The following is a 112,527-nucleotide window of genomic DNA, read 5'->3' as shown; positions in this document are numbered from 1 at the left end:
ACGCGTCCGTCCTCACCACCCGCTTCTCCGTCGGCTCCGCCGACGCGGTGACGCGTACGCGGGAGCTGCTACAGCAGGAGGGCATCTTCGCGGGCGTCTCCACGGGCGCCGCGCTGCACGCCGCGATCGGTGTCGGCAACAAGGCGGTCAAGTCCGGCGAGCCGGCCGACATCGTCTTCGTCGTCGCCGACGGCGGGTGGAAGTACCTGTCGACGGGCGTCTACACCGCCGCGACGACGGAGGAGGCCATCGAGACACTGCAGGGCCAGCTCTGGGCGTAGGGCGCCTCGTAGCTCGGGGGTGCGGGTGCGTGGGCGACTGCGGCTCCGGTGGGGCTTCTCGCGCAGTTCCCCGCGCCCCTAAAAGCATCAGGCCCCTGCGGGCCTGAAAGACCACGGCCCTGCGGGCCTGAAAAGCACGGGGCGCAGCCCCGGCTTTTCAGGGGCGCGGGGAACTGCGCGAGAAGCCCCACGCACCCGCACCCGCCGACGCACCCTCTTCCCGCCCTCCCGCCGCCGTCCCGCCCGCGCGCCGCGAAGGCCCCGCACCAGCCGAACCGGTGACAGCACAGGTGAGTTCGCCCACAACGGCCCCTGGCGGAGGAGCGACGCACCCTTTTGCGCCTTACGCTCAACGGACCGCACCACACGTGTTGCACCCATGTCCGTCCTTCGCAACCCGGCCAACCGCAATCCGCAACCCGTCTGCACGTCACGACTGACACGACTGTCACGACTTCACGCCAGCGCGGAGGTTACAGCTCCTATGAAGCTCACCGTCGTCGGCTGCTCGGGGTCGTTCCCTTCCGCGGAATCGGCCTGCTCGAGCTACCTCGTAGAGGCCGACGGCTTCCGGCTGCTCCTCGACATGGGCAACGGTGCCCTGGGCGAGTTGCAGCGCCACTGCGGTCTCTACGACCTCGACGCGATCTTCCTCAGCCATCTGCACGCCGACCACTGCATCGACATGTGCGCGTACTTCGTCGCACGGTACTACCGCCACGACGGCGGCCGCTGCGACCCCCTCCCGGTCTACGGACCCGAGGGCACCGAGCAGCGCCTGACCACGGCCTACGCCGACACCCCGTCCGCCTCCTCCATGAGCGAGGTCTTCGACTTCCACACGGTCAAGCCGAGCACGTTCGAGATCGGCCCGTTCACCGTCCACACGGAACGGGTCGCGCACCCCGTCGAGGCGTACGGCATCCGGATCGAACACGACGGCCGGGTCCTCACGTACTCCGGGGACACCGGTGTCACCGACACCCTGGACGAACTGGCCCGCGACGCCGACCTGTTCCTGTGCGAGGCCGCCTTCACGCACGGCAAGGAGAACATCCCGGACCTCCACCTCAACGGCCGCGAGGCCGGTGAGACGGCCGCCCGGGCACGCGCCCGCCGTCTCGTCCTCACCCACGTCCCGCCGTGGACCGACCCCCAGGTCAACCTCGTCGACGCCCGCGCGGTGTACGACGGCCCGGTGGACCTGGCGGTGCCCAGGGTGACGTACGAGATCTGAGGACGCCGTACGAGGAAGGCCCCCGGAGCGGACTCCGGGGGCCTTCCTCATGCTCGGGGGAGCCGTGGCGGCTACTTGGCCTCCGCCTTCTGCAGCTCCGCCAGCTCCTCGTCCGACTCCCGGCCGGGGGTCGGCAGATTGAAACGGACGATCGCGAACCGGAAGACGACGTAGTACAGGGCGCCGAAGCAGAGACCGACCAGGAGCAGGCCCCACGGGTTGGTGGCGATGCCGAGGTTGAGGGCGAAGTCGAACGCGCCGGCCGAGAAGCCGAAGCCGTCCTTCATCCCGAGCGCCCAGGTCAGGGCCATGGAGACACCGGTGAGCACGGCGTGGATGGCGTACAGGACCGGGGCGATGAACATGAACGTGAACTCGATCGGCTCGGTGACACCGGTGAGGAACGAGGTCAGCGCGAGGCCGAACATCATGCCGCCGACGACCTTGCGGCGCTCGGGGCGGGCCGTGTGGTAGATCGCGAGACAGACGGCCGGCAGACCGAACATCATGATCGGGAAGAAGCCGGTCATGAACTGTCCGGCGGTCGGGTCACCGGCCAGGAAGCGCGCGATGTCACCGCTCTTGCCCTCGTACGAACCGGCCTGCAGCCACGGGAAGGAGTTCAGCAGGTGGTGCATGCCGACCGGGATCAGCGCGCGGTTGGCGACACCGAAGATGCCCGCGCCGACCGCGCCGGAGCCGACCAGCCACTCACCGAAGTTGTGCAGACCCGCGCCGAGGACCGGCCAGATGTAACCGAAGACGATGCCGATGAACAGGCCCGCGAAGGCGGCCAGGATGGGCACCAGGCGGCGGCCGCCGAAGAAGCCGGCCCAGTCGGCCAGCTTGGTGCGGTGGAAGCGCTGGTAGAGCAGGGCGACGACGAGACCCATCACCACACCGCCCAGGACGCCGGCGTTGACAGCCTTGTCCACCATCACGACCTTGCCGTCGACGGCGGTGGCCACCTGCGGGAGGTTCGGGTCGGTGAAGGTGCCGAGGACCTTCTGGAAGACGAGGTAGCCGACGACCGCGGCGAGGGCGGTCGAGCCGTCCGACTTCTTCGCGAAGCCGATCGCGATGCCGACCGCGAACAGCAGCGGCATGTTGTCGAGGATGGCGCCGCCACCGGCGGCCATGAAGCTCGCGAACTTGGTGATGAACCCGGGGAACGACTCGCGGCCCAGCATGTCCGTGTTGCCGAGCCGGACGAGCAGGGCGGCGGCCGGCAGAACGGCGACCGGCAGCATCAGGCTGCGCCCGATACGCTGCAGCACAGCCATGGTGCGGGAGCCCCAGCCGGGGCCCTTGTTGTCTGCGGCCGCGGGAGCGGCGCTGGCCGTGGTCACAACTTCCTCCATGAGAGCAGGGCGCCGCCCGGGGACGGGAGTGTGGGGGAGGGCAGCACGGGAGAGGTCTACACCATTCAGTGGTGTAGACCTGTTGTAGCACGGCGGGGGGCGGCCAAGGAACCCGCGATTCCCGTTTTATGCCTTCGTGATGTCGCCCGCGCTTCGTCTCCCGTTCGCGCCGCCCGATGAGCCCCGCGCTTGGCGGGCACCCCCGGCGTGGTGTAGACCAGTCGCCAACGATTCGCAACGATCCATACGGTCATCAGGGAGAAGCGCCATGGCCACCAAGGCTGAGAAGATCGTCGCCGGGCTCGGCGGCCTCGACAACATCGACGAGATCGAGGGCTGCATCACCCGCCTGCGCACCGAGGTCCACGACGCCTCCCTCGTCGACGACGCCGCCCTCAAGGCCGCCGGCGCCCACGGCGTCGTCAAGATGGGCACCGCGATCCAGGTCGTCATCGGCACCGACGCCGACCCCATCGCCGCGGAGATCGAGGACATGATGTAGGCCCCGAGTGCGGTGCGGGGGTGTCCCACGACACCCCCTAAGCTCAGCGGCATGTCTCGAATCGACGGCCGCACGCCCGAACAGCTCCGCCCGGTCACCATCGAACGCGGGTGGAGCAAGCACGCCGAGGGCTCCGTCCTCATCTCCTTCGGCGACACGAAGGTCTTCTGCACCGCCTCCGTCACCGAAGGCGTCCCCCGCTGGCGCAAGGGCAGCGGCGAGGGCTGGGTGACCGCCGAGTACTCCATGCTCCCCCGCGCCACCAACACCCGCGGCGACCGGGAGTCCGTACGCGGCAAGATCGGCGGCCGCACCCACGAGATCTCCCGCCTCATCGGGCGCTCCCTGCGCGCCGTCATCGACTACAAGGCGCTCGGCGAGAACACGATCGTCCTCGACTGCGACGTCCTCCAGGCCGACGGCGGCACCCGCACCGCGGCCATCACCGGCGCCTACGTCGCCCTCGCCGACGCCGTCGCCTGGGCCCAGGGCAAGAAGCTGATCAAGGCCAACCGGCAGCCCCTCACCGGCACCGTCTCGGCCGTCTCCGTCGGCATCGTCGGCGGCGTCCCCCTCCTCGACCTCCGCTACGAGGAGGACGTGAAGGCCGACACCGACATGAACGTCGTCTGCACCGGCGACGGCCGCTTCGTCGAGGTGCAGGGCACCGCCGAGGCCGAGCCGTTCGCCCGCGAGGAGCTCAACTCCCTGCTGGACTTGGCCGTTTCCGGCTGTGACGAACTGGCCGCCCTGCAGCGCAAGGCGCTTGAGACGGTCCTCGAAAGGTAGAGAAGGGTAAAGGGCGCACCAAGAGCGACAGCCCGCCGGTGGCAACCACGGCGGCCCCGCCCGCGTCCTTGCCCATACGGGCGCACGGCACACCACCGTGCGCCCGGCCACACCGCAGTAGCCGTTCACGCATCACGCACACGCATTACACACACGCATCACGCAGGGGGCCGTCAGGCCTGCACCCCGTCCATCAGGAGGACCGTTCCATGGCCGCGAGCCGCCGACGTCGTATGACCACCATCGCCGGAGCCGTAGCTGCCGTCGCCCTCACGGCCGGGCTCACCACCGGCTGCGACGCGGTGAACAAGGCCCTGGACTGCGTCCAGACCGCCGACGCCATCGCCCAGAGCGTGGACGACCTCCAGCAGGCCGTGCAGACCGCCGCGGACGACCCCACGCAGCTGGAGGAGTCCCTCGCCTCCATCGACAAGAACCTCGACGAGATCGGCGACAAGACCGACAACGCCGACGTCAACAAGGCCGTCGACTCCCTCCAGAAGGCCGTCACGGACACCCAGACCGCCGTGGAGAACGGGGACACCACCCCCGACATCAGCGGTATCACCGACGCGGCGGGCGAACTGACGAAGGTCTGCACCTCCTAACGGCCCCTGGCGCGGGTGGCGATACTGGTGGGCATGACCCGCCTGATCCTCGCCACCCGCAACGCCGGCAAGCTCACCGAGCTGAAGGCCATCCTCGCCGACGCCGGCCTCACCCACGACCTCGTCGGCGCGGACGCCTACCCGGACGTCCCCGACGTCAAGGAGACCGGCGTCACCTTCGCCGAGAACGCGCTGCTGAAGGCCCACGCCCTCGCCCGCGCCACCGGTTTCCCCGCCATCGCCGACGACTCCGGCCTGTGCGTCGACGTCCTGAACGGCGCCCCCGGCATCTTCTCCGCCCGCTGGGCCGGCCGCCACGGCGACGACAAGGCCAACCTGGAGCTGCTCCTGGCCCAGCTCGGCGACATCGCGGACGAGCACCGCGGCGCCCACTTCAACTGCGCGGCGGCCCTCGCCCTGCCGGACGGCACGGAGCGGGTGGTCGAGGGGCAGCTGAGGGGCGTGCTACGGCATGCGCCGGTGGGCACGAACGGCTTCGGCTACGACCCGATCCTCCAGCCGGACGGCGAGACCCGCACCTGCGCGGAACTGACGGCGGAGGAGAAGAACGCGATCAGCCACCGGGGCAAGGCGTTCCGGGGGCTGGTGCCGGTGCTGCGGGAGCTGTTGGGCTGACCGACGGAAGAGCCCCGCACCTTTAAATCGAAGGTGCGGGGCTCCTTTTCCTTGTACGCCCGGTCGGATTCGAACCGACAAACACAACCACCTAAAGATTGCCGCTCAGCCCTTGGCGTACGGGCGCCCGTGCATTCCTCTACGTTACAGGGTTCGCCGTCGACCGCCTCGACACCAGGTGCTGGTGACTGCATGACAGTTCGGGCCCAGCAGCCGCAGGTTCTGCCGCTGATCGTCCCGCCAGTCCCCGTTGATGTGGTCGACCTCCAAGGTCATGGGCCTGCCGAGCCATTCGGGGCCGATACCGCACTCCGCGCACTTCTCGGGTTCGCCCACTTCCGCGAGCGCCCTGCGTAGTAGGTGCGTTCTCGTCCGACGTGCGCCGTCGTGCCGGATCAGGATGTCTTCGGCGCTCCTGAGCGGTGTGGTGCCCGGCCCGCCACGCTGGTGCGCCTGGCCCAAAAAGTGGGAGGTGTCCAGACCGGCCTCGGTCACCCAGCAGCGGAGCTGGGCGCGCGACCTGGTGCTGTAGGGCTCCATCCCCAGAGCGCGGAGTACGCCTGCCAGGCTGGTCGCTTCCGCCACGGCCCGGCGCAGGTCGTCGACGGCCGGCCTGCCGGGGGTCGTTCTCGCTCGCCCCTGGCGCGGTATGTGGGACACGTCGATCCCGAAGTGATCGAAGCGGCGAAAGAGATGGCGGCGTAGTTGGCCATAGGCCCGTGTGCCGAAGAAGGCGATGACCTCCTCGATGTCGGAGCACTGCGCCGCTGCTTCCTCCAGCCGCTCCCGGGTGTACCGCACACCGTTGCTCACGAGGCGCGACCTTTGCCGCGGCCCCGGTAACTGTCCGTTGTCGAGTGGCAGTTGGGGCACAGGAACCGCAGGTTCTCGATGCGGTTGTCGCGCCAGTTGCCGTTGATGTGGTCGACCTCCAGAGGGAGCGGGTGCCCTCGCCACACCGCGTCCGTACCGCACTTGGCGCATCGCTCCGGGACGCCCGTGGTCGTCATCGCCCACTTGAGCCGATCGCTCGGGATGCGTCGAGCCTGGCCGGTCTGCTGCTCGACGAGCAGGCCTTCCGGCCTGCGGGGACGCCATGCCTTGCCCCGCTGGGTCGGCACCTGGAAGTGCGAGATGTCGATGCCGTATGCCTTGATCCGGCGGCTGATGTGCGTATGGTGCCCGCCGACGACCTCAAGCCCGAGACGCCGAAGGACCTCGCACATGTTGGTCGAGGCCGTGACGGCCTCCTGGAGGATCTCCCGCGTCCACTTCGCACCCTCCCGCTCGAAGTGTGAGACATCCACCCCCAGTTTCTTCATCCGATCGAAGACGTACCGTCGCGTCGAGCTCTTCGGATCCACCCCCAGCTTCCCCAACGCCTCCGACAGCGTCCGTGCTCCCCGGGCCGCCTCCTCCAGCCGCTCCTTTGTGTAGATGCTTGCCCCCATCGAACCCCTCCATTCCCGGCCGCCTGTTCGTGGCTCGTACGGAGTAACGAGCCGTAAATCAGACGGTCACGCCCGGTATGCGGAACGGCCCGTACCGGGGTGATCCGGTGCGGGCCGTTCTGTGGGGCGGAGGCGGGCCTCAGATGCCCAGGTCCTTGATGATTTTGGCTACGTGGCCTGTGGCGCGGACGTTGTAGAGGGCGTGTTCGACCTTGCCCTCCTCGTCGACGATGATCGTGGAGCGGATGACGCCCAGGTAGGTCTTGCCGTAGTTCTTTTTTTCGCCGAAGGCGGCGTAGGCGTCCAGGACCGTCTTCTCGGGGTCGCCGAGAAGGGTGACCTTCAGGGACTCCTTCTCGCGGAACTTGGCGAGTTTCTCGGGCTTGTCGGGGGAGATGCCGATGACGTCGTACCCGGCGTCCGCGAGGAGCTCCAGGTTGTCGGTGAAGTCGCAGGCCTGCTTGGTGCAGCCGGGGGTCAGGGCGGCCGGGTAGAAGTAGACGATGACCTTGCGGCCCTTGTGGTCGGACAGGGACACCTCGTTGCCGTCGGCGTCCGGGAGGGTGAAGGCGGGGGCCACGTCGCCGGGCTGGAGTCGCTCGCTCATCGGTCCAGCGTAATGGCGGGCCCTGCCGGTGCCGTGCCGGGTGGAGCTGACAGACTGTGTGGAACCAAGGGATTTCAGGGACAACCGACTACGGGAGGCCCCGCGGTGGCGGAGAGCTCGGACATCAGGACACCGGCCGAGATCGAGGCGGACATCAAGCGCCGCCGCGACAACCTCGCCGAGACGCTCGACGAGATCGGCGTCCGGGTGCATCCCAGGACCATCGTGGGCGACGCCAAGGCCAAGGTCGTCTCCAACATCGACCACACCCTCGGCGCGGCGTACGTCTCCGTCAACCGTGTGGTCAGCGATGTCAGGGGCCAGTTCGTCGACGAGGACGGCGCGCCCCGGGTGGAGCGCATCGTGCCCGTCGCCCTCGCGGTCGTCGCCGTCGTCGGGCTCCTCGCACTCGGCACTCGGCGTCGTCGGGCCTGACGGGGACAGGTAGGTTCAGGGTGTGAGCGAGAAGACCCAGCACGACAAGTTGCCCATCCGGATGCTGCACGACCGTGTGCTCGTGCGGCAGGACACCGCCGAGGGCGAGCGGCGTTCCGGTGGCGGCATCCTGATCCCCGCGACGGCTGCCGTCGGCCGGCGTCTCGCCTGGGCCGAGGTCGTCGCGGTCGGCCAGAACGTCCGGACCGTCGAGCCCGGCGACCGGGTCCTCTACGACCCCGAGGACCGCGCCGAGGTCGAGGTCCGGGGCGTGGCGTACGTCCTGATGCGGGAGCGCGATCTGCACGCCGTGGCGGCGGACCGGTTCGAGGGGTCGGAGGATTCCACCGGCCTGTATCTCTGATTCGCAGGCGAGAGAGGCGGTGGGGGCTGGTGACCATGGTCACCAGCCCCCACCGCCTTGTGCTTGCTACCTTTGAGGGACCCGACGAGACGCGCCGTACCGGGCCAAGGGAAAGACCCAAGGGAAAGACCCAAGGAAAAGACGACGCACCCCCGATTCTTCGCATGGATCACGGAGGTGCCGTCATGGCCTGGGTTCTGCTCGTCGTCGCCGGACTGCTCGAGGTCGGCTGGTCGATCGGGATGAAGTACACCGACGGATTCACCCGGCCGTTGCCCAGTGTGCTGACCGGTGCCGGCATCGTCGCCAGCATGCTGCTGCTGTCCTACGCCGCCCGCACCCTGCCCATCGGCACGGCGTACGGCGTGTGGGTGGGCATCGGGGCGGCCGGGGCGGCGGTGTTCGGCATGGTGTGGCTGGGGGAGCCGGCCACCGCCGCCCGGATCTTCTTCGTGTGTCTGCTGCTCGTGGCCGTGGTGGGGCTGAAGGCCACCTCCGGCCACTGAGCGGCCGCGGCTAGCCGAACGGCCCCACCGAGGTATCGCCCTCCGAGGTCCCTCCGCCGTCCGTTGTTCCTCCGTCGGCTGTCGCTCCGCCGTCGGTCGTTCCTCCGTCGGCTGTCGCGCCGCCGGAGGAGGCGGTTCCGCCGTCGGTCGAGGGGCCGCCGGTGGACGCCGAGCCTCCGTCCGTCGCCGTACCGCCTGTGGAGGCGGTGCCGCCGTCGGTCGCGGGTGTGCCGCCGCCGGTGGTGGTGCCGTTGTCGGTGCTGTCGTCCGTCGGGTCGCCGGTCTCCTCGCCGCCCGTGGGGTCGCCGGTCTCCTCGTCACCGGTGGCGCCCGGCTCATCGGCCGGGGTGCTGGGCGGGGTGATCACGACGTCCGCGCCGACCTGGAGGTCGAGGTCGAACTCCTTGACCTTCTTGCCCTTCAGGGCGTCCTTGGTGAACTGCGCCCAGATCTCGGTGGGCGCCCCACCACCGTTGATGCGGGGCAGGCCCATCGCGCCGTAGAGCGGCTTGTGGGCGCCCGTCTTGGGGTCCTGACCCATCACGGAGACGACGGTGGCGAGGTCGGGGGTGTAGCCCGCGAACCAGGCCGCCTTGTCCTCCTCGGCGGTACCGGTCTTGCCGGCGACCGGGTGGCCGGAGGCCTGCGCGGCGGTGGCGGTGCCGCTCTGCACGACGCTCTGCAGGATCGAGGTGGTGGTGTCGGCGGCCTTGCGGCTGACGGCCTGCGTGGACTCCGTGGTCGGGAGCTTGACGACCTCGCCGTCCTTGCTGATCTTCTCGATCATCGTGTACGTGCCGTGCTTGCCGTGGTTGGCCAGCGTGGCGTACGCCTGCGTCATGTCGAGGATGCTCGCGGTGGCGGTGCCCAGGGCGATGGACGGGTACGGGTTCATGTCCGGGGTGTTCTTGGGCAGCCCGAGGTCGATCGCGGTCTTCTCGACCTTCTCGGGGCCGACGTCCACGGCCATCTGCGCGTACACCGAGTTCACCGAGCTCTGGGTGGCCTGGCGGACGGAGATGTTGCCGTAGTTGACGTAGTCCTCGTTCTCGGGGTCGTACACCGGGCCCGGCCAGCCCACCACGGGGCGCTTGTTGGTGCCGTCGTAGACCGTGTTGGGGGTGATCGCCTGCCCGTTCTGGGTGTTGGAGGCGTTCTCCACGGCGGAGGTGAACACGAACGGCTTGAAGGTGGAGCCGACCTGGAAGTCCCGGCGGGTCGCGTTGTTGACGTACTGCTTGGTGTAGTCGATGCCGCCGTACATCGCGATGACCTTGCCGGTCTTCGGGTCGATGGAGACACCGCCGGCGCGGACGTAGTTGTCGACCTTGCGGTTCTTCTTGTCGAGCTTGTCCATCAGCTGGTCGTCGACGGCCTTGATGAAGGCGTTCTGCATCTTGGGCTGGATGGTGGTGGTGATGCGGTAGCCACCGCCGTTCTCCAGCGCCTCCTCGTCGATGATCTTGTGGTCGTAGAGGTACGACTTGATGGCCTCGACGAGGTAGCCGCGCTGTCCGGAGAAGGCGGTCGAGGTGGTGTTCTGCTTCGGCATCGGGAACTTGGCGCCGGTCCGCTCGGACTGCTTGAGCCAGCCCTCCTTGACCATGCCGTCGAGGACGTAGTTCCAGCGGGCGACCGCGGCGCCCTTGTTCTCGGGGTGGGCGACGACGTCGTACATGCTCGGCGCGTTGACGAGAGCGGCGAGGTAGGCGCCCTGCTCGGCGGTGAGTTCGTCGGCGTCCACGCCGTAGTAGGCCTGGGCGGCGGCCTGGATGCCGTAGGCGTTGCGGCCGAAGAAGCTGGTGTTGAGGTAGCCCTCCAGGATCTCGTCCTTGGTGACCTCGCGGTCCAGCTTGATCGCGATGAAGAACTCCTTCACCTTGCGGGTGACGGTCTGGTCCTGGGCCAGGTAGTAGTTCTTCACGTACTGCTGGGTGATGGTGGAGCCGGACTGCTTGCCCTTGCCGGTCGCGGTGTTCCAGGCCGCGCGGACCATCGCCTTGAGGTCGATGGCGGGCTCGGAGTAGAAGTCGCGGTCCTCGGCGGCCAGTACGGCGTGCTGGGCGGCCTTGGAGACCTTCGACAGTGGGACGTTCTCGCGGTTGACCTCGCCGTCGCGGGCGATCTGGGTGCCGTCCGCGTACAGGTAGACGTTGGACTGCTTGGTCGCGGCGTCCTGCGGCTTGGGGATGTGGACCAGGTTGTAGCCCAGCACGAAGGCGCCGACGATCAGCATGATGCCGACCACGAAGGCGCCGAGCACCATGCGCCAGGTGGGGATCAGCCGCTTGAAGCCGGTGCGCTTGGGCCGCTTGGGCTTCTTGCCCTTGCCGCCGCCCGTGGGGGCCGGGGTGATGTCGGGCACGGCGGCGGGCGCGGCGGCGGAGGCGGCGGCCGTGGTCTTCGGGGCGGCCTTGTCGGCGGGGATGACGCCGAGTGCCTGGGTGGGCGTGTCGGCGACGGGCCGGGCGGGGGCGGGGGCCGACTTCCGGGCCGGTGTGATGGCCAGGGTGGTGGTGGGGGTGTCGTCAGCGGCGGCGCCGGCTGCCGCGCCCGAGGCCGCGCCGGGCGTACGGGGGGTGCGGGTGCCGGGGGACTTGGGGTCGGAGGCCGCGGCAGGGTTGCCGCCACGGGGCGGGGCCTGATCGCCACCGGCGGCACGCGAAGCCTTGGGGCCACCGGCGGCACCGGCCGCGCCGGCCGCGCCAGAGGCACCGGCGGCACCGGCCGCGCCAGCGGCACCGGCCGCACCGGCGGACCCGGTGATTCCGGCGGCCTTGGCGGCCCGGGCCGCGCGGGCGGCCCTCGCCGCCCTGGCGTCCGGCACACCGGCCGCCTTGCCGTCGCGATTGACGTCCCGAGCGCCGACGGAGCCGCCGCCGCGCACGCCGTCGGTCTGGTCGCCGCGGGCTCCGGTGGGCTGGTCGCCGTGGCCTCCGGCGGCTTGGTTGCCGCGGGGTCCAGTGGGCTGGTTGCCACGGGTTCCGGAGGGCTGGCCGTCCCGAGGGCCGGAGGGCTGGCCGTCCCGAGGGCCGGCGGGCTGGCCGTTACGACCGCCGGCCTGCTGCCCGTCCCGAGTCCCGGCGGACCTGCCGTCCGAGGGCGACGCCGACTCGGCCCGCGACGACCGGTCCGCCGACGCACCGGACGTGCCACCGTGCGCCGAGCCGGGGGAAGCGGAACCGTCCTTGCCACCGGCCTGACCGACAGGCCTGCCGCCCGACGCCGCACCGGACCTGCCGCCGGGCGCTGCCTGCGACGGTCCGCCGGCTGCCGCGCCGGGCCGTCCGCCCTGCCGCGCGTCGCGCTCGGATGCGGAGCTGCCGCCGGACGCCGTGCCGGGCCGTCCGCCGTCGCCGGAAGCGCCGGAAGCGCCGGCAGCCGTGCCGGGCCGTGCGCCGGGTGCCGCGCTGGGCCGTCCGCCGTCGCCGGAAGCACCGGTAGCCGTGCCGGGCCGTCCGCCGCGCGCCGCGTCGGGCCGTCCGCCGGCACCGGAGGCCGCGCCGGGCCTTCCGCCTGCACCGCTGGCACCGGATGCACTGCCGGCACCGGACGCGCCGGGCGCGCCGGGCGCCGTGCCCCGCCGTTCCGCGGACGTCGGCGCGGGGCCGGCCTTGCCGGGAGCTTTGGGGGGCGGGCCGGCCGGGGTGGCCTCGGACGGTGTTCCGGGGTGGGTGCCCTGGGTTGCCGGGGGCTGCCCGTCGGACGCGGCTCCCTGGCCGGAGGCCGGGCCGGCGTTGCCGGTGGGCGTATTGCTGGCGGCGTCGGCGCCGGACCCCGGAGGTGTGCCCGGAGTGCGTCGCTCCGGGTCTCTCGGTGCCCAGCCCGGGCCGTTCCGCTTCGGCTGCGGCTCGTCGCTCATCGTGCTGCCGTGCTCCTGTTTCCGCGTCGTACGTTCATTTCCGTACGGACTCGTACGCTTTGCGCCCACTCCGGGCCGGTTCTGCGCCCTTGAGTGAAGACTCTCGTACCGTGCGATCCGTTCCCGGATCACGGCACGTGCCCCGCGCGCCCCATGAGCGCCACCGTCCGCCCCGCCGTCCGCCCCGAAAACGCGTGGCAGACCGCTCCGGCCGCGGACTAGGCTTCTTCGCTTCGGCCCGAATCGGTCCAGGCCTCGGCCTTTCGCCTAACTCTTCGCAGCGGATGGGGGTTTCCTCGTGGGCACAGGGCGGTTGTACGCCGCCGTCGCCGCCGGTGGTTTCAGGCGGTACGCGACATATCGGGTGGCCACCGCCGCGGGGGTGTTCACCAACACCGTCTTCGGCTTCATCCTCGCATACACCTACATGGCCCTCTGGCACGAGAAGCCCCACCTCGGCGGCTACGACCAGGCGCAGGCCCTCACCTATGTATGGGTCGGCCAGGCCATGTTCGCGGTCATGGTGCTGGGAAGCGCCGGCTTCGAGGAGGAGTTGATCGAGCGGATCCGGACGGGCGACATCGCGGTCGACCTGTACCGCCCCGTCGACCTCCAGCTGTGGTGGCTCGCCGCCGACATGGGCCGCGCCCTGTTCCAGCTGCTGGGACGCGGTGTCGTGCCCATGATGTGCGGCGCCCTCTTCTTCGACCTGGCCCTGCCCTCCGGCCCGCTGCCCTGGCTCGCCTGTCTCGTCGCGGTCGCCCTCGGCGCGCTCGTCAGCTTCGCGATCCGTTACATCGTCGCGCTGTGGGCCTTCTGGCTCCTCGACGGCGCCGGAGCGATGCAGATCACCTGGCTCACCGGAGTCTTCTTCTCCGGGATGCTCCTCCCGCTGAACGTCTTCCCCGGCGCGCTCGGCGACCTCGCCCGCGCCCTGCCCTGGTCCGCGCTGCTCCAGGCCCCGGCGGACGTCCTGCTGGGTGAGGCCGACCCGTGGGGGACGTACGCCTTCCAGCTCGCCTGGGCCGCGGTCCTGCTCGCGGTCGGCCGGCTGATCCAGTCGGCGGCGACCCGGAAGGTGGTGGTCCAGGGTGGCTGACCTCCACGAACACCCCTTCGCCGAGTATGGCGTGCGCAGCCGCGTACGGGACGGGCTGCGCGCCTACCGCATGATCGCCGCCATGTGGATCCGCTCCACGATGGCCTACCGCGCCTCCTTCGCCATGACGACCTTCGGGAACTTCGCGGCGACCTCGTTCGACTTCATCGCGATCCTGCTGATGTTCTCCCAGGTCGACGAGTTGGGCGGGTTCTCCCTGCCCGAGATCGCCCTGCTCTACGGCACCTCCGCTGTCGCCTTCGGACTCGCCGACCTGATGATCGGCTCGATGGACCGGCTGGGGCGGAGGGTACGCGACGGCACGCTCGACACCCTTCTCGTGCGCCCCGTTCCGGTGCTCGCCCAGGTCGCCGCGGACAAGTTCGCGCTGCGCCGCCTCGGCCGGATCACCCAGGGCCTGTTCGTCCTCGGCTACGCCCTCGCCACGCTCGACATCGCGTGGACCCCGGCCAAGGCGCTGATGATCCCGCTGATGGTGGGCAGTGGCGGGCTGATCTTCGCGGCGGTGTTCGTCGGCGGCGCGGCCTTCCAGTTCGTCGCGCAGGACGCCTCCGAGGTGCAGAACGCCTTCACGTACGGCGGCGTGACCCTTCTGCAGTACCCGCCGGCCCTCTTCGCCAAGGACCTGTTGCGCGGGGTGACCTTCGTCCTGCCGCTCGCCTTCGTCAACTGGGTGCCCGGACTGTACGTCCTGGGCCGCCCCTACCCCCTCGACCTGCCGACCTGGCTGGCCTTCGCGCCCCCGCTGGTCGGGGTGGCCTGCTGCGCGCTGGCGGGAGTGGCCTGGCGGGCGGGGCTGCGTTCGTATCGGAGTACAGGGAGCTGAGCGTGGCAGACAACGCATTGGTGACGGACAACGCATCCGTGGCAGACAGCGCGTTCATCGAACTCGACCGCGTCGAGAAGGTCTTCGACGTCCGCCGGAAGACCGGGTTCCTGCGCCGGGAACGGCGTGAGGTGCGGGCGGTCGACTCGATCTCGTTCACGGTGGCGCGGGGCGAGATGGTCGGCTACATCGGGCCGAACGGTGCCGGGAAGTCGACCACCATCAAGATGCTGACGGGCATCCTGACGCCGAGCGGGGGCCGGCTGCGGGTCGCCGGCATCGACCCCTCCCGGGAACGGACGCGGCTGGCCCGGCGGATCGGCGTGGTGTTCGGACAGCGGACGACCCTGTGGTGGGACCTCCCCCTCATCGACTCGTACGCGCTGACGCACCGTATGTACCGCATCCCGGACGCCCGTTACCGCGAGAACCTCGACCGGTGTGTCGAACTCCTCGAACTCGGCGACCTGTTGGACGTGCCCGTACGACAGCTGTCGCTCGGGCAGCGGATGCGCGGGGACATCGCGGCCGCCCTGCTGCACGACCCCGAGGTGCTGTATCTGGACGAGCCGACGATCGGGCTCGACGTCATCAGCAAGGCCAAGGTCCGCGCGTTCCTCAAGGACCTCAACACCGAGCAGGGCACGACCGTGCTGCTCACCACGCACGACCTCCAGGACATCGAGCAGTTGTGCCGCCGGGTGATGGTCATCGACCACGGGCGCCTGATGTACGACGGCCCGCTGACCGGGCTGCACGAGGTGGGCGAGAGCGAGCGGACGCTCGTCGTCGACCTGGAGCGGGAGCTGCCGCCGATCGAGGCCGCGCCCGCCCGGGTGGTACGGGTGGAGGGGCCCCGGCAGTGGCTGGCGTTCCCGGCGTCGGAGTCGGCGGCGCCGCTGGTGGCCCGGATCGCGTCCGCGTATCCGCTGGTGGACCTCTCCGTGCGGGAGCCGGACATCGAGGCCGTGATCGCCCAGATGTACGCGCAGCAGGCCGAGCGGGTCGGGGGACAGGCGGGGGAACAGGTGGCGGGACCGGTGGGGGAGCCGGGGTCGGCCGTGTCGTAGCCCCCCGTACGGGGTTCCTCGTAGGCTGATTCGTATGACGGACGACCTGCCGGATCTTCCGGCCGCCGCGGATCTTCGTGCCTCCGACGCCGATCGTGAACGAGTCTCCGAGCAACTAAGGGACGCCCTCGCGGAGGGGCGGCTCGACATGGAGGAGTTCGAGGAACGGCTGGACGCGACGTACAAGGCACGGACGTACGGGGAGTTGGCGCCGATCACCCGGGACCTGCCCGGTGCAGGGGCCGTGGCGCCGCCGGCCGTCGTGCCGCCGCCGTCCGTGTCGCTGGTCAAGGGGCCCGCCGAGAACGCGAGTTGGCCGGAGCGGATCGTCGGGGGCGACGGGTCGTCCACCTGGGGTGTGGCGGTCATGTCCGGGTTCGAGCGCAAGGGGCGGTGGACTGTGCCCGCGCGGTTCGACTGCTTCGCGTTCTGGGGCGGCGGCGAACTGGACCTGAGGGACGCGTACTTCGCGGAGCGCGAGGTCGTCATCAACTGCGTGGCGATCATGGGTGGGATCAATGTGATCGTGCCGCCCGGGGTCGAGGTCGTGGTCCGGGGCATCGGGGTCATGGGCGGGTTCGACCACGGCGAGGAGGGGGAGCCCGGGGAGCCGGGCGCTCCGCGCGTGGTGCTCACCGGGTTCGCGTTCTGGGGCGGGGTGGGGGTGGAGCGGAAGGTTCCCAAGGCCGAGCGGCAGCGGTTGAAGGAGGCGCGGCGGCAGGAGCGGTTGGAACGGCGGGAGGCCCGGCGCGAGTTGCATGCCGCCCATCGTGATCAGGTGCATGGGATGCGGCGGGAGAGGGATCGAGAGCGGGAGCGGCGGAGGGGTGGGGAGCGGTAGGTCGTCTGCCGGGTGCGGGTGCGTCGTGGTTGCTCGCGCCGTTCCCCGCGCCCCTGAAAGATGCGCCGTTCCCCGCGCCCCCAAAAAGATGCGCCGTTCCCCGCGCCCCTGACGGGGCGCGGGACGGTCACAGCTCCGCCGGTGCCGAGCCCTTCAGTTGCTCCAGGTCGAAGACTTCCGCCATGTGCTCGTAGCCCTTGTCGCTGGGGTGCAGGTGGTCGCCCGAGTCGTAGTCGGGGCGGAGGCTGCGGGGGTCGTAGGGGTCGCGCAGGGCCTTGTCGAAGTCGACGTAGGCGTCGAAGACGTTGCCCGAGCGGATGGTGGCGTTGACGGTCTGGCGGACGGACTCGCGCTGGTCGGAGTAGCCGCGGTGGCCGTGGAACGGCATGAGCGTGGCGCCGACGACACGCAGGCCCCGCGCGTGGGCCTGGTCGACGAGCCGGCGCAGGCCGTCGGTGATGGCCTGGGGGTCGGCGCGGCCGGGGTTCCTCAGGATGTCGTTGACGCCGAGGTCGATGACGACGGCCTTGACACCCGTACGGCCGAGCACGTCGCGCTGGAAGCGGTTGAGGCCGCTGGGGTTGTCGGCGGGCCGTCCGTTGCCGTCGGTCAGGACGCGGTTGCCGCTGATGCCCTCGTTGACGACGCTGTAGCGGGGCGTGTCGGAGGAGCGGGCGGCCGCGCGGATGCGGCCGGAGAGGACGTCCGTCCAGCGCCGGTTCTCGTTGACGGTGGAGGTGATGCCGTCGGTGAGCGAGTCGCCGAGGACCACGACCGTGCCCTCGGAGTCGTTGCTCAGCACGTCCAGCGCGGTGACGTACCGCCAGTGCAGTGACTGCGTGGTGTACGGCTCACCGGTGACGTCCGCGACCCGGTCGCCCTCGGCGGTGTAGGAGATCTGCCGGGCGTGGGCGTGGTAGGTCGCCGGGCCGGACGGGGTCGGCGAGTAGGTGGTGATCAGTACGTCGCTGTCGTGCGGGATCGCCACCCGTACGGCGTCACTCACCACCTGGCGGCCGGCCGCGATGACCACGGTCGGGTTGCCGGCGAAGGTGAGGCGGCGCATGGTCTCGGCCGCCGCGGCCGGGGTGTCCGACGAGGCGGCGACGGCGAGCGAGGCGTGGGTGATGGTCAGCGGCTGCTGGCCGTAGAGGTTGGACAGGGTGACGCGGGCACTCGTACCGGCGGCGGTCGTGTGCACCACGTTGCGCACCGAATGGCCGGCGAGGCCGTCCCGCTCGGTGCCCGCCTCCGACCCGCTCGGCGAGGCGGCCCACGCGCCGACCCAGACGCCGGTGGAGGCGGGGGCGGCGCTGTTGTGGGGCGCGCGGGTGAAAGTCTCCTGGCGCTGGGAGCCGTCGTCGATGCCGACGCCGACGTATATCGCGGCCGAGATCGCCACGACCAGGGCGGCGATGGCTGCCAGCAGTGCATAACCGTGCTGCTTGGTCATGCGGTGTGTAACTCCTCGGGCTGTGGAGCCCCGAGGCTCCGATGTGATCACCCCATGATGCGTCATGGGATGGGGGTTGCTTGCGAGAACCCCCATCGGTTCCCCCGCTCGGACAGACGCGGGGAACTCCTGTTTCGTTCCGGGAGTAGACCTCAGAAGGGCTATGGAATACGTCACCAAGAGTCGAAGCGCCGGAGAACGGACAATGTGAGTACGGGGGACAGGAACGGATGGAGTGATGGAAGACCCTAGGAACGCGGAAGTGACGGCGGATCCGGTGGACGCGGCGGCGGCCGCCGGGCCGCGCGTCTCGCACCGCACCATGACCACCTTCAGCGCCGCCGACGAGGAGAAGCAGCGCGGCGTCCGCCAGATGAAGCTCATCGCGGCCGGGCTGCTGCTCTTCGTGGCGCTGGTCTACGTGCTGGCCAAGTGGGCCGCGCACGAGGGCGCGGGCCCCTGGGCCGGCTATGTCGCGGCGGCGGCCGAGGCGGGCATGGTGGGCGCGCTGGCCGACTGGTTCGCCGTGACCGCGCTGTTCCGGCATCCGCTCGGGCTGCCCATTCCGCACACCGCGATCATCCCCACCAAGAAGGACCAACTGGGCGTCTCCCTCGGTGAGTTCGTCGGTGAGAACTTCCTCTCCCAGGACGTCGTACGGCAACGGCTGCGGGCCGTCGGCATCGGCAGCCGGCTCGGCGCGTGGCTTGCCGAGCCACAGAACGCCGACCGGGTGACGGCCGAACTGGCGACCGCGCTCAGGGGCGCGCTGACCGTGCTGCGCGACTCGGACGTCCAGGCCGTCGTCGGGGAGGCGATCACCCGGCGGGCGAACGCCCAGGAGATCGCGCCCGGCATCGGCAAGATGCTGGAGCGGGTCGTCACCGACGGCGGCCACCGGCGGGTCGTCGACCTGATCTGCACCCGCGCCCACGACTGGCTGGTCCTGCACGACACGCAGGTCATGGACGCCGTCGAGGGCGGAGCGCCCGGCTGGACCCCCCGTTTCGTGGACCGCAAGGTCGGCGAGCGCGTCTACAAGGAGCTGCTTCGCTTCGCCACCGAGATGCGCGACTCGCCCACGCACCCGGCGCGCGGCGCCCTCGACCGTTTCCTCACCGACTTCGCCACCGACCTGCAGTCCGACACGGACACGCGGGCGCGGGTGGAGCGGCTGAAGGGCGAGGTGCTGGGCCGGGGCGAGGTCCAGGACCTGATCGCCTCCGCCTGGACGGCCGTACGGTCGATGATCGTGTCCGCCGCCGAGGACGAGCGCAGCGAACTGCGGCTGCGGGTGCGCTCGTCCCTGCTGTCGCTGGGGGCCCGGATGGCCACCGAGCCGAACGCGCAGGCCAAGGTGGACAGGTGGGTGGAGGGCGCGGCCGTGCACGTCGTCACCACCTACCGCGCCGAGATCACCTCCCTCATCACCGAGACCGTCGCGAGCTGGGACGCCGAGCACACCACGAAGAAGATCGAGGCCAACATCGGCCGTGACCTGCAGTTCATCCGGATCAACGGCACGGTGGTGGGTTCGCTGGCCGGGCTGCTGATCTACACGGTGTCGCGGGCGCTGGGGGCGTAGGGGGCGTAGGGGCGTAGAGGGCGTATGGGCACAGGCCGTTCGGGGGCTGTTCGGGTGCCGTTCGGGTGCCTTTCGGGGTGCTGTGGCGGCGGCCGGGCGTGATCGTTGCTCGGGAGGGCACTCGGGTCGGGTTCGCTCGAAGTGGAGGGAGCCCCAGCCCATGTCCGTCACAGCCCCGAAGTCACCGGGTGTGATCACCACCGCCGTACCGGCGCGCCTGGACCGTCTGCCCTGGTCGCGCTGGCACTGGACGATCGTGATCGGCCTCGGCACCGTGTGGATCCTCGACGGTCTGGAAGTGACCGTTGTCGGCAACATCGCGGGTCGGCTCTCCGAGGAGGGCAGCGGGCTGCCGATCTCCTCCGCGCAGGTCACGGGCATAGCGGCCGCCCTGTACGTCGCCGGCGCCTGTGCGGGCGCCCTTTTCTTCGGCCACATGACCGACCGGTTCGGCCGCAAGAAGCTGTTCATGGTGACGCTGGTGGTCTATCTGGCGGCGACCGCGCTGACCGCCGTCTCCTTCTCCACCTGGTGGTTCTTCCTCTTCCGCTTCCTCACCGGCTTCGGCATCGGCGGCGAGTACGCGGCCATCAACTCCGCGATCGACGAGCTGATCCCGTCCAAGTACCGGGGCCGCGTCGACATCGTCATCAACGGCAGCTTCTGGCTCGGCGCGATCGGCGGTTCGCTGCTGTCGATCGTCGCCCTGAACACCGACCTCTTCCCGGCGAACGTCGGCTGGCGGCTGACCTTCGCTCTCGGCGTGGTGCTGGGCCTGGTGATCCTGCTGGTGCGCCGCAACGTCCCCGAGAGTCCCCGCTGGCTGCTGATCCACGGCCGGGAACAGGAGGCCGAACGGCTGGTGGCGGAGGTGGAGGGACAGGTCGAGGAGGAGAAGGGGCGCCCACTGCCGCCCACCGACCGGGAGATGACCATCCATCAGCGGGGCAGCGTCGGCTTCGGTCTGATCGCCCGTACGGTCTTCTCCCGCTACCGCCGTCGCGCCGTCCTCGGCTTCTCCCTCTTCATCGGACAGGCGTTCCTCTACAACGCGATCACCTTCGGCTTCGGCGCGATCCTCACCACGTTCTACGACGTCCCGACCTCCGACACCGGCTACTACTTCGCCGTCATCGCGGCCGGGAACCTCATGGGCCCGCTGCTGCTCGGCAAGCTGTTCGACACGGCCGGGCGCCGGATCATGATCTCGGGGACGTACCTGCTCTCCGGTGTGCTGCTCTTCGGCACGGCCTGGCTGTTCGACCGGGGTTCGCTCGACGAGGTGACCCTGACGGCCTGTTGGTGCGTGGTGCTGTTCTTCGCGTCGGCCGGGGCGAGCAGCGCCTATCTCACCGTCTCCGAGGTCTTCCCCATGGAGACCAGGGCCATGGCCATCGCCTTCTTCTACGCCATCGGCACGGCGGCCGGCGGTATCAGCGGGCCGCTGATCTTCGCCGAGCTGACGGAGTCCGGCGTCGTCGCCGACACCGTCCTCGCCTTCCAGATCGGCGCGGGGCTGATGTGCGCGGCGGGGCTGGTGGCGGCGTTCCTCGCCGTGCGGGCGGAGCGGCGGTCGTTGGAGGACATCGCGGAGCCGTTGTCGGCGCGCGGCTCCGCGTAAGGCTCCGCCTGGGGGCCGGGTGGGGTTGTTCGTCGGCTGCGGCGGCGTGGGGGCTGGTCGCGCAGTTCCCCGCGCCCCTTTAGGACGCGGGTGGGGATGAGTACTGCCGTCTGAGTATCCGTACTCTGTCGGCTCAGCGGTCGTGCGGGAAACCTCGTACGCATGACCGAGAAGCTGCTCCGCCCCCTGCGCACGCGCCCCTGGCCGGAACGCTGGCTGACCCGCCTGCTCGGCGCCGCGCTCGCCGCGGCCGCGTACCGCCTCTGTCTCCCGTGGGACCTGCGCGACCGGCCCGAACTGGAGGGATCCCTCACGGAGACGACCCCCGTGACCGTCACGGGGGTCGTCGTCCTCGCCCTCGTCCTGCTGGTCCTCGCGGCCTACTTCGGCCACCGGGACGCCCTGGCCTGGCCGTTGCTCCTGGTCGCCGTGCCGCCGTCCGCCCTGATGTACGTGGCCTTCCACGCGTACACCGAGCCGCCGGAGGCCGGCGTGTGGCCCCGGTCCTGGGCCGTCTTCACCCTGGTCATCGGTGCGTGGGTGCTGGTGGCCGGATCGGTGGGGCGGCGGTTTCGGCGGGTGGGGGCGGAGGCGGTGGAGGAGGTGGAGGAGGAATGGTTGATCAAGAGTGGTTGATCAAGAGCGGGCGGTGGCCTTGTCCGTCTCCCAGCGGGCCAGGGCGGTCGTCCAGTCCTCCTCGGCCTGTCGCTGGACCGGAAGCAAGGAGTGGACGAGTTTGTCGCGCGAGCGTTCCGCTTCGGCCTTCCGCTGGGCCGTCTCCGCCTGACACGTCCGGATCCGGGCCTCAAGGTCCGCCACCTGCTTCTGCCGACGTGCCCGGTGGACGCCGTCCTGCTGCACCGCGGAGTAGATCTGGTTCGTGAAGTGCTCGAGCGCCTGTGTGCCATGCCGCGTGTACGCGCAACTCCTCTGGCCCTGCGGCCAGGTCACCCGTATGAAATCCAGGTCGCGGCTCTCGACACGCTCGGCGTGGAGCCCTTGCAGCGGCAATTCGAGGCGCGGCTCGGCGGGCACCTCCTGCCCGTCCGGTGCGCTGTGCATGATGTACAGGACGTGTTCGTGCAGTACCAGTTCATCCAGGGTGCCGAGACGATTGCCGGCGACCTCTCGCAACAGCTCCTGCCGTTTCTCTCTCAGTGCCTGAATCTCCCGCTGTCCCTGCTGCTCGACGGCGGTGACAGCGTTATCGGCCCTGTCGATCTGCTGCTGGCAGTCCCTCAGGACATCGTCGCGCCTGGTTCGGGCGTCGCGTAACGGACGCCGTAGGGAGGAGTACCTCGGATGGAGGGCGTAGACCCGCTCCCCTTCCCCCACGGGGTACCTCCGGAGCTGCCTCACCACGACGGCCGTGACGACGGCGACGATCATCGCCGACAGGACCAGGAACTCCACAGTTCGCCCTCCGACCTTCCGCTGGTGCACCGTCAGCAGTGTCCCGTCGGCGGTCGGTTCGCGACATACGGCGGCTGGTCACAGTTCAGCGAGATTCTTGCGAGAAACCCCAGGCGTTACGCCTGGGAGGAATCCCATCGTGTGGTGGCGACGCGGGGCGTCGCAGTGTCGGGAGTTCGGGTGCGGAGCGCCCGTAGGGCTGCCCGGAGGAGCCGGGGGGGCAATGTCGAACGTATGGCCGGTGGGTCGCTGGATGGTGGGACGGGTGTGCGGAAGTGGTCTGTGTGTGCGGGTGGCTGTGTAGGTTCGGGTGTCATGAAGCTGGTGGTGCAGGTCAAGCTGTTGCCGACGCCCTTACAGGCGGCGGCGCTTGAGGCGACCCTGCACGCCTGCAACACCGAGATCAAGCAGCGGTGGGGCCCGGGGGCGCAGGCTGCCCAGCACGTCATCAAGAAGACCTGCGACGCCTACCGCACGCTGGCGGCGAATGCGAAGGCCGGGAACCTGGGCAAGCCGTGGTCCAAGCGGTACCGGCGGGCCACAGAGAAACCGATCACGTTCCGGCCCGAGGGTGCGCATCGCAAGGGCGAGTCCGACCTGCTGTACCGGGACGGCATGTGGTTTTTGAACGCGACCTGCGAGATCCCCGAATCCGAACCGAACGCGGATCCGGACGGTTTTCTCGGCATCGATCTGGGGATCGTGAACATCGCCACCACCTCGGGCGGTCAGATCATGGCCGGGCGCGAACTCAACCGGGGACGGCTGCGCGAGCGCACCCTGCGGGCCAAGCTGCGGAAGAAGAACACGCCGTCAACCACAAGATCGCGAAGCATGTGGTGGCCGAGGAGGAACGCACCGGTCGCGGAATCGCCCTGGAGGACCTGGGCGGTATTCGTGAGCGGGTACGGCTTCGCAAGCCCCAACGGGCCACCCACTCCAGCTGGTCGTTCGTTCAGCTGGGGGCGTTCATCGCGTACAAGGCCAAGAAGGCCGGGGTGCCGGTGGTGTACGTCGATCCGGCGTACACCTCCCGCACCTGCGCCGAGTGCGGCCACATCGACAAGGCGAACCGGGTCTCCCAGGCGTGGTTCGTGTGCCGGTCCTGCGGATTCGTTGATCACGCGGATCGCAACGGCTCCCGCAACATCCGCGCCCGCGCGGAAGAGTTGTGGCGACGCGGGGAGCAGTCAACCGCCCCAGACCACACCCCCGACATCCGGGGGCGGGACAGGACGCAAGCGCAGCACCACAGCCAGTGGCGCCCGCTGTGCAAGCCCGGGACTTTAGCCCTGGGTAGTTGACCCGTAGAAGTATCGGTGCGCCTTGTTCTCGAAGTACGACGAGTAGACGAGGCCGATGGCCGGGGTGCCCCGGTAGGTGCCCACGTACTGCTGCGTGCTGTCGACCACCACGGGGCGGGCCATGCAGGCCCACTTGTTGCGTTGCTGGGCCTCTGCCCAGCGGACGGCCGCCGGGTCCACCCGGTCGCTGACCAGCACCGGGAACGCGGCGACACCGTTCTGGATGCCGACCGGCAGGCCGCCCTTGGTCTTCTTCGCGTACGTCAGTACCTGGTCGGTGAAGGTCTCGATGGTCGGGATGGTTATCTCCTGGACCGCCGCCGCGACCGTGAACAGGTGCAGCTTGGTCCCCATCCAGCTCCACCGGAAGTCGGCCCGGCGCCCGACGAGCACGGGCACCCCGGCCCACTCCTCCCACCACGTACGGCATTCGTCGGCGGCGAGACGGGCGGCCACGGAGGCGAGGTAGGCCTGGGAGGGCGACTGCTGTGGATGCATGGCCGGATCATGCACCCGCCGGTGGGCCGGTGTGAAGCCGGGGGAGGGGCCGGTGTGCGGCCGGGTTTGGTCTCAGGCTCCGGTCGTCGAGCCCGGCCGCACGATCATGAGGATCGTCACCGTCGCCCACAGCAGGTTGAACATGCCCGTGAACATGGCGAGTCGGGCCGTCGTCCGGGTGTCGACGGCGGTGCCCCCGATCCCTTCCAGGATCTCCTCCTGCCGGGGCAGCACCAGCGCCAGCAGGACCATGGCCGCGAGGGCGGTCAGCAGCATCGACACGATCAGCCAGGCGTCCTTCAGCACGCCCATGCTCATCGCCGTGGCGAACCCGAGCACGGGCACGGCGATGCCCACACCGCCGTACACCCGGCAGATCCGGTGCAGCAGCCGTACGGCCGACACCGCCCGCTCGCTGTCGGGTTCGGCCAGCGCCTTGCGGGCGCTCGGCGGGAACATGCTGGCGGCGACGGTGACGGGCCCGACGGCGACGATCGCGGCGAGGACGTGGAGGGAGAGGAGGAACTTGGTCACGGGGGGACGGTACGGGCCGGGCGGGGAGGGGAGTAGTGGCGGGATTGCCAGAGGGCAACGGGTTCTCGCCAGGGGAGACCAAGGCGGGAATTTGGCGAGATCGGCCAGGTGGGCGGGGTAGCGGCGGTTGGCGGGAATCCGGTGGGGGCCTACGCTCCCGCCATGCACACCGTGGCCGTACTGGCGCTCGACGACGTGATCCCCTTCGACATGTCGGCCCCCGTCGACACCTTCGGCTGGGCGCGGCTGCCGGACGGGCGGGAGGCGTACCGGGTGCGGGTCTGCTCGGCGGCGGGGGACGGGGAGGTGAAGGCGGGGCCGTTCAGTGTGCGGGCCCCGTACGGGCTGGAGGCCCTGGCCGAGGCGGACACCATCATCCTGCCGGGGACGGCCGACCCGACCCTGCCGTTGCCGCCGGGGGTGACGGAGGCGCTGCACGCCGCGGCGGCGAGCGGGACGCGAATCGCGTCGATCTGCGTGGGCGCGTTCCTCTTCGCCGCGACGGGTCTGCTGGACGGGCTGCGCGCCACCACGCACTGGATCGCCGCCCCCGATCTGGCGGCCCGCCACCCGGGGATCACCGTCGACCCGAACGTCCTCTACGTCGACAACGGACAGTTCCTGACGTCGGCGGGCGCCGCCGCGGCCGTGGACATGTGTCTGCACATGATCCGCAAGGACCACGGCTCGGCGGTCGCCGCGTTCACCGCGCGGATGTGCGTGATGCCCCTCGAACGGGAGGGCGGGCAGGCCCAGTTCATCGTGCAGGACCAGCCCCCGGCGCCCGCCGGCGCCACGATGGAGCCCCTGCTGCGCTGGATGGAGGAGAACGTGGAGCGGGATCTGACCCTGGACGACATCGCCCTCCACGCCGGCACCAGCACCCGGACACTGAACCGCCGCTTCCGCGAACAGACGGGCACGACGCCCTTGCAGTGGCTGCACCGGGCGCGGGTCCGGCGGGCCCAGTACCTGCTGGAGTCCACCGACCACACCGTCGACCGCATCGCGACCCAGGCGGGCTTCGGCTCACCGACGGCCTTCCGCGACCGCTTCAAGAGGGTGGTGGGCACGAGCCCGTACGCGTACCGGCGGGCGTTCCGGGGAGGGGTGCGCTGAGCGGGGGCCGCGCCCCGTAAGGGGCGCGGGGAACTGCGCGAGCAACCACGGACGACCCGCGGCCCCCGACCGGCCGGACCCCCTACCGCTTCCGGGACGGCTACCCCTTCCGGCGTGGCTACCCCTTGCGGTCAGCCACCACCCACGACGCCAGCGCCACCACCCCGGCGACCCCGAACACCGCCGGCCAGGCCCCCACCTTCTTCGCCAAGGGGTGCGACCCGGCGAACGCGGCCACATACCCCGCGGTCAGCGCGCCCGCGGCCCTGCCCCCGGCCGCCTTCTGCCACTGCTGGGCCGCCGCGGCACCCGCCACCGCGAGCACCGCCCCGCCCAGCGGCCGCTTCTTCGTCCAGCGAGCCACCCCGTACCCGCCGATGAGCCCGCTCGCGGCCACCGCCGCCGTGGGAACCCTCGCCATCACTGCCTCCCGTGTCTGCGCCAGGTCCGTCGCGCCCGAGGCTACTGCGCCGCCACCCGCCGGGCGCCCCGAGGCCCCCGTACGACCACGGCCAGCAGGGACGCCGCCAGACAGACAGCGCTGAGGCTGGTCCAGACGACGTCGTACGCGCCGAAGAGATCGCGGGCGGTGGCGCCGAGGAACGCGGAGGCACCCGCGCCGAGTTGGTGGGCGGAGTTGACCCAGCCGAAGACGATCGGGCCGTCCTCGCCGTAGACGCGGTCGCTGAGGGCGATGACCGGGGGGACGGTGGCGACGTCGACGAGGCCGTAGACCACGACGAAGGCGATCATCGTCGGGGTGACGGTGGACGAGAACACCATCGGCAGCGCCAGCAGGGTGAGCGCGCGGACCGCGAAGTACGCGGACAGCAGCCGGCTCGGGTCGAAGCGGTCGGTGAGCCAGCCGGAGAAGACCGCGCCCAGCGCGGAGAACAGGCCGATCAGCGAGAGCAGCGACGCGGCGGCGGTGGCGCGCAAGCCGTGGTCGTGGGCGGCCGGCGCCCAGTTGCTCCACATGATCCCGTTGGTGGAGGCGCCGCACATGACGAACATCCCGGCCAGGACCCAGAACGGCCCGGTGCGCGCGGCGTCGAACAGCACCTTCAGGGCACGCCGCGCCGCCCCCGACACCGGCGGCGGCTTCGGTACGAACTCCGCCGCCCCGTACGGCTTCGCGCCCACGTCCGCCGGGTGGTCGCGCAGCAGCAGGAGCACGAGGGCGGCCACCGCGAGGGCGACGAAGGCCAGCGTCACCACCGGCGGGCGCCAGCCGTGCCGGTCGACGCCCCAGGCGAGCAGCGGGAGGAAGAGGAGCTGGCCGAGGTGGCTGGAGGAGCTCAGCACTCCGGTGACCAGTCCGCGCCGCCGTTCGAACCAGCTGCCGGTGATGCTCGCCGCGAACGTCATGGTGAGGCATCCGCTGCCCAGTCCGATCAACACGCCCCAGTAGGCGGTCAGTTGCCAGGGCCGGGCCATCACGCTGGTGAGCAGCGCGCCCGCCGTGACGAGCAGCAGGGCGCCGACGACCACGCGCCGGATGCCGACCCGGTCCATCAGCGCGGCCGCGAAGGGGGCCGTGAGACCGAACAGCACCATGTTCACCGAGGCGGCGAGGGCGATCTGCCCCCGGTCCCAGGCGTAGCTCTCGTGCAGCGGGGTCACGAGCAGCCCGGGAACGGTGGTGAAGGCCCCGGCGGTGACGATGGCGGCCCCGGCGGCGAGGGCGACGGCCCAGGCGCGGTGGAAACGGGGGCCCGGGGGACCGGCCCTCCCGCACTCGTGGGCCTCGGTCCGCTCGCGCCCCGGAGTGGGTTCAGTGGCGTGCTCGGTGGCGTGCTCGGTGGCGTGCTCGGCGGTGTGCTCGGTGGCGTGCTCGGGGTGTGTCGTCCGGGTCGTCAGCTCAGCCATGGGTCCAGCCTGCTGGGCCGGGGCCGCCCCCACGAGTGGCCAGGTAGACCCGGTGCGCAAGAATGTGGCCATGTCTGTGGCCACACCTGTCTGTGTCCGTCCCACGTCTGTCTTCGCCCGTCCCGGACGCCACCCCGTCGCCGTACTGGCCCGTCAGATGCTCCTGCCCATCGAACTGGGCATCGTGCACCAGCTGTTCGGGCAGGCCAGAGAGGGCGCGACGGCGGAGGGGGAGCCGTTGTACGAGGTTGTCACCTGCGGGCTGCGCGCCGGTGTCACCCGCACGGACGGCGACTTCACGGTCAACGTGCCCCACGGCCCGGAGGCGTTGGCCGAGGCGGACACCGTCATCGTTCTCTCCTCCCATGAGGACTACGTCCAGGACACCCCTGACCTCACCGCCCCGCTCGCGGACGCCCTCGCCCGGATCCGCCCCGGCACCCGGATGGCCTCCATCTGCACCGGCGCCTTCGTCCTCGCCTCCGCCGGACTGCTCGACGGGCACACGGCCACCACGCACTGGCGGTACACCGACCTGTTCGCCCGACTGTTCCCCCGGGTCGAGCTGGACCCGGACGTCCTCTACACCGACGGCGGTGACGTCCTGACCTCGGCCGGCTGCGCCTCCGGCATCGACCTGTGCCTGCACATGATCCGCCGCGACCACGGCACGGCCGTCGCGGGCGACGTGGCCCGCCGCACGGTCGTACCCCCGCACCGCGAGGGCGGCCAGGTCCAGTACGTACGCCGCCCCGTGCCCGCCCTCGCCGCGCCCGCCACCTCCGCCGCCCGCGAATGGGCGCTGCGCCACCTCCACGAGCCCGTCACCCTGGGGCAGTTGGCGGCCCGGGAGGCGATGAGCGTGCGCAACTTCAACCGGCGGTTCCGCGACGAGGTGGGCACGACCCCGATGACCTGGCTCACCCAGCAACGTGTCGAGCGGGCCCGGGAGTTGCTGGAGGAGTCGGACCTCCCGGTCGACCAGATCGCGACCCGCACGGGCCTCGGTACGGCGGCCAACCTGCGCCGACACTTCCAGGAGACCCTGGGCACGTCCCCGAGCGCGTACCGGACGACGTTTCGTGCGACGTGACGTCGAGGGGTGCCCTGCGATGTGACGCCGAGGGGTTGCCCCGCGACGTGACGTCGAGAGTCCCGGTGACACGGCCGCCCACCGGCCGTCACCATCGTGCGATGACCCCCACCGTCGCTCACCTCACCACCCCGGACGGCGTCCGTCTGGCCCACCGCACACACGTCCCGACGCATGCGCACACGCAGGGCCGCACGCTCCTCCTCCTGCACGGCCTCGCCGGCCACCAGGGCGAGTGGGACGACCTCGTCCCCCGGCTCCTGGCGGACGGCCACCGCGTGGTGACGTACGACGCCCGGGGTCACGGCGCGAGCACACGGCGCCCGGCGGACATGAGCCGGGCGGCGTGCGTACGGGACGCGGTGACGGTGATCCGCGAACTGGGCCTGGTGCACCCGGGACAGGCCTCTCTGACCCTCGTGGGCCAGTCCCTCGGCGGCCACACGGCCTTCCTCGCCGCGGCCGCGCACCCGGAACTCGTCGACTCCCTGATCCTGATCGAGGCAGGCCCGGGCGCCCCCGACCCCACCCTCCCCGCCCACATCGCCGCCTGGCTGGACAGCTGGCCCACCCCGTTCGACTCGCCGTCCCGGGCAGCCGAGTTCTTCGGTCACGTCGCCTGGTCCCGCAACCTGGAGCGCCGTGCCGACGGCTGGTATCCCCGTGTGGACCGCGCCACGATGGTCGCCGCGATCGCGGAGGTGGCCGAAACGTCGTACCTGCGCGAGTGGGGCGCCGTCACCTGCCCCGCCCTGGTCGTCCGCGGAGCCAACGGCACCATGCCGGCAGCCGACGCCGCGAGGATGCCGAGCGGTCGTTCCCCGGGCACCCGTACCGACCTCACCGTCGTGGAGGACGCGGGCCACGACGTACACCTGGACCAGCCGCGCCGCCTGCACGCGGCGATGTCCGGATTCCTTAACTCCCTTGCCTGAAAAGGCAGTTGATACGCGCTAACGAGGGCAGGGGGCGTGAGTCAGGTCACAGGCCGGCTGCGGGGGAAGTGGTCCCCGGCCTCCCCTGAGCCTGGCATGCTCATGCATGGCTACTGGGGGGTAACCGCCGCGTGCGCACTGCCGTGAGGGCAGGTGTGCCGCCATGGCCCGCCCTCCGCAGTCTCGTTCTCTCTCCCTCCTGAAGCGCACCCCCCTGTCACCGCTCCCGAGGACCCACGCGTGCACAAGCTCAGAAGACACACCCTGCTGTCAGCGCTGTCGGCGATCACCGTCGCGACCCTGCTGGCCACCGGCTGCTCCACCGAATCCCCCTCCACCGCCGACAAGGCGGCCGCCACGACGGCCGAGTCTCCCGCGTCCGGCGCGGCCGAGGAACAACTCGCCGTCGTCTCCGCCCCGACCGGTGACGCCACCCCCACCGCCGTGGCCGACGCGAACGCGGCCGACCGGGGCAAAGCCGAGAGCTCCGCGCTCAAGGTCGCGTCGTACGACAGGAAGAGCGGCCGGGCGGTGATCGCGGCACCGGCGTCCGGGTCGGACGCCGAACCGTCCGCGACTCCGTCGACGACGGCCTCCGCCTCCCAGGACCCCGACGAGGCCGACACCGGCACCGGCACCGGCACCGACCCCGGCACTAACTCCGGCACCGGAGCAGGCGCGAAGCCGAAGCCGGATCCGAAGCCGGATCCGAAGCCCGCCGTGGCCGTCGGCGACGTCATAGCCAGCGCCCCCGCTCCAGGCGCCCCCGACGGCGTGCTGGCCGAGGTGACGGAGATCGTCGACACGGCGGCGGACGGCGGCACGACCGTCGAGACGGAGCCGGCCGAGCTCAACTCCGTCCTGGGCGAGGGCAAGGCGGACGGCACGGTCCCCGTCGACCCGTCCACCCTGGACGTCGACCCGCTCGTCCAGGGCGTGAAGGTCTCCTGGGCGAAGACCGGCGACCTCACCTTCGGCCCCGAGGGCGCGAAGCTCCCGCTCGGCAGCCTGCGCATCGACGTGGGCGCGGCCGTGGAGACCGCGCCGGACGCCCCCGCCTCGGCGGCGGCCTCGGTCGAGGGCTTCGTCCAACTCGCCCCCGAGGTCGCCTTCTCGTACGACGGCTCAGGCTCCGGCACGGGCTCGTCGCCGGGCGGCGCGTTCCTGGGGCTGACCGGCGACTGGGCCTCCCAGTGGTCGCTGAAGGGCCGCGCGGCCGGCTCGACCGACGGCAAGCCGATCCGTATCCCCTTCGCCGAACTGCACGCCGATCCCGTCATCCAGGTCGGCCCCGTCCCGATCGTCGTCAACCTGGACCTCGTCTGCTACTTCCAGGTGGACGCCGACGGCCGCGTCACGGTCGACGTCGAGCAGGACCTCAAGGGCGACTTCCGCGTCGGCGGCAACTTCACCTGGGCCAAGGGCTGGCAGGGCGTGAGCGAGTCCCACATGAGCGGAGAGCCCCTGAAGACGACGGTCACGGCCGTCGGCGACGTCAAGGCCGCGATGGGCGCGGAGGCGACGGTCGGTCTCTACGGCACGGTCGGCGTCACCGCCGACATCGCCCCGTACTTCCGCGCCGAGGCCGACGCGACCGCCGAGGGTTCGGCGAGCGGCACGGGTTCGGCGAAGGGCTCCTGGGCCCTGTACGGCGGCCTCGACCTCACCGGAACCCTGAACCTCCAACTCTCCATCTTCGGCACACCGATCTTCCAGAAGAAGATCCCGCTGGGCGCCCTGCACGAGGAGTGGCTCCTGACGAAGGGCGAGGCGAAGACGCCGTAGGGCGCACCCTGTCACCCGTGTGTACCGCAGGCCCTGCTCTCCTCCCGCGGGGCAGGGCAGGGCAGGGCCTGCGGCTCGAACTGCGGAGGCCGAAGGAAGCGCGGCGGCTGCGCGGAGGCCAAAGGAACCTCGAAGGCTGAAGGAGCCGCGGAGGCCGAAGGAACCGCGGAGGCCGAAGGAACCGCGAAGGGCGACGGGAGAGAATCCCCTGCATGGGGACCACGAAACTCACCGCCCGCGCCCTCAACCGCGCGACACTCGCCCGCCAACTCCTCCTCAACCGAGCCGAGTTGGACGTGCCGACGGCGATACGACACATCGTGGCTCTCCAGGCCCAGCACCCGGCGTCCCCGTACATCGCCCTTTGGAACCGCCTGTCGCCCTTCGACCCCACCACCCTGGACGCGGCGCTCACCGACCACCGCCTCGTCCGGGCGACCTTGATGCGGATCACGGTCCACACCGTCCACGCGGACGACTACACCCCGTTCCGCGAGGCGATGGAACCCACCCTGCGAGGCTCCCGCCTGGGCGACCCCCGTTTCCGCGCCTCCGGCCTGACAGCCGCCGACGTCGACGCCTTCCTCCCGCCCCTCCTCGACCACGCCGACCGCACCGTGCGCACGGCCGCCGAACTCCGAACCTGGCTGGAGGACCACCTCGGCTACGCCACCACCCCGGACACCGGCGCCCACCGCATGCTCCGCCACTACGCGCCCCTGTGGCACGCCCCCACCGGCGGCCCCTGGTCCTTCGACACCCGCCAGTCCTACGTCGCGGCGTCCCCTCGCCCGTCCCTCACCGACCCGGACGCGGCCGCCGAGGGCCTACGCACCCTCATCCGCCGCTACCTCCAGGGCTTCGGCCCGGCGACGATCGCGGACATGGCCCAGTTCGCGCTGATCCCACAGCGCCGCATCAAAGCGGCACTGGCCGCCATGCCGGAGGAACTCGAAACCCTGCAAGCAACCGACACCGGCCAGACCCTGTACGACATCCCGGGCGCCCCACGCCCCCTGGAGGACACCCCTGCCCCACCCCGCCTGATGGCCATGTGGGACAGCACGCTCCTGGCCTACGCCGACCGGGGCCGCCTCCTCCCACCCGAGTACCGCAAGTACGTGACCCGCATGAACGGCGACGTCCTCCCCACCCTCCTGGTGGACGGCCACGTCGCCGGCATCTGGCGCCCCCAGGCCGACTCCATCGAGGCCACGGCCTTCCACCCCCTCCCCACCGAGACCTGGAATGCCCTCACAGAGGAGGCCACGGCCCTGCACGCCTTCCTCACGACCCGCTCGGATCCCACCCCCTACCGCCGCTACGACCACTGGTGGACCAAGCCACTCCCGACGACCTCGGAAACCCGCTTGCTCCCCACCGATTGAGGTCACATCCTCGACGGAACCACGGAGCGCAGGACCGGCAAACCAACGCACCCGCCCTGTTCTCCCGCTCGAACCGTCGACCTGAGGATGTCCTGGATGACCGACCACCGGCCGCCCCCGTCCGCACTCCCACCCGCGGAACTGGCCGGCTGGGTACAAGGCCAACTCAATAGGGGCATGGAGTGGTCGGAAATACGCCGCGCGCGTTTCCGCCGCTTCGCCACCCTCATCAAACTGCTGTCCCTGGCCTTCTCCGTCGCCTCGACAGTGATCCTGGGCATCCAAGACCTGGACTTCTGGGCCAGCCTGGCATTTTCCCTGGGCGCGGTAGGCGTGGCCATCAGCGCGGTCGAGCCCTTCTTCAACTGGCGTGCCCGCTGGGTCCTGATGGAGGAATCGGAGGTCAGGCTGCGCCGCATCCGAGACGAACTGGAGTACTTCCTGGCCAGGACACCGCCGGAGGCGATCCGTTTCGAAGACGTCGACCCGTACTTCCAACGCTCCCAAGAGGTACGGACCGACATCAGCCGCAGATGGCTGGACCAACGCCACCCTGACCAGCGCGGCATGTGACGACACCACCCGTGCCGCTGGGACTCTGTCTACGACCGGACGAGTTCCCTGGCTCTCGGCGCTTAGATACCGGACTTCTGAATGGCCGCAATGAAGTCAGACCAGGCTCTGTCGCTGAAGGCCAGCCAGGGCAGGGTCTGGTCCTTGCTGTCCCGTACGGCAGCACCATTTAGTCCGAAAGCGGTCTCCACGCACTCGGTTCCACTCCCTCCGCTGTAGGAGGACTTGAACCACTGGCGCTCGGACCGTATCGGCATCACGACTCCCGGCTTATGCGGTGGATCAGCTGCGTCGAGGCCCCAAGATCGAGGGCTTGGGCTTTGAGGTACTGGAACGCCAACCTATACCGCTCCAGTTCCTGCGGCTTTTCCATGAAGAGGCCACCGCCGATCAAGTCCACGTAGACGACATCGAGGTCGGGACTCTGACCGGCCAAGATGAGGAAGCTGCCAACGGCCGGTGCGTGGGCTCCTGTTGAGAAGGGCAGTACCTGGATGGTGATGTGCGGGAGCTCTGCCATCCTCAGCAGGTGGCGAAGTTGATCGCCCATGACTTTGGGCCCGCCAACGGCTCGTCGCAGTGTGGCTTCGTCGATCACGCACCAGATGTGCGGTGGCTCTTCGCGCTGAAGGAGCTCCTGTCTCTTCATGCGAATGTCGACCATGTGTTGCACTTCCCGCTCAGGGCACTGCTTCTCTGAGGCCCTGTGGACGGCCTCGGCATAGTCCCGTGTCTGGAGTAGGCCCGGAACGAACATGCAGGCGTAGTGATCCTCCCGCAGTACCTCGTTCTCCAGAGTGAGCATGAGGTTCATGGAGTCGGGGATGGGGTCGGCTAGTGATCTCCACCAGCCTTGGATCTTGGCTGCTTTGGCGAGTTCGACCAGCGCGAGACGCTCGCCTTCGGGCGTGTCGTACTCGCGGCAAAGGGCGTCCACGGTAGGCCACTTGACCGCGCCTTCCTTGGTCTCGTAGCGGCTCAGCGTTGCCTTAGAGATGCCGACGCGGGCGCCCGCCTCCTCAAGGGTGAGCCCTTTGAGTTCGCGCAGGCGGCGCAGGTCGGCGCCCAACTGGCGTCTGCGGGTGGTGGGGCCAACTGCCATGCTCTGGGCCTTTCAACTCGAACCGTCAGATCCTGGGGCTTCCTCGCCTGTCTTCGCAACGCGATGCGCGCCGGGGGCGTGCGGAGCGTAGGTGTGCTCCCAGCAGTGGGAAATGAGAGTTCCATTTCGAGAGTTCCACTGCAACTCTCTGTGTGCAGGTGAACGCACAGTGTCAGTCGTGCGTGAGTAGGGGAGTGGAAAGATGGAATGCATCGCGGGAGTGCTGAGGAAGCCTTGGAGCCTGCCCTTCGTGGCCGAGCCACAAGGGGTGGCGGCCATCCGTCGGCTCATGCGGATCCACTTGGGTCTCTGGGGTCTGCATGAGGTCATTGAGCCTGCCCAACTCTGCGTCAGTGAGCTGGTCTCCAACGTCATTAACCATGTCGGTGTGGGCACCCCCACCACCCTCGCGGTCTCCATGAACGGAACCCGTCTACGGATCGAAGTACGTGACCCTGACGCTCGGACTCTGCCCACGCTTTCTAACGGTGCCTGCGGCGATAGCGAGGCTGAGACCGGTAGAGGCATGGAACTGGTCGACGCCGTCGCCGTGCGGTGGGGCGTTCAGCCTCACGCGGACTGGAAGGTGACCTGGTGCGAGCTGGCGACAGGGCTGACCTCCGACAGCGGTCATACGGGAGGCCTGCCCGTCAGTCGTGCAGAGGCGATTCTCGGGCTGTATGGCCCTGCACAACTGCCGCGGGCGGCCGTGCCCGGCGCTCTTGCTAGGGCTATCGCCGAAGAAACGGTCAGTGCCCTCATCGCCGACCTGCTGCACTGGGTGAGGGCCCACGGGCGCGACGCGGATGACGTACTTGATCGGGCGCAGAGCCGCTTCGAGGCGGAGATGTCGGGGCCGGGCATGCCGCCTTCGTAGGCGAGCCCGTCGCAGAGCACCCATCGCCTGGGCGGGCCACAGGCAATCACCGTGTGCGCGATCCACTAGCCGCCGGTGAGCGCTGAGTATGTCCATACGTCAGCTGGCAGTTCGTGCTTCAAGCGCCAGGTAATCGCCATGGGCTTGCTGCCGGTGTGCTCCTCGTAGGTAGCCGGCCCAAGGAGCATCCAGGGGTGTGCCTTGCCGATGTCGGTGTCCTTGTACCGCCGCATGAACAGCAACACATGGCTGCCCTCTTGCGCATGGTGCTGATAGCGCAAGCCCGTGCGGGAGCTTTCGGCAGTCGCGTTCTGGGACTCCCAGTGGAAGAGCTTGGGGCTCAAGGCGAAGTCCTTGTACCGGACTGTGGGGGAGAAGTCCTTCTCGTTCTTCTCCAGGGTGATCAGCAGGGCATCGGTTTTGAGGTCTTCCACCCACTGCACGCCTTGCGCGAATGACCTGGGCATCTGGCCACCGAAGCGAGCCACGCCTAGCGCGGCCAGTATCTCTGAACGGTTGTACGAGCTATGGACTTTCAAGGGAATGTGGCGGTGTGGGCCCGACAGGGAGATGGGGAAGTGGTCGTACTGCTCCATGACGTACGCCAGGAGCTGGCGCAACTCATCGCGGACTGCCCACTGGGAGCGAAGGGAGTCAAGGCCCTCCTGGAATCTCGTGAAGCCCCCTGCGTTGTCCCAAAGGTTGAAGAAGAGCATGCGGGCGTATGCCTGATCGCTTGGCGCCAGACTGTCGTACGCCGGGGCGTCATCGGCAAGAAGCCGCAGATAGGCATTGGCCCGATCGTGGTCGTCCACGTGGAGGAAGGCATGGATTCGCTTGAGGAGTGCCGCCTCCCCTGCTGGAGCCGGTTCTTCGAGTGCACCGGTCTTACGCAGGACCGTGGTCCAGGAGTTGTCGCTCTTGTAGAGCTCTTTGATTTCGCGGCGACTCTCGCGGAGGTAGTCCGCGAGACGGGGAGTGCGGTAGTCCTTGACCTCCTTCACCAACGTCTTTACTGTGGCGCCCAGTTGGTTGCGGATGTTGCCCAAGACGAGGTCCTTGGACTTGCCTTCCAGAATGATCTGGCAACCCGAAGGTAGCTGAGGGAAGTCGCGCTCCATATGGTCGACTAGTCGGCTACGGGAGAGGTTCGTCAGAGCGCGGAATTGCTCCTCGAAACGGAACTCCGCCCTGTGCTGACCGATGAAGTCGAGCACGGTCAGGACTGGTTTGGTCTCCGTACGGCGTAGGCCTCGTCCCAATTGTTGCAAGAAGAGGGTTGCGCTGCTGGTAGGGCGGAGAAGCAGCAGAGTGTCAACGTCAGGGATGTCGAGGCCCTCGTTGAATAGATCAACAGAGAAGATCACTTGAAGTCTGCCGTCACGGAGGTCGGCCAGGGCGCGCGACCGAACCTCAGCGGGGGTGCTGCTGTCGAGTGCTACGGCTTGGAAGCCGGCCCTGCGGAAGAAGTCGGCCATGAACTCCGCGTGCTTCTTGCCCACGCAGAAACCTAGAGCCCTCATGGCTCCGGGGTTGGAGACCTTGTCTCGAATCTGCTTGACGACGATGCGGGCTCGGGCGGGTGCATCGGTGCCCGTGTAGAGGCTTTCGAGGTCACGGTCGGTGTAGCTGCCCCTCTGCCAGCCGAGGTTGGTCAGGTCTGTTCCATCAGGGATACCGAAGTAGTGGAAGGGGCACAGCAGGTCGTTCTCCAAGGCTTCCCAGAGCCGCATCTCGGCTGCGATGCGGCCGTCGAAGAACTCGCCCTGCACATTGCGTCCATCCATGCGCTCAGGAGTAGCGGTGAGACCGAGGAGTTGCTTCGGCTTGAAGTGGTCAATGACCCGGCGGTACGTGGATGCTGTGGCGTGATGGAACTCGTCGATCACGATGATGTCGAAGTGGTCTGGGGCGAGGTGTTCGAGGCGCTGGTCGGTGAGCGACTGGACGCTGGCAAACACGTGCGTCCACCGACTTGGGTCCTGGCCGCTGTAGAGGAGTTCGCCGAACGAGGCGTCGTCGAGCACTTCACGGTACGTACGCAGGGATTGCTTGAGGATCTCCTTGCGGTGCGCAACGAACAGCAGGCGCGGATTGCGGTCGCCGAGCACTTTGCGCAGGTTCCGGTAGTCCAGTGCTGCCATGACCGTCTTACCTGTTCCGGTCGCTGCCACCAGGAGGTTGCGGCTCCGACCTCGGATCTCACGCTCGATCCGGAGCCTTTCCAACATGTCCTGCTGATGCGGGAACGGGCGCACTTCAAGCCCCGAGAGGCTGATCTTCAGGTCAGCGGTGGGGCCGGTGCCGCTTGCCTGCGATAGCGCCTGGTCGAGGCGTTCGCCATCTGCGTCGGGGTCGTACACCTCGAATGCGCTGTCGTTCCAGTACGCGTCGAAGGTGGACTCGAACTTGTTCAGAACCGCCGGAGTGGCTACCGCAGACAGCCGTACGTTCCATTCCAGGCCGTCGAGCAGCGCCGCCTTGGACAAGTTGGAGCTACCGACGTATGCCGTATCGAAGCCGCTCTTGCGCCGGAAGAGCCAAGCCTTCGCATGCAGTCGCGTTGAGCGGATCTCGTAGTTGACCTTCACCTGCGCACCGAAGTCTCGAACGAGGCGGTCGAGTGCGTGGCGGTCGGTGGCACCGATGTAGGTGGTGGTGATGACGCGGATCGGGACGCCACGTTCCTTGGCTGCACGGAGTGAGTCTTCAAGGACGCGCAGGCCGTACCACTTGACGAACGCGCAGAGCAGATCGATCCGGTCCGCTGTGGCCAACTCAGCGCGCAGCTCACTGCCGAGGCTGGGGTCCTCGGGGGAGTTGGTGATCAGCGCAGTCTCAGAGAGCGGCGTGAGGGGACGGATGGCGTAGACGCCAGGGGCTTCTTGCTCGGCTAGAGCTAGGAGTTGACGAGGTCCGTCTGCGATGAGCTCTGCCGCATCGTGTGGATCCACCCCTGCCGGGGCAGCCATGAGTGACTCGATGATCTGGTTAGCCAGAGCGACTCGCTTGCTCTGAGGGAGCTGGCTGAGCTTGCGTCCAACAGCGTCACCGATGTGTCGAGCGAGTACATGCGGGGACGATTCTTCGCTGACGTCTACTTCGATGGCTTTCCAGCCTCCAGAGCTCAACTGCTCCAGCTGCGCCTGGATGCGCTGGGTGATCAGCTCCTCGTACACACCAGCGGCAGGGTGTGACAGGTCCCCCGGCTGAGCCACGCTGACTCCCTCAGTCTCTCGTCTAGAACCTGCACTGTTGTAACAGCTCCGACTGACAATCGATGGAGATGCGACCCAAGTCAGTCACCAGTCGACGAGTTGGCGATCGCCAGTGGCAATTTAGTTGACGCAAGTGATCGACTTGGGTCCAGTATGGTCGCGTGGGCAACGGACGAAAAATTGGGCACATATCGGGCATTGATCCTGGCGCGGAGTTCCATCGACGCGTGCAGGTGAAGCGAGCCAACCTGCACAGAGACACGGTTCGAGGTATCTCGTGGCTGGCTGATGAGGCGGACGGTAGTGATGTTGCCGATGCCATCGTGTTGCACGGCGGCTACGAGGACGATGAGGACCGTTGGACCTGGGTGCGGTACACGGGAGCCTCGCCTGACGTTGACAAATACAAGGAAAATGGTGTTCCAAAGCTCCGACGAAGTCAATCTTGGGAATACCGGGATAACGCCGCTCTGAAGCGTAGCTTTGAGCGAGGGCACCCCATACGCGTCATTCGTGGCTGGAATGGGGAAGCCAGGTACTCGCCGATCGATTGTTATCGGTACGACGGGCTCTACCGCATCACGCATATTCGCATGGCGTTAGCGAAGTCTCCAGCTCCGGACGGCACGCCCATCGAAGTCTGCCAGTTCGATCTGGAGCGTTTGCCAGAGGAACTTCAGGAGGCGACCACTTTCGAGCGGCAGATCCATAATCTCCTGGAGATGCAGGAAGGGCTTCCGCGGGGCGATTCGAATGCGATCGAGAGTGGATCGGATGGCGAATCTGAGGAGGAAGCGGACGAGGCGGCGCCGGTAGAGGAGAAGTTTCCCGAGAAGCGCTCGACTACGGTGCAGCGGCTGGTCCGCGATGCTGCCGTGCCGAGGAACGTCAAGGCGCTTTATGACGGTGCGTGCCAGGTGTGCGGTCTGCGCTTGGTGGGGCCGAACGGAAAGGTGTACAGCGAAGGTGCTCACATCCAACCCCTTGGCGAACCGCATCGGGGCCCTGATGTGGAGCCGAACGTATTATGTCTGTGTCCCAACTGTCATGTCCGCCTGGATATTGGCGCCATAGTCATTGAGGACGATTGGTCGATTAATGTGCGTGTAGGTGCGGCCGTGGGCGAAGTGCATGCCAAGCTTGCGATGCACCGCATGCATAAGGTACATGTGGACTACATTCGATATCACCGTAAGCATTGGCAAGGGGATTCTGGCGGCAGCGTGAAGTAGGTTATTTAGTTGCCGTAGGGCCACTCGCTTCTTCGGCAGTGTCGCGCTTCCGCGGCCCGCGTCAAGGGCGCTGCGCGTCGCCTTCGGCGATGGCCCTTCGGGCCACCCTTGACCCGGGCCGCTCCAGCGCGGGGGAGAAGCGAGCGAGCGGCCCGGAAGGGTGGTGGTCCGGCCGAGTTCAGGTGGAGGGCTACCGGATCGTGGGGCGGGGTTCGGGGCGCGGTCCCGTCTCGCAAGCACGCCGGGTCGGCTCAGCGGCTTGCGGAGAGTGGTGGGGGTCCGGTTCCGACCGTGGTGAGGTTCGCGGCTACTCGCCGTGGCACGTCTCGTACGGCTTGTCCGAGCCGCACCAGCACGCCGTTCCCCTCTGTGGGGGCCAGGAGACCGCCAATCCTCGGGCCGCCAGCGTCGTCGCGTACTGCGGCAGCAGGGTCGCGTCGGCCGGGGACGAGCCCTCCGAAGCCGCGAACGCCTCGTAGGACGGGACCGTGCCCGTGACGATGCCCAGGTTCGGGGTGCCCGAGGAGGAGAGTTCCCGGAGGGAGGCCTCTATCGTCGCCAGGTGTTCCTCGTGGGACGGGTACTCGGCGGTCAGGCCGGGGTAGGCCGACACGAGTTCCGACAGTTCGGCCGCCGGCCAGTGCAGGACCGCTACCGGGAACGGGCGGGAGAGGGCCTCTCGGTAGGCGCCCAGTTCCGCTCGTAGGCGGGAGATCTCGGCCTGGAGTTCCGCCGGGTTGTCCGAGCCCAGGGACCAGACGCGTTTCGGGTCGTGGAGTTCGTCCAGGGAGATCGACGACGAGTGGAGGGTGTCCGCCACGGCGTCCCAGTTGTCGTGCGTCGCGCCCAGCATGCGGCGCACCCGGTGGCGGCCGAAGAGCAGGGGGCGCGTGGCGTACGGGGGCTCCGGGACGTCCGTCAGGAGGAGGGTCACGGCTGACGTGAAGGTGTCCTGGGCCGCTTCGAGTTCGTCGTGGGCCTCCAGGGCCTCCGCCACGATCACCCAGGGGGCCGGGTCGCGCGGGGCGGCCGCGCGGACTCCGTCGATGATCGCGCGGGCCTCGGCCTCGTGGCCGTACTCCCAGAGGTTGGCGGCCTTGAGGGCTCGTACCAGGTGAGGGTTGTCGAGAGGGGCGGACGACGACAGCAGGCGGTCGTAGAGGGCTGTCGCGGTGGGGCGGTCGCCGGCCAGTTCCCGGTGGGCCGCGGCCTGCAGGAGCAGGTGCTCGGCGTCCTCCGGGTAGAGGTCGGCGGTCCGCTCCAGGCGTGCCGCTTCGGCGGTGTGGTCGACGTTCTCGGCAGGCGTGTCGGGGCGCATGGACGACACCGTACTGCCGATGGGGGGGAGGGAGGGGGGTGGAGGTGAGGCGCGGGGAGAGGTGGGAGGGGGCAGGGCCGGGGCGCGCCCCCTCCCACCTCCGCCTTCGGTGGCCCACCTCCGCCTTCGGTGGCCCACCTCCGCGTTCGGTGGCCTCCGGCTTCGGCCGCCCTAGATCGTCACCCCGTCGATCTGCAGCGTCTGCACCGCCCCCGCCGCGAACGGCACCGCCACCGACTTGCCGTTCAGCCGCGTGTCCGAGTACGCGCGGTAGCGGTCGGTGCCGCCCGAGGTGTGGGTGTTCCAGCGGGGGACCAGGCCGTTCGTGCCGCCGGTCACCGTCGTGAAGCCCGAGAGGTTGAAGGTGAAGGTCTGGGCGGTGGTGGCGGTGTTGATCGCCACGATCACCAGGCGCTTCGCCGCCGCGTCGTACGCCGCCGCCGTGTAGCTGGAGCCCGCGTCCAGGATCGTCATGCCCGGGCGGATGTGGCGGCTGAACTGGGCCATCACGTAGTACTTCGTCTGGACCGTGGTCGGCTGGAGCGTGTTCTCGTCGTAGGCGATCATCGCCCAGCCCGCTGTCGGGTCCATGACCTGCCAGTAGACCCAGGCCGTGGGGTGCAGCCAGCGGAAGTCGTAACAGAGGTTGCGTGCGAGGGTCCAGCCCGAGCCGTCGCTGTCGCCCGTCTCCGAGTTCCAGAGCTTCTTGCCGGCGGTGGTGACCACGTCCGTGTAGAGGAGGTCGCGGCGGCCGTTCGCGCCCTGGTAGCCGTGCACGTTCACCTGGCTGACCAGGGATTTCGTGGAGGCGTTGAAGGAGTTCCACGTCGAGCGGGCCGTGTCGTAGTTCGTCTCGTCGGAGGCCGCGATGCGGACCGACGTCAGGCCGCGCGCGTCCAACTCGCTGCGCATGTACGGGAGTACGGCCGCCTGGACCGCCGGGTCCATGTGGCAGCCCTCCTGGGTGCCGGTCGCCGTCCACCAGGAGGCCGCCGGCTCGTTGAAGGGGTCGACCGTCGCGAAGTTCACGCCCCAGTTGTTCTTCGCGTACAGGGCCGTCGCCGCCAGGTGTGAGGCGTGCTGGCGGTAGTTCCAGGTCTGCAGGTTGTTGCCGCCGCCGGAGGCGCCCGAGGGGTTGTGGTTGGAGCACATCCACCACATCGGGGAGTTCGCGAAGAGCTCGGTGGTGGCGCCTCGGGCCACCGCCTTCGTCAGGGCCGCGCGCTGGTTGGCGTCCGCCGTCCAGTCCCAGGCCGAGGAGGTCGGGTTCTCGTTGGTGTAGTCCTGCCAGAAGCCCTCGATCTGCTTGAAGGCGGGGATGTTGGGGGACTTCACCATCGACTCGCCGTTGATGGAGTTCCAGCTGCACGCGCCGAGGTTGTAGCGGGCGATGTTCATGCCCAGGCCGGGGAGGGCCGTGCCGTTGTACGTCGTCGTCTTGGTGGTGAACCACAGGTCGGCGAAGTCGTCCCGGGCGCCGAAGACATTGGCCCACCAGGCGAGCGAGGTGCCCCAGCCCTCCCAGGTGCCGTACTTGGTGGCCGGGTTGATGGCGATCGTCGCGTCCGCGCTCGCCGTGCCCGTGCCGAGGGCGGTGCCGACGACCGCGCCGCCGGCCGCCGCCAGGAGCGCTCTGCGGCCGAAGGAGGGCGAGTGCCCCGCGGTCCTGTCGGGTGTCGGGGACTCCGCTGTCGGTCTCTGTCGGTCGTTCGTGGGGTCGGGGGATGCGGTCATGTCAGCTCCGGGGGATGCGGGTGACGAGGGGAGGGAAGGAAACGGACGGGGATCCGTCGCCTTCCGGACTGCTGAGTGGGGACATCGGAAGAGTCAGGGGTGAAAGGTGATGTTGTCGAGAGGTGTGACAGCGCTTTCTGCTATTTCTTCCAACGGTTGTGAGAAGGGGAGATGAAAGTCCCGTCCCGGCCGGCCCCCGGGTCGCTGTCGGGCCGGGCCCGCCCTCTCTGGATCGCCGCCGAGTGCGCCGTCACCCTCGGGCTCGTCCTCCTCCTCTTCGTCGCCCATCAGCTGTGGTGGACCAACCGGCAGGCCCAGGAAGGGGCGGCCCGGGAGGTGGCCGCGCTGGAGCGGGCATGGGCGCACGGGGGTGCCGAGAGCCCGGCTCGCGCCCAGGCGTACGCCGTGCTCGTCATCCCCCGACTCCACCTCCGGGCGCCCGTCGCCGAAGGGGTCGGGCGGGCCGAGGTCCTCGACAAGGGGTATGTCGGGCAGTACCCGGGGACCGCTCGCCCGGGGCGGCCGGGGAACCTGGCCCTCGCCGGGCACCGCACCACCCACGGCGAGCCCTTCCGCCACCTCGACCGGCTCGCGCACGGCGACGAGGTCCGCGTCGAGACGCGGGACGCCGTCCACACGTACGTCGTCGACCGCACGCTCCCGCAGACCGCGCCCGGCGACGGCGGGGTCCTGCGGCCCGTGCCGCGCAGCGACGTGCGGCCGTCGTACGGGTATCGCGAGCGCGGCCGCTACCTCACGCTCACCACCTGCACGCCCGCGTACACCTCCACGTACCGGCTCGTGGTGTGGGGGAAGCTGCGCTCCGTGCGCCTCAGATGAGAGCATGTGTGCGAGGGTCGTTCTGGAGTCGTGCGAAGTCGTCCGAAGCCGTCCGAAGTCGTTCGAGGGGAGGAGCCGTGATCGCCGTGATCCGTCGCTGGGCCGGTCTTCGCCCCGCCGCGATGCTGCTGCTGCTCCTCTTCGAGGTCGCCGTCCTCGACTCCGGCACGCTTTCCGCCGCCGTCGCCTTCGCCGCGACCGCCGCGGCCGGTTCCGCGTTCGCCGCCTGCGCGCTGATCGCCTCGCGCTGCGCGCCCGTCGTACCCCGTACGCGCGTCCGTACGGCCATCCGGGACCGTGAGCGCCGTACGGCGTTCCTGCCCCAACGCGATCCCGACGCACGCGGGCGTACGCGCCCCCGCGCGCCCGGACGTGCCCTCCTGACGGCCACCGCGTAGGGCACGCCGAGCTTCACTTCCTCCGGCTGAGAGCTCCGGACCAGGGACCCGCTGTCCCTGGCCGAGGGCTGTGCCCCGCACGCGGGCCGTCGCGCCGAGTCCGGTCATCCGACCACCGCTCCCCGGCACGACGAGACCCCTGGAGGGCTCACACCCATGTCCGTTTTCGCCGACCTTGTCGCGCACCTCGCCGATCTGCTCCAGCCGCTGTTCCACGCCTCCGCGACCGCCTTCGCGATCGTCCTGTTCACGGCGCTCGTACGCCTGCTCGTGCACCCCCTGTCGCGGGCGGCGGCGCGCGGGCAGCGGGCACGGGTCGCGTTGCAGCCGCAGATCGCGGAGCTGCGGAAGAAGCACGCGAAGAACCCCGAGAAACTGCAGAAGGCGCTGCTGGAGCTGCACACGAAGGAGAAGGTGTCGCCGCTGTCCGGCTGCCTGCCCAGCCTCTGCCAGCTGCCGGCCTTCTTCCTCCTCTACCACCTGTTCTCCAACACCACGATCGGCGGCGAGGCCAACGCCCTCCTCACCCACCGGCTCTTCGCGGCCCCGCTCGGCGACCGCTGGGCCGACGCGCTGGGCGAGGGCGGGATGTTCGGGCCGCAGGGGCTCGTCTACGTGGGGCTGTTCGTGCTCGTCGCCGCCGTCGCGACCTTCAACTTCTGGCGTACGAAGCGGATGATGGCGGCGGGTGCGGCGGGCATGCCGGCCGTGTCGGACGAGCAGGTGCCCGGGATGGCGGCCGGGATGGGGGCCGTGGCCAAGTTCATGCCGTTCATGTCCTTCTTCACGCTGGTCAGCGTGGCGGTGGTGCCGCTGGCGGCCGCGTTGTACGTGGTGACCAGTACGACGTGGAGTGCGGTGGAGCGGGCGCTGCTGTATCCGCTGCCTTCCGCCGCTGCCGATGCCGCCGCCGGTACGTCCACGGCGGCGGCCACGCGGTAGGCCGCCGGCCCGGGTGGGCCGCCGGCCCGGGTGGGCCGCCGGCCCGGGTGGGCCGCCCGCCCGGGTGGGAGGTCGGCCCGGGTGGGACGTCGGGCGGGCGGTCCAGTCCGTGAACCGGGTCTTGCGGAGTGGACCGTTGACCTTGGACGATCGACCAGTCCTCCGATGGCTGCACCCATCGGTCGGGCGCGGTGGACGATCGAGGGAGATGGCGACCATGAAGCTGCTGCGAGTCGGTACGGCGGGTGCGGAGCGGCCCGCGCTGCTCGACGCCGACGGGGTCCTGCGGGACCTGTCGGGGATCGTGCCCGACATCGACGGCGCGCTGCTCGCGGACGAGGCGGCGCTCGGGCGGGTGCGGGAGGCGGCCGAGGGCGGCGCGCTGCCCGTCCTGGACGCGGCGGGGCTGCGGATCGGGCCGCCACTCGCCCGGATCGGCAAGATCGTCTGCATCGGGCTCAACTACCACGACCACGCGCGCGAGACGGGGGCCGAGCCGCCCGCCGAGCCGGTGATCTTCTTCAAGGCGGCCGACACGGTCGTCGGGCCCCATGACACGGTGCTCGTGCCGCGCGGGTCGACGAAGACCGACTGGGAGGTCGAGCTCGCGATCGTCATCGGGCGGACCGCGCGGTACGTCGAGTCGCGTGAGGCGGCCCTGGAGCATGTCGCCGGGTACGCCGTCTCGCACGACGTGTCCGAGCGGGAGTTCCAGCTGGAACGCGGGGGGACGTGGGACAAGGGCAAGAACTGCGAGACCTTCAACCCGTTGGGCCCGTGGCTGGTGACCGCCGACGAGGTGCCGGATCCGCAGAAGCTGGGGCTTCGGCTGTGGGTCAACGGGGAGCTGAAGCAGGACGGCACGACCGGGGAGCAGATCTTCGCGGTGAGTGAAGTCGTGCGGTACGTCAGTCAGTTCATGACGCTGTATCCCGGGGACGTCATCAATACGGGGACGCCGGCGGGGGTGGCTCTGGGGGAGCCCGAGCCGAAGCCGTTCCTGAAGGCCGGGGATGTGGTGGAGCTGGAGATCGACGGGCTCGGGCGGCAGCGGCAGGAGTTTGTGGGGGCGTAGGCGCTCCGCTGAGGGCCGGGTGCCCAAGGGGCGCGGGGCTGCTGTTTGTTGGCGACCGCGGGTGCGTCGTGGCTTGTCGCGCAGTTCCCCGCGCCCCTCAGGGCGCGGGGGACCCGGCAGTTGTCAGGCGCCCTTGAATCGGGTCAGGGCCTCCACCACCATCGCGTGGTCCTCCAGTTGGGGGAGGCCCGAGACCGTCACCGTGCCGATCACGCCTGCTCCCTCGACCGTCAGGGGGAAGGAACCGCCGTGCGCGGCGTACCGGTCGGGGTCCAGGCGGGAGGAGTCCTCGAAGGTCGTGCCCTTGGCGCGGAAGCGGGCGCCGACGAGGTACGACGAGGCGGCGTAGCGCTCCACGACCCGGCGTTTGCGGTCGATCCAGGCATCGTTGTCCTGGGTCGAGCCGGGGAGGGCGGCGTGGAAGAGCTGTTGGGGGCCGCGGTGGATGTCGATGGCGACGGGGGCGTTCCGCTCGCGAGCCAGCTCCACGAGCAGTGAGCCCAGGGTCCAGGCGTCCTCGTGGGTGAAGCGGGGGAGCACCAAGTCGCGCTCCTGGGCTTCGAGTTCCTCGATGGTGGGGGCGGCCGGGGTGGCGTTCGTCGTGGGGGTGGCGTCGTCGGTCGTCACAGCTGCACCGCCACGCCCTCGGCCGCCGACTTCCGGGCCGCTTCCAGTACGTCGAGTGCGGCTGCGGCCTCGTACGCCGTGACCGGGTTGTCGCCGGTGCCACGCAGGGCGGCGGCAACGGCCGTGTAGTACGCGGGGTAGTCGCCGGGGAGGGTCGGTACGGGGCGGCCGCCGCCGGTGAGGGGGGAGTCGCCGGCGCCGACGTGGCCCCACTGGTCCTCGGGCTCCCGGCCCCAGGCGGCGCCGGGGGTGGGGCGCTCGCCCTCGCGGAGGGCCGCTTCCTGCGGGTCGAGGCCGTACTTGACGTAACCCGCCTCGGAGCCCAGCACGCGGAAGCGCGGGCCGAGTTGGGGGGTGACGGCGGAGGCGTAGAAGTGGGAGCGGACGCCGTTCGCGTGCGTCACGGCGATGAAGGTGTCGTCGTCGGTCTCGGCGCCGGGGCGGCGGAGGTCGGACTCGGCGTACACCAGGGTGGCGGGGCCGAAGAGGGTGAGGGCCTGGTCCACGACGTGGCTGCCCAGGTCGTAGAGGAGACCTCCGATCTCTGCGGGGTCGCCGGACTCGCGCCAGCCGCCCTTGAGTTGCGGGCGCCAGCGTTCGAAGCGGGACTCGAAGCGGCGGACCTCGCCCAGTTCGCCGTCGGCGAGGAGGGCGCGGAGGGTCAGGAAGTCGTTGTCCCAGCGGCGGTTCTGGAAGACGGAGAGGAGCAGGCCGCGCGAGTCCGCGAGGGCGGCCAGCTCACGCGCCTCGGCCGCCGTACCGGCCACGGGCTTGTCGACGACGACCGGGAGTCCCGCCTCCAGGGCGGCGGTGGCGATCGGGACGTGCGTCTTGTTCGGGGAGGCGACGACGACCAGGTCCAGCTCGTCCGCCCGGGCCCACAGCTCGTCCGCCGTGGCCGCGAACCGTACGTCCGGGAACTCGGCGCGGGCCTGTGCCTGGCGCTCCGCGTTCGACGTGACGACCGTGTCGAGGGTCAGGCCCTCCGTCGCGGCGATCAGCGGGGCGTGAAAGACGGAGCCGGCGAGGCCGTAGCCGACGAGGGCGACGCGGAGGGGCCTGTCTGTGCTGGTGCCTGTCATGCCCTCCACTTAAGCAACGCTGTTGCCAAAGTGCAAGCGCGAGGGACAATGGGGGTGTGGACGGCAACGGGATCGGTGACGGGTTCGGCGGCGGGAGTGGGAACGGCGGCGCGAACGGGGGTGGTCTCGGCCGGGGCGGCGGTGTGGCCGGGGTGAATCTGCTCGCGTTGCGCAGTCACAACGGGGCGCTGGTCCTGGATCTGCTGCGCAGGGCCGGGACGGCCGGGATAAGCCGGCTGGAGCTGGCCGAGCGGACCGGACTCACCCCGCAGGCCGTCAGCAAGATCACCGCTCGGTTGCGCGCGGACGGGCTGGTGACGGAGGCGGGGTACCGGGCGTCCACCGGTGGCAAGCCGCGCACCGTCCTGCGGCTCGTGCCCGATGCCGGGCACGCGGTCGGCCTCCACCTCGACCGCGACGAGCTGAGGGCCGTGCTCTGCGATCTGACCGGCGCGGTCGTCGCGCGGCGACGGGCCCCGCTGGACCTGGGGGCCGGGGCGGACAACGTGGTCGAGGGCGCGGCCCGCGAGGTGGAGGCGCTGCTGGTCGGGGCGAGCGAGGGGCGCGGGGCCGTCGCCTCCGCCTCCGCCTCCGCCGGCGAGGCGGCCCCTCAGCTCCCCGTGCTCGGCGTCGGTGTCGCCCTGCCCGGGCCTCTCGATCATCTGCACGGGGTGCTGCACCGGGTCACCGGGTTTCCGGAGTGGGACGGGTTCCCGCTGCGGGCGGCGCTCGCGCGGCGGCTGGGGGTGCCGGTGGTGGTGGACAAGGACACCAACGCGGCGGCCCTGGGGCTCGCGGCGGCCGCCGGCGCGCACGGGTCCTTCGCCTACCTCCACCTCGGTACGGGGCTGGGTGCCGGGCTCGTGATCGACGGGACCGTCCACCGGGGGGCCCGGACCCGGGCCGGGGAGTTCGGGCACCAGGTCGTCCAGTTGGACGGGCCGATGTGCGAGTGCGGGAACCGGGGCTGCGTCGAGGCGTTGTGCCTCGCGGCGGTGGCGCGGGGGGACGTCGAGGAGGCGGCGCGGGTGCTCGGGACGGGGGCCGCGAACCTCGTGGGGCTCCTCGACATCGAGGTCGTGCTGCTGGGCGGGCGCACGATCGAGGCCCAGCCCGAGGTGTTTGTGCGGGGGGTCGGGTTCGTGCTCGATGAGTGGGCTCGGCTGCAGGGGGAGGACCCGGCCGTGCCTGTGCGGGTTGTCGAGGGCGGGGCGTCGGCGGTGGCGGAGGGGGCGGCTCAGCTGCTGCTCGCGCCGTTGTTCGGGCGGGAGGATGGGTGAGGGTGCGGGGGGCGGGCGCGCGGACGCCGTGGGGATCCGTTGGTGGGCGGCTGCGGGTTGTGTGGGGTTGCTCGCGCAGTTCCTCGCGCCCCTGAAAACGTGCCGCTCGCGCGGCTATTAGGTGTACGGCTGCTGCGCTGACGGCTACGGCTACGGCTACGGCGTCGCCACCGGCCTGTCGGAGGGCGCCGGCGCTTCAGCCGGTTCGGCGTCCTCCGTGTCGGCGGCAGCCGTGTAGCACTGGGGGTCCTGGAAGCTCTCCCCCCATTCCGCCATCGCGTCCAGAACCGTGCGCAGTCGCTGCCCGAGCGGTGTGAGCTCGTACTCGACGCGCGGCGGTACCTCCGCGTGGACGGAACGAGTCACGATCCCGTACGCCTCGAACCTCCGCAGACGGCTGGTCAGCGTGTGCGGACTGATCCCGGGCAGCGCGGCGCGCAGTTCGGTGAAGCGGCGCCTGCCGGGCAGCAGCTCCCGCACGACCAGGGTCGCCCATGGCCCTTCCAGTACGGCCAGGAACCGGGCGACCCCGCACTCGGGAAGCGGTGGAACGTTCGTCGTCATACATCGGACACTAGCCCAATGGTGCAGTTGATGTAACCGATGCACCCTGTGCACTAATGGCGTCATGAGCTACGTCATCCACGGCGCCGCGGGCGCCCAGGGCAACCCCCTCCTGTCCCAGCTGAAGACCGCCGGCAAGCCCGTCGTCGCGGTGGGCCGCAAGTCTGGTACCCACCCGGACGGCACCCCGGTCGTCGCGGCCGACTACACCTCCGTCCAGCAGTTGGCGAGCGTCTACGCGGGTGCCGACGGCGTCTTCGTGCACCTGCCCGTCGTCTCGGAGGAGGAGCGGCTGGCTTACGCGCGCAACATCGTCGCCGCCCTCTCCGAGGCGAGGCCCCGTCGGGTGGTGGTCTCCACCAGCGGCGCCCTCATCGACAGCGCCCACCCGCAGCTCCGGGCCCCGGACGACTCCGCCGTTCACACCCTCGTACGCGGCCTGGAGGAGACCGGTCTGTCGTACGCGGTGATCGCTCCCCGGCTCTTCCTCGAGAACCTGCTTCTGCCGCCGATCCTCGACGCCGTGCGCACCGAGGGAGTGCTGCGCTACCCGCCGGCCGCGGACTTCCCCGTCTCCTGGTCGTCGCACCTGGACAACGCCGACGTCGCCGCCGCGCTGTTCGACCGCCCCGACGTCACCGGCACGATCGCCGTGGGACAGCACCCGGGGGTCACGGGTCCCGACCTCGCCCGGGCCTTCACCGACCACCTCGGCCGGCGCGTGTCCTACGAGCCCCTCTCGCCCCAGGCGTTCGGCCACCTGCTCGTCCCCCTGATCGGAGACGCGGGCGCGGCCGCGGTCACCGCACTGTACGAGGGCCTCGCCACCGTGCCGGACCACACCATCAGCGCACACAACAGCGCCCAGCGGCTGCTGGGCCTGACGCCGCGCACCACTGGTCAATGGCTCACGCAGATCGGCCTGTAGCCGACGCGCCCGTCCGCGACAAAGAGAGAACGTGACACCGGAAGTCGTGCACGAACGCTTCACCCGGTGCACCTCTGTCGGGAGACGGGACCCCCGTCACGGCAGCGGCGGCCGTATCGACCTTCTCGATGCGGCCGCCGCTTGCGGTTCGGTGTCGGTGGCACGGTCACGAACCGGTGGGGTCCGGGCGCAGTTGGCTGGTGAGGGTGAGCAAGTCTTCGACGTGGCGTTGTGCGGTGAAGGCACCGTCGCCGACGGTGAACAGGTCGGTGCCGACGAAGTCCACGCGGGCACCGGCTGCCGGGGTGCCGAGGAACGCTGCGCCGGTGTGGGTACCGGTGAACCGCCAGTACAGCAGCGCCTCGTCGGTGCCGACCGGGGTGAGTCGCTCGATGGTGTGCCGGCCGTCGGGAAACGCCGCCGCCAGCGCGGTCAGCAGCATGACGAGGACGTCGCGGTCGCCGGCCTCCTCGCCGAAGCCTGCGGGGCGGTTGTGGTCGCGGAAGTCCTCGGCCAGGTGGGCCCGTACGCGTTCGGGGTCGAACGGACGGGCGTCGACGGCGGCGTAGAAGGAGCGGGCCAGTGCGCCGGCGGCGCTGGGTGAGGTGCCGTCGCTGTGCGGGTCCGGCAGGGTGACGGGCCGGCCCGGGGTGGGCCAGTGCAGGGGGACGCCGGCGGTGTCTAAGGTCTGCCGGGCGTGGCCGCGGTCTTCGGTGTAGTGCGCCCAGCCCTCGGCGTGCACAGCCACCACGAGGGGGGCGCCGAGCAGGCGGCGGGCCTCGACGGCCTGGGCCGCGGTCAGCGACAAGATGCTCGCGCAGACTCTGCGCGAGCTCGAAGCCGGTGGACTGATCACCCGCACCGTGCACGCCAGCCGCCCACCGACGGTGCAGTACGCCCTGACCGACCTCACCCGTGGCGCCACCACCGCACTGCGCCACCTGCACGACTGGGCCGAGCAACACACCAGCGACTACGCCCACCACCGGCATACGCACACACCCCACCCGTAGGTGACAGTCCCCAGCCCCCAACCCCCCAGCCCCCACCCCCCAGCCCCCAACCCCCCGGGGCCCCCTTTCTCGGAGTGGGCCGGCGGCTCCGCTGATCGAGCGGAGATTCGGGCTGATTCCGTGGGGCCGGGGCGTGGCGGGGCTTTCCCGGGCGGGTCGGTGGCATGGTCATGTGTTCATGCGACTGTGTACGTGCCTGACCCTTGCCCTCGCCGCCGCAGCCGCGCCCGTCAGTGGTCCAGCGGCGGCGGCGCCCGCGTCCGTGCCCGTGTTGGACGCGCGGCGACCCAGTTGCGTCGGTGACGACAGCGGCGCCTTCCCCATCCGGACTCGTATCCGCGGCGGCCCCGCCACGTACGTCGCCGGCGGCGGTTTCCACACCTGGGCGGTCGAACTCACCAACACCACCTCCCGGACCTGCGCGAACATCCATCCCGTGGTCGTGCTGGTCGACGACGCGCGCACGCTGAAACGGACACAGCCGCAGCTGGAGTTCTACGACGACGCCGAGGACACCACCTCCCGGCCGGTGACCTTCGAGCGGACCGACGCGGACGAACTGGTCGGGGTTCTCGGCGGGGACGGGGACGGTGGCGGAACCGGATTCACCGTGCCGCCCGGCCGTACCGTCGCCGTCAGGGTCCGCCTCTCCCTCACCTCCGACGCGGCCGTGCCGAACGAGGTCGTGGCGAACGCGGCCGTGGTCGAGCGACGCGGTGACGACGGTGCGTGGGTGGGGGAGTCGAACGACTACCGCTTCCGGATCACCGACGGGGAGGACGGGGAGGAGGCGGAGGAGGGGGAGGGGGTGGAGGCCGACCAGGACGGTGGCGGCGCGGCGAAGGAAGGCGGCGGCGCGGCCGTACCGGACGAGCGGCGGCTGCACCCCGAGGAACTGGCCGCCTCGGGCATGCGTGAGGCCCTCCCGTACGTGACCGGACTCCTGCTCCTGGCCGCCGGCGGCTTCCTGACAGCAACGGTCCGCAGACGAGCCCGCTGACCACACTCCGCCAACCACACTCCGCCAACCACACTCCGTTGCCGTTGCCGTTGCCCGCGCCGACGCCGACGCCGACGCCGACGCCGACGCCGACGCCGACGCCGACGCCGACGCCGACGCCGACGCCGACGCCGACGCCGACGCCGACGCCGACGCCGATGCTCGGGCGGACGCCCACGCCCGCGTCGCTGCCCGCGCCGACGTCGATGGCCGCCGCGCTGCTGCCGCCGCTGACCCCGGCCCTCCACGCCGACCCCGCCGCCCGCGCCGCTCGCGCCGAGGGTGACTCGCCGGCCCACCCCGTCCCACACCCCCGCTGACCTGAAGCGACCGCGGTCTCAGCGGCCAAGATCGGCCTCCTCTTTTCGGCCAGGGCTCACTAGGGTTGGGGCGGACCCGGCCGTACGGATGTACGCACGTACGGCAGGTATCGACAGACGCCGGCAGGAGATCGCACATGGCAGAGCGCAAGCCCATCGAGTCGTGGCTCACCGACATGGACGGGGTGCTCATCCATGAGGGCGTGCCCATCCCCGGCGCCGACGCCTTCATCAAGAAGCTCCGCGAGTCCGGACGCCCCTTCCTCGTGCTCACCAACAACTCCATCTACACGGCCCGCGACCTGCACGCCCGCCTCTCCCGCATGGGCCTGGACGTGCCGGTGGAGAACATCTGGACCTCGGCCCTCGCGACCGCCCAGTTCCTGGACGACCAGCGGCCCGGCGGCACGGCGTACGTCATCGGCGAGGCCGGTCTGACGACGGCGCTGCACGACATCGGGTACGTCCTCACCGACCACCAGCCCGACTACGTCGTCCTCGGCGAGACCCGCACCTACTCCTTCGAGGCCATGACGAAGGCGGTACGGCTGATCAACGGCGGCGCCCGCTTCATCGCCACCAACCCCGACGAGACCGGCCCCTCCACCGAGGGCCCGCTGCCCGCGACCGGCGCCGTGGCCGCGCTGATCACCCAGGCGACCGGGCAGAAGCCGTACTTCGCCGGCAAGCCGAACCCGCTCATGATGCGCACCGGCCTGAACGCGATCGGCGCGCACTCCGAGACCAGCGCGATGATCGGCGACCGCATGGACACCGACGTCCTCGCGGGCATCGAGGCCGGGATGGAGACCTTCCTCGTCCTCACCGGTCTGACCACCCCCGAGCAGATCGAGAAGTTCCCCTACCGCCCCTCCACGGTCGTGAACTCGATCGCGGACCTCGTGGACCGTCTCTGACACTCGGGCTCCGACACTCGGGCGAGGCCGCTGAGTCGCCGCCCGGCCCCGGATAAACCCCCTGGCACCCGTACGGAGCAGCCGGGACGCCTCCCCGGATGCGTCCCGGCGTACGCCGGGGGAGTCTCGGGGTGTCTGGAGGTTCACCATGGGCTCAGTGCGAGTCACTCTCTGTGCCGGGGCGGTGGTCGCGACGGCGTTCGCCGCGTCGGCGCCCCCGGCCCACGCGGCCGACTCGGGGAACGTCTCGGGGAACGTCTCGGTGGTGCCGGCCTCACCGGCCCCCGGCACCGACATTCAGGTGCGGGCCGGCGGCTGCGGCGGGAAGACGGGGGCGGCCACCTCGACCGCGTTCGTCGCCGACGCGCAGCTCACCCAGCTCACCGGCAGGACCCTCGGCACACTCGCCGGGGAGACCCGCGTCCGCTCCTCACTCGGTCCCGGCACCTACGAGGTACGCATCACCTGCGCCGGCAGGGCGGACAAGCTCACGGCGACGATCAGGGTCGGCGACGGGAAGCCCACGAACAAGTTCGGCGACGGGAGGCCCACGACAGCCCCCGGATCCTTGACGACCCTCGGGTCCCTGGCGGGTACCGGCCCCCTTGCGGATACAGGATCCTTGGCGGACACCGGATCCTTGACGGACACCGGATCCTTGACGGACACCGGATCCTTGACGGGCATCGGGTCCCTGGCAGACATCAGCCCCGCGACCGGCACCAGCCCCGCGACCGGTACCAACCCCCCGACCGGCACCAGCCCCCCACCAACCAAAGCACCCCGGCCCGAACCACCCCCGGCGGCCGAGCCCCCCGCCGACCGGCGGCCCTCCGCGCCCTCCTCCCCGGTCGCGCCCGTCCGTGCGGGCGGCGGTGGAGCGGCGGAGCAACTCGCGTTGGCGGCCGACCCGGTCGACGCGCGGGCCTCCGCCGATCCGGCCAACTCCATGGACGACGCCCGGCACACCGGACCCGGCACCCGCCACGCGGTGGTCGGACTGGTCCTCGCCGGGGTCGCGGCGGTGGCGGTCGTGGCGCGCGGCGCGCGCCGGGGCCGCGGTCGCCGCACGGAATAGGGGGGCGCCATGTCCGGACGGGACTACTCAGACAACGGCGGTGGCGGCGAAGGCGGGTTCGGGGGAGGGGCCGGCGGCGGGACCGGTCGGGTCATCGCCGGAGTCGCGTGGGCCGTACTGCTGCTCGCGCTGTGGCTGTGGGGCCGTGAGGTCACCGATGTACGGCCGGGCACTTCCGCGCCGACCACCGGCGACGTGGCGGCCGTCGGGCGGCCCGCCCAGGCCGAACTGCCGCCCGCCGCCGAGCCGTTGAAGGGTGCGAAGCCGCAGCGGCTGGACATTCCCTCGATGGGCGTGCAGGCGCCGGTCGTGGCGCGCGGCCTCGACCGGGACGGGGCGGTCGAACCGCCGTCCTACGCCCAGCCGGGCGTCGTCGGCTGGTACGCGGGCGGTGCGCGGCCCGGCGCGACGGGCGCCGCGCTGTTCGTCGGGCACGTCGACACCGAGACCCGGCCGGCCGTCTTCTACAAGCTGAGCGCGCTGCGCGTCGGCGACAAGGTCCGGGTGGCCCGCAGCGACGGCCGGATGGCCGAGTTCACCGTGGACGACGTCCAGGTCATCGGCCGCGACGAGTTCGACGCCCGACAGGCCTACGGCGTACGGCAGTCGGGGCGCGCCGAACTCCGACTCGTCACCTGCGGCGGCACGTTCGACAAGGCGAGCCGGACGTACTCGGCCAACGTCGTCGTCAACGCCTATCTGAGCGGCACGGGACCATGACCGGCACGGGACCATGACCGGCGCGGGACTGTGACCGGCGCGGGACTGTGGTCGGCACAGCGGACAGCGGGACTTTGACCGGAAAGAGACCAGCGCCAAGGCCCCGGTGCTACGTGACCCCCGCACCTGCGAAGTCCGCGTGCTCCCGGCCCGGTCGGCGACCCGCTCCCCCCGGGGCCGCCGGCCGGGCCGGTCCTCGACCGCGGGGGCTCGGGTCGCGGGAGTGACCCGGCGCCGACGCGGGAGGTCTGGGTGCGCGGTGCCCACAGAGGGGCGTGACGGGGGCCGTTCGACTGCGACTCTAGAGCGTGGGGGCGTCACCGGCTAGGGGTTGTTTGACGCCAAGTCGACGGCCCGTGACGCTCTGTCAGGGGATCAGGTGGCGGCGGTGCGGGGCGGTTTCGCGTCACGCCTGCCCTGCCGGGGCCGCCCGGTGGGTGGCGACGACCTCGTTGGCGAGGCGGGATTTATGCCAGGATTGGGGCTTACGACACGGTGCACCCAAGGGGGAGTTGGATGTACGGCAGTAGGGGGGCCGGGGTTCGGGCGTCCGTGGCGGTGGTGGGGGTCGCGTTACTGCTCGCCGGTTGTTCCGGGGGGGACGACGGTGACGGGGACAAGGGCCGGGACTCCGGTTCCGGCATCACCCAACAGCCGAACGGCACGGACCCGTTCTGGGTCAATCCGAAGGGGAACGCGGCGGCGCAGGTGGCCGCCTACGAGAAGGCCGGCAAGGATGAGGACGCCAAGCTGATCCGCAGGATCGCCGAGCAGCCGACCGGTGAGTGGATCGGCCCGGAGAACCCGGAGCGGGAGGCCGAGGGCTTCACCGAGGCCGCGGAGAAGGCCGACCGGGACGCCGTCCTCGTCCTCTACAACATCCCGCACCGCGACTGCGGCCAGTACTCCGGCGGTGGCGCGGCCGACGGCGACGCGTACCGGGCGTGGATCGACGGCGTGGCCCGGGGCATCGGGGACCGTCCGGCCACCATCGTCCTGGAGCCCGACGCGGTGCTCCACGTGGTGGACGGCTGTACGCCGGAGGAGTTCCACAAGGAGCGCTACGACCTGCTGAAGGGCGCGATCGAGACGCTGGGCGCGCTGAAGAACACGAAGGTCTACCTGGACGCGGGCAACGCCGGCTGGGGGGACCCCGAGGAGATCTACGACCCCCTCAAGTGGGCGGGCGTAGAACAGGCCGACGGCTTCGCCGTCAACGTCTCGAACTTCTACACCACCGAGGACTCCATCGAGTACGGCAAGCAACTCTCCTCGAAGATCGGGGACAAGCCCTTCGTCATCGACACCAGCCGCAACGGCAACGGCCCCTGGGACGAGGGCGACGAGGACGAGCGCTGGTGCAATCCGCCGGGGCGGGCCCTCGGGGAGTCCCCGACGACGAAGACCGCGGATCCGCTCGTGGACGCGTATCTCTGGGTCAAGCGCCCGGGAGAGTCCGACGGGGAGTGCAAGGGCGGGCCGAAGGCGGGGGAGTGGTGGCCGGAATACGCCCTTGATCTGGCCAAAGCGTCCGGATGACGATGGCGTCCATGAACTTAGGCTTGCCTACGTCAGCCCTTAACGCTGCTGTCATAGACCCGTCACGGATCGTGGGCTAAAGTTTCTTCAAGATCACGGATGGGCGTCGAGGCGCCGGTCCGTGACGCAAGGGCAACACGGTTGCCACCAACGGGGGAAGGGGAAAGGCGTGCATGTCACGCGTGCGGTCGCCGCGCCGAGGGAATGCCGCTCCGGGCCGTCGGGGGCTTCGGTCCGCGAGCAGACGGACGAGCACTTAACACGTGCCGTCGCCCTGCCGGCAGGGCGGGCGGAGCTCCGTCTCCATCGCGGTGACGTCCCCCTGACAAGCCGCTTGCTGTCGGCGACTCCTCTCATCCGGGAAGGCCCCAGTGTCGCCGCCCGGACCGGTTCCTGTCCGTCCGGGCGCTGTCGGGCGCACATCCGACCCTGTCGCACCGGGCCGCTCTCCGGTGCGCCGGGCGCCTTCGACGGCTGAGGCCGCGCCCTTCTGACCTCCGGTCCGGCGGGGTGGGCGGCACAGCACTCCGTCGGCGAACCCCGGATCACCTCCGCGTCACGTCCTCCGATGGCCATGCGCGCAGTTTTGGCATGCCCATGTCCAAAAATGGTTCATGGGCACACCCGTGCCGACACCGCGTCCAGGGTGTCGTAGCCATGCCGCCGGAGGCCGCCATCGCACGCACTCGTACCACCTCCGTCACGTTCGACCCGTTACCGAAGGTGCTCGATGATCTTTCGTCATGCGTATGACCTGGTACTCGACGACCTCTTCCTCGACCTGAGCGGTTTCATCGGCGACGTCGATCTCACGCTCAAGATCGAAGGACTCAACCCCGCGGGATCCATCAAACTGAAGGCAGCCGTGGGCCTGCTGGAGGACCTGGAGAGCCGTGGCGTCCTCAAGCCCGGCGGCCGGGTCATCGAGTCGTCCTCCGGCAACCTCGGTATCGCGCTGAGCTCGGTCTGCGCGGCCCGCGGCTACCAGTTCACCTGTGTCGCGGACCCCAACACCGCGTCCATGAGCCTCCGTCTGATGCGGGCGTACGGCGCCGAGGTCGTCGTCGTCGACCGCAGGGACGCCAACGGCGGCTTCCTGCAGTCCCGTATCGACCACATCCACGCCCGGCTGCGCGAGGACCCGGAGCTGGTGTGGCCCAACCAGTACGCCAACGAGGCCAACCCGCGGGCCCATTACCGGCGCACCGCCCCGGCCCTGCTCAAGGAGAGCGAGGTCGACCTGCTCTTCGTGGGCGCCGGCACCACCGGCACGCTCATGGGCTGCGCCGAGTACTTCCGCGAGTACTCGCCCGGGACCCGGATCGTCGCCGTCGACTCGGTCGGCTCGGTCACCTTCGACTCCCCGCCCGCCCGCAGGCACATCCCCGGTCTGGGCACGAGCCGCCGTCCGGAGATCTTCCGTGACGGCCTCGTCGACGAGGTCGTCATGGTGCCGGAGGCCGAGGCGGTGCGCATGTGCCGACGGCTGGCGACCCAGCGGGGAGTCCTCGCCGGCGGCTCCACCGGGTCGGTGCTCGCCGCCGTCGCGGCCAGGCGCCACGAGATCCCCCCGGGCGCGTCGGTGGTCGCCATCAGCCCGGACCTCGGCGAGCGCTACCTCGACACGATCTACGACGACGCCTGGGTCGACGAGCGCTTCGGCCCCGCCGACGACTGACCACTCCGGCGCCCCACCGAACAACCACTCCGGCGCCCCACCGACCGACCGCTCCAGCGTCTCCCCGTCTCACCGTCTCCCCGTCTCACCGTCTCGCCGCGCAGGGCCCCATCACGTCATCACGTCATTGCGTCATCGCCCCACCGCGCGACCAGTCCAGCAGCAGTTGAAGGAGTCACCATGTTCGAATTTGATGTCGTCGGCGGCCGTACGGTCCAGGACATCGTCCGGGACAGCCGTCAGGACATCGTCCGGGTCGTGCGCGACACCTATCTCGCCCACCACGCCGGGCGTTCCGTGAACCCGGACAGCTACTTCCTCCGCTTCCCCGAGAAGCCGGGGGACCGGATCATCGCCCTGCCCGCCTACCTCGACGGTGAGCGCGAGGTCGCCGGCATCAAGTGGATCGCGAGCTTCCCGGCCAACATCCAGCGCGGCATACCCCGGGCCTCCGCCACGCTCGTCCTGAACGACGCCGAGACCGGCTACCCGTTCGCGCTCCTGGAGGCCTCGCAGATCAGCGCCGCCCGCACGGCCGCGTCGGCCGTCCTCGCGGCGAACGTCCTCGCCGGGGAGCGCAGAGGCGGCCGGCTCGCGGTCGTGGGCGCGGGCATCATCGCGCGCAACATCCTGGAGTTCTTCCACGCCGAGCAGTGGTCGTTCGAACAGGTCGCGGTGCACGACCTGAGCCAGGAGTACGGCAGCGCGCTGGCGGCCCACGCCACCGAGCGGCTGGGGTACCCGGCGTCCTATGCCGGCACCCTCCAGGAGGCCGTGTCCGGCGCCGACCTGGTCGTCTTCGCGACCACGGCCGGGGAGCCGTACGTCCTGGACGCCGACGCCTTCGCCCCCGGGCAGATCGTCCTCAACATCTCCCTGCGGGACATCGGCCCCGAGACCATCGCCGACTCGTACAACGTGCTGGACGACGTCGACCACTGCCTGAAGGCCGACACCTCGCCGCATCTGGCCGAACAGAAGTACGGCAACCGGGACTTCATCACCGGCACCCTCGCCGAGGTGATCAACGGGGAGGCCGTGGTCGGCGCGGACAAGCCGGTCATCTTCTCCCCGTTCGGCCTGGGCGTCCTGGACCTCGCCGTGGGCCTCGAAGTGCACCGCGTGGCCGCCGGGTCCGGCCGCGCCACCGCCATCGCCGACTTCTTCGGGGAGACGGAGCGGTGGTGACGACTTCCTCCCCAACAACTCCCGTGCAGGCAAATGCAGTTCAGCCCGCCTCCGCCGTCCAGGAGGCTCCCGTCGCCGGCACCGTGGGCATCATCGGGCTCGGCTCGCGTGGCGTCGGCGTGCTCGAACGTCTCGTCACCCTCGCCGCGTTGCCGGAGCGGGCGGGGCGGCGGCTCGTGGTCGAGGTGGTCGACCCCGACGGCTCCGGTGTCGGCATCCACGCCGTGGACCAGCCCGACCACCTGCTGCTCAACACCCTCTGCGCGCAGGTGAGCCTCTTCCCCGAGGAGGCGACGGTGGGCGCGTCCGTCGGCGACCGTGGCCCCAATCTCTACGAGTGGGTGTCGGCCCGTGGCCTGAAGGTGGCCGACGACGGTCACACCCTCGGCGCCGAGGGCCGTCCGGTGCGCCCGGACGACTTTCTGCCCCGGCGGGTGCTCGGCGAGTACCTGAGCTGGTTCCTGCGGCGCCTCCTCGACCGCGTCCCCGGCAACGTGGAGATACGGTTCCACCGCGCCACGGCGACCAGACTGTCCGCCGGCCCGGACGACTCGCGACTGATCACCCTGGACACCGGCGAGACCCTGCGGGTGGACACGGTCTTCCTCACCACCGGTCACACCCCGCCGACCGCCCCCGACCCGGAGGCGCCGGGAGCGTCCCGGCGGATCCACGAGATCTACCCGCCCGCCGACGCCTTCGCGGACGTCACCGCGGGCCAGACCCTGGCCCTCGGCGGCACCGGCCTGTCGGCGATGGACGTCCTCGCCACGCTCACCGTCGGCCGGGGCGGCCGCTACGAGGCCGTCGAGGGCGGCCTGCGCTATCTGCCCAGCGGACGGGAACCGAGCATCCTGCTGTTCTCCCGCACCGGCATCCCCTTCCGGGCCCGGCCCACCGACAACCGCACCGGCGGACCGTACCGGCCGGTGGTGTTCACGCCGCAGACCCTGGACCGCCTCCGGGCCGCCGGGGGCGACCGCCCCCTGGACCTGCACGGCGACCTGATCCCCCTCATCCGCGCCGAGATGCGCAGCGCCTTCCATCGTCGCGGCGCCGCCCTCGCCGGGGGAGCCGACGCCGAGCGGACCCTGACGGAGCGGCTGCGCGCGGCGGCGGACGCGGGCACCCTGGACGACGAGTTGACCGCCCTGGACGTCGAACACGCCGAGCGGTTCGGGCACTTCGACCCGCAGGCGCTGCTCTTCCCCGACAGCGCCGAGTTCGACTCCGCCGACGCCTACCGCAAGTGGTACGAGGAGCGGCTGCGGTCGGACCTGGTCGAGGCGCGGCTGGGCCTCGGCGCCAGCCCCACCAAGGCGGGCCTCGAAGTCCTGCGCGACCTGCGCGACGTCGTCCGCCACGCCGTCGACTTCGGTGGCCTGGACGAGAACTCCCACGACGAGTTCTACGGCTCCTTCACCGCCACGCTCAACCGGTCGGTGACCGGCCCGCAGCTCGACCGGCACGAGGAACTCCTCGCCCTGCTGGAGGCCGGCGTCGTCAGCGTGCCCTTCGGTCCCGCGCCGCGCGTCGAGTGGGACGGGACGGTGTGGCGGATCTCCTCCACCCGCCTCGGCACCGGCCACAACGCCCCGGCGGACTGGCTGGCGTACGCCACCTCGGGGCAGCCCGACGTGGAGGCGACCGGCAGCCCGCTGCTGGCCGACCTCGTGGCGAGCGGGCGTATCCGCAGGCACCGCCCGGGGGCCCTCAGCAGCCGGGGCGCCGACATCACGGCGGACCAGCATCCCGTCGCCGCCGACGGCCGGCCCGACCGGAAGGTCCGCGTCCTCGGCCCGCTCTGCGAGGGGGCCACCTTCTACAACCACTACGTCCCGTCGCCCGGCGGCCCCAACCGCGCGCTGGCGGACGCCCACCGGTGCGTCACCGCCGTACTGGCCGAACTCGACGCCGCCACCGGGGCGGAGACCGTGACCGAGACCGCGACCGCGACCACCAGGAGTCCCGTACTGTGACCCTCATCGTCCCCACCCCGATCGACGCCGTCGACCGGCTCGCCGCCGAAGGCATCACCGTCACCGTCGAGCCACGCGACGCCGCCCCCGCCACCCCGGCCGTCGAACTGGCGCTCCTCAACCTGATGCCGGACAAGCCGGTCACCGAGACCCAGGTGCTGCGGCAGCTGTCCGGTGCCGGGCTCCCCGTACGCGTCACCCTGCTGCGCCCCCGGGACCATGTCTCCAGGAGCACGCCGGAGGCGTACCTCAAGGAGCACTACCTGACGCACGAGGACGTCGCCGACCGTCGGTTCGACGCCCTGATCGTGACCGGCGCCGCCGTCGAACTCCTCCCCTTCGAGGAGGTCACGTACTGGGACGAGCTGCGCGGCATCATGGACTGGGCGCAGGAGAACGTCACTTCCGCCCAGTACGTCTGCTGGGGCGCGCAGGCCGCGCTGTACCACCGGTACGGCATCCCCAAGCACGAGCTGCCCGCCAAGCTGTTCGGGAGCTTCCCGAACCGGCTCACCGACCCCTCCTCCCCGCTGCTGGCGGACATCGAGCCGGTGATCGCGGTGCCGCAGTCGCGCCACACCGAGAACCTCCGCGCCGACTTCGAGAAGACCGAGGACCTGCGGATCCTGGTGGAGTCGCCGGAGGCCGGGGTGCACATCGCGGTCGGCCGGGACGGCCGGGAACTGTATGTCTCCGGGCACCCGGAGTACGACCCCGACACCTTGCTGCGGCAGTACCGGCGCGACGCGGCCAAGGGCGCGGACATCGCCCTCCCGGCCCACTACTTCCCGGGTGACGACCCGTCCGCCGCGCCCGTGGAGAACTGGCAGGCTCCCGGACGGATTTTCTACCGCAACTGGCTGCGCGGCCTCACGCGCGATGGAATCCCCCTGGCCGAGATCACCGGGGTCACGGCCGAGAAGACAGGAGTGTAGACGTGTCGGTCCTCCAGGCACTGGTCTCGTTCGCCCTGGTGTCAGCCCTGTTGGTGATCATGCCGGGCGTGGACACCGCGCTGGTCATCCGCAACACCGTCGCGCGCGGCCGGCTCCACGGGTTCATCACCGGCGTGGGCGTGGGCGTCGGCGCCGTCCTGTGGGGCGCGGCCATCGCGGTGGGCGTCGGCGCGCTGCTCGCCGCCTCCGAGACCGCGTACACCGTGTTCCGGATCGTCGGCGCCGCCTACATGGTCTGGCTGGGCATCGGGCTGTGGCGCTCGGCGCGGGCCATCGGCGCGGCCAAGGAGGGCGACGCCGACCTCGAACCGGAGGCCGCCTCGCTGTGGCGCTCCTTCGGCCGGGGCATGCTCAACAACCTGGCCAACCCGAAGGTCGGTGTCTTCTACGGCGCCACGATCCCGCAGTTCATCCCCGAAGGTGTCTCGCCCGCGCTGATGGGCACCGCGCTGGCCGCGGTCAACGCGGTGGAGGCGGTCATCTGGTACGGCCTGATCAGCCTCGGCGCCCACGGCCTGCGCACCTGGATGCGGCGCCGTTCGGTCCGCCGCAACGTCGACGCGACCGCCGGCACGGTCATGATCGCCTTCGGTATCGCGATGGCGGTCCAGAGCTGAGCGGCGGCTCGTCCCCCCACCCGGGCGCCACGGCACCCACGCAGAGCCCAACAGCCCCCACCCCTACGGAGATTCAGATGTCTTCCCGTGTCGTCCTGGTCGCCGACCCCCTGCCGGCGGCCGCCCTGGAGCGCTTCGGCCCCGGGTACGAGGTGCGCCACTGCGACGGCGCCGACCGCGCGCAGTTGCTGAGCGCGGTGCCCGAGGCGCACGCGCTCCTGGTCCGCAGCGCCACGACGGTGGACGCCGAGGTCCTGGCCGCGGCCCCCCACCTCGCCGTCGTCGGGCGGGCCGGGGTGGGGGTCGACAACATCGACGTCGCCGCCGCCACCGAGGCCGGCGTCGTGGTGGTCAACGCCCCGGCCGCCAACGTCGTCAGCGCCGCCGAGCTGACGTGCGGGCTGCTGCTGGCGGCGGCCCGCGACATCCAGGCGGCGGGCCGGGAGCTGAGGTCCGGCGTGTGGCGACGCGCCACCCATGTCGGCACCGAACTCGCGGGCAAGACCCTCGGCATCGTCGGGCTCGGCCGGATCGGTCTGGCGGTCGCGCGCCGCATGGCCGCCTTCGACATGACGGTCCTCGGCCACGACCCCTACGCCACGGCGGAGACGGCGGACCAGCACGGCATCAAGCTGGTGGCGCTGGACGAGCTGCTCTCCCGGTCCGACTTCGTCACCGTCCACGTGCCGAGGACACCGAAGACCGTGGGCCTGATCGGCGAAGCCGAACTCCGCCTGGTCAAGCCCACGGCCTACCTTGCCAACGTCTCCCGCGGCGGCATCGTGGACGAGGCGGCCCTCCACACGGCCCTGCGGGAGTCCCGCCTCGCCGGCGCGGCCCTGGACGTCTTCGTCGACGAGCCGTGCACCGACTCCCCGCTCCTCGCCCTCGACGAGGTGACGGTGACCCCGCACCTGGGCGCCAGCACTCGCGAGGCCCAGGAGCGGGCGGCGACGGACGCCGTCCGCGCGGTCCTGCAGACCCTCACCGGCGAACGGGCCCCCGAGGCCCTGAACGCCCCGCGCTGAGCCTCCGGCCCGCCGACCGACACGAGAACCCCAGGTCCATGACCTGGGGTTCTCGACGTCCGGTGCACTGTCCGAACGCTAGGGGACCTTCACCCACCGAGCCTCGCTCGGCGTCCCCGCGCCGTCCGTCACGAACAGCATGTACCAGCCCGACTGCACCAGATTCCGGTTCTTCGGCACGGTCACCGTGATCTCGTCCCCGGTCACCTCGAAGTCCACCTCGATCGACTTCTGGTCCACATCGGTCACATGCGTCGACGCGCTCGGCCGGATCAGCCGCGCCGACGCGATCGACGACCCGTGCCGCGTGCCGAACGTCGCCTTCCCGCCCCGCGCGACCGTCTTCTTCTCCCCGGTCAACGTGGGCCGGGCGTCCTGGAAGAGGTACGGCGGCGTGTAGATCTCGATCCGCTGCTCGAACTCGCCGGGCTTGGTGTTGGCCTTGTCGGCGTACAGGGAGTCCGACCCGAAGAACACGACCCGTCCGTCCGGCAGCAGGATCGACCCGGAGTGGTAGTTCCGGCCCACCAGCGGGTCGGCCACCCTCCGCATCTCGCCCGTCCTCGCGTCGTACAGCCGCGCTTCGAGGATGTTGGAGTCGCCGCGCCCCCGGTAGTCCTCGGAGCCACCGGAGATGAGGACCGTGTCGTCGGGCAGGATCGAGGCCTGCGGGTACCGCGTGCCCTTCGCCAGCCGTGGCCCGTCCACGAACCGCGGCCGATCGGCCAGCAGATCGATCACCCGGGTCCGCTTGCTGGACCGCTCCGACTCACCGACTCCGCCCCCGCCGATGACCATGTACGTCTCGTCCTGCGCCGGGGGCAGCAGCACGGTCCCGGCGGTCTCCAGGAGCTTGCTGTCGCTCATGCCGGGGACCTTGGTGAACTTGTTGGTCTTCAGGTCCCAGATCCCGGGGTCGCGCCCGATGTCGTCCGGCCCGTACCCCGCGTTGGCGCCCGAGTAGAACAGCTTGCCGTTCTGCATCAGGGAGATCGCCGGGTACGTCGGGAACTGCTGTTCGTCCTTCGTGTACGTCCACTTCTTCGTCCCGGGGTCGTAGATCTCGTTCTTGCCCGGGACGAGCTGTCCGATCTCGTCCAGCCCGGACAGCGACAGGACCGTGCCGTCCGTCAGCGTCGTCAGCGTCGGGTACCAGCGCGCCTCGTTCATCGGGTCGACCTTGATGTACTTCTCGGCGACCGGATCGAACTCGTAGGCGTCCTTGATTCCCTGGAAGTCCTTCTTGTCGAGGGCGAGTTTCTGCGCGATGCCGTACGTGTTCCGCGCGTCCTCGCCCTTCAGGCCGACGACCTTGTAGTTGTCCTCCGTCCCCGTCTCGTACCGCTTGCCGCTGCGCTCGGCCTCGACGTAGGCGCGGGCGATGCCGGGCTCGTTGCCGGTGAACTTGCCGGTGTCCGGGTCGAAGGTCTTGACGGCCTTCTTGAGCTCGACGGTGTCCTTGAGCACGAACGTCTTGCCGTTCGCCTTGCCGACGAACCTGGTCCCTGCCTTCAGCTTCATCCCCTTGTCGGGGTTCTCGTTGTGGATGATCATCAGGCCGCCGGCCTTGGTGACATCCCCCTTCAGCTTCTCGTAGCGCTTGGTGCCGCCGGCGATCAGCAGATTGCCGTTGGACAGCTGGGTGTGCCCCGTGCAGAACAGGTCGGCCGGTGTCGGCACTCGCTCGATCGTCTGCTTGACCGGGTCCCAGAGGCGGGTGTCGAACTTCTTCTTGTCGAAGTTCTCGGCGTCGTTCCCCGAGCCCGCGATCAGCAGGATCTTGCCGGTGTGCAGCAGTGCGGCGTGGATGGTGTTCTGCCGGTACTTCTCCGGGAACTCCACGATCTGCCAGTGCCCGTTGTCCGCCTTGTACTCGGGTCTGTTGATCTTGTACTCGTGGTACTTCTCGGTACTGAAGCGGTACACCCACGGCCCGTTCATCCCGGCGAGCGCGAGGACCACCGCCGCGCCGATCGCGAGGCGACGGGCGCGGCGGCGGCCTGCACGGTCCTTCATTCCTTACGCCCCCCAAGTCCGCCCAGGGCGATCTGCATGGTCTGGTCGCTACCCCCGCCGCCCGACCCGGACGCGGCCCAACTCGGCTTGTGCTGGGGAGCGTGGGGCGCGGGTGGGGCGTGCGGTGCGGGGTGCGGCGCGAACGGTGCGGGAGCCGCCTCGGGCGGCGCCACCATGGACCCCTGCAGTTCGGCCGCGGCGGCGGCCTTCTTCCTGTCCTGCCGCAGCATGTAGCGCCAGGCGACGATGGGGAGGGCGGTGATCATCATGGCGAAGACGGCCCAGATGATCATCGCGGGGTGCGCGTTGCCGAAGACGAACCCGGCGGCGATCGAGGCACCGAAGATGACGATGAAGTACCAGTGGTACCGGAAGGTGCCGAACCACCTGTCGGGGCTCGCCGAATCGCCCTTGGGCGTCACCACGAACTTGCTCTTGCGGCGCAGCGCCGAGTCGATCAGCGCCTTGGCGTAGAGCGGCGCGGAGAGCGCGGACATCACCATGCCGGCCACGCCGCCGGAGCCCTCCGGCTCGTGCGGGGAGACGTTGTGCCGACGGTTCCAGACGTACAGGCCTATCTGGAGGGCCGAGGCGTTGCCGTAGAGCATCAGCCACACCACCGGGTCGATGTTCACACCCGACGCGCCGAGACCCAGGAACAGGGCACAACTCAGCGCCGCCAGAATCCAGTTGAGTGCCGACATCGGGTAGAAGATGATCATCATCGTGTAGTTGAAGAGCTTGGTCGGCGGCAGCGAGTACCAGCCCTTCCAGTACTGCGTGAGGATCGTCTCGTACGTCCCGCGCGACCAGCGCATCTGCTGGGTGAAGAAGTCCGTCCAGGCGCTCGGCCCCTCACCGACCGCGAGCACGTCCGGGGTGTAGACCGAGCGCCACTTCTTGCCCGTCGCCGGGTTCTTGTGACGGTGGATCTCGAAACCGGTGGCCATGTCCTCGGTGATCGAGTCGTACAGCCCGCCGATCTGCTTGAGCGCCTTGATCCGTACGGCGTTGGAGGTGCCGACGAACATGGGCGCCCCGTACCTGTTGCCGGCGCGCTGGATCAGCGCGTGGAACAGGAACTGCTGGGACTCGGCGGCCTTGGTGACGAAGTTGTCGTAATTGCCGTACACCTGTGGGCCGATGACGAAGCCGATGTTCGGGTCCCGGAAGAAACCGAGCATCCGCTCCAGGTAGTTGGGCAGCGGGATGTGGTCGGTGTCGACCGAGGCGAAGAAGTCGTAGTCGTCCCCGTGCGCGTCGAGCCAGGCGTTGTAGTTGCCGTGCTTGGTCTTGGCGCGGTGCGGGCCCTTGGGCTGGTTCCACTTCGCGATGCCCTTGCGGGAGAAGTGGTGCACGCCCAGGCGCGCGCAGACCGCCTTCACGTCCGCGTCGTCGCCCTCGTCGAGCAGCCACACGTGCAGCAGCCCGCGGTGGCGGAGCTTCACCGCGGCCTCCAGGGTCTTCGTCACCATCTCCAGCGGTTCCTTGCCGGGCACGAAGGAGGTGAGGAAGGCGACTCTGGTGCCGGTCTCGGGCACCACCGGGACCGGGTCGCGGGCGACCAGGGTGGCGTGCGCGTTCGACAGCACGTTCATGCAGCGGAAGAACTCGATCAGGCCGATCGAGACCAGCATGACCATGTCGAGGGCGGGCAGGAACTCGTACTCGACGTAGTCGCGTTCGGTCCAGTGCTCCTGCTGCAGCAGCCAGGCCAGCAGGACCAGGGAGAGCAGCGGCGCGGCGGCCAGCATCAGGGCGACCCTGAGGCGGTGCGGCTCCTGGGAGATCAGCGACCGGTACTGCACCGTGTACGGCTTGGTCGGGTCGGGCTGGGTGAGCGGGCCGGCGAGGCGGCTGTAGTGCTCGTAGTCGTATCTCGGAAGGTTCTTCTTGAGCTTGCGAAAGGCTCCGGTCCGGTGTGACGACACCTTCAGCCGGGTCGTTTCGGATGGGTCGTTGTGGTGCCGGCCGCCCGTCGGCGTCGACGTCATGAGTCATCCCCCCGCACACACTTCGTCGAGTGTGTGTTCGTCGGTCTTTCGTCCGAATCGGTCCCCCTCGACCGTTACGGACGCATCAGTGGGTCATCGTCACCATGTGATCTACACCATGGAGACACGGGACGACGCCCATCCGGTTGCATTGATGCCCCCTCGGCATCTTTTGTTCCTGAGCGCGTACGTCGCGTGCCTCGTCGAGGGCCCCGGATCCCCATCCCAGGGCGCAAACCGCCCAAGGCCCCCCAACCGCCATGTATCCGCAGTCTCTTACGGCCCAGGGTTCTATGGTGTTCATCTTGATCGCAAGATGCGAAACACGTCGTTTACCGGTCATACGCGGTTAATGGGGCATCGGTGGAGGATTCGTGGGGAGTGAGGAGGGAGTGCGCGGGGGCCGAGGGGGAGTGCGCGGGGCGATGCGCACATGTGGAGAGGCCCCTCGCGATGTCCTCGCGAGGGGCCTCTCCGGATGGTGCGCCGCCAGGGACTCGAACCCCGGACCCGCTGATTAAGAGTCAGCTGCTCTAACCAACTGAGCTAGCGGCGCGCGAGAAGAACTTTACCGGAGCGGCGGGGGTGCTCCCGACCAGGAGCACCCCCGCCGAGCGTCCGAGGTGAGGTCAGAGCTTACCGTTCACCGCGATCCCGTCGTACTCGCGCTCCCGGATGTTGGCCTGCCAGTAGCCCCATCGCACGTTCGGGTCCCAGGTGTATACGTGGCCGGCCTGGTTGAGGCCGAAGGTGCATGCCCTGTTCTGGTTGACCCACCCGCCCACGTAGTCGCCGCTCTTCCACCGGCGCTGGACCACCTGCCACGGCTGACCGAACCCTCCCGGCGGGACCGGCTGCTCGAATGTCTCCGTGGTGCTGATCGTGGACGACTTCTGGATCGAGGGGATGAGAGACAAAACGAAGTTGTACCACTTCTTGCTCGGCGAACTGGCGTTACCGAGGCTGACCTGACCACCTACGGCCCAACCGAAGTTGGTGGTCTTGTTCACAGCCCAGGAGTAATTGCAGTTGCCCGGAGAATTGGATGCGCACTTCTTTTCAGTGCCCCTCCAGACCACGTCCTGCCAGCTGTTCCGGTCTTGCTGTCGCGCCACGGCCCTGGCTTGCTCCTTGAATGAAGAAGCTTTCGGAGCGATCTTTACCTGGTCCGTGTCCGAGTCGCGGAGGCAACCTCCCACCGCATGGGCGGGGTCCGCCGAAAAAAGGACCAAGACGGCCAGGAATGGAGCCGTAGCAAGTGGACGGGTCCACAACTTCTTGTTCATTCGCGTCCTCTCAGAAATCACGTGGACAGGATGGCGACGCCGGGGCCTCATATTCGAGGGGCGATGCCTTCCGACGGGATGAATATGGCACTCGCCATTTGCGCAGTCAACGCTACCGGGCAGTTTTGATGAGACTTCAAGGAGTGTGCTGGGAATGCGTTTTCGGGCAGGCGTAAGCACCCCTTTCATGCCTGCGGAAAAATGGCAGGAGGCAAGGAAAGGGGTCACGAAAAGGGAAGGGGGGTATGCGAAGGGGGCGGGTGTGGGTGGGGGGTGATGAACGGCTCCCAAAGAAAGGTGGCAGGTCTTTAGGGAAGGGCCCGTGTATGCGCGGAAGGCGACGGCGGAAGAAGCGCGACATCGAGGGCGGGTAGCACTTTTGGAGTGCCTGCCCGAAACCCCCGTGCCCCGCTTTTTCATGTGAAGAAGTCATCGGGACTGGTCAAGACCCGTGGGGGGACTTCTTCGTGGTGACGCGGCTCTGGTTCAGCGCTGATCATGCAACCGGTGGGTTCTGTCGTCAAGAACACGCGCGACCGGACTCAATGAACGTAACTCTACCGGATAGTAACTTTCTGTCGCGGGTGAGCCGCTCGCCAACTCGGCGCAGGCGAGGGGGACTTCATCTTTTCTGATGGGTCGTCAGTAAGGTCGTGAGCGGCTGCGCGACGCCGACGGGAGTGGGCCCGGACCTCGCGGGGCCGGCGAGGGGGGCTCTCAGGGCCCGGCGGACCGGTTACGTCATTTGGACCGTCAGCATGCGACACCGGATGACAGTTGAGAAACTGGCGGGCGTGCAGAAGCGTGGAATTCTTCGGTCGGTTCGCGAGGGGAATCGTATGGAGACTCCGGTATTCGAGGAGATCGATCCGGGGGCCGATTGCGAATGCCCCGGCTGTGTCCACTGGCGGCGGGTCATGCCGTACTCGACCCGGTACGCCCATCTGAGTCACCCGGCGGCGAGGACCGCCAGGAACGCCCTCGTCGTGGCCACCGCCGCCGGTGCCGCACTCGGCGCCGGGCATGCCGTACCGGCGGTCGCCGCGGCCCACGGCCCGAGCAGCCCCGGTGCTGTTCCCGCAGATGAGGGGCCCAGGACCCCCCAGGGGAAGAAGGCTCCGCTGCACGGCCCCGGCGGGCGCCCGGCGGGTGGGGGAAAGCCGTCGAAGGGGGTGAGGACACCGCCCACCACCCGCGCCGAGATCATCGGACGGGCCAAGAAGTGGATCGCCGACGAGGTGCCGTACAGCATGCGCGAGTATTGGTCCGACGGTTATCGCCAGGACTGCTCGGGGTTCGTCTCGATGGCCTGGAACCTCCCCGGAAACGAATGGACGGGCAGCCTCGACAAGTTCGCGCAGCGCATTTCCAAGGACCGGCTGGAACCCGGCGACATGCTGCTCTTCCACAATCCGAAGGACCCGCGCCAGGGCTCGCACGTTGTCCTCTTCGGAGGCTGGACGGACCACACGCGGACCCACTACCTCGCCTACGAGTCGGCCCGCCCGTACGCCCGCAGGCAGGCCACCCCGTACGCGTACTGGAACAACGCGAACCGCTATGTGCCGTACCGCTACAAGGGGCTGGTCCCGGACGGCGCGGGCTCTTCCGGAGCCGGGACGGACGCCGCCAACGACTCCGACGACTCCGCCAACGGCTCAGGGGGCCTCACTGACGGCTGGACCGATGGCTCCGGGGGCTCCACCAACGGTTCCGGGGGCTCCACCAAGGGCTCCGAGGGCTTTGCCGACGGCGGCACCGGTGACGGCACCGGCGGCTTCGAAGGTGCCGGCGCGAAGGGGTCCGCCGGGCCGGCGAGCGGCGACCGCTTCCCCGGTGCCGCGGCCTTCGGGCCCGGGGCGCGGAACCAGCACATCGTCCGGCTGGGGCAGATGCTGGTGACGCGCGGCGGGGCCCGCTTCTACCCGGGTGGCCCGGGACCGATCTGGTCGGACGCCGACCGCAGGGCCACCCGGGCGTTCCAGCGGGCGCAGGGCTGGTCCGGCCGTCACGCCGACGGGATTCCGGGCCCGCTGACCTGGTCGTACCTGGTCACCGGGAGGGGCAGGGACATCCCGCCGGCATCGAACGGGAGCCCCGGTCCCAGGGGTGCGTCGGCGGTCCCGCACAGACCTCCCGTCGTGCACCGCCCGACGGGAAGGCCGGCGCCTGTCGGGCCCGGCGCCCCCGGTGGACCTACGGCCCCGAAGTCCCCGGGCGCCCCCGTGACACCCGCCTCGCACGGTGTTCTCGGCTATCCGGGGCGCGCGATGTTCCGGCCGGGCGCGGACAACGTGTTCGTCACCCGTCTGGGGAAACGGCTGGTCGAGAAGGGGTTCGGCAAGTACTACACCTCGGGTCCCGGACCGCGTTGGGGCGAGTCGGACCGGCGGAACGTGGAGGCGTTCCAGCGGGCCCAGGGGTGGCGCGGCGGCGCGGCGGACGGCTATCCGGGCCCGGAGACCTGGCGCCGCCTGTTCGCCTGACATCCTCACCGCTCGCTCCGTCACCGCTGCCCCCCACCGCTCGCTCCTTCCCCCCTCACCCCTCACCCTTCGCTCCTCGCCCCCTTGCTCCCTCACCCTCTCGCTCCCTCACTCCTTCAGCCCCTGGTCCCCTCACCCCCCTCACTCCTCACCCCCTCACCCCTTCACCGACTCTCACCACGGCTCTTCCTGCGCGGAGGCACGGAGGCACGTATGAGTACGACCACCTCACACACGCCGGAGCCCGAGGGGGCCGCGCGGCCCGCCCGGCTCATCCAGAACGAGACGACCACCGAGATCCCCGTCCATCTGCTGTTCCGGGACGACCCCGCCCCGGTCTCCGTCCCGGTCACCCCCGCCGTCGTGGGCCGGCGGCGCGGCACCGGCGAGCAGCCGCGCATCAGACAGGGGCCCGCCTCGATGAAGCCGCGCCCCGCGGTCGAGGTCGACCCCGAACTCGTCGAGCGGCCGGCGCGGGTGATGCCCGGGGTGGTGGGGGTGCTGGGCGGGACGTGCGGGGTGGCCGGATGCGTGCTCACCTCCTGGTGGGCCGGGGTGTTGCCGGGGCTCGCGGTCCGGGCGCTCGGGCTGCCGACGGCGTACGCGGGCGCCGGGCTCGGACCGGCGCAGTGGGCCGCGTACGCGGGGGCCGGGGCGCTGACGATGTTCGGGTTCGGCGGGCTGGCGCGCGGGCGGACCGGACGGGCCTGGGTGCTGGGGCTGTTCGGGCGCTACCGGGGGACGGTCCGCCGCACCGGACTGCTCTGGGTGAACCCGTTCGTGCTGCGTCGTCGCGTCGACGTACGGCTGCGGCACTGGCGGAGCGAGCCGATGGCGGCGGTCGACGCGAACGGGGTGGCGCTGCGGGTCGTCGTCCTGGTGGCATGGCGGGTCAGGGACACCGCGCGGGCCCTGCTCGGGATCGAGGACCATGAGCGGTACCTGCGCGAGTGCGTGGAGGCGGCGGTCTCCCGGGTGCTGTCGCAGCTGCCGGCGGACGTGGCGCCGGGAGCGCTGGTGCGGGACTCGACGCTGCGCAACACCGAGGCGGTGGGGGAGGCGCTGACCCGGCTGGTGGCGGCGGACGCGGCGCCGGTCGGGATGGAGGTGTTCTCGGTCCAGCCGGTCCGGATCGAGTACGCGCCCGAGGTGGCCGCCGTGATGCAGCGCCGCCGGATCGCGGCGCTCGACGCCCAGCACCGGGACACCGTGCTCACCTCCGTCGTCGACTCCGTCGAGGACACGGTGACCCGGCTGACCATGCGCGGCCTGGTCGAACTCGACGACTACGAGCGCAAGGCGCTGGTGAAGGACCTGACGGTGGCGTTCTATACAGGGCGCCGCGAAGTGTCCCCGTGAACCCGGGAATTGGTATGGACATGTTGAATCCGCGCCCATAATCTGGGACTTGGTCTAGACCTGGAAACACCCCCACGTACTCCAGGGAGCGGCAGCATGCGCAAGCTCACGCGTAGCAGGACCAAGTGGTATGCCGCCGGCGTCGGCCTCGCCACCACCGGAGCGCTCGTCCTCTCCAGTGGTGGCGCCTCCGGCCACGGCTACACCGACCTTCCCGTCAGCCGGCAGAAGCTCTGTCAGAACGGCACCGTGACCAACTGCGGCGACATCCAGTGGGAACCGCAGAGCGTCGAGGGACCGAAGGGCTTCCCGGGCTCAGGGCCGGCTGACGGCCAGATCTGCTCCGGTGGCAACAGCAGGTTCAACCAGCTCAACGCGTCCACGAAGCCGGGCGGCGGCGCCTGGCCCACCACCCGGGTGACGGGCGGTCAGAACTACACGTTCCGCTGGCAGTTCACGGCCATGCACGCCACCACCGACTTCAAGTACTACGTCACCAGGGCGGGCTGGAACCAGAACCACGCCCTCGCCCGCTCCGACCTCAACCTGACCCCGTTCTTCACCGTCCCCTACAACGGCCAGCGCCCACCGTCCACGCTCTCCCACACAGGGCGCCTGCCGTCAGGGCTGAGCGGCCACCATGTGATCGTCGCCGTCTGGACGATCGCCGACACCACCAACGCGTTCTACGCCTGCTCGGACGTCACCTTCTGAGCAACTCGCCCTCCGGCCCCGCCAGTTCTGAGGCTCTCTTGAGCTGCGCGGGGCCGTCGTACGGGTACGTTCCCCACACGTCGCCGACCAGGGCGGCGGGCCGAACTCGGGGGGAACACCATGGACGTCTTCTTCTACCTCATCCCTACCATCATGATGGCCTTCATCGGCTTCATGGCCTACCGGGTGCTGAACCGCTGGCTGCGCGTCAGAAGGGCCTGGAGCAGCGGCCTGACGGCCGAGGCCCGCTGCCTGAGGACGTTCACCACGGTCAGTGACAGCGGCGGCGAGCACAGCCGCGTGAGCACGACGATCCACCACGTCTACGAGTTCACGACCCGCGACGGACGTTCCATCCGCTTCGAGGAGGAGGACGGGCCGATGACGACGGTCGAGGGCGACTTCGTCACCGTCCACTACACCGACGGCCCGAACGTGGTCGCCACGGCCCACGCCCCCGGCGAGCGGGTCAAGCACGCCGCGGCCGGTCTCGGCATCCTGGCCTTCCTCGGGGTGGGCTTCGCGTTCTGCGTCTTCTTCATGGTCACCTACCACCAGTTCTCCACGGACCCGTCGTTCCCGACGCCGTGACTCTCCTCATCTGACGGTACGTCAACTACCGTGCGCCGACATGGAGTCCACGAGGCGCACGGTCGCACAGCTCGTCGCCGACCGGTGGGGCGACCACCGGCCCGGGCTGTGGTTCGAGGAACAGGTCCTGACCCACCACGAGGTCGCCGCCGGGGCCGCCGCCCGCGCGGCCCTGCTCGCCGACCTCCTGCCACCGGAGGCCCACCCGCACCTCGGTGTCCTCCTCGACAACACCCCCGAATTCCCCCTGTGGTTGAGCGCGGCGGCCCTGGCGGGCGCGGCCGTCGCCGGCGTCAACCCCACCCGGCGCGGCCCCGAACTGGCCCGCGACATCCTGCACACCGAGTGCCGGGTCCTCATCACCGAGGAGGCCCACCTCCCGCTCCTCGACGGCCTCGAACTCCCCGGCGTCCGCGTCCTGGTCACCGGCACCCGGCCGTACGCCGACCTCCTCGCCCCGTACGCGGGCGCCGTGCCCGACCCCACCCGGGCCACCCCCGCCGACCGCCTCCTGCTCTACTTCACCTCCGGTTCCACCGGCGCGCCCAAGGCCGCGATCTGCTCCCAGGGACGGCTCGCGGCGGCCGGGCGGGCCCTGGTGGACCGCTTCGGGGTGCGGCGGGACGACGTGCACTACGTCTGCATGCCGATGTTCCACGGCAACGCGGTCATCGCCGACTGGGCCCCGGCCCTGGTCGCGGGGGCCGGTGTCGCCCTGCGCCGCCGCTTCTCGGCCTCCGCGTTCCTGGACGACGTACGGGCCTACCGGGCCACGTACTTCACCTACGTCGGCCGGGCCGTGCAGTACCTCCTCGCCACCGAGCCCCGCCCCGACGACCGCGACACCCCCCTGCGCATGGGCTTCGGCACGGAGGCGGGCGCGGTGGACGCGGCGGCGTTCGAGGAACGCTTCGGGGTGCGGCTCGTGGAGGGGTACGGGTCGTCCGAGGGCGGGGCGGCGATCCAGCGCACGCCCGGGACGCCACCCAGTGCGATCGGGCGGGCGGCACCCGGCGACGATCTCGCGGTGGTCGACCCGGAGACCCGGAAGGAGTGCCCGCCGGCCGTCTTCGGCGAGGACGGCCGACTGCTCAACGGCACCGAGGCGATCGGGGAGTTGGTCAACCGGGGCCCCAACCCCTTCGAGGGCTACTGGCGCAACCCGGAGGCGGACGCCGCCCGCCGCCGCGACGGCTGGTACTGGACCGGCGACCTCTTCTACCGCGACACCGACGGCTTCCTCCACTTCGCCGGCCGCACCGACGACCGCCTCCGCGTCGACAGCGAGAACCTCGCCGCCGCCGTCATCGAGAACATCCTCGCCCGCTACGAGGGCGCCGAGGCCGTCGCCGTGTACGCGGTCCCCGACCCGGTCGCCGGGGACCAGGTCATGGCGACCGTCGCCGGCACCTTCGACCCCTGCCGCTTCGCCGAGTTCCTGCTGGCCCAGCCCGACCTGGGCACGAAGATGACCCCGCGCTTCGTACGGGTCGTGCGGTCCATGCCCGTCACCGCCACCAACAAGATCCAGCGCGCCACCCTCCGCCGCGAGGGCTTCCGCTGCGCCGACCCGGTCTGGTGGCGTCCGCCGGGGAAGTGGGCGTACCGCAAGTTCTCGGCGGTGGACCTGGCGCGGCTGGTGTCGGAGTACCGGGCGCGCGGGCGGGAGGAGTTGCTGACGAGGTGACGGGGTAGGGCTGGGCCCACCTCCCGTACACCGGCTGCGCGTATGGCTGCCGCCCGCCGCCCCCGCCTACCGTGACCCCATGATCCGAACGGTCGTACGGGAATTGCCGCGCGCGGTGGCCTACCTGCTGAGCGGTGTCCTCGTCGGCGCCCCCCTGCTGGTGGTGCTGCTGGTCCTGGGCATCCTCGGACTCGCCCTGGCCCCGGCCCTGGTGGGCCTGCCGCTGCTCGCGGTGGCCGTCCTGTCGGGCATCCCCGTCGGCGCCCTCGAACGGCGACGGCTGGCCCTCACCCGTACCCCGCCGCCGCCCGACCCGCACGCCACCCCGGCCGAGCCCGGTCTCGCCGCCTGGGCCCGGCTGCGGCTGACCGAGCGGGCGACCTGGCGGGAGCTGGCGTACATCGTGCTGCTCGCGTTCGCGCTGTGGCCGCTGGACGTGATCGTGCTGTTCGTCGCGCTGGGCGTGCCCGGCGCGATGATCGGGGCGCCCGTGCAGCTGGCGACGACGAGCAGCGCCAGCGGTGACGCGCGGATCGCCAAGCTCTGGCTGATCGACTCCTACGGCCAGGCCCTGCTGTGCACGGTCGCCGGGATCGTCCTCCTCCTCGCGCTGCTGTGGCCCCTCGTCCGGTACGCGCGGGCCCGTGCGGCGCTCGCCCGGCTGCTGCTCGCGCCGAGCGAGGCCGAGGCGGAACGGCGCCTCGACGAGGTGACCCGGTCGCGGGCCCGGCTGGTGGCCGCCTTCGAGGCGGAACGGCGCCGGATCGAACGCGATCTGCACGACGGGGCCCAGCAGCGCCTGGTGTCCCTGAGCATGACCCTGGGCCTGGCCCGGCTCGACGCCCCGCCCGCACTGGCCGACCGGCTCGCCGCCGCCCACCGCGAGGCCGATCAAGTCCTGGGGGAGCTGCGGGAGTTGATCCACGGCATCCATCCCCAGGTCCTCGCCGACTACGGCCTCGCGGACGCCCTCGCCGACGCGGCCGACCGGTCCGTCGTACCCGTGGAGCTGGACGTGGACCTTCCCCGGTTCGCCGAGTCCGTGGAAGCGGCTGCCTACTTCGCGGTCCGGGAGGCGCTCGCCAACATCGGCCGGCACAGCGGGGCGGAGCGCGCGTGGATCGCCGGGCGGTACACCGGCGGACGGCTGCGGGTGGAGGTGCGCGACGACGGCGCGGGCGGCGCCGATCCCGCGCGCGGCACGGGACTCACCGGCCTCGCCGATCGGCTCGCGGTGCTCGATGGGACACTGTCCGTCCACAGCCCGGCCGGCGGCCCGACCGTCCTGTCCCTGGAGATCCCGTGCCTGCAGCGCTGAAGATCGTGCTCGCCGAGGACAGCGTGCTGCTGCGGGAAGGGCTCATCGGCGTCCTGACCCGCTTCGGCCACGAGGTCGTCGCGGCGGTCGGGGACGCGGAGTCGCTGATCACCGCCGTGCGGTCGTACACCCCCGACCTTGTCGTCACCGACGTCCGCATGCCGCCCGGCCTCACCGACGAGGGCCTGCGGGCCGCGCTCGAACTCCGCGCGGCGAACCCCGCCCTGCCGGTCCTCGTCCTCAGCCAGTACGTCCAACGCGCTTACGCCGCCGATCTGTTGGACACAGGCGACGGCACCGGCGTCGGCTATCTCCTCAAGGACCGCATCGGCCAGGTCGAACAGTTCGCGGAGGCGGTGGAGCGGGTCGCGGCCGGGGGCACGGTCGTCGACCCCGAGGTCGTACGTCAGCTGCTGCGGCGCCGGCGTGATCCGCTGGCGGCGCTCACCCCGCGCGAGCGGGAGGTGCTCGCGCTGGTCGCGGAGGGCAAGTCGAACGGGGCCGTCGCCCGGGAGCTGGTCGTCACCGAGGCGGCCGTCGGCAAGCACATCGGCAACATCCTGGGAAAGCTGGACCTGCCTCCGGCGGAGAACACCCATCGCCGGGTGCTGGCGGTGCTGGCTTACCTCAGAGGCTGAGGGCCACACGGGGAGGGGGGTGTGGGTGGCGAAGCCCCCACGGCGCGCGGCGAAGCCGCGCAATAACGACGATGGCGAGGCAGGTTCGCGCTTTCTGCGAACATGCCTCGCCATCGTCATCGTGCGCCGCCAGGGACTCGAACCCCGGACCCGCTGATTAAGAGTCAGCTGCTCTAACCAACTGAGCTAGCGGCGCAGACTCTGTCGCTCTTCCGCTTCCGCGGCTGGCGACAGAGAAAATACTACCTGGTCCGGACGGGTGCCCTCGACCACTTAAACGTGAGCTGGATCTCGGTGGAACGGGCGGCCGCTAGATCGCCAACGACAGCAGCACCGGAGCGGCCTCCCGGTTCAGGGTGTGCGCCGCCGCCCGCAGCCGGTGCGCGTGCCGCAGCGGCAGCGACAGCGCGAGGCAGCCGACGGCGGAGCCCGCGGTGAGGGGGACGGCCGCGCAGACCGTGCCCGGCGCGTACTCCTGGAGGTCGAGGACCGGGACCGTGGGGGTCTGGGCGTCGAGTTTGCTCAGCAGCACCTTCTCGTTGGTGATCGTGCGGGCGGTGAGCCGGGCCGGGCGGTGCCGCGAGAGGTGGTCGCGGCGGCCGTTGAGGTCGAGCTGGGCCAGCAGGCCCTTGCCGAACGCGGTGGCATGGGCGGAGGAGCGGAAGTCGACCCACTCGTGGACCGCGGGCATGGCCGGGCTGTCGGCCCAGCCGGTGACCTGGATCTCCCCGTCCAGATAGCGGGTGACATAGACGGCGGCGCCCACGGAGTCGCGCAGCCGGTCGAGGGTGTGCCGGAGCTGCTCGCGCAGGGCCTGGTCATGACCCTGGGCGGAGCCCAGCCGGGCGAGTGCGGCGCCGGTGACGTAGGCGCCGTCGGTGGTCTGCTCCACATATCCCTCGCGACGCAGCATCCGCAGGAGCGCGGTCAACCGCTCACTGTCGACGCCGGTGCGACGGGCGATCTCGGCGTCGGTGACGCCACCTGCGTGCCGCGCCACCGTCTCCAGGACGCGCAGGGCGTCCTGGGCCGAGTGGTACGGCGCGGTCGGCTCGTGCTTGAGCGCCACGGTTTCCCCCTGCGCTTCTCGGGCCGTTTTTCGGACAGTTTGCCGTGTCCCACGATACGGCCCAAGAGCCGTACGTGGAGGGGTTGTTCGCGAGAAAATCCCCGCACCCGCAGGCCTCCCAACTGCCGGACCAGCACTCTGGCATATGCCGAGGGCATGGCCCGGCAGGCGGACCTCGGGCGTTCCCACGCGTTCGGTCGTTCACTTACCGTGATCAGAGGACCGCGCCGAGGAATTCCCGCGTACGTTCGTGCGACGGGTCGCCGAAGATCTTCTCGGGGCTGCCCGACTCGATCACCTGGCCAGAATCGAACATCAGAACTTGGTCCGAGATGTCCCGGGCGAAGTTCATCTCGTGGGTCACACAGAGCATCGTGATGTCGGTGGTGCGGGCGATGTCCCTGAGCAGGTCGAGCACGCCCGCGACCAGCTCGGGGTCGAGCGCCGACGTCACCTCGTCGAGGAGCAGCACCTGCGGGCGCATCGCCAGGGCCCGCGCGATGGCCACCCGCTGCTGCTGTCCGCCGGAGAGCTGGGTCGGATAGGCGTCGCACTTGTCGGCGAGCCCGACCATGTCGAGCAGTTCGCGGGCGCGCGCCTCGGCCTCGTCCTTGGAGAGCCCGAGGACGGTGACGGGCGCCTCGGTGATGTTCCGCAGCACCTTCATGTTGGGGAAGAGGTTGAACTGCTGGAACACCATCCCGATGTTCTTGCGGACCTCTCGGCACTGCTTCTCGCTCGCGGGGAACAGGCGCTGCCCGCCGACGGTGATCGTGCCCTCGTCGGGCTTGGTCAGGGTCATCAGCAGCCGCAGGATCGTCGTCTTGCCGGAGCCGGACGGGCCGATCAGCGTGACGTGCTTGCCCGCGTCGACCGAGAAGTCCAGCCGGTCCAGGACGGTGTTGCTGCCGAATCGTTTGGTCACGTTCTCGAAGCGGATCAGCTCACTGCGGTCGACGGGCCGGTCCACGGGGGCGTCGGGTTCTTTCATCAGCGGGGTGTCAGCGGACAAGGCGTCGCTCCAGGGTTCGCAGAAGCAGGGAGGCCAGATAGGAGATGAGGATGAAGGCCACCCCGATGACGGTCAGGGGCTCGGTGAAACGGAAGGTCTCCTGGGCGTAGAGCCGTGCCTCGCTCAGCATCTCCGGGACCGTGATCACCATCAGGATCGGGGTGTCCTTGAGCATCGAGATCACGTAGTTGCCCAGCGCGGGCACCACCCGGCGGACCGCCTGCGGCAGGATCACCACCGTCCAGGTGCGCCGCACCGGCAGGTTCAACGCCGTGGCCGCCTCCCACTGGCCCGCCGGCACCGCCTCGATACCGGCCCGGTAGACCTGCATCGTGTACGTCGAGTAGTGCAGCCCGATCGCGAAGACGCCCGTGGTCAGCGCCGAGAAGGTCAGCCCCCACTCCGGCAGCACGTAGAAGAGGAAGAACAGCTGGACCAGCAGGGGGGTGTTCCGGATGAACTCCGTGACCACGCCCACCGGCCAGCTCACCCAGCGGGTCGGCGTCCGCACCAGCAGCGCCCACACCAGCCCGAGCAGGAAGGAGACGACCGACCCCAGGGCCAGCGCCTGCAAGGTGACCAGCAGACCGTCGTAGAAGTGCGGCAGGAAGTCGGTGACCGCGTTCCAGTCCCAGTTCATCAGGCAGCACCTCCCGCGCCCGCGCCCTCGGGGACACGCGCCGGCGGCACGGCCGCCTTCCGTGCCGGGGCCTTGCCCAGCCCGGCCTTCAGCCGCCGCTCCAGCACCCGCATGGCGCGGGTCAGCAGGAAGGCGATCACGAAGTAGATGACCAGCAGATACGCGTAGATCTCCACGCTCTCCTGCAGCGCCAGCCGCACCAGGCTGCCGCTGAACGCCAGGTCGCCCATGCCCATGACCGACACCAGCGCCGTGCCCTTGAGCAGTTCGACGACCAGGTTGGCGAAGGGCGGGATCATCTCCGGGACGGCCTGCGGCAGCAGGATCAGCCGCATCCGCTGCCACGGGGTGAAGCTCAGCGCGATACCGCCCTCGCGCTGCGCCGGATCCACGGCGGTCAGGGCGCCGCGCACGATCTCGGCCCCGTACGCCCCGTACGTCAGTCCGAGGGCGAGGACGCCCGCCCACATCGGGACGAGCTGCCAGCCGAAGGCCAGCGGCAGCACGAAGTACACCCAGAAGATCATGATCAGCGCGGAGGTACCGCGGAACACCTCGGTGTAGAGGCCCGCGACGAAGCGGACGATCCACCGCCGGTGGGTGCGCGCGACCCCGACCACGAAGGAGACGACCGTGGCCAGCAGGGCGCCGAACACCAGCAGTTGGAGCGTGACCCAGACGCCGCGCAGTACGAGTTCCCAGAGCCCTGGTGTCATGAGCGACAGAGCTCCTTCGTGGTCAGGTCGGTCATCTCGACCTCGGTGAACCCGAAGGGCCGCAGCACCCGCAGCAGTTCGCCGCTCTCCTTCATCTTCCGCAGCTCGACGTTGAAGGCGTCCCGCAGCCGTGTCTCGGCCGGCCGGAACGCGAAGCCCGCGCCGTCCACCCGGGGCTTGCCGTCGACGAGCGCGGCGAACGGCTTGGTCGCCTCCGTCGTGCGGGACTTCTTGACCACCTCGCGGGTGGTCAGCGACGTCCCTGCGAACACGTCGACCCGGCCCGCCTCCACGGCGTTCATCCCGGCCACCTGGTCGGGCACGATGACGATGTCGCTCTCCTTGTACCCGGCCTCGACGGCGTGCGCGATCTGCGCGTACCCGGAGCCCGTGGCGAACTTCGCCTTGGCGCGGATCACGTCCTCGTAGTCGTTCAGCCCCTTGGGGTTGCCCTTCTTCACCACGAACGCGTCCAGCATCTCGTGGTCGGGCTCGGAGAAGATGACCTCGGCACAGCGCTCGGGGTTGATGTACATCCCGGCGGAGACGACATCGAACTGCTGGGAGTTCAGCCCGGGTATGAGCGACCCGAACTCGGTGGGCACGGGCTGGACCCGTCCCACGCCCAGCCGCTTGAAGACGACCCGGGCCACTTCCGGCCCCTCGCCGGTCAGCTTGCCGTCGGTGTCGATGTAACCGAACGGGATCTCGCCCGCGATACCGAGCCGTACGACGCCCTGGGCGCGCAGCCGGTCCAGCAGCTCACCCCCCTTCGTGCCGGAGGCCGTGGCCACCCGGCTGCACCCGGCGGCGCCCAGCGCACCCGCCGTGGCGAGCGCGGAGGCGCCGACGAGCAGGGAGCGGCGGCTGGGGTCGCGTGTCTTCCCGGTTCTCCCGGAGGTTTTCGTTGCTGGAGCCATGGGCGCGCGGCTACCCGACCCGATGCGATGTATTCACGCCACCGCGGCGCCCTTCACGACCCTCGCACACACCCGCGGGGCGCCCTTGACCCCGGCGGCACCATGGAAGACATGAGTGACAGGACAGACCGCCATCTGGAGATCTCCCTGCTCAAGCGCCAGGTCGTGTGCCGGGCGAAGCTCCTGGACGACCTCGCGCCGCGTACGTGCGCCGCCGTCTGGGACGCCCTGCCGCTGTCCGGGGACGTCTACCACGCGAAGTACGCCCGCAACGAGATCTACGCCCTCTTCCCACCCTTCGCCGCCCAGGAACCACCCCTGGAGAACCCCACCGTCACCCCCATCCCCGGCGACCTCTGCTACTTCTCCTTCGCCGGCACGGAACTCGCCACGGACGCGTACGGCTACGACGAGCAGGTCCGCCCCGACACCACCCTCGTGGACCTGGCCCTCTTCTACGAGCGCAACAACCTGCTGCTCAACGGGGACGTGGGGTGGGTGCCGGGGATCGTGTGGGGCCAGGTGGTCGAGGGCCTGGAGGAGATGGCTGCCGCGTGCAACGACCTGTGGAGGACGGGGGCGGTGGGGGAGACGCTGCGGTTCCGGAGGGCGTGAGGTGCGTGGGGCGCCTATGGGGGAGGGGGTGCGGGATTCGCCGGCGGGTGCGGGTGCGTGGGGCTTCTCGCGCAGTTCCCCGCGCCCCTAAAAGACCAGGCCCCTGCGGGCCTGAAAAAAGCATCAGGCCCCTGCGGGCCTGAAAGACCACGGCCCTGCGGGCCTGAAAAGCACGGGGCGCAGCCCCTGCTTTTCAGGGGCGCGGGGAACTGCGCGAGAAGCCCCACGCACCCGCACCCGACAACGCACCTCTGCCCACCCCCACCCCCCGGGGTCGAAGGGGCGGCGCCCCTGGGATGGGACGGGTAGGGGCGGCGGGGGCGAACAAACTCAGGAGGCGAGCCCGGCCGGCGCGGCCACCCCCGCAACCCCCGCCTCGTACAACGCGTGCGCCACCCGAAGCACCAGATCGTCCCGATGCCGAGCCCCCACCACCTGAAGCCCCACCGGCAACCCACCCTCATCGCACCCCACCGGAACACTCCCCGCCGGCTGCTGCGTCAGGTTGAACGGATACGTGAACGGCGTCCACCCCGTCCACCGCCGATGCCCGGAACCCCCCGGCACCTCCACCCCCGCCTCGAACGCCGTCACCGGCACCGACGGCGTCACCAACACGTCGTACCGCTCGTGGAACGCCCCCATCCGCCGCCCCAGATCCATCCGCACATCCACCGCGGCCAGATACTCCAAAGCGGAAAGCCGAGCCCCGACCTCCCGAATCTCCCGCAACCCCGGATCCAGGGCGGCCCGCCCCTCCGCCCCCAACCGCTGCGTCACCCGCGCCGCCCCGCTGAACCACAGCGTGTGGAACGCCTCCACGGGATCACAGAAGTCGGGGTCGGCCTCACTGACGTACGCACCGAGCCCGGCCAGCCCCTCCACCGCCCGCCGCACCACGCGCGCGACCCCCGGCTGCACGGCCACCTGCCCGCCCAGCGACGCCGAGTACGCGACCCGCAACCCCCGCACCCCGCCCGCTAGCCCGTCCATGAAGGACCCGGGGACCGGCCCCAGCCCCGACCAGTCCCGCGCGTCGGGCCCGGAGACCACGTCCAGCATCAGCGCCGCGTCCGCCGCGTCCCGCGTCAACGGCCCCACATGCGACAGCGTGCCGAACGCGCTCGCCGGATACAGCGGCACCCGCCCGTACGTCGGCTTCAGCCCGAACACCCCGCAGAACGCGGCCGGAATCCGCACACTGCCACCCCCGTCGGTGCCCAGCGCCAGCGGCCCCGCCCCGAGCGCGACGGCCGCCGCCGCGCCCCCGCTGGACCCCCCGGCCGTGCGCGAGAGGTCGTACGGGTTCCGCGTCACCCCGCTGAGCGGCGAGTCCGTGACGCCCTTCCAGCCGAACTCGGGCGTGGTGGTCTTCCCCAGGAAGACGGCCCCGTGCTCCCGCAGCCGGGCCACGGAGGGCGCGTCCTCGTCCCAACTCCCCTGCTCCGCAATGGTCCTGGAGCCCTTCAGGGTGGGCCCGCCCCGCATCAGCAGGATGTCCTTCACGGTGACGGGCACCCCGTCCACCGCCCCGGCCGGCTCCCCGCGCCGCCAGCGCCCCTCCGACTCCCGCGCCTGCGCGAGCGCCGCCTCGGCATCGACGCGCACGAACGCGTTCACGGCCGGCTGGATCCGCTCGGCCCGCTCCAGCACCGCCCGCGCCACCTCCACGGGGCTGAACTCGCCCTTGCGGTACCCCTCGACCAGTCGTACGGCGGACAGTGCGGTCAGTTCCGTGAGCTCCGACATCCGGCCCCTCCCAGGGGAGTTCAATGCCCGGGCACGTACCCGCGCTGCTTGTCGACCACGTTGGGCAGCGGTTTGCCCGCCTCCCACAGCTCGAACAACTCCACGAACTGGGCGCCGAGTTCGTCCCGCCACCCCACCGTGTCCCCGCTCATGTGGGGCGAGACGATCAGCCCGGGGACGTCCCACAGCGGGTCGTCCGGGCCCAGCGGCTCGCGCTCGAAGACATCCAGCGCCGCCCCCGCGATCCACCGCTTGCGCAGCGCCTCGACGAGCGCGTCCTCCACCACGAGCTGCCCCCGCCCCACATTGACGAACCGCGCGGACGGCTGCATGACCCCGAAGCGCCGGGCGTCGAACATGCCGTACGTCGCCTCCGTCAGCGGCGCGGCCGCGATCACCCAGTCGGCGCGGGCCAGCAACCGGTCGAGCTCCTCCGGGCCATGCACGCCGGGCCGCGCGGTCCGCCCGACCAGGGCCGTGTGCAGGCCGAGCGCCTTGAGGCAGCGCTCGATCGCCCGCCCGATCGGCCCGGACCCCACCACACACGCCCGGCCGCCCGCCACCCGTAGCGCCTCCCGGTGCCGCCACTCCCGCCGCCCCTGCAACTCCCAGCTGCGCGGCAGGTCCTTGGCCATGGCGAGGACGAGCGCGGCGACGTACTCGGCGATCGGCGCCTCGAACACCCCGCGCGCGTTCGTCACCACCGTGTCCTCGGCGGCGACCAGTTCGGGACAGAGCAGATGGTCGACGCCCGCGCTCGCCGTGTGCACCCAGCGCGGCCGGGGCCCGCCGCCCGGCCAGGCCTCCCGCACCGCGCGGGAGGTGAAGTCCCACACCAGCAGCACATCGGCGTACGGCAGCCGCGCGGCCAGCGTCGAGGCGTCGGCGTACTCGACGGTCGCCCGCCCGGTGAGCCGCCCGAGCCGGGGACGCGGCTCGGCGTCGAGGACGAGGAGGGTCGGCCGGGGAGTCGAGGTCGAGGTCATGGGCGAAGGGAACCCCTCACGATCGAAAGCGGCCCTAGCGGCTCTAGCGGCCCCACGAGATGCGTGTGACATGCACTGATTGACCACGCTCGCACCCGAACCTACCTTCGTCAACAAGGACTTGCGCACGTTCTGTCGTCCGCACATCTCTCTCCGTGAGGCCGGTGGCTGTCATGAACGTCTCCTTCCTCGGTGGACCCCTGCCGCAGCGCGGCGTCGGTGTCATCGCCCCGTTCGACTTCGCCCTCGACCGAGAGCTGTGGCGCTGGGTCCCGGACGACGTCTCCCTGCACCTCACCCGGACCCCGTACGTCCCCGTCGAGGTGAGCCTCGACCTGGCCCGGCTGGTCTCCGAGCACGAGACGCTCCACGAGGCGGTCCGGGCGCTGAACGAGGTCGCGCCGGAGGTCGTGGCCTACGCCTGCACCAGCGGCAGCTTCGTCGGCGGGGTCGCGGGGGAGCGCGCGATGGGCGAGGCGATGACCCGCGCGGGCGCCGCGCACGCCGTCACCACCTCCGGCGCGATGCTCGCCGCCCTGGCCGAGCTGAACGCGCACCGCGTCGCCCTGGTCACCCCGTACACCGTCTCGGTCACCCAGTCCCTGGAGGAGTACCTCGCCGAGGCGGGCATCCTGGTCACCGGCCGCGCCTCGCTCGGCCTGGTCCGCCACATCTGGAAGGTCCCGTACCACGACGTGGTCGCCATGGCCCACCGCGCGGTCCGGACGACCACACCGGACGCCCTCTTCATCTCCTGTACCAACCTCCCCACGTACGACGTCATCCCCCAACTGGAAGCGGAACTGCGGATGCCGGTGATCTCGGCCAACCAGGTGACGATATGGGCGGCGCTGCGTCATCTGGGTACTCGGGCGGTGGGTCCGTACCAGGCTCTGCTCGACGAGTCGGCCAGGCAGACGTTCGGTGCGGGACCTGTTCCGCCACCGCCGGTACTGCCGGAAGAACAGGAAGGTTGGGCATGACCGCACTCGGTTTCCTCTACCCGGGCCACTCTGCCGAGGACGACTATCCGCGTATGGAGCAACTGCTCGGCAGCGACATCCGGGTGGACGTGGTGCACACCGACATCGGCGAGGACGCCCACCGCGTGGACGCCCTGCGCGAGATGGGCGCCCCCGAACGGCTGGCCGCCGGCTGCGAGGCCCTGCGTCTGTCCGGCGCGGAGGCCGTCGTCTGGGCCTGCACCAGCGGCAGCTTCGTCCACGGGTACGAAGGCGCCCAGGACCAGGTCCGCGCCCTCGCCCACGCCGCCGGCCTGCCCGCCTCCTCCACGTCCTTCGCCTTCGCCCACGCGGCCCGGGAGATCGGCGCCACCAAGGTGGCGGTGGCGGCGACCTACCCCGACGACGTGGCCCGCCTCTTCGTCGACTTCCTGGCGACGGCCGGCATCGAGGTCCTCTCCGTCCGGGGCGCCGGCATCATCACGGCGGCGGAGGTCGGCACCTGGGGCCTGGACGAGACCCTCACCCTCGCCCGCGCCGCCGACCACCCGGACGCGAACGCCCTCCTCCTCCCCGACACGGCCCTCCACACCGCCTCCCACATCCCCACCCTGGAGAAGGAACTCGGCAAACCGGTCCTCACCGCCAACCAGGTCACGGTCTGGGAGGCCCTGAGGCTGGCGGACAGGAGGGTCAACGCCCCAGAACTGGGAGCACTGTTCACACGTGAGCCGATCGTGCAGGTGTGACTCCCGGCAGACTCCCGCGCCCCGAAAGGGCAGCAGGCCTTTCAGGGGCGCGGGGAACTGCGCGAGAACCCCCACCGGACCCGCAGTCGGACACGAGGTGGGGGGTCAAAGGGGCGCAGCCCCTGTGGGTGGGACGGGTAGGGGCGGCGGGGGCGAGGGAATAACCGGAGCCACCCTCCTGTTACTAGCCCCGTACCCGCGACCCGCAGGCCGCGACCCCACCCCCAGGAGGCCCCACCGTGACCACAGCCGAGATACGAGGCGAAACCAAGGGCACCGCCCAGTTCCCCCTCTCCGTCCTCGACCTGGTCACCGTCGGCGCCGGCCGCACCGCCACGGACGCCCTCCGCACCAGCGTCACCCTCGCCCGCCAGACCGAACAACGCGGTTTCCACCGCTACTGGGTGGCCGAACACCACTCCATGCCCGGCGTGGCCTCCTCCTCCCCGGCCGTGATCCTCGCCCACCTCGCCGCCCACACCACCCGCATCCGCCTCGGCTCGGGCGGCGTGATGCTCCCCAACCACGCTCCCCTGGTCATCGCGGAGCAGTTCGGCACGCTCGAAGCCATGGCCTCCGGCCGCGTCGACCTCGGCCTCGGCCGCGCCCCCGGCACCGACGGCGCCACCGCCGCCGCCCTCCGCCGCTCGGCCCGCCTGAACGAGGGCGCCGACGACTTCCCCGAGCAGCTCGCGGAGCTGACCCGCTTCCTGGACGACGACTTCCCCGACGGCCACCCCTACCGCCGTATCCACGCGGTCCCGGGCCCGATCCAGAGCACCTCACCCGGCGGCGTCCAGTCCCCGCACCGCCCCCCGATCTGGCTGCTCGGCTCCTCCGGCTTCAGCGCCCGCCTGGCCGGCTCCCTCGGCCTCCCCTTCGCCTTCGCCCACCACTTCTCCGCGCGCAACACGATCCCGGCGCTCGACCTGTACCGCGAGTCGTTCCGCCCCTCGGCGGTCCTGGACGCCCCGTACGCGCTGATCGGCGTCTCCGCCCTCGCCGCCGACGAGGAGAAGGAGGCCCGCCGCCAGGTCAGGGCCGCCGCGCTCAACATGGTCCGGCTGCGCACCGGCCGCCCCGGTCTCGTCCCGACGCCGGAGGAGGCTGAGGCGTACGAGTTCAGCGTGATCGAAGAGGACTTCATCGACTCCTGGAACGCGGACGTCGTCCACGGCACCGTCGACGAGGTCCGCACCCGCCTCGACGACCTCCACAAGCGCACGGGCGCCGACGAGTTGATGCTCACCACCCACGCCCACAGCGCCGACGTACGCCTGCGCTCGTACGACCTGATCGCGGACGCCTACGACCTGCCGCGACTCCCTCCCGCGGAGGGCGCCGCTCAGGCCTGAGGGCAGGCCGCCGCCCCGAGCAGTTCGGCGATCCGTTCCGGCGACACCGCGCGGGAGTACAGCCACCCCTGCCCGGTGTCGCAGCCGAGCCGGCGCAGCCGCGAGGCCTGCGCGTCGGTCTCCACGCCCTCCGCCGTGACGGACAGCCCGAGCCGGTGGGCGAGCTGCACGAGGGCCTCGACGATGATCTCGTCGGCGGGGTTGGGCTGCCCGGCGTCTCCGACCTCGCCGGCGGTGGCAGGGACCCCGGCCCCGCCCGGACCCCCGTCCTCCTCCCCGTCCTCGTACTGGAACCCCCGGACGAACGCACCGTCCAGCTTCAGCACCGACACCGGCAGCCGGCTGAGGTACGCCAGGTTGGAGTACCCGGTGCCGAAGTCGTCGATGGCGATGCGGACGCCCATGTCGCTCAGGGCCTTGAGTGCCTGGAGGGGGCGGCCGGCGGAGCCCATCAGCGCGGACTCGGTGAGCTCCAGCTGCAGCAGGTGCGGGGCGAGGCCGGTCTCCGCGAGGATCTCGGCGACATCGGCGACCAGGTCGGAGTCCCAGACCTGGCGGACGGCGACGTTCACACTGACGAAGATCGGGGCCCGCTCGGGGTGGTCGATCTGCCAGCGCCGGGCCTGCCGACAGGCGGTGGCCAGAATCCACCGTCCGAGCTGGACGATCGAACCGTCCTCCTCGGCCAGTGAGATGAACCGATTCGGCGTCAACAGGCCGAACGTCGGGTGATGCCAGCGCACCAGCGCCTCGACCCCGCGCACCTCGCCCTCCGCCATACCCACCAGCGGCTGGTACTCCAGGACGAACTCGCCCCGCCCGACGGCCGCCCGCAGCGTGGACGACAGGGCCTGACGGGTCATCCGGTGGGCGTTGCGCTCGGGGTCGAACAGCGTCCAGCGGGCCTTGCCGTCGGCCTTCGCCCAGTACAGCGTGGTGTCGGCGGCCTGCATCAGCCCCGTCGCCGTCGTGCTCGCCGACTGCCGTTCGACGACCCCGATCGAGGCGGAGACGGACAGCCGCTGCCCGGCCAGGTCGAAGGGCGCCTGCAGCGCCTTGAGGACCGAGTCGGCCAGATCGGCGAGTTGCTCCGTGCCGGTGGAGTCCTCCACGAGCAGTGCGAACTCGTCACCGCCGAGTCTAGCCACCAGCGGTGCCCCGGCCGCCGCTCCGGCCGTGCGGAGCAGCGCGGCTTCATCGGCGCAGCGGGTGAGCCGCTCGGCGACGGCCGTGAGGAGCCGGTCGCCGACGCGATGGCCGAGGGTGTCGTTGACCGCCTTGAACCCGTCCAGGTCCAGGTAGACCAGGCCGATGCGGCCGGTGCCGGCCCCGTCGTACGCCTCCTGTTCGAGGGCGGCGGAGAGCTGTTCGAAGAAGAAGGTGCGGTTGGGGAGCCGGGTGACCGGGTCGTGCATCTGCAGATGGTGGAGCCTGGCCTGAAGCCGACGGTTCGCGCTGATGTCGGTGACCGAGAGCAGGACCGCCCGCTCCTCCTCGGGGAGCGGTGCCACCGAGACCTGGACCCACAGCCAGGTCCCGTCCGGCTGTTTCAGCCGTCGTGTACAGCGCAGCCGGGCCTGCCGTCCGCGCAGCACCTCGCGGTACGCGTGCCAGGTGCGGGTGTCCGAGGTCAGGTCCACCAGGTCGGCGGCGACCCGGCCCACGAGCGGCTCGGAGCCCGTCCCCAGAAGGGTCCCCATCGCCCCGTTGGCCGTGACGACCAGCCCGTCCCGGTCGACGACGGCCATGGCGAGCGGCGCGAGGGAGAAGGCGGCGGGGGTCGTGGGACTCTCCTCCGACGACTGGGTCGGCTGAGGTGGCTGAGGTGACTGGGGCGACTGAGGCCGCTGGGGCGTCTCAGACGACTGAACTGACGCATTGGCGTGACGCTCTGTAATCGCCGGCTGGAGGAGATCTGCCGCGGGCGCCGGCCCTTGGGACGTTCCGCTCACCGTTCGCTCCCGCAGTGCACTCGTTTTCGTACGGATCTCATGTGTCTCGTCGGAGCGGCCGAACCAGGTACGTAAGGGCGCTCAAGCCGTGTCCGTGCAGGAAAGTGTGCCGATCATAGAGGCTGACCCCAGGGCCTTCCAGCCACTCTCCAGTCTCCCTGAACAACGACCTGATCTGACAGATCGTTTCTGCCCCGAGCTGAACGGCTTCCCCTTTCCGTGGATCGCTTGTGACGTTCCGTGAGCGCGCGGGGTGTCGGCGGGCGTGCCCCGGGGCGCGGGCGAGCGGGGTCGAACGACCGCCCCTCACCCTTCTGGTGCAGATAAACAGGGCAAAGTACTACTAATTCCGAAAATCTGGACGCGGCGTTCCCAAGATCCACGTCCGGAGGTCCCCGTGCAGCGTCCGCTCCCCTGGAAGGACCTCCTGGGCGACCGGGCGCCCGTGCTGCGCAGTACAGCGGCCATGCTCACCTCCCTCACCGCGCTGGCCGCGACCTCCCTGATCGCGGCCCCTTCCGCCGTTCCGCTGTCGGAGCCGTGCACGCTGCGGCGCACCCAGGCGCACCACTCGGAGGGTGTTGACACCTGGAACTCCGCCTATCCACGCCCCACCCGCGACCTCGACGCCGTACTCGTATTCTTGTCATTCCCGGACGCGGCCCCTCTCACCACACCGGCCGAGCTGACCGCGGATCACTTTCCGGCCACCAGCGAGTTCTTCGAACGCGCGTCGTACGGCAAGTTCGCCCTCCGTCCCCATCCGCGCCGCGAGTGGCTGGAGATGCCCCAGCCGTCGACGGCGTACGCCATACGACGTGACTGGAACGCGACGCATCGGGCCGCCTACCTCAGGGACGCCCTCGCCACGGCCGACCCGCACGTCGACTTCTCCCGCTACGACATCGTGTACTTCGTGGCCGACCCGCACGCGCCCGGTGTCGACTCGGACGCGACCAAGGTGGTGAATCTGCAGACCCCGCTGGAGGTCGACGGCACGGGGCTGCGCCGGGTCGTCACCGTGTTCGAGCGGCACCCACCGGACCGGCTCGTCCTCGCCCACGAGACCGGCCATGTCTTCGACCTCCCCGACCTCTACCACCGCCCCGCCGACGGCAAGGGTGACTGGGACACCCATGTCGGCGACTGGGACCTCATGGGCAGCCAGTTCGCCCTCGCCCCGGACCTGTTCGCCTGGCACAAGTGGAAGCTGGGCTGGCTGGAACCCCGCCAGGTGACGTGCGTACGCGGCGCCGGGACGACCCGGCTGACGCTGGAGGCGGTGGGGGCGGGGCCGAGGGGGGCGTACGAGGGGGAGACGGAGGAGGTCGCGGAGACCGGGGAGGGCGAGGCGCGGTACGCGGGCGGAGGGGGCGGGCGCGTCGGGAGTGCGGGCGCAGGGGCCGTCGGCGGTGGCGGTGCCGCTGCCGGGGTGGCGGCCGGGGTGCGGGGGTTCGGTGCCGGCCGGGGTACGAAGCTGGCGGTCGTCCGTACGGGGCCCGACAGCGCGCTCGGGATCGAGGCGCGGGGCGCGGTCGGGAACGACGCGTCCGTGTGCACGCAGGGCGTCCTCGTCTACCGCATCCGCAGCGGGGCCGAGTCCGGCGGCGGTCCCATGGAGGTCCTGGACGCCCACCCGCGCACCGAGGCCTGCTGGGCGGAGTCCGTCTACCCGCCCCTCGCGGACGCGCCGGTGCGCGTGGGCGAGAGCTTCACGGTGCCGGGGGAGGCCGTGCGGGTGGATGTGGAGGGGCGTACGGCGTCCGGGGCGTGGACCGTGCGGATCACGACGGGCACGACGGGACGGTGAGCGCGCCGGCGCACGAAAGAAGCCCCTCGCTTCCGCGAGGGGCTTCTTTCGTGTCGTGCGCCGCCAGGGACTCGAACCCCGGACCCGCTGATTAAGAGTCAGCTGCTCTAACCAACTGAGCTAGCGGCGCCTGCTGACGTCGTAGACCTTAGCACCCTGATCGGCGGGAGGAAAAATCGATACGCGCACGGTCGCGGAGGTGCTCGACCGGGCCGCGCGCACGGCCGCCCAGAGCAGGACATCGGGCCCGGGAAGCCAAGGTCGCCGGGTGTCCGGAGCGACGAGCCAGCGGGAACCGAGCCGGCTGACACCGGGGGTGTCGCGGGCCCCGGAGCCGCCTGTGCCGCCGACGCCGTCGGAGTCCTCGGGGGCGAGCACGGCCGGGACGGTGACCGCGTCGCCGGTGCCGTGACAGAGGAGGGGCGGGACCGCGCCGGTGCGGCCGGGGGAGCCCCACTCCTCCCACTCCAGAAGGGTGGGCAACCGGTGGGCGGTGCCGGGGGAGGCGAACAGGAGCACGCGCCCGCGGTAGACGGCCACCGGTCCGGAGCCGGGGCCCTCGGTCCACAGCCGGTCGAGCATCCGCCGCCCGAAGAGCGCGGGCACGCTGACGACGTCGAAGACGGTGCCGCACGGCAGGACCACCGGGGCGGTCGGCCGTTCCTCCCAGAGGATCAGCGTGCTCCGCGGATACGTTCCTGCCGAGGCGAGCCAAGCCGCGCCCTCCGCCGTGACCCCGGCGACATCGACCCCGTCCTCCGGGTACCTGCCCGTCCCCACTCCAGCGCTCATGCACCTAGATCTACCGCCCGCCACCACCCGACCCCGGGCAGTTACCGAAAACTGGTACGGCAGGTGAGCAAGTGGGGTATCTTGCCCATCCGGCATATGCCAGAGGGTGTTTCGCGGGGCAGGGCGCCGCCGCCGCGTGGCAGGCGGCACCCGGCAAGCGCCGGTGCGCGGAGCCCCGCCCGGCCCCGGGTCTCAGATGGACTCCGGTCCGCTCACATCCCGTCCCCGAGCCAGCTCCCGCCCGTACTCGATCATCTTCTTCGCGTAGTCCTCGGTCCACTCCGCCCGCTCCGCGATGTCCGCCGGGGTCAGCCGGTCGAACCGCCGGGGATCGGCGAGCTGGGCCGCGGCGATCGCCTGGAACTCGACAGCCCGGTCCGCAGCCGCCCGAAACGCCTGCGCCAACTCCGTCGCCCGCGACAGCAACGCCCGCGGATCGTCGATCGACTCCAGATCGAAGAAGTGCTCGGGATCGCCGGCCGCCTCCGCCGGCTCGAAGAGCAGGGGCGCAGGCCGCAGCCGCGGTTCGTTCCGACGCGACGTGGGCTCCGCCATGTCTTCTCCTCCTCGTACGACGGTTCAGTGGGCCGGTCCCCGGGGGCGTCCCGGGAGGAGGGCCACCGTCCATTCTCTCGTGACCGCGCAAGTGGGCATCGAGCCCAGCCGGCGCCCCACACACCACCCCGCACACACCCACGCCCCCGAAACGCCACGTCCCGAACCCCCCGAGCGCCGTCGGCCCGACGGCGCCGGTGTAGATCAGCGCGGACGGTCGGTGGGCTCGGTGGGCTCGGTGGTGGGGGTGGGCACGGGGGTGGCCGCCAGGCTGGCGAGGAGTTTGAGGCGCTCTTCGGACGTGCTGCCCGGTTCGGCGGTGTAGAGGTTCAGGCTGTGCACGGCTCGCTGCGACACGGGCAGGTCCAGCGACTGGTACGTCAGCTCCAGGTGGCCGACCTCGGGGTGCTGCAGCCGCTTGATGCCCTCGTGGCGCAGACGGACGTCGTGCGCGGCCCACATGGTGCGGAAGTCGGCGCTGACGGTGGACAGTTCGCCGATCAGCTCGCGCAGCACCCGGTCGTGCGGTTCCCGCCCGGCCTCGGCCCGCAGCAACGCGACGGTGGCGGTGGCGCCGCCCTCCCAGTCGACGAAGAAGTCCCGGGAGCCGGGGTCGAGGAAGTGGTAGCGGGCGAAGTTCGGACGGCCGCGTCTGTCGGTGGCGGTGCGGCTGTCGAACATCGGCGCGTGCAGGGCCCGCCCGAGCGCGTTGTGGGCGATGACGTCCAGGCGTCCGTCGCGCACGAAGGCGGCGGACATCGTGATGGAGTCGAGCATCCACTGGGTGCGCGGCGGGACCTCGACGTCCCGGCGGTGGGACGGTGCGCGCCGGGCGGGCCGGGCGGCGCGGGCCAGGTCGAACAGGTAGGTGCGTTCGTCCTCGCTCAGCTCCAGGGCTCGGGCGACCGCGGCCAGGACGTCCTCGGAGACTCCGCTGATGTGGCCCTTCTCCAGGCGGGTGTACCACTCGGTGCTCACCCCGGCGAGCACGGCCACCTCCTCACGCCGCAGCCCCGGGACCCGGCGCCGGGTGCTGGTGGGCAGCCCGGCCTGCTCCGGGGTGATCTTCGCGCGGCGGCTGGCCAGGAAGTCCCGGATCTCGGTGCGGTGGTCGCTTCGGTCATCCATGCGTTTCACGGTAGCCACCCGCTTGCGAGGAGGGAGGTCGAGCTTGTACCCCCCATGAACGCGACCTTCCTCAGGGGTGAGGAAACCGGTCTTCTGGGGGACACGTACCCCGATCACGACCCCGGGAGATCAACCTTGAGTACGCGAGGAGCGACCCTCCACGCCCCCGCCCGGCCACGGACCCCACAGCCTCACCGGACACCGCCCGCCCGGCTTCCGTTCGTCGTCCACGTGCTCGCGCTGGGCACGTTCCTGATGGGCACCACCGAGTTCGTGGTGGCCGGCCTGCTGCCCGAGATCGCGGGAGACCTGCGGGTCGGCGTCGCCCGGACCGGCCTGATGATCACCGTCTTCGCGGTCGGGATGATCGTCGGCGCCCCGCTCATGGCGATGCTCACCTTGCGGTTGCCGAAGCGGCTGACCCTGATGCTCGCCCTGGGTGTCTTCGCCACAGGGCACGTCATCGTCGCCCTCAGCACGAACTTCACGCTGGTTCTGGCGGCCCGTTTCCTGACCGCGATCGCCACCGGGGCGTTCTGGGCGGTGGCCAATGTGGCCGCGGCGCGTGCCGCGGGCCCCGCGGCCAGTACCCGCGCCCTCGGTCTCGTCGGGGCCGGAGCCATGCTCGCCAACGTCGTCGGTGTGCCGCTGGGCGCGTTCGCCGGGCAGCTCATGGGCTGGCGCGGACCGTTCTGGGCGCTCGCGGCCCTCTCCGCGGCGTCCATCGCCCTGATCGCCCGCACCGTCCCGAACGACGACGGCGACCAGCAGGCGGTGTCGATCCGGTCCGAGCTGACCGCGCTGCGCTCCGGCCGCCTGTGGCTGGTGCTGGCGGCCTGCGCCACCACGACCGGCGGTGTCCTGGCGGCGTACTCCTACATCGCGCCCCTGCTGACCGACCGGTCGGCGATCGCCCCCGGCACCGTACCGCTGGTCCTGGCCGGCTTCGGCCTCGGCGCCCTCGCCGGTTCACTCGTCGGAGGCCGACTGGGCGACCGCCGCCCGCACACGGTGACCGTCGTGGCCGCCGCGGGAGCGACCCTCCTGCTCCTCGCGATCTCCCTGCTGGCCGGATACGCCGTGCCCACCATCGTCCTGGTCGCCCTGCTGGGCTTCTTCGGCCTCGGCGCCAACCCGGTGCTGATGGCCCTGGCCGTCCGCTTCGCACGCCAGGCCCCCGTCCTGGCCTCCGTCCTGACCGTCTCGGCGTTCAACCTCGGCACCGCCGTCGGCTCCAGGATCGCCGGCCTCACCCTCGACTCGTCGCTGGGAACCACCGGCCCCGCCGCGGTCGGCACCGCCATCGCCGCCCTCACCCTGATCCCCACCACCGCCCTCGCACTCCTTCGACACCGCCACTGACCCCTCACCACACTCACGCACGATCCGGAAAAGGAGCACCTCCGATGCGCGCAACCCTCCTGTACGGCGCCGGCGACGTCCGCGTCGAGAACGTCCCCGACCCCGTCGTCAAGCACCCCACCGACGCCCTGGTCCGTATCACCGCCTCCTGCGTCTGCGGCAGCGACCTGTGGCCCTACGGCTCGCACAAGCCGGAGGACGGGCCCGCGAGGATGGGCCACGAGTTCATCGGCGTCGTCGAGGACACCGGCTCGGAGGTGACCACCGTCAAGCCCGGCGACCTGGTCGTCGCCCCCTTCGCCATCTCCGACAACACCTGCGCGTTCTGCCGTGAGGGCCTGCACACCTCCTGCGCCCACGCCCAGGCCAACTTCTGGGACGGCGAAGCCGAGGAGGGCGGCCAGGCCGAGGCGATCCGCGTCCCGCTCGCCGACGGCACCCTCGTCAAGCTCCCCGTCGCCGCCGACTCCGCCCTGATCCCGTCCCTGCTGACGCTCTCGGACGTCTTCGGCACGGGCCACCACGCCGCCGTGGCGGGCGGTGTGAACGAGCGCACCCGGGTGGCCGTGATCGGTGACGGCGCGGTCGGCCTGCTGGGGGTGCTGTCGGCCAAGCGCCTGGGCGCCGAACAGATCATCCTGATGGGCCGTCACCAGGCCCGCACCGACCTCGGCCGCGAGTTCGGCGCCACCGACGTCGTCTCCGCCCGCGGCGACGAAGGCATCGAGGCCGTCCGTGAGCTGACCGGCGGGCACGGCACGCACGTCGTCCTGGAGTGCGTCGGCAACAGGCCCGCCTACGAGCAGGCCGTCGGCATCGTCCGACCCGGCGGCGTCATCAGCCGCGTCGGCGTCCCGCAGTACGAGGAGGCACCGATCGGCTTCGGTAGCCTCTTCCGCCACAACATCCGGCTCGCCGGCGGACCGGCTCCGGTCCGCGCCTACATCGAGGAGCTGATGCCCGACATCCTCGACGGCACCATCGAGCCCGGGAAGGTCTTCGACGCCACCACCGACCTCGACGGCGTCCCGGCCGGCTACCAGGACATGGCCGACCGCAAGAGCCTGAAGGTCCTCATCAAGCCCTGAACCCGGACATCGGTGGGGGTGCGGCGCAGGCCGTACCCCCACCCCGCCGTCAAGGCGCCCATCCCACCCGATGCTCCGCCAGCGTCGCCAGCACCGCGTGGTTCGCCTCCCAGCCGTCCGGGAACTTCACGGTCACGCCCAGCTGGACCGGCTCGGTGGACGGATGGTCGTCGAGCAGGTCGGTGACGCCCGCCCGGCACACCACGATGCAGGCGTGCCGGTGCCGGGAGGCGAGGACGCACAGCCGTCCGGTCTCCAGGTGGAACGCCGTCGCGTCGGGGCGCCCGGAGAGCGGATGGAGGACGACCGTCACGTCGTACTCCCGGCCCTGCAGCCGGTTCGCCGTGTCGACCACCACGTCCGCGACCCCCAGCTCCGCCAGCGCGGCGCGCACCGCCGCGGCCTGGTCGCGATGGGCCGTGCCGACGGCGATCCGGTCGGCGGTCAGCGGCACGGGCTCCTCGGAACGCTCCGAGGTCGCCGCCCCGCCCCGGTCGAGGAGCCGCCGTACGACCTGCGCCACGGCCCGCACCGCCTCGGGGTCCGTGCGGGGTGTGTGCCGGGCCGGCAGCTCCAGCAGCCCCCACCCCGACTCGGCGGCCTCGTCGATGACCCGGTCCGGGCCGGAGCCGTCCGACGGCACCGCGAACCCGAGCCGCCGGTCCCCGTGGTCCGTGCCGCTGCGGAAGGGCGTGAAGGGATAGAACGCGTCGGAGACCAGGGGCGCCGCCGACGCCGGGAGCCGCCACGACACCGGCAGCCGGTGCTGCGGCAGCTCGGGGTTGTGGGCCAGCAGCGTCGTCACCGCCGAGGCCGACGGGTCGTACGACAGCCCCGCCCACTGCTCGCTGCCCACGATCGCGAACGGGTCCAGCTGCCCCGGGTCACCCACGAACAGCGCGCGCTCGAACAGCCCCGCCACGGCCAGCAGCGCGTCCGACCGCATCTGGTACGCCTCGTCGACGATCGCGTGCCGCCACGGCTCGACGCCCTTGACGTGCGCCCACTTCGCGGCCGTGGAGATCACCACGTCCAGCCCGGCCAGATCGGCCGCCTTCGTCGACTTCCGTACGTTCGGCAGGGCGTCCAGCGCCTTGTCGTACGGGTCGCTGTCGCTGCTGTGCAACCGGCCGACCGGGAGTTCCGGGTCCTTCTCGGCGAGCCGGATCACCAGGTCGTCCACCTGCGCGTTCGTCTGCGCGATGACCATCAACGGGCGCCCGGCGGAGGCGAGTTCGAGCGCGGCGCGCACCACGAGCGTCGACTTCCCGGCACCGGGCGGCGAGTCGACGACGACACCGCGCGCGTCGCCGTGCAGCGTGTCGCGCAGGATGGCGTCGGTGGCGCGGCCGGCCGCCGCCCCCGGGTCGAGCACGGCCTCGGCGGGGGTCATAGGACGTCCTCCTCGGTCACCGGGTCCGGCAGGGGTACGGCGTCGGGCTCACCCGGCGGCCCGCCGTGCGTCCACGGTGTCTCCTCCGGGTCGGGCAGCTTCGCCCCGCCCCGCTGGTCGTGTTCGAACAGGGTGAAGCAGAGCACGTCCCCCTTCTCGGGGACCGACCCCACCTCCGGCTCCTTGCCCCGCCCCATCTTGTCCATGATCCGCAGCACCAGCAGGCTCTCGCGTCCGTCGGCCGCCTCGCCCGGCTCGTGCCCCACGAACTCCGCCGTCTGCGGCTTCCCGCCCAGCGAGCGGTACACCTTCGCGCGCTCCCCGAGATGCGGCCGGTCCCGCGTCGCCACGGTGACCAGGGGCCGGGGGCTCGGCCGCTTGCCCTCGCTGTACGCCATCACCACGTCCACGACCTCACCGACGAACGCCTCACCGGACAGCCGTCGCCCGGCCATCACGAGGGGGTCGTCCAGGGCCTCCTGGGCGTCGAGGCGGGCCTGTTCACGCTCGCGCGCGGCCAGCTTGTTCGCGGCGGTGACCGCGTCGTCGACGCGCGGCTGCGGGGGCTCCCCGGCGACGATCCGGTCCCGGTGGCCGGTGAAGGACCAGCGGTCGCGGGTCCACCGGTCGGCCGCGTGGGCGCCCTCCGGCAGGGCGCGCAGCAGATCCAGGCCGTGCCAGACCGCGTCCCAGGTGGGCCGGGTGCGGCTCTCCACCAGGTCGCGGATCTCCTGCTCGGCGGTGGTCAGCGCACCCAGCCGGTCGTCGGCCTCCAGGCCGTCCTCGGCGGCGGCCAGCGCGAGCCGCGCCCGGTCGTACCGCTCGACGGCCGGGGCCAGCAGCTTGTTGTCGAACGCCGGATCGGTCGCGGGTCCGGCGGGCGGGCACAGCAACTGGCCCTCGGCGTCCCGCGCCAGCTCGGCCCGCCGCGCCGCCGCCTCGCCCGACTCCCCCTCCGGCGGGTCGATCCAGGCGAGCAGCGACCCCAGATGCTGGTCCTCCACCCCGGACTGGCCGGTGGCCCAGTGCTTCGACAGCAGGTCGGTGAGGGCGAGCAGCAGCGAGGAGCCCGGCACCCGCGCGCGCTCCCCGAAGTGCGTGAGCCACCGCCCGAGCAACGGCACCCGCGGCGGCGCCGGATGGGGTGCCTCCGGGTCCTGCTCGGCGGTGCGCCGGAACCGCATGGAGCGCCCGAGGAGCCGTACGAAGTCGATGCCCGTCCGGCTCGGCAGGATCAACTGCGGGGCGTCCGCGCACAGTTCGACCTCGACCTTGACGCGTTTGCCGGTCTCTGGGTCGGTCTCGTTGCGCTCGGCGGCCTCCACCATGTCGGCGTAGCCGTCCACGTAGGGCAGGACGATGTCCGCCAGTTCGGCGAGGAACGCGAAGCGCAGGTCACGGTCGCGGGGCTGGGGCACCACCAGCAGCCGGGGCGCGTCCCGGTCGGTGCCGACGAGCGCACCGAGCGGGGCCCCGGCCTCACCGGCGGTGATGAGGGGCACGAGGACGAGGGGGTGGGCGGAGAGATGCCGGTGCAGGACGGTGGCGGCGGGCTGGGCGCGGCCCGTGCTGACGGCTTCGAGACGGGCGAGGGTGGCGATCAGCGACACGGAACCCCCTCCGGCGCCGGGCCGGGAAGGGTGGCCGGCGCCGGGGGCGGGCCGGCGGTGCCGAGCCCGGCGGCTCCCAGCGCCTCCGCCCGTAGCTCCGCCGCTCTGCGCAGCGCGGCCACGGCCGGGTCGTCCGGGTCGCCGGCGTGGCCGTGGGCCGCCGCCAGGACGTCGTCGACGGTCGTGAGGCCGCCCAGCTCCGCCCGTGCGGCCCGGCCCAGGGAGGTCACCGCGCCCTCCGTGCGGGAGCGGGCCCGGCAGTGGAAGGCCAGCTCGCATGCGGCGAGGCACTCGGGGGCGTAGGTCGCGGACAGGGCCTCGACGGCCGTCGTCAGCTGCTCCCGGGGCAGGTCCGGGGCGAAACAGGTGCCCTCGGGGAGGTCGTCCGCGATCTCCTCGATGCGGGTCAGCCGGGTCAACTGGCGCCGGGTGACCGCCCGTTGCTTGCGGATGTCCACCGCCGCGGCCGTCGGGAGGTTGGTGAAGTCCTTGGGGCAGACCAGCAGCACCCGGTGGCGGACCTCCGGCGCGGGGGCGCCGCCGCGGGCCTCGCCGCCGAGCCGGGCGGCGACCTCCTCCAGCGCCAGCACGTACACCGCGGACTGGCGGGCGGCGGCGCCCACCTTCGCCGGGTCCGCCGAACCGTCCAGCATCGGGAAGGACTTGATCTCGACGACCGACCAGGTGCCGTCCGGGTGGACCACCACCGCGTCCGGCTCCAGGAACGCGGGGGAGCCAGCGACGTCGAGCGCGAGCATGGGGTGGTCGAGCAGGGTCCAGCCGCCGGCGTCCGTGGCCTCGCGCAGCGCCAGCGCCGTACGGGCGGCGCGGCCCTCGGGGCCGACGGCGGCGAGGTCGGGGACCGAGGCCGAGGCCGGCGGCTCGGCACCGGGGTCCAGTCTCTCGTGGACCAGCCGCAGCAGTTCGGCGCCGCCGTCCGCCTTGACCCGGGCCTCGAAGGCGTTGCCCCGCATGAACGCGAACTGGGACTGGCCGAACGCGGAGGGCGAGCCGAGCGCACCCGCCAGGACCGCCTTGTTCACCCCCGCCCCGTCCAGCAGCGCGCGGCGCTCACAGCCCGGGTTGGCCGCGAGCGCGGCGAGGGCGCGCGCGTCCAGCGCCTTGGGTGGGACCTCGGGTCCGCGCAGCTCAGCGAGCCGCTGCCGCAGCGCCGTCCCCTGCTTCCGAGGGGGCGGCACCCGGCTCGGGTTCGATGATCCGCTGCCGTGGAATTCGCTCACCCGGGGAAGTCTGGCACTCACCACTGACAATTGGGGAAATGGAGGCCCGAGAGGCGGCCGTGACCGCGGCGGCGGGTGCCTCCACGGGCCGTCGGCCGCCGCCGTCGAACAGGCCCGCGGCCGTCGTGCCGAGGCCGAGGGAGGCCCGCCACTGGTCCGCGAGTCGCAGCACCAGCGGGGTCAGCAGCAGGCCCGCCCCCATCACGGCGGCGCCCGCCACCGCGTCGAGGAAGTAGTGGTTCGCGGTGCCCATCACGACGATCGTGGTGATCAGCGGATACGCGACGGCCGCGATCCGCACGAGCGGTGAGCCCCCCGCGAAGCGCCACAGGATCACCCCGCACCACAGGGCCCAGCCGACGTGCAGGCTCGGCATCGCCGCGTACTGGTTGGTCATGCCACCCAGGCCCCGGGGCGCGCTGGCCTCGCCGCCCCACCAGCCCCACGCGCTGTAGTGGGCCATCGTGTCGACGAAGCCGTGGGAGGGGTCGAGCAGCCGGGGCGGGCAGGTGGGCAGCAGGGTGAAGCCGATCAGGCCGATGAAGGTGGAGGTCAGCAGCCAGGTGCGGGCCGCACGGTAGCGCACGGTGCGGGACCGGAAGAGCCAGACCAGGAGCGCGGGGGTGACCAGGTAGTGCAGCGAGGCGTACCAGAAGTCGGCGGGTATCCCGATCCAGGGTTCACGGGTGAACAGACGGTTCAGCGGATGCTCGGCGTTGAGCCGGAACGCCTTCTCGATCCGCAGGATCGCCAGACCGTGCTCGACGGCGTGGGAGGTGTCGCCGCGGGCGAGCAGCCGGCCTGCCGAGTACGCCCCGTACACCAGCAGGATCAGCGGCAGCTCGGTCCACCAGCGGAGCCGCGTGCCAGGCGCCCCCTCGGTAACCGGTGCGCCGGTCGTTCTGGTGGCCGGTGCCTCGGTCGCCTCGGTCTGCGGCATCCGAACGTCCTCCCCCGTCTGTGCGCGTCGACGCGTCGATGTTCATCTGTGTGTGGTGCTGGTGTGGCCCTTGAGCAAGACGATGTCCAAGACGCTGGGATCGCCTGTCGGGTTGCCCCACGACAGCGTGAGCGATGATGGGAGCATCCGCCTCCCATTTCTCCCTTCTCGCAGAAGGCCCCCGGAAAGGTCGCTCATGGCACCGCGCATCCTGCTGGCCCGGCACGGACAGACGGAATGGTCCCTGCTCGGAAAGCACACCGGCAGGACGGACATCCCGCTCCTCGAAGAGGGCCGGCGCGGCGCGAAGCTCCTCGGGGAGCGTCTGCACCGGCCGCCCCTGCACGGGCTGCCCGGTGTCGACGTCCGGACGAGTCCCCTCTCCCGCGCGCGTGAGACGTGCGATCTGGCCGGCTTCGGCGACCGCGCCACCGAGTGGGACACGCTCATGGAGGTCGACTACGGGGCGTACGAGGGGCTCACCCCGGCCGAGATCCAGGCCTTCCGGCCGGGCTGGCTGATGTGGCGCGACGGCGTTCCCGAGGGGGAGACGCTTCAGCAGCTCGCCGCGCGCGCGGACGAGGTGGTGGCGTGGGCGCGGAGCGAGGACCGCGATGTGCTGGTCTTCGCCCACGGCCACGTCCTGCGGTCCATAGCCGCCCGCTGGCTGGGACTCGACCTCGGCTTCGCCGCCCGCGTCCGCCTCAACCCGACGTCCCTGTCGGTCCTCGGCTGGGCCTACGGCGACCCGGCGATCGAGTCCTGGAACGACACGGGGCACCTGGCGGGCTGAGCCCGGGGCGGGACCCCGGGGCGGGAGACCGGGGACCGGGCCGGGCGCCTGCGGCTACGCGCTCCGCGCGACCCCCGCGTGCCGTTCCAGGAACGCCGACACCCCCGACGCCCGCCGGTGCGGCAGCAGCACCCGTGCCGTACCGGCCAGCATCTGCTGGACGCGGGAGGACTGGACCTCGTCGAGGAGGTCGAGGACCCGCATACCGGCGGCCGCGGCCTCGTCGGGACGCCCCCCGCGCGCGAGGTCGTCCGCCAGCTCGGCGGTGTAGAGCGCGATGTTCCGGGTGAAGTGCGGGTTCTGCAGACCGGCCGCCCGGCGCGCGTGCCGGGCCGCCCGGGGCCAGTCGCCCAGCGTGGACCAGCACTGCGCCTCCAGGCCCTCCAGCTCGGCCTCCCCGTAGAAGCTCATCCACTCCGGGTCGGCCTCAGCGGCCCCCCGCCCGAACAGGGCGTGCGCGCGGGCCAGCGCCTGCGCGCACCCGGTGCGGTCCGCGAGCCCGGCCCAGCCGCCCGCCTCCCGCAGCGCCAGCAAGGACATCAGCCGGGGTGATCCCAGCGGCCGGGCGACCCGCTGCGCGGCCTGCGCCGCCCGTACTGCCTCGCGCGGCCGGCCCGCGTCCCGCGCGAGGAACGCCGTGTTGCAGAACGCGTGCGCCTCCAGACCCGGGTCCCCGGACATCCGGGCCGTGGCGAGCGCCTCCGCGTAGTGCGAGCGGGCGTCGTCGAACCGCCCCGAGTCATGGGCCAGCCAGCCCACGGAGATGGCCAGTTCGCCAGCCCCCGCGTACAGCCGGTCGGCGGTGGCCTGCCGGGTGGTGCCCGCGTCGAGCAGTGCGTACGCGGCCCGCAACGGCGCCGAGGCCCTGCGGTACAGCCCGTCCGCCCCGTGCCGGTCGTCGAGCAGCCGGATCTTGCGTACGGCCGCTTCGAGGGCCCCCGCCTCGCCCGTGCCCGCCCGGTGCACGGGCCGGGTCGTGGCCGAGGCCGCGCCACCGAGGGCGAAGGGGCCGAAGGAGGCGGCCGCCATCGCGGCGGTGCCTCCGGTCATGAACGCGCGACGCTGCACGTCGCTCTCCTCGTCGTTCTGGTACGCCTGGTGCGTGCCCCGCCGGCCGCGCACGTAGCCCGTGTCGCCCCGCGGATCCTGCATGTCGTACATCTCTTGCGTGTCATACGGCTCGTACGCCCCTTCCGTCTCACCCCCCCTTCCGTATGAGGAGTGCGAGCGGCTCTTGTTGCGAGGGGAGGGCGCCTCGTCGGCGGGGCGCGCCCCCCGACCGCGTACCTCCGCGCGGGGCGCGAAACCCAGGTCGGTCAGCGATCGGCCGGGAAACATATGCAGGAACACCCGTTCGTACGCGTAGTTGGGGCAGCGGATCTCGCCCGCCTCGACCCGTCCGACGTACCGCGCGTCACAGCTCACCCGCTCGCCGATCTCACGCGCGGCCCGCCGTACCGCAGCGGCGAACTCGCCCGGCGAACGCTGCCCGCGCAGCTGCCTGAAGACGAGATTCGGCCGTTGGGGACGGGGGGACTGGGACGAGGTCACCGATGACGACGTCATGGCCGGGCCCTCTCTCGCGAACCGTCGAACCATGCCGGATTCAGTAAGACTTGTATGCGTGCTGCACGGTTGGTTCCGCTGTGTCCGGCGGGGCAAGAACGTACCCGCCCCCTCGGGGCCCCCGCGCGAGGTTTGGCTACAAACCGGATATCTCATCCACGATCTGCCATGAACTGCCATCCTTTGCGGCGCAGTTCCGCCGTAGCCGTTGACGGGGCGGCGCGTTGGGCAGGGCGCTGGTAGGCGTGGGAGGCCCGGATGAAGAACCTCGAACCCCGTTCCGATTGCGACCTGGTGACCGTGCCCACGCGGCAGGGGCTGGAGGCGGTGGACATCCTCCGTCGGGGCGCCCTCGACGCGGTGGGGCCCGTCATGACGGTCGGTCCCGTGCTGCACGACGACACGCGTGACACGCTCGGCTTCCTGGTGCCGTCCGGTACGGCGGACGCGTGGGACGTGCCGGGGAGCACGTGCACGCAGAGCGACGGGCGGGGGGCCGTGCTGGCTCCTCCGGAGGGGGCGGGCTGGTTGTTGCCGCCGGGGGAGGCGGACCTCGCGACCGATCCGACGGTGCTGCGGGCTGCGCTGGGCGAGGCGGCGCGGTTGATCGAGGCGGCGGACAACTGCCGTTGATTTCGGCGCCGGTCGCCGTAGGGGGTCCGTTCGCCGGCGGGTGCGGGTTGGTCGTGGCTTGTCGCGCCCCCGCGGCGGAGCCGCACAGTGACACAGCCCCGCGCCCCTGAAGGGGCGCTTCCGGCGGCCGGCGCGTACAGGGTGTCCCGCGTCCGATAATGGGTTCATGGGCAGGTCGAAGAAGGGGCGCGGGCGGCGTGGGCAGGATGTCGACGCCGTGGTCGAGGAGGTCGACGGGGGGCTCGCCGAGCTGCTTCCCGATCGGGAGCGGGCCCGGGCCTGGACGCTGCTGGTCGACGGGGCGCCGCAGTCGCACGTCGATCTCGACGATCCGGCGTATCTGTCCTTCGAGTACCAGCGGCGGCTCGGGCATGTGATCGATCTGGTCGCCCCGGCCGGACGGCCCGTGCACGCCGTGCACCTCGGCGGAGGCGCCTTCACCCTCGCCCGGTACGTCGCCGCCACCCGCCCCCGCTCCACCCAGCAGGTCGTCGAGCGCGACGCGGCCCTCGTCCAACTCGTCCGGCGGGAGCTGCCGTTGGACCCGAACGCACGGGTACGGGTGCGCTCGACCGATGCGCGCGAGGGGCTCGCGAAGGTGCCCGACGGCTGGGCGGACCTGGTGATCGCCGACGTGTTCAGCGCGGCGCGCACCCCGGCGCACCTGACGTCGACGGAGTTCCTCACGGACGTACGGCGGGTGGTGAAGCCCGGCGGTTGCTACGCCGCCAACCTCGCCGACGGCCCGCCCCTGGCCCATCTGCGCGCCCAGATCGCCACCGCGGCCGTCGTCTTCCCCGAACTGGCGCTGGTCGCCGACCCGACCGTGCTGCGGGGCAAACGATTCGGCAACGCGGTGCTCGTCGCCTCCGACCGACCGCTCCCCCTCGCCGAGCTGACCCGCCGCGCCGCCTCCGACCCGCACCCCGGTCGCGTCGAACACGGCCGCGCGCTCACCGACTTCACGGGCGGAGCGGTGCCGGTGACGGACGCGGCGGCGACCGCCTCACCGGCGCCCCCTTCGTCGGTGTTCCGCTGAGCGGACCGCCCCCCCCCGACACCCTCAGAAGTTCTGGACGTCCACCCGGGGCGCGCTGTCGTGCCAGGTACAGAACACCGACACCCGGTCCGCACCGGCGGCGAAGTCGACCCGGATCCACGTCTCGGTCTTCCACACCTGCATCGACCAACCCGAGCCGGGCGTCGCGGACACGAGGGTCGCGTACTCCTCGCCGACGGAGAAGACCACCCGGCCGCCCTCGGTGTCGTAGGCCTTGACCTCACCGGCGTCGGCCGAGTCACCCGGGTCGGCCGGGGCGCCGGTGCCCGGACGGGGGCTGGACTCGGCGGACTTGGAGGGTTCGGACGGGGTCGGCGACGGCTCGTCGTCGCCGTTCTTGCCGTTCTCCTTGTCGCCGTCCTTCTGCTCCCCGGCGCTCCGCGACGGTTCCGGGAGCGCTGTCGGCGTGATCGGCGCGGGCACGCCCTGGGCCTGCGCGTCGGCGGCCGTGATGGGCAGGGCCCGGGGCGGGTCGTAGGCGGTGCCGGCCAGCACCGTGTGGACGCCCCACCACGTCAGCGTGACCGCCGCGCCCGTGGCGAGCAGCCAGGCCAGTAGGTGGAGGATTCCTCTGCGCATCGCGGCCATACTGCCCCACGAGCCCCGCTGGTGTCGTGGTCGGAGGAGTTATCCACAGGCCCCGACCGGCCTCTGCCGTTTGGCGTACGGTGCGGCGCATGGCAAGTGTGCTCGTGGTCGAGGACGACCAGTTCGTACGCTCGGCGCTGATCAGGCATCTGACGGACGCCGCCCACACCGTGCGCAGCGTCGGTACGGCGCTGGAGGCGCTGCGCGAGGTCGCGCATGTCCGCTTCGACGTGGTCATCCTCGACCTCGGGCTGCCCGACCTCGACGGCTCGGAGGCACTGAAGATGCTGCGCGGCATCACGGACGTCCCGGTGATCATCGCGACCGCGCGGGACGACGAGTCGGAGATAGTCCGGCTGCTGAACGCGGGCGCGGACGACTACTTGACCAAGCCGTTCTCCGTCGAGCACCTGGCCGCCCGGATGGCGGCCGTGCTGCGCCGCTCCCGCGCCTCGGGCGGCGAGGCGCCGTCCACGGTGATCCGGGTCGGCGGCCTCGCGATCGACCCGCTGCGGCGCCAGGCCGAGCTGGACGGCGTCCGACTCGACCTCACCCGGCGAGAGTTCGACCTGCTCGCGTTCCTCGCCGGCCGGCCCGGTGTGGTCGTCGCGCGCAAGGAGCTGCTGGCGGAGGTGTGGCAGCAGTCGTACGGCGACGACCAGACCATCGACGTGCATCTGTCCTGGCTGCGCCGGAAGTTGGGGGAGACGGCGGCGCGACCCCGCTATCTGCACACCCTCCGGGGCGTCGGCGTGAAGCTGGAGCCACCGGCGCCGGGGGCCCGGCGATGAGGTGGGCGCCGGTCGGGGCGTGCGGGGTGGTGCGGCGATGAGGTGGGCGCCGGTCGGGGCGTGCGGGGTGGTGCGGTCATGAGGTGGGCGCTGGTCAAGGTGTGCCTGGCGGTGACGGCCATGGTCGTGGTGGCCTTCGCGGTGCCGCTCGGGCTGGTCGTCAAGGAGATGGCGCGGGACCGGGCGTTCTCGGGCGCCGAGCGGGAGGCGGCCGCGATCGCCCCGGCGCTCTCCATCACCACCGACCGGGAGCAGTTGGAGCGGGTCGTCGCCGCGGCCGGGTCGGACGACGGGATGGCGGTGCACCTGCCGGCGGACGGCGCGGGGACCGCCCCGCTCGACCTGGGCCGACGGCGCGCCTCCGACGAGGACATCGCGGCCGTGCGGAAGCTGGGCCGCGCCTCCACCACCGAGGTGCCGGGCGGGTCGACGCTGCTGCAGCCCACCGCGCTCAGCTCCGGTGAGATAGCGGTCGTCGAGGTGTATGTGCCCGAGTCGGAGGTGAGCAACGGGGTCGCCACGGCGTGGGCGGTGCTCGCCGGGGTGGGCGCGCTGCTGATCGTCGGCTCGGTCGCGGTGGCCGACCGGCTCGGGGTGCGGATGGTCCGGCCCGCGCGGCGGTTGGTCGAGAGCGCGCGGGAACTGGGGGAGGGGCAGCTGGGCGCGCGGGTGCCGGAGAAGGGGCCGAAGGAGCTGCGGCTGGCGGCGGTGGCGTTCAACGCGATGGCGGACCAGGTGGTGCGGTTGCTGGCGAACGAACGGGAGCTGGCGGCGGACCTGTCGCACCGGCTGCGCACACCGCTGACCGTGCTGCGGCTCAACGCGGCCTCCCTCGGTGACGGGCCGGCCGCCGAACAGACGCGGGCGGCGGTCGAGCAGCTGGAGCGGGAGGTCGACACGATCATCCGCACGGCACGGGAGGCGAAGCCGCAGACGGCGGTGGCGGGGCCCGGCGCCGGGTGCGACGCGGCCGAGGTGGTCCGGGAGCGGATGGCGTTCTGGTCGGCGCTCGCCGAGGACGAGGGCCGCAAGTGGCGGGTGGCCGGGGTCGAGCGCCCGGTCCGCATACCCGTGGCCCGGGCCGACCTGGCCGCCGCGCTGGACGCCCTGCTCGGCAATGTCTTCCGGCACACGGGGGAGGGCACGGCGTTCGCGGTCGACGTTCACAACGGCGAGGACGCGGTGATCGTTCTCGTCTCCGACGCCGGTCCGGGCATCGCCGATCCCGAGGCGGCGATGGCCCGGGGCCGGGGCTCCGGCAGCGACGGCTCGACCGGTCTGGGCCTCGACATCGTGCGCCGCCTCGCCGAGTCGACCGGCGGCGATGTGCGCATCGGGTCGTCGGTGCTGGGCGGGACCGAGGTGCGGATCTGGATCCAGCTGAACGGCGGCGGCGCGACGGACGGCAGGGCCGCGGGACGGAAGGGACACCGGGGCGCTTCCATACGCCGGCGCAAACACACCGGGGCCCTCTCCGCCCTCGGGCGGTCACGCACGTCGTCGTGATCGGGCTTGTGCGGTGGCCGTGTCCCGTATGAGAGTGCATGTCCGTGAGTGATGTGGCTCACGTGTGTGACGGTCACGTTTCGACAACCAGGGATTACGTTTCAACAAAGGGGGACAAGAAGTCTTGACTCATGACATGACATAGAGCTGTTATGGCGGCCACCGTGTTCGGTCGAGTTGGTTTCTGATTGTTTTCGATCAGTAGCCGGCGAGGGCCATTGAGACCGAACCACCTGTCCCCCAGGGAGCCGTACATGCATCTCACACCTTCCGGTCTCTCCGTCCCCGGCACGAGCCGCCGCACCCTGCTGCGCGGCATAGGCGGGGCCGCGGCACTCGGCGCTGGAGTCCCCCTGCTCAGCGCCTGCGGAGGCAGCGGCAGCAGCGCCGGTGACTCGAAGACCGTCACCGTCGGCTCCAACGCGTCGGACGCGGTGCCGAAGAAGGCGTTCGCCGAGATCTACGCGGCCTTCAAGAAGCAGTCCGGGCTCACGGTCGACGTGAACACCAAGGACCACAACACGTTCCAGGAGCAGATCAACTCCTACCTGCAGGGCACGCCGGACGACGTGTTCCACTGGTTCGCGGGCTACCGCGCGCAGTTCTTCGCGGCCAAGGGACTGGCCACCTCGATCGACGAGGTGTGGGACAAGATCGGCGGCAACTTCCCCGAGGCGATGAAGGGCCTCAGCAAGGGCGAGGACGGCAAGTACTACTTCGTGCCGCTGTACACGTACCCCTGGGCGCTCTTCTACCGCAAGAGCGTCTTCCAGGAGAAGGGCTACGAGGTTCCCACCACGTGGGACCAGCTGATGGCCCTGTGCAAGCAGATGCAGAAGGACAAGCTCGTCCCGATCGCGTTCGGCGACAAGGACGCCTGGCCGGCGCTCGGCACCTTCGACCAGATCAACTTCCGCACCAACGGCTACGACTTCCACGTCGAGCTGATGGCGGGCAAGGCGTCGTGGACGGACGCCAAGGTGCGCAAGGTCTTCGACCTGTGGGCGGAGCTGCTGCCGTACCACCAGGAGGGCGCCGTCGGTCGCACCTGGCAGGACGCCGCGCAGACCCTGGCGTCGAAGAAGGCGGGCATGTACCTGCTGGGCACCTTCGTGGGCCAGCAGTTCACCAACAAGGCCGACCTGGACGACCTCGACTTCTTCGCCTTCCCGGAGATCGACCCGGCGTACGGCCAGGACACCGTCGAGGCCCCCACCGACGGCTTCATGATGAGCAAGGCCCCGAAGAACAAGGCCGGCGCCGTCAAGCTCATGGAGTTCCTCGGCACCCCCGAGGCGGAGCAGATCTACCTCAAGGCCGACCCGAACGTGGTGGCCGCCTCCACCAAGGCCGACACCTCCGCGTACTCGCCGCTGCAGAAGAAGGCGTACGAGATGATCTCGAACGCCAAGAGCCTCACCCAGTTCATGGACCGGGACAGTCGCCCCGACTTCACCTCCACGGTGATGCAGCCGGCGCTGCAGAAGTTCATCCGCGACCCCAAGGGCGTCGACAGCCTGCTCTCGTCCATCGAGCGGCAGAAGAAGACGATCTTCGCGTCCTGACGACCGACCGTCCTGACGATCGACCGTCCTCACGACTGGATGACCTCCTGACATGACGACCACCCCCACCGAGAGCCCGGAGGCGGCCACGCCGCCTCCGGGCTCCGGCCCTGCCGCAAAGACCTCCACGACCGCCACCAAGGTGCCCCAGGGGCACCGGCGGCTCCTCACCCGCCGGGACAGGCTGACGCTGGGTCTGATGGCGGGTCTGCCGACGATCCTGCACGTCGCCCTCGTCTGGGTGACGGCCCTGGCGTCGATCCTGCTGGCCTTCACCACCTGGGACGGCATCGGCTTCGACTCCATCAAGTGGGTCGGGCTGCACAACTTCACGGAACTGTTCACCAACAACCCGCAGTTCTGGCCCGCCGTCGAG

At 70.9% G+C, this 112,527-nt stretch carries 104 protein-coding genes, 4 tRNA genes, 1 pseudogene and 1 riboswitch (1 of these 110 only partly in view); of the genes and pseudogenes, 65 read left to right on the top strand and 44 right to left on the bottom strand.

Translation table 11 applies throughout. The features are described from left to right. Positions 1-281, top strand: the end of a protein-coding gene (locus PUR53_RS26155) for a PLP-dependent cysteine synthase family protein (protein WP_013003251.1). It extends 670 nt beyond the left edge of the window; 281 of the gene's 951 nt are visible here — the last part of the coding sequence; the start codon falls outside the window, past its left edge; it ends in the stop codon at positions 279-281. Positions 282-765: 484 nt separating this feature from the next. Beyond that, on the top strand, positions 766-1,518 hold the full coding sequence (locus PUR53_RS26150) for an MBL fold metallo-hydrolase (RefSeq protein ID WP_329896379.1): 753 nt from the start codon (positions 766-768) through the stop codon (positions 1,516-1,518). Between the two features lie 71 nt (positions 1,519-1,589). On the opposite strand, the gene PUR53_RS26145 is transcribed toward PUR53_RS26150, so the two are convergent. After that, complete coding sequence (locus tag PUR53_RS26145) at positions 1,590-2,867, bottom strand: PTS transporter subunit EIIC (RefSeq protein WP_329896378.1); 1,278 nt, start codon at positions 2,865-2,867, stop codon at positions 1,590-1,592. A 280-nt stretch (positions 2,868-3,147) separates the two neighbouring features. On the opposite strand from PUR53_RS26145, the gene PUR53_RS26140 reads away from it, so the two are divergent. From PUR53_RS26140 to rdgB, 4 genes are all read left to right on the top strand, one after another. Further along, on the top strand, positions 3,148-3,381 hold the full coding sequence (locus tag PUR53_RS26140) for a PTS glucose/sucrose transporter subunit IIB (RefSeq protein WP_329909816.1): 234 nt from the start codon (positions 3,148-3,150) through the stop codon (positions 3,379-3,381). 51 nt (positions 3,382-3,432) lie between these two features. Beyond that, positions 3,433-4,170, top strand: a complete 738-nt coding sequence (gene rph, locus PUR53_RS26135) for a ribonuclease PH (RefSeq protein ID WP_329896376.1) — start codon at positions 3,433-3,435, stop codon at positions 4,168-4,170. 209 nt (positions 4,171-4,379) lie between these two features. Further along, the gene (locus PUR53_RS26130; protein ID WP_329896375.1) at positions 4,380-4,778 is read left to right on the top strand and encodes a hypothetical protein; all 399 of its coding nucleotides are present in this window, start codon (positions 4,380-4,382) and stop codon (positions 4,776-4,778) included. Positions 4,779-4,811: 33 nt separating this feature from the next. Continuing rightward, complete coding sequence (gene rdgB, locus PUR53_RS26125; protein ID WP_329909815.1) at positions 4,812-5,414, top strand: RdgB/HAM1 family non-canonical purine NTP pyrophosphatase; 603 nt, start codon at positions 4,812-4,814, stop codon at positions 5,412-5,414. A gap of 54 nt (positions 5,415-5,468) precedes the next feature. On the opposite strand, the gene PUR53_RS26120 is transcribed toward rdgB, so the two are convergent. The 4 genes from PUR53_RS26120 to bcp all read right to left on the bottom strand — a co-directional run bounded on the left by PUR53_RS26120 (position 5,469) and on the right by bcp (position 7,472). Further along, positions 5,469-5,541: transfer RNA gene (locus PUR53_RS26120), tRNA-Leu, on the bottom strand. Positions 5,542-5,558: 17 nt separating this feature from the next. Then, positions 5,559-6,227: an HNH endonuclease gene (locus PUR53_RS26115; protein ID WP_329909814.1), complete on the bottom strand. Its 669-nt coding sequence runs from the start codon at positions 6,225-6,227 to the stop codon at positions 5,559-5,561. Continuing rightward, positions 6,224-6,865, bottom strand: a complete 642-nt coding sequence (locus PUR53_RS26110; RefSeq protein ID WP_329896372.1) for an HNH endonuclease signature motif containing protein — start codon at positions 6,863-6,865, stop codon at positions 6,224-6,226. The genes PUR53_RS26115 and PUR53_RS26110 overlap by 4 nt, the downstream gene beginning before the upstream one ends. Before the next feature lie 139 nt (positions 6,866-7,004). After that, on the bottom strand, positions 7,005-7,472 hold the full coding sequence (gene bcp, locus PUR53_RS26105; protein ID WP_329896371.1) for a thioredoxin-dependent thiol peroxidase: 468 nt from the start codon (positions 7,470-7,472) through the stop codon (positions 7,005-7,007). A 105-nt stretch (positions 7,473-7,577) separates the two neighbouring features. Here bcp and PUR53_RS26100 point away from each other — a divergent pair, with 105 nt between their 5' ends. From PUR53_RS26100 to PUR53_RS26090, 3 genes are all read left to right on the top strand, one after another. Beyond that, positions 7,578-7,907: a DUF3618 domain-containing protein gene (locus PUR53_RS26100; RefSeq protein WP_237310170.1), complete on the top strand. Its 330-nt coding sequence runs from the start codon at positions 7,578-7,580 to the stop codon at positions 7,905-7,907. Between the two features lie 22 nt (positions 7,908-7,929). After that, on the top strand, positions 7,930-8,271 hold the full coding sequence (locus PUR53_RS26095) for a GroES family chaperonin (protein WP_033525031.1): 342 nt from the start codon (positions 7,930-7,932) through the stop codon (positions 8,269-8,271). A 64-nt stretch (positions 8,272-8,335) separates the two neighbouring features. Next, positions 8,336-8,422, top strand: a riboswitch (guanidine-III (ykkC-III) riboswitch). Between the two features lie 34 nt (positions 8,423-8,456). Next, the gene (locus PUR53_RS26090; protein ID WP_045560647.1) at positions 8,457-8,777 is read left to right on the top strand and encodes a DMT family transporter; all 321 of its coding nucleotides are present in this window, start codon (positions 8,457-8,459) and stop codon (positions 8,775-8,777) included. 10 nt (positions 8,778-8,787) lie between these two features. Here the strand turns inward: PUR53_RS26090 and PUR53_RS26085 are convergent, their stop codons facing one another. Continuing rightward, positions 8,788-11,142: a transglycosylase domain-containing protein gene (locus PUR53_RS26085; RefSeq protein ID WP_329896397.1), complete on the bottom strand. Its 2,355-nt coding sequence runs from the start codon at positions 11,140-11,142 to the stop codon at positions 8,788-8,790. A gap of 1,795 nt (positions 11,143-12,937) precedes the next feature. Between PUR53_RS26085 and PUR53_RS26080 the strand changes: the two genes are divergently transcribed. Genes PUR53_RS26080 through PUR53_RS26065 form a run of 4 tightly spaced genes read left to right on the top strand, consistent with a single transcriptional unit; the run spans position 12,938 to position 16,496 of the window. Then, complete coding sequence (locus PUR53_RS26080) at positions 12,938-13,738, top strand: ABC transporter permease (RefSeq protein ID WP_329909813.1); 801 nt, start codon at positions 12,938-12,940, stop codon at positions 13,736-13,738. Continuing rightward, positions 13,731-14,585: an ABC transporter permease gene (locus PUR53_RS26075; RefSeq protein WP_329909812.1), complete on the top strand. Its 855-nt coding sequence runs from the start codon at positions 13,731-13,733 to the stop codon at positions 14,583-14,585. The genes PUR53_RS26080 and PUR53_RS26075 overlap by 8 nt, the downstream gene beginning before the upstream one ends. 38 nt (positions 14,586-14,623) lie before the next feature. Continuing rightward, on the top strand, positions 14,624-15,655 hold the full coding sequence (locus tag PUR53_RS26070) for an ABC transporter ATP-binding protein (protein ID WP_329896396.1): 1,032 nt from the start codon (positions 14,624-14,626) through the stop codon (positions 15,653-15,655). Positions 15,656-15,689: 34 nt separating this feature from the next. Continuing rightward, on the top strand, positions 15,690-16,496 hold the full coding sequence (locus PUR53_RS26065; RefSeq protein WP_329896367.1) for a DUF1707 SHOCT-like domain-containing protein: 807 nt from the start codon (positions 15,690-15,692) through the stop codon (positions 16,494-16,496). A 127-nt stretch (positions 16,497-16,623) separates the two neighbouring features. Here PUR53_RS26065 and PUR53_RS26060 read toward each other — a convergent pair whose 3' ends face one another. Further along, entirely contained in the window at positions 16,624-17,949 is a 1,326-nt protein-coding gene (locus tag PUR53_RS26060) for an SGNH/GDSL hydrolase family protein (RefSeq protein ID WP_329896366.1), read from the bottom strand. 322 nt (positions 17,950-18,271) lie between these two features. On the opposite strand from PUR53_RS26060, the gene PUR53_RS26055 reads away from it, so the two are divergent. The 3 genes from PUR53_RS26055 (at position 18,272) to PUR53_RS26045 (ending at position 21,791) form a co-directional block, all read left to right on the top strand. Continuing rightward, positions 18,272-19,534: a DUF445 domain-containing protein gene (locus PUR53_RS26055; protein ID WP_329896395.1), complete on the top strand. Its 1,263-nt coding sequence runs from the start codon at positions 18,272-18,274 to the stop codon at positions 19,532-19,534. A gap of 160 nt (positions 19,535-19,694) precedes the next feature. After that, on the top strand, positions 19,695-21,155 hold the full coding sequence (locus tag PUR53_RS26050) for an MFS transporter (RefSeq protein ID WP_329896365.1): 1,461 nt from the start codon (positions 19,695-19,697) through the stop codon (positions 21,153-21,155). A gap of 162 nt (positions 21,156-21,317) precedes the next feature. Continuing rightward, complete coding sequence (locus tag PUR53_RS26045; protein WP_329896364.1) at positions 21,318-21,791, top strand: hypothetical protein; 474 nt, start codon at positions 21,318-21,320, stop codon at positions 21,789-21,791. On the opposite strand, the gene PUR53_RS26040 is transcribed toward PUR53_RS26045, so the two are convergent. Next, a complete protein-coding gene (locus PUR53_RS26040) occupies positions 21,792-22,568 on the bottom strand; it encodes a hypothetical protein (protein WP_329909811.1) in 777 nt (258 codons plus the stop codon). An 836-nt stretch (positions 22,569-23,404) separates the two neighbouring features. Between PUR53_RS26040 and PUR53_RS48285 the strand changes: the two genes are divergently transcribed. Further along, on the top strand, positions 23,405-23,872 hold the full coding sequence (locus PUR53_RS48285; protein WP_443080361.1) for an RNA-guided endonuclease InsQ/TnpB family protein: 468 nt from the start codon (positions 23,405-23,407) through the stop codon (positions 23,870-23,872). Here the strand turns inward: PUR53_RS48285 and PUR53_RS26030 are convergent. Then, entirely contained in the window at positions 23,855-24,370 is a 516-nt protein-coding gene (locus PUR53_RS26030) for a levansucrase (protein ID WP_329909810.1), read from the bottom strand. The two genes, PUR53_RS48285 and PUR53_RS26030, sit on opposite strands and share 18 nt — an antisense overlap. 72 nt (positions 24,371-24,442) lie before the next feature. Further along, positions 24,443-24,904, bottom strand: a complete 462-nt coding sequence (locus tag PUR53_RS26025; protein WP_329909809.1) for a protease — start codon at positions 24,902-24,904, stop codon at positions 24,443-24,445. A 162-nt stretch (positions 24,905-25,066) separates the two neighbouring features. Between PUR53_RS26025 and PUR53_RS26020 the strand changes: the two genes are divergently transcribed. Then, complete coding sequence (locus PUR53_RS26020; RefSeq protein ID WP_329909808.1) at positions 25,067-26,023, top strand: GlxA family transcriptional regulator; 957 nt, start codon at positions 25,067-25,069, stop codon at positions 26,021-26,023. Positions 26,024-26,141: 118 nt separating this feature from the next. Here PUR53_RS26020 and PUR53_RS26015 read toward each other — a convergent pair whose 3' ends face one another. Both PUR53_RS26015 and PUR53_RS26010 read right to left on the bottom strand, forming a co-directional pair. Next, positions 26,142-26,444 (bottom strand): hypothetical protein, encoded by a 303-nt coding sequence (locus PUR53_RS26015; protein WP_060887798.1) that lies wholly within the window; start codon positions 26,442-26,444, stop codon positions 26,142-26,144. A 41-nt stretch (positions 26,445-26,485) separates the two neighbouring features. Beyond that, complete coding sequence (locus tag PUR53_RS26010; protein WP_329909807.1) at positions 26,486-27,892, bottom strand: MFS transporter; 1,407 nt, start codon at positions 27,890-27,892, stop codon at positions 26,486-26,488. A gap of 70 nt (positions 27,893-27,962) precedes the next feature. On the opposite strand from PUR53_RS26010, the gene PUR53_RS26005 reads away from it, so the two are divergent. The 5 genes from PUR53_RS26005 to PUR53_RS25985 all read left to right on the top strand — a co-directional run bounded on the left by PUR53_RS26005 (position 27,963) and on the right by PUR53_RS25985 (position 33,666). Further along, entirely contained in the window at positions 27,963-28,985 is a 1,023-nt protein-coding gene (locus PUR53_RS26005; protein WP_329909806.1) for a GlxA family transcriptional regulator, read from the top strand. Between the two features lie 101 nt (positions 28,986-29,086). Further along, the gene (locus PUR53_RS26000) at positions 29,087-29,920 is read left to right on the top strand and encodes an alpha/beta fold hydrolase (protein WP_329909805.1); all 834 of its coding nucleotides are present in this window, start codon (positions 29,087-29,089) and stop codon (positions 29,918-29,920) included. A 240-nt stretch (positions 29,921-30,160) separates the two neighbouring features. Then, on the top strand, positions 30,161-31,705 hold the full coding sequence (locus PUR53_RS25995) for a hypothetical protein (protein ID WP_329909804.1): 1,545 nt from the start codon (positions 30,161-30,163) through the stop codon (positions 31,703-31,705). Between the two features lie 212 nt (positions 31,706-31,917). Next, a complete protein-coding gene (locus PUR53_RS25990) occupies positions 31,918-33,093 on the top strand; it encodes a winged helix DNA-binding domain-containing protein (protein ID WP_329909803.1) in 1,176 nt (391 codons plus the stop codon). Positions 33,094-33,180: 87 nt separating this feature from the next. Then, positions 33,181-33,666: a DUF4231 domain-containing protein gene (locus PUR53_RS25985; protein WP_329909802.1), complete on the top strand. Its 486-nt coding sequence runs from the start codon at positions 33,181-33,183 to the stop codon at positions 33,664-33,666. A gap of 62 nt (positions 33,667-33,728) precedes the next feature. On the opposite strand, the gene PUR53_RS25980 is transcribed toward PUR53_RS25985, so the two are convergent. Both PUR53_RS25980 and PUR53_RS25975 read right to left on the bottom strand, forming a co-directional pair. Continuing rightward, positions 33,729-33,923 (bottom strand): DUF397 domain-containing protein, encoded by a 195-nt coding sequence (locus PUR53_RS25980; protein WP_329909801.1) that lies wholly within the window; start codon positions 33,921-33,923, stop codon positions 33,729-33,731. Then, a complete protein-coding gene (locus tag PUR53_RS25975; RefSeq protein ID WP_329909800.1) occupies positions 33,923-34,768 on the bottom strand; it encodes a helix-turn-helix domain-containing protein in 846 nt (281 codons plus the stop codon). The genes PUR53_RS25980 and PUR53_RS25975 overlap by 1 nt, the downstream gene beginning before the upstream one ends. Before the next feature lie 202 nt (positions 34,769-34,970). Between PUR53_RS25975 and PUR53_RS25970 the strand changes: the two genes are divergently transcribed. Next, the gene (locus PUR53_RS25970; protein WP_329909799.1) at positions 34,971-35,645 is read left to right on the top strand and encodes an ATP-binding protein; all 675 of its coding nucleotides are present in this window, start codon (positions 34,971-34,973) and stop codon (positions 35,643-35,645) included. A 65-nt stretch (positions 35,646-35,710) separates the two neighbouring features. Here PUR53_RS25970 and PUR53_RS25965 read toward each other — a convergent pair whose 3' ends face one another. Further along, positions 35,711-38,863 carry a DUF3427 domain-containing protein gene (locus PUR53_RS25965; protein WP_329909798.1) on the bottom strand — a complete coding sequence of 1,051 codons (3,153 nt, stop codon included), beginning with the start codon at positions 38,861-38,863 and terminating at the stop codon, positions 35,711-35,713. 161 nt (positions 38,864-39,024) lie between these two features. Between PUR53_RS25965 and PUR53_RS25960 the strand changes: the two genes are divergently transcribed. Then, positions 39,025-40,095, top strand: coding sequence for a YDG/SRA domain-containing protein (locus tag PUR53_RS25960; protein WP_329909797.1), 1,071 nt, complete (start codon positions 39,025-39,027; stop codon positions 40,093-40,095). Between the two features lie 307 nt (positions 40,096-40,402). Here the strand turns inward: PUR53_RS25960 and PUR53_RS25955 are convergent, their stop codons facing one another. Next, positions 40,403-41,413 carry an SEC-C domain-containing protein gene (locus PUR53_RS25955; RefSeq protein ID WP_329909796.1) on the bottom strand — a complete coding sequence of 337 codons (1,011 nt, stop codon included), beginning with the start codon at positions 41,411-41,413 and terminating at the stop codon, positions 40,403-40,405. Positions 41,414-41,584: 171 nt separating this feature from the next. After that, positions 41,585-43,147, bottom strand: coding sequence for a beta-1,6-galactanase (locus PUR53_RS25950; RefSeq protein ID WP_329909795.1), 1,563 nt, complete (start codon positions 43,145-43,147; stop codon positions 41,585-41,587). A gap of 171 nt (positions 43,148-43,318) precedes the next feature. On the opposite strand from PUR53_RS25950, the gene PUR53_RS25945 reads away from it, so the two are divergent. The 4 genes from PUR53_RS25945 (at position 43,319) to PUR53_RS25930 (ending at position 46,402) form a co-directional block, all read left to right on the top strand. After that, positions 43,319-43,987, top strand: coding sequence for a class E sortase (locus tag PUR53_RS25945; RefSeq protein ID WP_329909794.1), 669 nt, complete (start codon positions 43,319-43,321; stop codon positions 43,985-43,987). A gap of 86 nt (positions 43,988-44,073) precedes the next feature. Then, positions 44,074-44,385 carry a DUF6412 domain-containing protein gene (locus PUR53_RS25940; protein WP_329896394.1) on the top strand — a complete coding sequence of 104 codons (312 nt, stop codon included), beginning with the start codon at positions 44,074-44,076 and terminating at the stop codon, positions 44,383-44,385. 156 nt (positions 44,386-44,541) lie between these two features. Then, positions 44,542-45,327 carry a YidC/Oxa1 family membrane protein insertase gene (locus tag PUR53_RS25935; protein WP_329896338.1) on the top strand — a complete coding sequence of 262 codons (786 nt, stop codon included), beginning with the start codon at positions 44,542-44,544 and terminating at the stop codon, positions 45,325-45,327. Positions 45,328-45,544: 217 nt separating this feature from the next. Next, positions 45,545-46,402, top strand: a complete 858-nt coding sequence (locus PUR53_RS25930) for a fumarylacetoacetate hydrolase family protein (RefSeq protein WP_329896337.1) — start codon at positions 45,545-45,547, stop codon at positions 46,400-46,402. Between the two features lie 123 nt (positions 46,403-46,525). Here PUR53_RS25930 and PUR53_RS25925 read toward each other — a convergent pair whose 3' ends face one another. Further along, entirely contained in the window at positions 46,526-47,029 is a 504-nt protein-coding gene (locus tag PUR53_RS25925; RefSeq protein WP_329896336.1) for a heme-degrading domain-containing protein, read from the bottom strand. Next, positions 47,026-48,111 carry a Gfo/Idh/MocA family protein gene (locus tag PUR53_RS25920; protein ID WP_329909793.1) on the bottom strand — a complete coding sequence of 362 codons (1,086 nt, stop codon included), beginning with the start codon at positions 48,109-48,111 and terminating at the stop codon, positions 47,026-47,028. Before PUR53_RS25920 ends, PUR53_RS25925 begins: the two co-directional genes overlap by 4 nt. A gap of 56 nt (positions 48,112-48,167) precedes the next feature. On the opposite strand from PUR53_RS25920, the gene PUR53_RS25915 reads away from it, so the two are divergent. Then, positions 48,168-49,391, top strand: coding sequence for an ROK family transcriptional regulator (locus PUR53_RS25915; RefSeq protein WP_329909792.1), 1,224 nt, complete (start codon positions 48,168-48,170; stop codon positions 49,389-49,391). Positions 49,392-49,547: 156 nt separating this feature from the next. Here PUR53_RS25915 and PUR53_RS25910 read toward each other — a convergent pair whose 3' ends face one another. Further along, positions 49,548-49,955 (bottom strand): winged helix-turn-helix transcriptional regulator, encoded by a 408-nt coding sequence (locus PUR53_RS25910; RefSeq protein WP_329909791.1) that lies wholly within the window; start codon positions 49,953-49,955, stop codon positions 49,548-49,550. Between the two features lie 64 nt (positions 49,956-50,019). Here PUR53_RS25910 and PUR53_RS25905 point away from each other — a divergent pair, with 64 nt between their 5' ends. Then, positions 50,020-50,883, top strand: a complete 864-nt coding sequence (locus PUR53_RS25905; RefSeq protein ID WP_329909790.1) for an NmrA family NAD(P)-binding protein — start codon at positions 50,020-50,022, stop codon at positions 50,881-50,883. 166 nt (positions 50,884-51,049) lie between these two features. Here PUR53_RS25905 and PUR53_RS25900 read toward each other — a convergent pair whose 3' ends face one another. Next, positions 51,050-51,691: an ester cyclase gene (locus PUR53_RS25900; protein ID WP_443080359.1), complete on the bottom strand. Its 642-nt coding sequence runs from the start codon at positions 51,689-51,691 to the stop codon at positions 51,050-51,052. Position 51,692: 1 nt separating this feature from the next. Here PUR53_RS25900 and PUR53_RS25895 point away from each other — a divergent pair, with 1 nt between their 5' ends. The 13 genes from PUR53_RS25895 (at position 51,693) to PUR53_RS25835 (ending at position 64,916) form a co-directional block, all read left to right on the top strand. After that, the gene (locus tag PUR53_RS25895) at positions 51,693-51,896 is read left to right on the top strand and encodes a winged helix-turn-helix transcriptional regulator (protein WP_443078082.1); all 204 of its coding nucleotides are present in this window, start codon (positions 51,693-51,695) and stop codon (positions 51,894-51,896) included. Between the two features lie 178 nt (positions 51,897-52,074). Further along, positions 52,075-52,896 (top strand): cell wall protein, encoded by an 822-nt coding sequence (locus PUR53_RS25890; protein ID WP_443080358.1) that lies wholly within the window; start codon positions 52,075-52,077, stop codon positions 52,894-52,896. Positions 52,897-52,940: 44 nt separating this feature from the next. Then, entirely contained in the window at positions 52,941-53,216 is a 276-nt protein-coding gene (locus PUR53_RS25885; protein ID WP_329909788.1) for a hypothetical protein, read from the top strand. A 137-nt stretch (positions 53,217-53,353) separates the two neighbouring features. Then, positions 53,354-54,133 (top strand): HAD-IIA family hydrolase, encoded by a 780-nt coding sequence (locus PUR53_RS25880; protein WP_239754686.1) that lies wholly within the window; start codon positions 53,354-53,356, stop codon positions 54,131-54,133. Positions 54,134-54,290: 157 nt separating this feature from the next. Beyond that, positions 54,291-55,211, top strand: a complete 921-nt coding sequence (locus PUR53_RS25875; protein WP_443080357.1) for a hypothetical protein — start codon at positions 54,291-54,293, stop codon at positions 55,209-55,211. A gap of 9 nt (positions 55,212-55,220) precedes the next feature. Then, positions 55,221-55,931, top strand: coding sequence for a class F sortase (locus tag PUR53_RS25870; RefSeq protein ID WP_329896329.1), 711 nt, complete (start codon positions 55,221-55,223; stop codon positions 55,929-55,931). Between the two features lie 516 nt (positions 55,932-56,447). Continuing rightward, a complete protein-coding gene (locus PUR53_RS25865) occupies positions 56,448-57,470 on the top strand; it encodes a glycoside hydrolase family 6 protein (protein ID WP_329909787.1) in 1,023 nt (340 codons plus the stop codon). A gap of 730 nt (positions 57,471-58,200) precedes the next feature. Beyond that, the gene (gene sbnA / locus PUR53_RS25860; RefSeq protein ID WP_329909786.1) at positions 58,201-59,148 is read left to right on the top strand and encodes a 2,3-diaminopropionate biosynthesis protein SbnA; all 948 of its coding nucleotides are present in this window, start codon (positions 58,201-58,203) and stop codon (positions 59,146-59,148) included. Between the two features lie 180 nt (positions 59,149-59,328). Then, positions 59,329-60,336: a 2,3-diaminopropionate biosynthesis protein SbnB gene (gene sbnB, locus PUR53_RS25855; protein ID WP_329909785.1), complete on the top strand. Its 1,008-nt coding sequence runs from the start codon at positions 59,329-59,331 to the stop codon at positions 60,334-60,336. A 23-nt stretch (positions 60,337-60,359) separates the two neighbouring features. Beyond that, positions 60,360-62,315 (top strand): FAD/NAD(P)-binding protein, encoded by a 1,956-nt coding sequence (locus PUR53_RS25850; RefSeq protein WP_329909784.1) that lies wholly within the window; start codon positions 60,360-60,362, stop codon positions 62,313-62,315. Beyond that, entirely contained in the window at positions 62,312-63,250 is a 939-nt protein-coding gene (locus PUR53_RS25845; RefSeq protein WP_329894721.1) for a homoserine O-succinyltransferase, read from the top strand. The genes PUR53_RS25850 and PUR53_RS25845 overlap by 4 nt, the downstream gene beginning before the upstream one ends. Before the next feature lie 2 nt (positions 63,251-63,252). Continuing rightward, on the top strand, positions 63,253-63,888 hold the full coding sequence (locus PUR53_RS25840; protein ID WP_329894722.1) for a LysE family translocator: 636 nt from the start codon (positions 63,253-63,255) through the stop codon (positions 63,886-63,888). 77 nt (positions 63,889-63,965) lie between these two features. Beyond that, entirely contained in the window at positions 63,966-64,916 is a 951-nt protein-coding gene (locus PUR53_RS25835; RefSeq protein WP_329894723.1) for a hydroxyacid dehydrogenase, read from the top strand. Positions 64,917-64,994: 78 nt separating this feature from the next. Here PUR53_RS25835 and PUR53_RS25830 read toward each other — a convergent pair whose 3' ends face one another. The 4 genes from PUR53_RS25830 to PUR53_RS25815 all read right to left on the bottom strand — a co-directional run bounded on the left by PUR53_RS25830 (position 64,995) and on the right by PUR53_RS25815 (position 70,212). Further along, positions 64,995-66,932, bottom strand: coding sequence for a kelch motif-containing protein (locus PUR53_RS25830; RefSeq protein ID WP_329909783.1), 1,938 nt, complete (start codon positions 66,930-66,932; stop codon positions 64,995-64,997). Beyond that, positions 66,929-68,926, bottom strand: coding sequence for a glycosyltransferase family 2 protein (locus PUR53_RS25825; RefSeq protein WP_329909782.1), 1,998 nt, complete (start codon positions 68,924-68,926; stop codon positions 66,929-66,931). The genes PUR53_RS25830 and PUR53_RS25825 overlap by 4 nt, the downstream gene beginning before the upstream one ends. A 479-nt stretch (positions 68,927-69,405) precedes the next feature. Beyond that, positions 69,406-69,482 (bottom strand) — tRNA-Lys (locus PUR53_RS25820). 73 nt (positions 69,483-69,555) lie between these two features. Continuing rightward, complete coding sequence (locus PUR53_RS25815) at positions 69,556-70,212, bottom strand: hypothetical protein (RefSeq protein ID WP_329894726.1); 657 nt, start codon at positions 70,210-70,212, stop codon at positions 69,556-69,558. A gap of 839 nt (positions 70,213-71,051) precedes the next feature. Between PUR53_RS25815 and PUR53_RS25810 the strand changes: the two genes are divergently transcribed. From PUR53_RS25810 to PUR53_RS25780, 7 genes are all read left to right on the top strand, one after another. After that, a complete protein-coding gene (locus PUR53_RS25810) occupies positions 71,052-72,698 on the top strand; it encodes a peptidoglycan-binding protein (protein WP_329909781.1) in 1,647 nt (548 codons plus the stop codon). A gap of 213 nt (positions 72,699-72,911) precedes the next feature. Next, positions 72,912-74,057 carry an SPFH domain-containing protein gene (locus PUR53_RS25805; RefSeq protein ID WP_329894728.1) on the top strand — a complete coding sequence of 382 codons (1,146 nt, stop codon included), beginning with the start codon at positions 72,912-72,914 and terminating at the stop codon, positions 74,055-74,057. 96 nt (positions 74,058-74,153) lie between these two features. Next, entirely contained in the window at positions 74,154-74,771 is a 618-nt protein-coding gene (locus PUR53_RS25800) for a lytic polysaccharide monooxygenase auxiliary activity family 9 protein (RefSeq protein WP_329894729.1), read from the top strand. 120 nt (positions 74,772-74,891) lie between these two features. Continuing rightward, a complete protein-coding gene (locus tag PUR53_RS25795; RefSeq protein ID WP_329909780.1) occupies positions 74,892-75,362 on the top strand; it encodes a DUF3592 domain-containing protein in 471 nt (156 codons plus the stop codon). Between the two features lie 40 nt (positions 75,363-75,402). Beyond that, on the top strand, positions 75,403-77,049 hold the full coding sequence (locus PUR53_RS25790) for a long-chain-fatty-acid--CoA ligase (RefSeq protein ID WP_329909779.1): 1,647 nt from the start codon (positions 75,403-75,405) through the stop codon (positions 77,047-77,049). 79 nt (positions 77,050-77,128) lie between these two features. Further along, positions 77,129-78,367 carry a sensor histidine kinase gene (locus tag PUR53_RS25785; RefSeq protein WP_329909778.1) on the top strand — a complete coding sequence of 413 codons (1,239 nt, stop codon included), beginning with the start codon at positions 77,129-77,131 and terminating at the stop codon, positions 78,365-78,367. Continuing rightward, on the top strand, positions 78,352-79,005 hold the full coding sequence (locus tag PUR53_RS25780; protein WP_329909777.1) for a response regulator transcription factor: 654 nt from the start codon (positions 78,352-78,354) through the stop codon (positions 79,003-79,005). The genes PUR53_RS25785 and PUR53_RS25780 overlap by 16 nt, the downstream gene beginning before the upstream one ends. Positions 79,006-79,127: 122 nt before the next feature. Here PUR53_RS25780 and PUR53_RS25775 read toward each other — a convergent pair. From PUR53_RS25775 to ehuB, 6 genes are all read right to left on the bottom strand, one after another. After that, a tRNA-Lys gene (locus tag PUR53_RS25775) sits at positions 79,128-79,201 on the bottom strand. Between the two features lie 114 nt (positions 79,202-79,315). After that, complete coding sequence (locus PUR53_RS25770; protein ID WP_239754661.1) at positions 79,316-80,074, bottom strand: IclR family transcriptional regulator; 759 nt, start codon at positions 80,072-80,074, stop codon at positions 79,316-79,318. A 214-nt stretch (positions 80,075-80,288) separates the two neighbouring features. Continuing rightward, positions 80,289-81,065, bottom strand: coding sequence for an ectoine/hydroxyectoine ABC transporter ATP-binding protein EhuA (ehuA, locus tag PUR53_RS25765; RefSeq protein WP_329894760.1), 777 nt, complete (start codon positions 81,063-81,065; stop codon positions 80,289-80,291). 10 nt (positions 81,066-81,075) lie between these two features. Further along, positions 81,076-81,726: an ectoine/hydroxyectoine ABC transporter permease subunit EhuD gene (ehuD, locus tag PUR53_RS25760; RefSeq protein ID WP_239754659.1), complete on the bottom strand. Its 651-nt coding sequence runs from the start codon at positions 81,724-81,726 to the stop codon at positions 81,076-81,078. Further along, a complete protein-coding gene (gene ehuC, locus PUR53_RS25755) occupies positions 81,726-82,442 on the bottom strand; it encodes an ectoine/hydroxyectoine ABC transporter permease subunit EhuC (RefSeq protein ID WP_239754658.1) in 717 nt (238 codons plus the stop codon). The genes ehuD and ehuC overlap by 1 nt, the downstream gene beginning before the upstream one ends. After that, complete coding sequence (gene ehuB / locus PUR53_RS25750; protein ID WP_329894735.1) at positions 82,439-83,362, bottom strand: ectoine/hydroxyectoine ABC transporter substrate-binding protein EhuB; 924 nt, start codon at positions 83,360-83,362, stop codon at positions 82,439-82,441. The genes ehuC and ehuB overlap by 4 nt, the downstream gene beginning before the upstream one ends. A gap of 111 nt (positions 83,363-83,473) precedes the next feature. On the opposite strand from ehuB, the gene PUR53_RS25745 reads away from it, so the two are divergent. Then, positions 83,474-83,977, top strand: a complete 504-nt coding sequence (locus PUR53_RS25745; RefSeq protein WP_329909776.1) for a DUF3830 family protein — start codon at positions 83,474-83,476, stop codon at positions 83,975-83,977. Between the two features lie 330 nt (positions 83,978-84,307). On the opposite strand, the gene PUR53_RS25740 is transcribed toward PUR53_RS25745, so the two are convergent. Next, positions 84,308-85,726 carry an amidase gene (locus tag PUR53_RS25740; protein ID WP_329909775.1) on the bottom strand — a complete coding sequence of 473 codons (1,419 nt, stop codon included), beginning with the start codon at positions 85,724-85,726 and terminating at the stop codon, positions 84,308-84,310. A gap of 20 nt (positions 85,727-85,746) precedes the next feature. Then, positions 85,747-86,712 (bottom strand): D-2-hydroxyacid dehydrogenase, encoded by a 966-nt coding sequence (locus PUR53_RS25735; protein WP_329894738.1) that lies wholly within the window; start codon positions 86,710-86,712, stop codon positions 85,747-85,749. Between the two features lie 173 nt (positions 86,713-86,885). Here PUR53_RS25735 and PUR53_RS25730 point away from each other — a divergent pair, with 173 nt between their 5' ends. The 3 genes from PUR53_RS25730 to PUR53_RS25720 all read left to right on the top strand — a co-directional run bounded on the left by PUR53_RS25730 (position 86,886) and on the right by PUR53_RS25720 (position 89,778). Then, the gene (locus PUR53_RS25730) at positions 86,886-87,695 is read left to right on the top strand and encodes a maleate cis-trans isomerase family protein (RefSeq protein ID WP_329894739.1); all 810 of its coding nucleotides are present in this window, start codon (positions 86,886-86,888) and stop codon (positions 87,693-87,695) included. After that, positions 87,692-88,423: a maleate cis-trans isomerase family protein gene (locus PUR53_RS25725; protein WP_329894740.1), complete on the top strand. Its 732-nt coding sequence runs from the start codon at positions 87,692-87,694 to the stop codon at positions 88,421-88,423. Before PUR53_RS25730 ends, PUR53_RS25725 begins: the two co-directional genes overlap by 4 nt. 239 nt (positions 88,424-88,662) lie before the next feature. Next, positions 88,663-89,778 (top strand): LLM class flavin-dependent oxidoreductase, encoded by a 1,116-nt coding sequence (locus PUR53_RS25720; RefSeq protein WP_329909774.1) that lies wholly within the window; start codon positions 88,663-88,665, stop codon positions 89,776-89,778. Here the strand turns inward: PUR53_RS25720 and PUR53_RS25715 are convergent. Beyond that, entirely contained in the window at positions 89,769-91,526 is a 1,758-nt protein-coding gene (locus tag PUR53_RS25715; RefSeq protein WP_443080356.1) for a putative bifunctional diguanylate cyclase/phosphodiesterase, read from the bottom strand. The genes PUR53_RS25720 and PUR53_RS25715 overlap by 10 nt on opposite strands. Before the next feature lie 601 nt (positions 91,527-92,127). On the opposite strand from PUR53_RS25715, the gene PUR53_RS25710 reads away from it, so the two are divergent. Beyond that, positions 92,128-93,540, top strand: coding sequence for a M6 family metalloprotease domain-containing protein (locus PUR53_RS25710; RefSeq protein WP_329909771.1), 1,413 nt, complete (start codon positions 92,128-92,130; stop codon positions 93,538-93,540). 56 nt (positions 93,541-93,596) lie between these two features. Here PUR53_RS25710 and PUR53_RS25705 read toward each other — a convergent pair. The 4 genes from PUR53_RS25705 to PUR53_RS25690 all read right to left on the bottom strand — a co-directional run bounded on the left by PUR53_RS25705 (position 93,597) and on the right by PUR53_RS25690 (position 96,015). Then, positions 93,597-93,670, bottom strand: a tRNA-Lys gene (locus tag PUR53_RS25705). After that, entirely contained in the window at positions 93,661-94,332 is a 672-nt protein-coding gene (locus PUR53_RS25700; RefSeq protein WP_329909770.1) for a bifunctional DNA primase/polymerase, read from the bottom strand. Before PUR53_RS25700 ends, PUR53_RS25705 begins: the two co-directional genes overlap by 10 nt. Positions 94,333-94,524: 192 nt before the next feature. Next, on the bottom strand, positions 94,525-94,887 hold the full coding sequence (locus PUR53_RS25695) for a hypothetical protein (protein WP_329894745.1): 363 nt from the start codon (positions 94,885-94,887) through the stop codon (positions 94,525-94,527). 204 nt (positions 94,888-95,091) lie between these two features. Then, the gene (locus PUR53_RS25690; protein WP_329894746.1) at positions 95,092-96,015 is read right to left on the bottom strand and encodes a helix-turn-helix transcriptional regulator; all 924 of its coding nucleotides are present in this window, start codon (positions 96,013-96,015) and stop codon (positions 95,092-95,094) included. Positions 96,016-96,150: 135 nt separating this feature from the next. Here PUR53_RS25690 and PUR53_RS25685 point away from each other — a divergent pair, with 135 nt between their 5' ends. After that, entirely contained in the window at positions 96,151-97,377 is a 1,227-nt protein-coding gene (locus tag PUR53_RS25685) for an MFS transporter (RefSeq protein ID WP_329894747.1), read from the top strand. 44 nt (positions 97,378-97,421) lie between these two features. Further along, complete coding sequence (locus PUR53_RS25680) at positions 97,422-98,465, top strand: zinc-dependent alcohol dehydrogenase family protein (protein ID WP_329894748.1); 1,044 nt, start codon at positions 97,422-97,424, stop codon at positions 98,463-98,465. Between the two features lie 49 nt (positions 98,466-98,514). Here the strand turns inward: PUR53_RS25680 and PUR53_RS25675 are convergent, their stop codons facing one another. From PUR53_RS25675 to PUR53_RS25660, 4 genes are read right to left on the bottom strand one after another with little or no spacing between them, the layout of a single operon-like run. Continuing rightward, positions 98,515-99,858 carry an AAA domain-containing protein gene (locus PUR53_RS25675; RefSeq protein ID WP_329894749.1) on the bottom strand — a complete coding sequence of 448 codons (1,344 nt, stop codon included), beginning with the start codon at positions 99,856-99,858 and terminating at the stop codon, positions 98,515-98,517. After that, entirely contained in the window at positions 99,855-101,468 is a 1,614-nt protein-coding gene (locus tag PUR53_RS25670; RefSeq protein WP_329909769.1) for a hypothetical protein, read from the bottom strand. Before PUR53_RS25670 ends, PUR53_RS25675 begins: the two co-directional genes overlap by 4 nt. After that, entirely contained in the window at positions 101,459-102,667 is a 1,209-nt protein-coding gene (locus PUR53_RS25665; RefSeq protein ID WP_329909864.1) for a hypothetical protein, read from the bottom strand. The genes PUR53_RS25670 and PUR53_RS25665 overlap by 10 nt, the downstream gene beginning before the upstream one ends. Next, positions 102,618-103,649 (bottom strand): phosphatase PAP2 family protein, encoded by a 1,032-nt coding sequence (locus PUR53_RS25660; protein WP_329894751.1) that lies wholly within the window; start codon positions 103,647-103,649, stop codon positions 102,618-102,620. The genes PUR53_RS25665 and PUR53_RS25660 overlap by 50 nt, the downstream gene beginning before the upstream one ends. Before the next feature lie 196 nt (positions 103,650-103,845). On the opposite strand from PUR53_RS25660, the gene PUR53_RS25655 reads away from it, so the two are divergent. Continuing rightward, positions 103,846-104,442: a histidine phosphatase family protein gene (locus PUR53_RS25655; RefSeq protein ID WP_329894752.1), complete on the top strand. Its 597-nt coding sequence runs from the start codon at positions 103,846-103,848 to the stop codon at positions 104,440-104,442. A 54-nt stretch (positions 104,443-104,496) separates the two neighbouring features. Here the strand turns inward: PUR53_RS25655 and PUR53_RS25650 are convergent, their stop codons facing one another. Further along, positions 104,497-106,008: a hypothetical protein gene (locus PUR53_RS25650; RefSeq protein WP_329894753.1), complete on the bottom strand. Its 1,512-nt coding sequence runs from the start codon at positions 106,006-106,008 to the stop codon at positions 104,497-104,499. A 258-nt stretch (positions 106,009-106,266) separates the two neighbouring features. Between PUR53_RS25650 and PUR53_RS25645 the strand changes: the two genes are divergently transcribed. Then, positions 106,267-106,641 carry a hypothetical protein gene (locus PUR53_RS25645; RefSeq protein ID WP_329894754.1) on the top strand — a complete coding sequence of 125 codons (375 nt, stop codon included), beginning with the start codon at positions 106,267-106,269 and terminating at the stop codon, positions 106,639-106,641. 166 nt (positions 106,642-106,807) lie between these two features. Next, positions 106,808-107,680: a spermidine synthase gene (locus PUR53_RS25640; RefSeq protein ID WP_329894755.1), complete on the top strand. Its 873-nt coding sequence runs from the start codon at positions 106,808-106,810 to the stop codon at positions 107,678-107,680. Between the two features lie 24 nt (positions 107,681-107,704). On the opposite strand, the gene PUR53_RS25635 is transcribed toward PUR53_RS25640, so the two are convergent. After that, the gene (locus PUR53_RS25635; protein ID WP_329909767.1) at positions 107,705-108,289 is read right to left on the bottom strand and encodes a hypothetical protein; all 585 of its coding nucleotides are present in this window, start codon (positions 108,287-108,289) and stop codon (positions 107,705-107,707) included. Between the two features lie 89 nt (positions 108,290-108,378). Between PUR53_RS25635 and PUR53_RS25630 the strand changes: the two genes are divergently transcribed. From PUR53_RS25630 to PUR53_RS25615, 4 genes and pseudogenes are all read left to right on the top strand, one after another. Next, a complete protein-coding gene (locus PUR53_RS25630) occupies positions 108,379-109,080 on the top strand; it encodes a response regulator transcription factor (RefSeq protein ID WP_329894757.1) in 702 nt (233 codons plus the stop codon). A gap of 78 nt (positions 109,081-109,158) precedes the next feature. After that, positions 109,159-110,586, top strand: a complete 1,428-nt coding sequence (locus PUR53_RS25625) for a sensor histidine kinase (protein ID WP_329894758.1) — start codon at positions 109,159-109,161, stop codon at positions 110,584-110,586. 254 nt (positions 110,587-110,840) lie between these two features. Continuing rightward, positions 110,841-112,151: an ABC transporter substrate-binding protein gene (locus tag PUR53_RS25620; protein ID WP_329894759.1), complete on the top strand. Its 1,311-nt coding sequence runs from the start codon at positions 110,841-110,843 to the stop codon at positions 112,149-112,151. Positions 112,152-112,203: 52 nt separating this feature from the next. Next, positions 112,204-112,527: pseudogene (locus PUR53_RS25615) on the top strand (sugar ABC transporter permease); the annotation flags it as partial.

It is taken from the genome of Streptomyces sp. SP18BB07 (assembly GCF_036322545.1).
Taxonomy (GTDB): domain Bacteria; phylum Actinomycetota; class Actinomycetes; order Streptomycetales; family Streptomycetaceae; genus Streptomyces; species Streptomyces deccanensis.
Note: the sequence above shows the minus strand (reverse complement) of the source record. Positions and strands in the feature narration are given on the sequence as shown.

What these genes read in the sequence shown, in the direction of transcription:
- PUR53_RS26150 (WP_329896379.1), top strand. Translation starts at nt 766, where the DNA reads ATGAAGCTCACCGTCGTCGGCTGCTCGGGGTCGTTCCCTTCCGCGGAA.
- PUR53_RS26140 (WP_329909816.1), top strand. Translation starts at nt 3,148, where the DNA reads ATGGCCACCAAGGCTGAGAAGATCGTCGCCGGGCTCGGCGGCCTCGAC.
- rph (WP_329896376.1), top strand. Translation starts at nt 3,433, where the DNA reads ATGTCTCGAATCGACGGCCGCACGCCCGAACAGCTCCGCCCGGTCACC.
- PUR53_RS26130 (WP_329896375.1), top strand. Translation starts at nt 4,380, where the DNA reads ATGGCCGCGAGCCGCCGACGTCGTATGACCACCATCGCCGGAGCCGTA.
- rdgB (WP_329909815.1), top strand. Translation starts at nt 4,812, where the DNA reads ATGACCCGCCTGATCCTCGCCACCCGCAACGCCGGCAAGCTCACCGAG.
- PUR53_RS26110 (WP_329896372.1), bottom strand. Translation starts at nt 6,865, where the DNA reads ATGGGGGCAAGCATCTACACAAAGGAGCGGCTGGAGGAGGCGGCCCGG.
- bcp (WP_329896371.1), bottom strand. Translation starts at nt 7,472, where the DNA reads ATGAGCGAGCGACTCCAGCCCGGCGACGTGGCCCCCGCCTTCACCCTC.
- PUR53_RS26090 (WP_045560647.1), top strand. Translation starts at nt 8,457, where the DNA reads ATGGCCTGGGTTCTGCTCGTCGTCGCCGGACTGCTCGAGGTCGGCTGG.
- PUR53_RS26065 (WP_329896367.1), top strand. Translation starts at nt 15,690, where the DNA reads ATGACGGACGACCTGCCGGATCTTCCGGCCGCCGCGGATCTTCGTGCC.
- PUR53_RS26060 (WP_329896366.1), bottom strand. Translation starts at nt 17,949, where the DNA reads ATGACCAAGCAGCACGGTTATGCACTGCTGGCAGCCATCGCCGCCCTG.
- PUR53_RS26055 (WP_329896395.1), top strand. Translation starts at nt 18,272, where the DNA reads ATGACCACCTTCAGCGCCGCCGACGAGGAGAAGCAGCGCGGCGTCCGC.
- PUR53_RS26050 (WP_329896365.1), top strand. Translation starts at nt 19,695, where the DNA reads ATGTCCGTCACAGCCCCGAAGTCACCGGGTGTGATCACCACCGCCGTA.
- PUR53_RS26045 (WP_329896364.1), top strand. Translation starts at nt 21,318, where the DNA reads ATGACCGAGAAGCTGCTCCGCCCCCTGCGCACGCGCCCCTGGCCGGAA.
- PUR53_RS26030 (WP_329909810.1), bottom strand. Translation starts at nt 24,370, where the DNA reads ATGCATCCACAGCAGTCGCCCTCCCAGGCCTACCTCGCCTCCGTGGCC.
- PUR53_RS26020 (WP_329909808.1), top strand. Translation starts at nt 25,067, where the DNA reads ATGCACACCGTGGCCGTACTGGCGCTCGACGACGTGATCCCCTTCGAC.
- PUR53_RS26015 (WP_060887798.1), bottom strand. Translation starts at nt 26,444, where the DNA reads ATGGCGAGGGTTCCCACGGCGGCGGTGGCCGCGAGCGGGCTCATCGGC.
- PUR53_RS26010 (WP_329909807.1), bottom strand. Translation starts at nt 27,892, where the DNA reads ATGGCTGAGCTGACGACCCGGACGACACACCCCGAGCACGCCACCGAG.
- PUR53_RS26005 (WP_329909806.1), top strand. Translation starts at nt 27,963, where the DNA reads ATGTCTGTGGCCACACCTGTCTGTGTCCGTCCCACGTCTGTCTTCGCC.
- PUR53_RS26000 (WP_329909805.1), top strand. Translation starts at nt 29,087, where the DNA reads ATGACCCCCACCGTCGCTCACCTCACCACCCCGGACGGCGTCCGTCTG.
- PUR53_RS25990 (WP_329909803.1), top strand. Translation starts at nt 31,918, where the DNA reads ATGGGGACCACGAAACTCACCGCCCGCGCCCTCAACCGCGCGACACTC.
- PUR53_RS25985 (WP_329909802.1), top strand. Translation starts at nt 33,181, where the DNA reads ATGTCCTGGATGACCGACCACCGGCCGCCCCCGTCCGCACTCCCACCC.
- PUR53_RS25980 (WP_329909801.1), bottom strand. Translation starts at nt 33,923, where the DNA reads ATGCCGATACGGTCCGAGCGCCAGTGGTTCAAGTCCTCCTACAGCGGA.
- PUR53_RS25975 (WP_329909800.1), bottom strand. Translation starts at nt 34,768, where the DNA reads ATGGCAGTTGGCCCCACCACCCGCAGACGCCAGTTGGGCGCCGACCTG.
- PUR53_RS25970 (WP_329909799.1), top strand. Translation starts at nt 34,971, where the DNA reads ATGGAATGCATCGCGGGAGTGCTGAGGAAGCCTTGGAGCCTGCCCTTC.
- PUR53_RS25955 (WP_329909796.1), bottom strand. Translation starts at nt 41,413, where the DNA reads ATGCGCCCCGACACGCCTGCCGAGAACGTCGACCACACCGCCGAAGCG.
- PUR53_RS25950 (WP_329909795.1), bottom strand. Translation starts at nt 43,147, where the DNA reads ATGACCGCATCCCCCGACCCCACGAACGACCGACAGAGACCGACAGCG.
- PUR53_RS25945 (WP_329909794.1), top strand. Translation starts at nt 43,319, where the DNA reads ATGAAAGTCCCGTCCCGGCCGGCCCCCGGGTCGCTGTCGGGCCGGGCC.
- PUR53_RS25935 (WP_329896338.1), top strand. Translation starts at nt 44,542, where the DNA reads ATGTCCGTTTTCGCCGACCTTGTCGCGCACCTCGCCGATCTGCTCCAG.
- PUR53_RS25930 (WP_329896337.1), top strand. Translation starts at nt 45,545, where the DNA reads ATGAAGCTGCTGCGAGTCGGTACGGCGGGTGCGGAGCGGCCCGCGCTG.
- PUR53_RS25920 (WP_329909793.1), bottom strand. Translation starts at nt 48,111, where the DNA reads ATGACAGGCACCAGCACAGACAGGCCCCTCCGCGTCGCCCTCGTCGGC.
- PUR53_RS25910 (WP_329909791.1), bottom strand. Translation starts at nt 49,955, where the DNA reads ATGACGACGAACGTTCCACCGCTTCCCGAGTGCGGGGTCGCCCGGTTC.
- PUR53_RS25905 (WP_329909790.1), top strand. Translation starts at nt 50,020, where the DNA reads ATGAGCTACGTCATCCACGGCGCCGCGGGCGCCCAGGGCAACCCCCTC.
- PUR53_RS25895 (WP_443078082.1), top strand. Translation starts at nt 51,693, where the DNA reads ATGCTCGCGCAGACTCTGCGCGAGCTCGAAGCCGGTGGACTGATCACC.
- PUR53_RS25890 (WP_443080358.1), top strand. Translation starts at nt 52,075, where the DNA reads ATGCGACTGTGTACGTGCCTGACCCTTGCCCTCGCCGCCGCAGCCGCG.
- PUR53_RS25880 (WP_239754686.1), top strand. Translation starts at nt 53,354, where the DNA reads ATGGCAGAGCGCAAGCCCATCGAGTCGTGGCTCACCGACATGGACGGG.
- PUR53_RS25870 (WP_329896329.1), top strand. Translation starts at nt 55,221, where the DNA reads ATGTCCGGACGGGACTACTCAGACAACGGCGGTGGCGGCGAAGGCGGG.
- PUR53_RS25865 (WP_329909787.1), top strand. Translation starts at nt 56,448, where the DNA reads ATGTACGGCAGTAGGGGGGCCGGGGTTCGGGCGTCCGTGGCGGTGGTG.
- sbnA (WP_329909786.1), top strand. Translation starts at nt 58,201, where the DNA reads ATGATCTTTCGTCATGCGTATGACCTGGTACTCGACGACCTCTTCCTC.
- sbnB (WP_329909785.1), top strand. Translation starts at nt 59,329, where the DNA reads ATGTTCGAATTTGATGTCGTCGGCGGCCGTACGGTCCAGGACATCGTC.
- PUR53_RS25835 (WP_329894723.1), top strand. Translation starts at nt 63,966, where the DNA reads ATGTCTTCCCGTGTCGTCCTGGTCGCCGACCCCCTGCCGGCGGCCGCC.
- PUR53_RS25830 (WP_329909783.1), bottom strand. Translation starts at nt 66,932, where the DNA reads ATGAAGGACCGTGCAGGCCGCCGCCGCGCCCGTCGCCTCGCGATCGGC.
- PUR53_RS25825 (WP_329909782.1), bottom strand. Translation starts at nt 68,926, where the DNA reads ATGACGTCGACGCCGACGGGCGGCCGGCACCACAACGACCCATCCGAA.
- PUR53_RS25815 (WP_329894726.1), bottom strand. Translation starts at nt 70,212, where the DNA reads ATGAACAAGAAGTTGTGGACCCGTCCACTTGCTACGGCTCCATTCCTG.
- PUR53_RS25810 (WP_329909781.1), top strand. Translation starts at nt 71,052, where the DNA reads ATGGAGACTCCGGTATTCGAGGAGATCGATCCGGGGGCCGATTGCGAA.
- PUR53_RS25805 (WP_329894728.1), top strand. Translation starts at nt 72,912, where the DNA reads ATGAGTACGACCACCTCACACACGCCGGAGCCCGAGGGGGCCGCGCGG.
- PUR53_RS25800 (WP_329894729.1), top strand. Translation starts at nt 74,154, where the DNA reads ATGCGCAAGCTCACGCGTAGCAGGACCAAGTGGTATGCCGCCGGCGTC.
- PUR53_RS25795 (WP_329909780.1), top strand. Translation starts at nt 74,892, where the DNA reads ATGGACGTCTTCTTCTACCTCATCCCTACCATCATGATGGCCTTCATC.
- PUR53_RS25790 (WP_329909779.1), top strand. Translation starts at nt 75,403, where the DNA reads ATGGAGTCCACGAGGCGCACGGTCGCACAGCTCGTCGCCGACCGGTGG.
- PUR53_RS25785 (WP_329909778.1), top strand. Translation starts at nt 77,129, where the DNA reads ATGATCCGAACGGTCGTACGGGAATTGCCGCGCGCGGTGGCCTACCTG.
- ehuA (WP_329894760.1), bottom strand. Translation starts at nt 81,065, where the DNA reads ATGAAAGAACCCGACGCCCCCGTGGACCGGCCCGTCGACCGCAGTGAG.
- ehuD (WP_239754659.1), bottom strand. Translation starts at nt 81,726, where the DNA reads ATGAACTGGGACTGGAACGCGGTCACCGACTTCCTGCCGCACTTCTAC.
- ehuC (WP_239754658.1), bottom strand. Translation starts at nt 82,442, where the DNA reads ATGACACCAGGGCTCTGGGAACTCGTACTGCGCGGCGTCTGGGTCACG.
- ehuB (WP_329894735.1), bottom strand. Translation starts at nt 83,362, where the DNA reads ATGGCTCCAGCAACGAAAACCTCCGGGAGAACCGGGAAGACACGCGAC.
- PUR53_RS25745 (WP_329909776.1), top strand. Translation starts at nt 83,474, where the DNA reads ATGAGTGACAGGACAGACCGCCATCTGGAGATCTCCCTGCTCAAGCGC.
- PUR53_RS25740 (WP_329909775.1), bottom strand. Translation starts at nt 85,726, where the DNA reads ATGTCGGAGCTCACGGAACTGACCGCACTGTCCGCCGTACGACTGGTC.
- PUR53_RS25735 (WP_329894738.1), bottom strand. Translation starts at nt 86,712, where the DNA reads ATGACCTCGACCTCGACTCCCCGGCCGACCCTCCTCGTCCTCGACGCC.
- PUR53_RS25730 (WP_329894739.1), top strand. Translation starts at nt 86,886, where the DNA reads ATGAACGTCTCCTTCCTCGGTGGACCCCTGCCGCAGCGCGGCGTCGGT.
- PUR53_RS25725 (WP_329894740.1), top strand. Translation starts at nt 87,692, where the DNA reads ATGACCGCACTCGGTTTCCTCTACCCGGGCCACTCTGCCGAGGACGAC.
- PUR53_RS25715 (WP_443080356.1), bottom strand. Translation starts at nt 91,526, where the DNA reads ATGGCCGTCGTCGACCGGGACGGGCTGGTCGTCACGGCCAACGGGGCG.
- PUR53_RS25700 (WP_329909770.1), bottom strand. Translation starts at nt 94,332, where the DNA reads ATGAGCGCTGGAGTGGGGACGGGCAGGTACCCGGAGGACGGGGTCGAT.
- PUR53_RS25695 (WP_329894745.1), bottom strand. Translation starts at nt 94,887, where the DNA reads ATGGCGGAGCCCACGTCGCGTCGGAACGAACCGCGGCTGCGGCCTGCG.
- PUR53_RS25690 (WP_329894746.1), bottom strand. Translation starts at nt 96,015, where the DNA reads ATGGATGACCGAAGCGACCACCGCACCGAGATCCGGGACTTCCTGGCC.
- PUR53_RS25680 (WP_329894748.1), top strand. Translation starts at nt 97,422, where the DNA reads ATGCGCGCAACCCTCCTGTACGGCGCCGGCGACGTCCGCGTCGAGAAC.
- PUR53_RS25675 (WP_329894749.1), bottom strand. Translation starts at nt 99,858, where the DNA reads ATGACCCCCGCCGAGGCCGTGCTCGACCCGGGGGCGGCGGCCGGCCGC.
- PUR53_RS25660 (WP_329894751.1), bottom strand. Translation starts at nt 103,649, where the DNA reads ATGCCGCAGACCGAGGCGACCGAGGCACCGGCCACCAGAACGACCGGC.
- PUR53_RS25655 (WP_329894752.1), top strand. Translation starts at nt 103,846, where the DNA reads ATGGCACCGCGCATCCTGCTGGCCCGGCACGGACAGACGGAATGGTCC.
- PUR53_RS25650 (WP_329894753.1), bottom strand. Translation starts at nt 106,008, where the DNA reads ATGACGTCGTCATCGGTGACCTCGTCCCAGTCCCCCCGTCCCCAACGG.
- PUR53_RS25645 (WP_329894754.1), top strand. Translation starts at nt 106,267, where the DNA reads ATGAAGAACCTCGAACCCCGTTCCGATTGCGACCTGGTGACCGTGCCC.
- PUR53_RS25640 (WP_329894755.1), top strand. Translation starts at nt 106,808, where the DNA reads ATGGGCAGGTCGAAGAAGGGGCGCGGGCGGCGTGGGCAGGATGTCGAC.
- PUR53_RS25635 (WP_329909767.1), bottom strand. Translation starts at nt 108,289, where the DNA reads ATGGCCGCGATGCGCAGAGGAATCCTCCACCTACTGGCCTGGCTGCTC.
- PUR53_RS25630 (WP_329894757.1), top strand. Translation starts at nt 108,379, where the DNA reads ATGGCAAGTGTGCTCGTGGTCGAGGACGACCAGTTCGTACGCTCGGCG.
- PUR53_RS25625 (WP_329894758.1), top strand. Translation starts at nt 109,159, where the DNA reads ATGAGGTGGGCGCTGGTCAAGGTGTGCCTGGCGGTGACGGCCATGGTC.
- PUR53_RS25620 (WP_329894759.1), top strand. Translation starts at nt 110,841, where the DNA reads ATGCATCTCACACCTTCCGGTCTCTCCGTCCCCGGCACGAGCCGCCGC.